This is a genomic window from Novosphingobium sp. HNCC26DJ243 (genome assembly GCF_057180545.1).
This window is the reverse complement of record NZ_JBXUGN010000002.1, coordinates 280,035-394,163: the sequence shown is the minus strand read 5'-3', so window position 1 is coordinate 394,163 and position 114,129 is coordinate 280,035. Positions and strand designations below refer to the sequence as shown.

The following is a 114,129-nucleotide window of genomic DNA, read 5'->3' as shown; positions in this document are numbered from 1 at the left end:
GCTCGGCTCTCCCCTCGATCCCAATCTCGCTGCTCCGACGCAGCCCGCCCAGGAGTCACGCCCATGAAGTTCGTTCTTGCAGTATCCGCCCTCGCGATCATGGCTACGTCTACGCAGGCCCAGACCATGACGCCTCAACCGGCGCCCGAGCCCGTCGCGGTTGCCAAGCCGTCACCCGTGCCGAGGCAGCCAAGTCGCCGAACGATCGCACGAAAGCGGGTCAACCCTGTCGTGGTGCGGGTCGCGGCTGCCAATCGTGCAGCGACGCTCGAGCCACAGACACAGGGTTTTGTGAATGCCGTTCAGATATTCCCGTTCAGCGACGGCGCAATCTACCAAGTCTATACAGCACCCGGCGTCGTAACCGACATCACCCTGCAGGCCGGTGAAAATCTCGTGGCGGTGGCGGCCGGCGATACGGTTCGCTGGGTCATCGGCGACACGACCAGTGGAACCGGCACCGACAAGCGCACACATATCCTGGTGAAGCCGTTCACCTCGGGCCTCGCGACGAACCTTGTCGTGACGACCGATCGGCGAAGCTACCACCTTCAACTGACCGCCACCTCGCGAACCGCGATGGCCGCGTTGTCGTGGACGTATCCGGCCGATCAGCTCATTGCCTTGAGGCGGGCTGCCGAACAGGTCGCCGCTGCCGCGCCAGTTTCTGAAGGGCTGGCAGTCGACAGTCTTCATTTCAACTATGCGATCAGCGGCGATGCGCCTGTATGGCGACCGCTGCGCGCGTTCGATGACGGCCGGCAGACATTTGTCGAATTTCCCGTCACCATCGTCGTCGGCGAGGCGCCGCCGCTGTTCGTCGTCGGGCCGACCGGCGAGGTCGAACTGGTCAACTATCGGGTCCGCGGCCGATACTATGTCGTCGATCAAATCTTTGACGCGGCCGAACTCAGGCTCGGCACGAAGAAGCAGCAGGTTGTCCGGATCGCGCGCGTTGCTGACGGCAATGCCTCGCGAAAGGGGAAGCGCTCGTGAGCGATGCAGCCCTCCCTCCCGCAGCGAAGGTCGATCCCGAAACGTTGGCAATCCGAACGAAGCCGGCGCGCGCGATACGCTTCCGCCGCGGAGTTATCATCGCCGTTGCGGCTCTCGGTTCCGTAAGCCTGGTCGTCGTCGCTTGGATCGCATTGAAACCTCGCGTTTTTAACGCTGTCGCAGATCGTCAGGAATTATCGGAGCCGAGCAATCGTCCATCGGCCGATGCTCTGAACGGCTTGCCCGCAACCTATGGCGATACCCCGAAGCTTGGCCCACCGCTGCCCGGTGACCTTGGCAGGCCGATCCTTGAAAGCCAGCGCCGCATGGCAATGGAAACCGGCGTCGGCAATGATCCGTCGGGTCAGTCGGAGGCGCAAGAAAGGGAACGGCGGCTGTCGGAATTGAGGGCCGCCCGCCAATCCGGGGTGTTGGTGCAAGGCCGCACCGCCACGTCGCCGCCAACCACAGTCGATGCAGCAGCAACGCCGGCGGTCCCAGCGCCGGAGGCATCGGGACCGACGCTTGGTCCGGATCGGGACCCCAACGCTCAGGGGCGGAAGTCCCAATTTGTCGGCGCGCTCGATCGCTCCGGCGACATCAATCCGCACACACTAACGGCAGCACCGTCGCCCTACCTGCTTTCAGCGGGGAGCGTCATCTCGGCAAGCCTGATCACCGGCCTACGCTCCGACCTGCCGGGGCTGGTGACGGCCCAAGTCACCAGCCAGGTGTTCGACAGCCCAACCGGGCGCATCTTGCTCATTCCGCAGGGATCACGGCTGATCGGCAGTTACGATAGCGTCGTGGCATTTGGCCAGAAGCGCGCTTTGATCGTGTGGCAGCGGATCATGCTTCCCGACGGCAGCTCGCTCAGGATTGATAACGTGCCGGCGACCGACGCGTCCGGTTATGCCGGCCTGCAGGACAAGGTCGATTTCCACACATGGGCGCTCCTCAAGGGCGTCGCACTTTCGACGTTGCTCGGCGTCGGCTCACAGCTGACCGTCACGGGCGAGAGCGATCTCGTTCAGGCAATCCGGGAATCGACGCAGCAAAACGTGTCTCGCGCGGGCGATCAGCTCACATCCCGCAACCTCAATATCCAGCCGACGATCACGATCCGGCCCGGCGCAACCGTGCGCCTGGTCGTCCACAAGGACCTCATTCTCGCGCCTTGGCGCGGATAGGAGCAGGGCATGCCAGAATTGAAGCTTGCGAAGCTGCCGGACAGAACCCCGATTAAGCTGGCGATTACCGTCACGCCCGATTTGCACCAGATGCTTCAACAGTATGCTGCGCTTTACGCCGAAGCCTATGGTCGTGAGGAACCGGTGGCGGAGCTTATCCCCGCGATGCTCGCTACATTTCTTGACGGTGATCGCGGATTTGCAAAAGCGCGCGAAGAAGCTCGGCGAGGTTCACGATGAGCAGGGACGATCAGGCTCGACCGTCTGCGCCGAACGGTTTCCTGTCCAACGATCAGGCTGCCGGCTTTCTCAATCTGTCCCCCCGCACCTTGGAGAAGCTCCGAGTGGTAGGCGGCGGACCGACCTTTTCAAAACTGGGCCGCCGGGTCGTTTACGCGCTGGAGGATTTGCAATCCTGGGTCGCGGCAAAACGTCGCGCCTCCACCTCCGATACGAGGTATGTGGACGCGCGAGATAGCGTGACTAGGGCGCGCAAATAACAGTTGCGGGAGATTGAAGGCGGCTCAGAGGGTGCCGAGGAATTGAAGCCAGCTGCTCAAGGTGTCCGCGATCGTCACGACGAGAGCGTGGAGCGAAGCGTTCTGGCTGATGACTTCCTTTGCGACCAAGCCAGCGGCGCCCGTGGCCGTACCCTTCACCACCAAGACCGCGACCGTCTTCATCCAGCCGCCGATTGTCGTCGCAAGTTCGCGAAGGCGACCTTCGGCGCGATGAACCGTCTCAGGGCTCGCGGTCTCCGCAGCATTTGGCTTGGCAAGTTCGCCGCGGATGTGGCCTATGCTCGCGCGTGCGCCATCGATCTGATCGTGCGGAATATCGAGACGAAACTGTGCCGGCGCTCGATTGTGACCAATCATTGGGGATCGGTCGCGCAGCGTGGCAAGAAGCTGGTCTAGCTCATCGAGCTGGGCAGGGAGCGCGGCTAGCCGCAAGGCGAGCGGTGGTTCTCCCCCCGGTTGGTCGGGGAAATCCTGTAAGCCGAAGTCGATATTCTCGAGCAGCTCATGGCCGTTCGCATGGGTCTCACGCATATTCTCAGCTCCGACCGGATACTCCCACAGCTCCCAGGATATGGTGCCAAGCGCGGGATGGTCGATTTCGGCGGAATAGCCGATCTCGGTTCCCATCTGCCGCTCATCCGCTGCGAACTCTGCCCATTCCAGTTCGTCAGCGGAGATCGTGACAATCTCGCCGGTCGTTGCATGCCGGAACCGGGCTATGCCGCGAGAGTAAATGGCCGTCATGTGCCGTGCTTATGCCGCCGCCACGTCGACCCAGACCTTCGTCACGTTGAACAGTGACACCGCGCCGCCCGTCGCCTGCTCGGGATCGAAAAGCGCAAGATTGATGCCGTCGCTAACCGAGCTGCGATAGACGACGCCGTCGAAGCCGCTCTTCTTGATGAACTCGCAAAGATACTGGCTCGGAATATAGTCGATCGCCGCGCCGGCCGGCTGCACCGGCCGCGTCAGTTCTTCGCCCAGGCGTTCCAGAAACGGCAGGTCGGCGCGAAGCTGCCCGATCTCGCTCGCGTCGGTGAGAATGAACGGCGAGACCAGCTTGCGCGGGTTGCGCAGATCGACGGCGTTGATCTCGGGGATGGTGAAGTCGGCGACGCAGGCGACCTCGCCGGTATGCGGTCTGATTTCGGCCGCCGCCGTGTTGGGAAGCGACCCCAGATAGAGATAGGGGATGCCAGCGGGATTGGCCCGGCCATGGGACGAGCGCCGCTTGGGTGGTGCGCCCATCTTGTCGATCGGAAAAATCTCGTCCTCGGTGCGAATGCGCGCGCGATACCATTGCCGGGGTAATGGCGGCGCCAGCAGCATGTCGAGCAACTGGCGGAGCCGATCAAGGTCGATGCCGACATCCAGAAACCAGCGATTGGCATACATCATCTCGTCGCGCAGCTTGTCCCACTGCGCGAGGCCTTCGCTGATATAGCTCGCCGATGGCGCGAAGGTGCGTCGGACGATCTCGCCGTCGTCGAGAATCTCGCCGAGAAGTTCCTTGGCGTGGGCGATGTCCATCCGCGGGTGGCTGAAGAGTTGCCAGTCGTCCTTCATCCATTCGACGAGTGATTTTCCGTCCTCGCTCGGCTCGTAGACATTGACCAGCAACTCGAAATAGTTGGCAAGCTTGCCCGGCTCGACAAGCTGGCTGTCAGCGGTCCCGCAGAAATCGCACGTCCCATGGCCGGGGTCGAGTGACGGGAAGAGCTGATCGCGCAGGCCGCGATCGTCGAAGCATTCCGGGCAGCAGAAACGCTGTGCCATGGGGCTCAGCCAAGATAGTTGGAGAGCGTCTCGATGTGATGCTTCATCGAGAGCTTTTTGATATAGCCGAGACCCGGGAAATGGCCCTTGGCGTGGAGGTCGCGAAACTCCTTGATCGCCTCGGTCTCGAGAATGTGGGAGGTGCCGCTGTTGAGCTTGGCAATAAGCTTCGCCAGCGCCTGGGCGAACTTGCCGGCGGGATCCGTCGGCGTGTCCTTCGTGTCCGAGACGAAGTGATAGATGTACATCACGTCGTCATTGTCAGGGTCGATGAAGGTCAGGTGGATCGCGACCGCATAGGCCGGGCCGCCGCCCTCGCTGTAGACATCGCCGACGATGAGGAAGTCACCGAAGCCGGCCATTCCGAGGTCGTTATAGGTAACATGGAGGTCGGAGAACTCCTCCATCGCCGGATAGTCAGCATTGCGCTGGCGCTTAAAGCCGTCGCGTACTAGAATGCGCGTGCTCTGGTCGAAATGCTTCCGGTAGAGCAGCTTTGCGTGGTCTTCGACGAAGACATTGGTGAGACCCGCCATGCTGTCTTCCAGCTCGGCCGCCAGCGCCTTAGGCACGGTGAAGCCGGCGTGGACCAGCACCGGATGATGATCGGCATGGTGATTGTAGCAGGCCATCACTTCGTCGACCGTCATGTCGCTGCGCAGCAGGATGCCAGCAGCGATATTGTCGGTGCCGATGAAGCCTTCCTGCAGCAGGCTGGTGATGCTGGTGCCGTCTTCCTGATGGTCGCCATGATAGGGGTTCACGATCACGATCGCCCGCCCGCCGGCGGCACAGACCGCGCTCAAGGTCTTTTTGAGGCCACCGAGCGCCTCGCGCACCGGCTCGATAACCGGCACGAAGTTTTTCTCGGCGAGCAGCGGCGCCATCTCGCGGATCGTGATCAGCTCGAACTGCTTCCCGCGGAAATAGGGATGATACATGCGCCAGTCAGCTCCAGGCCATGGCCGATTTCAGCGGCGTTGCGACAGCTTCGACCAGTCGCGGATGATCGGCGCGGCGCACGGATACCGACAGCGCTGCGGCCTGGAGGGATTCTGGTAGGCGATCGACGAGGTCGCCGAGCGGCGCGAGATCGCGCGTTCGCTTAAGCGTCCGCACCATCTCGACATGGAGCTCCGCCGGCTTCAGCATCGCAAAGAGGTTGCGCATTGCGGCGTGCCGCTGCGTGTTCGGCACGAGCGGAACGGTCACGCCCATCGCCTTGAGGATTGCTGCGGCCTCGGCCGTGCGCAGCGATTCAAAGACGGTCACAGGGCAGATGCGCCCCGGGCAGTCGATGGCTTCGCGGACCGTCGAGATGCGATAGCGCTTGGAGAGGCACATTACCCCGACATCGTCCGGGACTGTCGCCAGCACGCCCTCGACGTGGCTCTCACTCGCGATCACGTTCACCTTTGCGAACACGCGCTTGTAGTTCTCGACCTGGTTGGCGAGCCGCGCGAGCGAATCCCGCTCCGACTTGATTTCATAGACAGTCGCCGTGCCGTTCAGGATGACGAGGTCCGCCTTGCAGCTGCCGGCTCGAAACTCGTTGAGCATCGAGGCCGTGCGAAGGGAGTGCGTTCCCATCAGCACTTTGTGGCTGATCGCCGCGCGGTAGATATATTCGTCGCGGTGCCCGGCGACTTTCAGAATGTCGAACGCCGAGTCGAACGTATCTCCGACAGTCGCGCGCGGGTCGGCGCGCTCCATCAGATCGGTCTGCTCGACGAGCCGGCGGAACAGACTGGACCGGCCCTTCTTCGCCATTTCACGGAAAACGGTGGCGGAGAACAGGCGCATTAAAGCAGACAGTTGCGCTGCGCTGTAGATGTTCATTCCCCCGCCCGGGCCGCACATCGCACCGTGCGGCGGCGCTTCTCTTAGCGGAGAATGCTCCGAGACGGAATCGCGGAAATTGCCGGATCGGAATGAAGAGGCTGATGAGAGCGTCATGCGGTCACACTCTTGGTTGGACTGCGCCGCGGCTGCACGGCCGGCCGTCCTAGCGCAACGGCGATCTTGGATGACGCGCGTTCCGCTGCCCGCTTGGCGGGGGCAAGCTGAACATGGGCATATATTGCGGTAGAGCGTGGGTTGCGATGCCCGAGGATCGCGCCAGTCATCGCGAGCGCCTGCCCCGCCGATGTCGAGGTCGAGCCCATGGTGTGACGCAGGGTATGCGGGGTCACATCGTGCAGCCCCGAAAGCTTCTTCACCTTTGGCCAGATGCCCTTGGTGCCGTGAAAGAAGGACTCACCTGAGGTCGACGGAAAGACGAACTCAGAATCGTCGGTTTGCGTGACGCCGCGCAGTATCTCGACTGCCGCCCGGCCGAGTGGTCGCACAGAGCGCCCCGTCTTGCTGTCCTCGAACATCAGGAAGCCCCGGTCGAGATCAACCTCGCGCCATTTGAGCCCTGCAATCTCATTGCGCCGGCAGCCGGTCAGCGCCCACAAGCGGGCGATGGCTATCGCTTTGGGATTCGTGCCCTCGGCCTCAAGCTGGTCGAATGCCTCACCCAGCCTCTTTACCTCTTCCAACGTCAAGAAGCGCTCGCGCTGGTTATCGGTCTTGCGGACGGCGGCTTTGTCCACCGGATTACGATCGGTCAGCTCAAGTCGCATTGCGAAGCTGTACATGGCCGATAGGTCACGGATCGCCTTGCGCGCGGCGCCTTCGCCACCGCGTACAATGATGCGCTGACGGTGCCCGATCTTCTCGTCGCGCGCCGTTTTGCCGCTGGCAACATCGCTCGCGAACTGCTCGACGTCCGCGATGCTCACGTCGCCGATCCGCTTGCGACCAAGCAGCGGCACGATGTGATGGTCGACGCGTGCGAGCGTGTACTTTTTCGTGAGCGGTTTCATCGGTTGCCCGATCTTCTTGCCGCGCTGGATCACGCAGCCGCGCTTTTCGTACAGATCGCGCAGTTGAGAGATCAGCATCTCGCCGCGCTTGGCGATCCGTTTCTCACCGGGGTCCTGGCCGTTAGCAACTGCGCCGAGAACGGTTTTGGCGCTCTTGCGGGCCTGGTCGATCGTCAGCGCACCAAAGCGACCAAGTGTATAGGTGCGCCGCTTCGCGGTACGCCCACCACCATCAGCGCGATAGCGCACTATGAATGATTTCACGCCGCTCGGCATGATGCGCAGCCCGAAGCCGGCGATTTCGGCGTCCCAGAGCTCATACTGCTCTTCGCGCCTCTCCGCCCGCTCGCAAAGATCGCGTGTCAATTTCACCGTTGAACGCTGACCCACTTGCTTCACTCCGAGTGGACCCGTATCGATGCCGGGACCACCACGGGTCCACCAACAGGTCGATTGGGTCATTTTCGAGCGAAGTGTATCACACGTAGAATCGTAATAAAACAGCTACTTGTCATACTCTGGCGTAGCTGGGTGAACCCCGTAAAAGCATCAGCCTAGATTTGCCAAGGTTGGGGTCGAGGGTTCGAATCCCTTCGCCCGCTCCAGTTTCCACAATGGTCACCATGACATATCCGGGCGCAGCGCTTCCCCTCGGGGGAGCCCCACGCATGACGCCTGGTGGTTAGGTGTTGACCTCGTCCGCGGCGGCGGCAAGCTTCGGGGCGATCAGGGCACAGGCGATCAGCTGCAACTGGTGGAACACCATCACCGGCAGCAACACGATGCCCACCTGTGCTGGCGGAAACAGCACGCCGGCCATCGGCACGCCCGAGGCGAGGCTCTTCTTCGATCCGCAGAACAGCAGCACCACCGCATCCTCGCGCGAGAGTCCCATCGCGCGGCCGAGCGCCCAGGTCAGGCCCATGACGATCCCCAGCAGGACCAGGCACAGCGCTGCCAACACCAGCAGGCTGGCGGGCGCGATGCGCTGCCACAGCCCTTCGACAACGGCCGCTCCGAAGGCTGCGTAGACCACCAGCAGGATCGTGCCCCGGTCCACGCGTCCCAGCCACGCCTTGTTGCGCGACACGAAATCGCCGATCCACGGCCGCAATAGATGTCCCGTCACGAACGGCAGCAGCAATTGCAGCACGATCGTCTCGGCCGAGGCCCACGAGAACCCGCCGGTCGATCCGCCCATCAGCAGCGCGACCAGTGCCGGCGTAATGAAAATGCCGATCAGGTTCGAGAACGACGCCGCACAGACCGCCGCCGCAACGTTGCCGCGCGCGATCGCGGTGAAGGCGATCGAGGACTGCACCGTGGAAGGCAGAAGGGTCAGGAACAGCAGCCCTGCGGCAAACTCCGGCGGGAGGAACGCAATGCGGCCGAAGCCTGCGCCAAGCAGCGGAAACAGCGCAAAGGTCACCGCCAGCGTTGCCAGATGCAGCCGCCAGTTGCGCGCGCCTGCCATGATCGCCTCGCGCGAGAGCTTGGCCCCATGCAGGAAGAACAGCAGCACGATGCCCGCATCGGCCATCCGGTCTACCGCCGGCGCCCAGCCCCCGCGCGCAGGCAGCACGCTGGCCAGCACGACCGTTCCGATCAGGGCCAGCACGAACGGATCGAGCAGCGCGACGATGCGCCGGATCATGCGACGCCTCTCGGCACGGGTGAACGGCGCAGTCGACTTGGCAGAAGCAGGATCATTCCGCCTCATCGCCGGAATTCTCCCTGATGCCAAGACCGGAGGGACAACAGCACCGATGGCGCAAGTTTCAGGTGGACGGGCGCGCGTCCGCGCGCTTGCATTGCCCATAGCGCGATGGACGCCTTTTCCGGGCAACTTCGGAAGAGGAGGTTACATCTCATGACATCGCAGATCCGCACGATTGCGGCGCAGATTGCTCTGTCGCTGGGCACAGGCGGCAAGGCTCAGGAACGACCGGTCGTCAATTCCGCCATTGCGATCGCCTAAATGCGGTTCCAGCGGACACTTCCGGATGGGCAGAAAGCATGATCCGACGGAGAGACGCGGCGCACCCTGCAAGGACACAGTAACCGGCGCGCCGCGGGACAGTGCCGCCAGACCCGCTTCAGATTTGCCTGCAGAGACTGTCGCCCGGTGTTTTTGACAAGGTCACGCGGTAGCACGCCGATCCGCTGCCCGCTTGCCCCACGCTCACCGTCACAAATGTTTTCTTCCTGCCTTCCTGACCTGCTTCATCGCCAGTTGCCTGGACGTCGTCGATGGCCAGCTCGATGCCGGTGCCACACTTGAGCGCAAGATCGATGACGGATTTTGCAAGGCGAGCAAGGAACGGGTCGATGCCGTCCTCGTCGGAAACCGGCCCCTCGCCTGATCCCGTCCCCAGACGCAGGCCCTTTGCAACGGCGTTGATCGAGAAGCCATGCGTTCGGGCTATTTCGGCGATGCGATGCCGGGTTTCCGGACGTACGCCAAGCTTGCCAGCCAACGAACGCGATACAGTAGAAGGTGCGACGCCAGCAAGCCGCGCCACGTCGACGATGGTTCTGACGGGTTGAAGCAGCGCGTCATCATCCATGGGCGTTACTCTTGCAATTGGCGATCAGAGTGCGCGGAAGCGGATGGCCTGACCCCCGCCTGAAGCGAGTAACAGAGTCAGGACACTCCGCGCCGTCACCACCTTGCGGCTTATGGACACGCGTTCCGGCGCGCCCTTCCAGTCGGCGCCCGGTCCATCGGCATAGATCGTCGCCTCGTAGCGCTTTCCCGGTTCGAGAAAGTCGAGCGGCACGGTCAGCTTGCGTGCGCTCAGGCGGACCGAGACAGGCGTTGCGTCCTCGGTGATCATGTTGGACATGCCGGCAAGGCTGAGCGCCTTTGGCACCATCGCGCCAAGGAACGCACCCAGGCCGATGAATACGGTCTGGAGAGCAAAGCCTTTGCCGTGCTGGTGCTCGGGCAAGCTATCGCCAATTAGTGCGCGATAGGGCGCGTTAAGGGCATTCATCGCGATCTCGAGCAGCCAGACCATCGCGATCGCCCAAGCCAGGCTCGGCGCATAGGCAATGGCCGCCAGCGCAGCGGTTGCGATCGCTCCCGCCCCGAGCATCCACGGCCGACGACGACCGAACCGGGTCCAGGTCAGGTCGCTCAGCCGCCCCACCACGGGCTGGACCAGCAGCCCGGATACAGGCCCGGCAAGCCACAGCAGCGCGAGGTCGTCAACGCCAGCGCCCGAACCCCTGATAAACACGGCTGAGACTGGCACTCTCGATCCCGAACGTGATCTGGAGACCAAGATACCCCACGCTCAGGCTCATCAGCCGGTTCTGCCCAAGCGTCGGCAATTCCCGCTTCAATGCCTCTTCCCCCGTGGCTGTATTGATCTCAGCGTGGTGCGATAGCTTGCTTGCCTGCAACAACCCAGTTTCGGAGCAACCGCGTGTCACTTGAGCCGTATGGCCTCGATGATTGATGATGCAACTTTGCAAAGACCGGTCCGGCCAATCGGCCCACCGACCCGCAGGACAATAACTGCACAACCTTCGAACGAAGGTTCACCGCCCGCCCGCGCCAATCCCATCAAGACACCCGAGAGGTCGGGCCTGGCGTCTCGGTACCTGAACGTGTCATTCTTGTTCGGAAGTGGCGCACCCGACAGGATTCGAACCTGTGACCCCTGCCTTCGGAGGGCAGTACTCTATCCAGCTGAGCTACGGGTGCCTGAGCCGGAGAGGCACCTAGCAGTGGCTGTCGCGCCATGCCAGCAATTTTGTGCTGCCGAAGACGTGAGCGCATGCACTTAGCAATTTGGTAGGCTGCGGGGCGTTATGGCTCCGACTCATGCAACCACCTCTCTCATCCGGTCGTGATTCGCCGCTGATGCCGCCGCCGCCGTCCATGCCCGGTGCGGGGCGTGCCGAGTTTGGTCATGCCGCAGGCAATGCGCTTTCGATGACATGGTCGGCGCTGCACGATGCGGCCAATGTCGTGTGCACGCTGGCCGGGCTTCAGCCCGAGATGCGCAAGCCCGAAGTGCGCAACTTTCCCGCGATCATGCGCGATACCGGCGGCTGGCGTTACGAAGTCGCCAAGCAGGGCGTGGACGACCTGACATCGTTCATGGAGCCGGGAATCGCGGCACTGCTCGCGGTATCGGCAAGGGGCCTTTCGCCCAAGCCGGCCGCACTTGCATTGTGGCAGGAATTCGTGACGGCAAGGGGCGCGCTGCTCGCGCTCATTCCTCCGCTCGGCATCAAGCGTCGCGCCTGAAGGCGGCTTCGAGGCCTCAGCCTGCGCCGCCCCAGGTGGCGCAATGCGGATCGATGCCCACCAGTTGCCGCCGCAGCGATGCGCGCGCCAGCCGCTCGACCTCGGCCTTCCGCCGCGCCGCGGCGAGCGGGATCGTCGGCGCAGGACGCAGTATCTCGGCGTCATAGCCGTCGGCCACGATCACGCCGCAGGCATGGGGCAGGAAATCCTCGGTCTCCAGCACGGCGCGGTCAAGATGTGGAGCAAGGCCCCAGTAGAACCGGTCGCAATGATCGAGGTAGTCGGTCCACTTGGCATCGCCGAGCAGATCGGCGCGGCTGACCTTGATCTCGACGATCACCACCTGCCCCTTGGCATCTATGCCCATCAGATCGGCGCGGCGGTTGGAGCGCAGGGGCATTTCGGCCATGCACCAGATGTCGTTGCGCGCAAAGAGGCGGCAGATCCCCCGTGCGACGGCGCGGGATTCACGTTCGACTGCGGCATCGATCACGGCATGCGCTGATTCGGTCATGCCCCGCAGATTAGGAACAAATGCCGAACAGGTAAAGGGTCACCAGATGCCCAGCGTCTGGATGAACAACCACACGCCCGTTGCCACCAGCAGCGCAGCCGCGATCATGCGCACCACGTCAAGCGGCACGCGCTTGATCAGTTCCTGCCCGAGGAACACCGCCGGTACGTTGGCGATCATCATGCCGAGCGTCGTGCCTGCGGTAACCGCGATCGCATCGTTGAACCGCGCGCCCAGCGCGATCGTGGCGATCTGCGTCTTGTCTCCCATCTCTACGATGAAAAAGGCCACCAGCGTGGTCAGGAACGGGCCATAGCGCGAAGGCCTTGGTGCATCGTCGTCATCGAGCTTGTCGGGCACCAGCGTCCACAGGCCCATGGCGACGAAGCCGATCGCCACGGCGAAACGGAACCACATGCCATCAAGGAACGACGCGGCGGTTGCGCCCAGAAGCGCAGCGAGGAAATGATTGGCGAGCGTAGCGAACAGGATGCCAAGCACGATCGGCATCGGCTTCCTGAACCGCGTCGCCAGCACGATCGCAAGCAATTGCGTCTTGTCGCCGATCTCTGCGAGCGCGACGATCGCTGTGGAAGTTGTCAGGGCTTCGAGCATGATCATGTCTCCGGGGCCGGACGGGATGCAGGCCAACGACGGCAAGCTCTCCCGCCCGGCCCGGACGAAAAGCTGCCGTCATTGGTCTCGCCCGGTGGGACCGCATGTCCCGCCGCCTGCGCCATGGCCTCTCGGCCAAGCATGTTGACGCACCATCCTGCGATGGGTGGGACCGCCCTGCAGCGGTGGCTACTCCCCAAGTGACGTGGAGGTTGCGTTAGACGGGTCTGGCCAATGCTGCAAGTGCGAGCTAGGCAGAGCGGGCATCACCCGACAACGGACATGCAACGGAGTCCATCGTGAAGAGCAAAGTATTGGCTGCCGCGCTGTGCGGCATCGTCTCATCACCTGCCTGTGCGGCAGACAAGGCCGCGGCCCCGTTCACCATTGCCGCGTCGGCCCGTCTCCGGGTGGAATCGATAGACGGGCAGTTCCGCCCCAACGCCGCCGCCAACGACACGATGGTCTCCCTGCGCACCGCCGTCGAGGCCGAGTATGACGCGGGCAAGGTCCGGTTCGGGGCAGAGGTCATCGATGCGCGCGCCTGGGGGCAGGACCGCAAGTCCTCGGCGGGCACGAGCGAGATCAACGCGGTCGAATTGGTGCAGGCCAACGTCAAGGTCGAGTTGGGCAGCGCCGCGTCGGGCGGCAAGGGCATGCTCACGCTGGGGCGTTTCACGCTCGACCTTGCCGGACGCCGCCTGGTTTCGCGCCAGCGCTTCCGCAGCACGACCAATGCCTTCACCGGCGCACACCTGGGCTGGACCGCGAGCGGCGGCCAGAAGTTCGACGTGCTCTGGGCCATGCCCCACATCCGCCTGCCCGAGGACGCTGCCGGCATACGTTCCGACAGGATCGAATGGGATCAGGAGAGCACCGACCTGATGTTTTTCGGCGCGCAAGGCACGCTGCCGCGCGTTCTGGGCGGCGTGGCCCAGCCTTATGCCTATGGGCTGGTAGAGCGCGACAGCCCCGATCGCCTGACCCGCAATCGCCGACTGGGGACGGTCGGCCTCCGGCTGTTCCGCGCGCCAGCTGCGGGCAAATGGGATCACGACGTCGAAGGCGCCTACCAGTTCGGCAAGGTCCGTCGGACGGCCGCTGTCGCCGACATTGCCGACCTCGGTGTTTCGGCCTGGTTCACCCACGCCGAACTCGGCCGGACAATCGCCGCGCCATGGAAGCCGCGCTTTGTTGCAATGTTCGATGCGGCCAGCGGCGATGGCGGCAAGGCGGGCAAGTTCAGCCGCTTCGATACGCTTTATGGTGCGCGGCGGTTCGAATTCGGTCCCAACGGACTCTACGGCCCGTTCAGCCGCGCGAACATCATCTCGCCATCGCTGCGGCTCGAGGTCGCCCCGTCAAAGCGCACAGACGCCTTTGTGGCGTTGCGCAGCGCCTGGGCGCAGACCGTGCGCGACAGCTTTGCCTCCACCGGCGTGCGCGATGCGACCGGTGCCTCCTCACGCCTCGCCGGGCATCAGATCGAGGCACGCCTGCGCCACTGGATCCTGCCCGGACGGCTGCAGATCGACACTGGCGGCGCGGTTCTGTTGAAGCGCGGATTGCTGCGTGATGCTCCGGGCGCGCCTGCGACCGGCAACACGCGATACGGCTATGTCGATCTGCTGCTGACGCTCTGACGTTGCGCGATTGCCCGCAGAATCGCGTGCTTCTCGGCAATGCTGGCCCGCGGCCAGGCTGCTATCTCGTCAAGGGAACGGGCGCAGCCGCGGCAGAGATCGGTTGCCGGATCGATGATACAGATGCGGTTGCACGGACTGGGCGGCTCGGGCTCGCGCGATGAAGGACCTGGCGGCGACATAGCCTCTGCATAGGCATGCCATTTGCGCGCGCAACTGCCGCTTCCGCGAATTTCCTTGCCTTTCGCTCACTTCGCACCTATGTGCGCTGCAGCAAGACCGGCGGCGGGTACCGCTGCAATCCGGGTGCTGGCGTGAGATTCCGCTTCAATCGCAGGAATCCGCCCCGGACGAACGGTCATTGCCCCGCCCGCTTCCCCTTTCACGCATGGGTCGCACGATCGACCCCGCTCGCCGGTTTTCCGGCGCTGCGCCCAGCGAACCTATATCGCGCGTCGGCTGCATGGCCGATGGGCTTCCATGAAAGCATTCTGCATGTCATTTTTCTCTGATCTCGGCCTTGCCGAACCCATCCTGCGCGCGCTCGAAGCCAAGGGCTATTCCGATCCCACGCCGATCCAGCAGCAGGCGATCCCCGCCCTGCTCGAAGGCCGCGACCTGCTCGGCATCGCGCAGACCGGCACCGGCAAGACCGCCGCTTTTGCGCTGCCTTCGCTGCACCGCCTTGCCGCCAATCCGGTCGATCGCAAGCCGGCTTCGTGCCGCATGCTGATCCTTTCGCCGACGCGTGAACTCGCCGCCCAGATCGCCGACAACATCGAGGGCTATGCCAAGTACCTCAAGATTTCGGTCGCCTGCGTGTTTGGCGGCGTGCCGATCGGCAAGCAGGCCCGTCGCCTCGTTCCCGGCATCGATATTCTCGTTGCCACTCCCGGCCGCCTGCTCGACCTGATCGACCAGCGCGCACTGACGCTCGGCCGCACCGAGATCTTCGTACTCGACGAAGCCGACCAGATGATGGACCTCGGCTTCATCCATGCGCTCAAGCGCGTGGCCAACCTCCTGCCCAAGACCCGCCAGAGCCTGTTCTTCTCGGCGACGATGCCCAAGGCGATCGAGGACCTCGGCAAGCAGTTCATCGTCAATCCGGTGCGCGTCGAAGTCGCCCCGAACTCGACCACGGCCGAGCGCGTCGAACAATACGTGACCTTCATCAACCAGGCCGAGAAGCAGGCGCTGCTCACGCTGCGCATCCGCACGCTGCTGGCTTCGAAGGAGCTTGACCGCGCGCTGGTGTTCACCCGGACCAAGCACGGTGCCGACCGCGTCGTGCGCCATCTCACTTCGGCCGGGATCGATGCGCGCGCCATCCACGGCAACAAGAGCCAGGCCCAGCGCACCGCCGCTCTTGAAGCATTCCGTCAGGGTTCGTGCCCGGTACTCGTCGCGACTGACATCGCCGCGCGCGGCATCGACGTTTCGGGCGTGTCCCACGTCTTCAACTTCGAACTGCCCAACGTGCCCGAGCAGTACGTCCACCGCATCGGCCGCACCGCGCGCGCCGGCGCCGATGGCATCGCGATCAGCTTCTGTGCGCCTGATGAGAAGCCCTACCTCAAGGACATCGAAAAGCTGACCCGCATCAAGGTCGATACGATGGCCCTACCCGAGAACTTCATGGCCGAAGCCGCCAAGCTTCCCGCCCCCAGCCGCAAGCCGGCCGAGGAAGAACGCGATGCCCGCCACGACGCCCGCGCCCAGCGTGGCAACGGCGGTCGCGGTGGCAATGGCGAGAAGCGCGGTGGCCAGGGTCGCAATGGCGGCCACAGCCACGGTGGCCGTGCACAAGGCCGTGACGGTCGTCCGCGCGACGCCAGTCCGCACCAGACGAGCCCGCGCCCCGATCGCCGTGACGGCGAACGCGGCCCGGTCCGCAATCCCGTGAACGGCGAGCGCCGCGAAGGCGACGCAGCCGGTGCGGAGCGCGACGGCAACAAGCCCCGCACCTTCCGCCCCCGCGGCGCTCCCGGCGTCGGCGCCCACAAGAACAAGGTTCGCCGCGCAAGCTGAGCCAGTGAGGCAGCCTGCCCCACGGCAGGCCAGCCTCTGATGGCAGCGGCCCTGCCCCAAGGCAGGCCACCCTCTGACTGTTCAGCCCTGCCCCAAGGCAGGCCACCCTCTGACTGTTCAGCCCTGCCCCAAGGCAGGGCTGTCCCTTCCCCGCAAAGCTTGGCATAGCGCGTGGCATGAACACTGCCGCAGCTTCCGCCATTGCCATGACAGTGATCGTCGCGCTGCGCTACCTTGCCACCAGCGGGTTCTTCGCCTGGGCCACGCACAAGGTGCGGCCCGGCCATTATCACGGACTTGAGCGGCAGATTCGCTCCGAGATCGCGTGGAGCCTGGCCACTGCCGCAATCTATGGCGTGCCCGCAGGCATTGTGGCGTGGGGCTGGCAGCAACGCGGCTGGACCCGGATATACACCGACCCGCAAGCCTACCCGCTGTGGTGGATGCCGCTTTCGCTGCTCGCCTATCTCGTGATTCATGATGGCTGGTTCTATTGGACGCACCGCTGGATGCACCGGCCCGCCGTGTTCCGCGCCATCCACGCGATCCACCATGCCAGCCGCCCGCCCACAGCCTGGGCGGCGATGAACTTCCACCCCATCGAGGCCGCGATCGTCTCGCTGCTTATTCCCGCGCTTGTCTTCATCATCCCGATTCATGTCGGCATGCTGGGCCTTGTCCTACTGGTCATGACCGTGATGGGCGTGACCAACCACATGGGCTGGGAGATGTTTCCTCGCGCGCTTGTTCACTCGCGGTTGGGCGGTTGGCTGATAACCGCCAGCCACCACAACCGTCACCACGAACTCTACCGCTGCAACTACGGTCTCTATTTCCGCTTCTGGGACCGGCTGTGCAGCACCGACAAGGGACTGTCCGCCCCATGACGCCACGTGCCCTGCCACTCCTGCTGTTGCCCGCCCTCCTGCTCGGTGCGGTCCCTGCGCAGACGACCGTGACGGTTGACATCACCGGCCTGCGCAATGCCAACGGTACGGTTTACCTGTGCATGACCGGAACACCCAAGCTCTTCCCCGAAGGCTGCGACAAGGACCCGGCGCGGCGCATCGCCGCGATCAAGGCAAGCGACCAGGGAACCCTTGTCCTGCGCGACGTGTTGCCCGGACGCTATGCCGTTGTCCTGCTGCATGACGAAAACGGGAACAAGAAGATGGACAAGAAGCTGTTCCTGCCAAAGGAGGGCTTCGGCTTTTCGCGCGATGCGCCGATCCGCATGGGTCCGCCCAGCTTCAACGCCGCCGCGTTCGAAGTCACCGCGGGCAAGCCGGTGCGCATGACGATGAAGGTCCGCTACATCTAGTGCCAGACAGTCCTGCCCAGATGCCGTCGCCACAACCTTCCGGAAGCGCGCTCGCTCCATTCCGCTACCCGGCTTTCCGTGCAATCTGGACGGCCAACCTGTTTTCCAACATCGGCTCGATGATCCAGTCGGTCGGCGCGGCCTGGCTGATGACCGACCTGACGAAGTCGCATCTGCTCGTCGCGCTGGTCCAGGCGTCGGCCACTATCCCGATCCTCCTGCTCGGCATGTTTGCGGGCGCCATCGCCGACAACTACGACCGTCGCCGCGTCATGCTGGCCGCCCAGTCGGGCATGCTCGTCGTGTCAGCGCTTCTCGCGGTGCTGGCCTATACCGGCAACATCGGTCCCTGGTCGCTGCTCGCGCTGACCTTGATGGTCGGCATGGGCACCGCGCTCAACGGGCCGGCGTGGCAGGCCTCGGTGCGGCTGCAGGTGGCCCGCCCCGACCTGCCGCAGGCGATCTCGCTCAACGCCATCTCGTTCAACCTCGCGCGCAGCGTCGGCCCTGCGCTGGGCGGCATTCTCATCTCGCTGTGGAGCACCAGCCTGGCCTTCGGGCTCAACGCGGTGAGCTACCTCGGCATGATCGTGGTGCTCTCGCGCTGGCGCCCCGAATCGCTGCCGCCCATGCGCGAGCCGATGCTGGCCGCGATCGGGCGCGGTCTGCGCTTCTGTGCAAGCTCCTCGCCGATCCGCAAGGTTCTGTTGCGCGGAGCCGCCATCGGCTTTGGTGCCGCCGGGCTGCAGGCGCTAATGCCGAGCATTGCGCGCGACATGCTGAACGGCAGCGAGCTGGACTATGGCATGATGCTCGGCGGCTTCGGCATCGGCTCGATCGTCACCGCGCTGTGGATTTCGAAAATACGTCGCCATTTCGGCAGCGAAGCAGTGGTTACCGTAGCCACGCTTATCTTTGCCTCCGCTCTTTTCCTCATGGCCTCAGCCCAGAGCGTCCCGATGGCCGTCGCTGCGGCCTTCATCGGCGGGATGGGCTGGGCCAGCGCCATGACCAGCCTCAACGTCGCCATGCAATTGCGCAGCCCCGAGGACATTCTCGGGCGGTGCCTGTCGATCTATCAGGCGGTGACCTTCGGCGGCATGGCACTCGGCGCATGGGCCTGGGGCACTGTGGCCGACGTGACCAGCCTGCCCACGGCGCTCCATGCTGCCACGATCTGGCTCCTCGCCTCTCTTGCCATGCACTTTTTTGCCCCTATGCCGACGCGCGAGGAAGGCCGCCTCGATGTCGTACCGGAGAGCAGACCGTGATTGATGACCGCCCCTTGCGCTCGCTGCTCTACATGCCCGCGAGCAATGCCCGCGCGATGGCCAAGGCACGCAGCCTCGATTGCGATGCGGTGGCGCTTGACCTCGAAGACGCGGTCGCACCTGAATCCAAGGCTGACGCCCGCGCGGCGCTGGTCGCCGAGGCGCAGACCGGCGGTTTTGGCCATCGCCGCCTGATCGCCCGGATCAACGCGCTTTCCACACCCTGGGGCCATGACGATATCACCGCCCTGGCCGCAGCCCCGCTCGACGCGGTGCTCGCCCCAAAGGTCGATGATGCGGCCGATATCGAAGCGCTGAGCATGGCGATGGACGCTGCAGCCTTCGCTCCGGAGGTTGCCTTGTGGGTAATGATCGAAACACCGCGCGCCGTGCTCGCGCTAGAACGCATCGCCGCCTGCGCTGCCACCACGCGCCTGCAGGGCTTCGTGCTCGGCCTCAACGATCTTGCCAAGGACAGCGGCATTGCCCAGCTTCCGGGCCGCGCCGCGTTCCTGCCGGTCCTCACCATGGCCGTGCTGGCGGCCCGCGCCCACGGTCTGATCATCCTCGACGGCGTCTGCAATGCGATCGATGACCCCGCACGGCTTGAGGCCGAATGTGTCCAGGCCCGCGATTCGGGGTTCGACGGCAAGACGCTGATCCACCCGGCGCAACTTGGGGCCTGCAACACCATCTTCGCCCCATCCGAATCGGATATCGCCGAAGCGCAGGGGATTGTCGATGCTTTCGACGATCCGGTTCACGCCGGAAAAGGTGCGATCCGCCTCAACGGTAAAATGGTGGAATTACTGCACCTTGAACAGAGCCGAAAGTTGCTTGCCAAGGCGCGTGCCATTGCCCTGCGCCAATAGGCACCGCACCGTCACTGGCGCAACTTAAGCACATTTTTACAAAGTTGCGCCAGACCGGGCCCTGAAGAAGGGGACTTGGTGAGCCTGATGGATACCTTGCGCGGATTTGACCGGGACGATGTCGATGCCGAACTCGACCTCTCGGGTTTCGAGGACGAAGTGGCGAGCGAACCGCCGCCGCCGGTCGGTCAGGACGAGCGCCGCATGCAGGTGCGCGCCTACAACTATTGGGCGGGTCTGCTCGGCCAGAACACCTTTCCGCCCGTCACCACGCTGCTTGAGGGCGTCTATCCGGACTTCGCCGACAACGCGGTGCTGCTGCACTTCGACGAAGGCATCGAGGACCCTGCGATCTCCTTCGTCGGCGGCAAGCTGGCCGAAGAATGCGGCACCGAGACCTCGATCGAACGGCTGAGCCAGGTTCCCGGCCGGTCGCTGCTCTCGCGCATCACCGACCACTACATGCAGATCATCGCCAATCAGGCGCCGATCGGCTTCGAGGCCGAATTCGTCAACCAGCACGGCCGCACGATCCTCTATCGCGGCATCCTCCTGCCGTTCTCGTCCGATGGGTCGGAGATCGACTACATCATGGGCGTGATCAACTGGAAGGAACTGGCCGACCAGTCGACGACCGACGAACTTCTCCTCGAGATCGGCCAGGCGCTCGACAAGGCCCCGATCAAGACCCAGCCGCGCCGACCTTTGATCGAGGCGACCGAAGCCTGGGCAGATGGTCCGGCCGCGCTCGACATCGACAGTTTCCCCGAGCCTGCCTTCGGGCTCGATGACGACATTTTCCCGCTCGCTCCGGCAGCCGAAGCCCAGCACGAACCCGAGGAACTGGCCGACTGGCTCGCCTCGGCGCGCGAACTCGCACTGGTCGCCAATTCGAGCGAGGACCGCACCCGCAGCGCGCTCTACGCCGCGATCGGTCGCGCATGGGACTTCGCGCTTGCCGCCCAGGGCAGCCCCGAAGACTTTGCCGAACTGCTCGAGGACGCGGGCCTCACCATGCAGGACCGCGCCCCGATGACCCCGGTAGTCAAGCTCGTGTTCGGTGCAGACTACGACAAGACGCGCCTTACCGAGTATGCCACTGCGCTTACCCATGCGCAGCGCATCGGCCTCGGCCGCGGCGAACTTGGAGCCTACCTCTCCGATGCCTCAGGTGGCCTCAAGGGTGTGGTCAACACCGAGCGTCGCCTGCGCCGCGAGGAAGCTGGCAAGGCCTTGGCCAAGCGCGGGCCCGAGGCGCTGGTTGAATCGCTTCGCGCCTTGGCTCCGCGCAAGATTACCGACATCGCCCCCGCTGAAGGCGCCGAATTCGCGCTGGTCATGGTTCGCCGCCTCGAGAATGGAGACATCGTCGCTCTGGGTGAAGTGGCGGAAGACGCGACCCTCTTCGAACGCGCGGCCCGCAACCTGATCGGTCACTGACCGGGCCTTGAGGCCCCTTTCCGCGTTGGCCATCGCCTGCTAGCCGTGCCGCATGGCATGGTTCTCGAAAGGCAGGCTGCGGATGGGCTGGATCGGCTGGACGCTCGTCACGCTGATCCTGCTCGGCGGGCTTGGACTGGTCGCTCTGCGTCACGCGATCAGAACCAACGGCGTTGCCGTACTCGATGGAACCGACAAGCTGCTGAACGGTGGCGATGGCGCGATCCGCCAGGTTGCCGCCACGCGCTTCGGCTCCGACCCTGCCCAGAAGCTCGAGATGTTCGTGCCGCAGGGCGCAAAGGGAAACCTGCCCGTCGTCGTGTTCATCCACGGCGGCAGCTGGGCAACTGGTGACCCGCACGATTACCGCTTCATCGCGCGCACGCTCTGCGCGCAGGGCTATGCCGTCGTGCTTGCGGGCTACCGGCTCTACCCGCAAGCCCGCTTCCCGGCGATGCTTGCCGATAGCGCTGCGGCGCTACGCTGGGTCCACGACAACGCAGCAAGGCTTGGCGCGGATCCGGCGCGGATCGCGCTGATGGGCCACTCCGCCGGGGCCTACAACGCCGTCATGCTTACGCTCGACCGGCAATGGCTGGCAGGCGTCGGCCTTGATGACAGCATCATTCGCGGCACCGTCGGGCTCGCCGGGCCGTACGATTTCCTGCCGCTGGACAAGTCGTCCACGATCAACAGCTTCGGAAAGGCGCCCGATCTGGCCAGCACCCAGCCGGTCAACTTTGCGCGCGGCGATGCGCCGCCGCTGCTGCTCGTCACCGGCGATGCCGACACGGTCGTCAAGCCACGCAACTCGCAGGCTCTGGCCCGGCGGATGACGCAAGCTGGCGCGCCGATCGCGCCGATCCTTCTTGCGGGCGTCAGCCACGAAGCCATCATCATGCAGTTCGCGCGTCCGTTCTCGCGCGATACGCCCACGCTCGATGCCGTCCTCCCGTTCCTTGCCAAAGTGACCGCGCCGCAAGGTGCCCGTACGGCTTCAGTTGCCGTTCAGGCAGCGGGGCGATAGTCCCGGCACCGTGAACCCGGCCTCGCTCTTCTCTCGTTTCCTTGCGCGGCTCGCTGCAGGCCTCGCCGCGCTGGCGCTGTGCATACAGCCTGCCGCCGCGCAATCGGTTCTCCGCGACGCCGAAACCGAGGCGCTGTTCCGCGATGCAGCCGCCCCGATCTTCAAGGCGGCAGGCTTCGATCCGCGCGCGGTCGATCTCGTCCTGCTCAACGATGGTTCGATCAACGCCTTCGTCGCGGGCGGGCAGGCGATCTACATCCATTCGGGGCTGATCGGCGCAGCGGATGACGTCAACGAGCTGCAGGGCGTGATCGCGCATGAATTGGGCCACATAACCGGCGGCCACGTCATCCGCTTCGACGAGGCAATGAAGCCCGCCACCGGTATCACCGTGCTCAGCCTGCTGCTTGGCGGGCTCGCCGCGGCGGCAGGATCGCCCGATGCCGCGATGGGCGTATTCATGGCGGGCCAGCAGGCCGCGCTGGGCAAGGTTCTGGCCTTCAGCCGCGCGCAGGAATCCTCGGCCGATGCCGCTGGCGCGCAGTTCCTGTCCAAGGCCGGTATTTCGGGGCGCGGCTCGATCGATTTCTTCAAGAAGCTGCAGAACCAGGAATTCCGCTACGGCTACAACGCCTCGAAGAATCCCGACGCCGAGTTCTACAGCACCCACCCGATGACCTCGGATCGTCTGGCCACGCTGCAGGACACCTATGAGCAAGACCCGGCGTGGAATACATCGCCACCTGCCGATCTGCAGGCCCGGTTCCTGCGCGTGAAGGCCAAGCTCTACGGCTATCTCGCCGAGCCGCAGGACACGCTGCGTGCCTACCCAGAATACCTGACCGACACCGCCGCACGCTATGCCCGCGCCTATGCCTTCCACAAGGAGGCCTATGCAGACAAGGCGCTCGAGGAGACCAAGGCGCTGATCGCGCAGGACCCGGCCAATCCCTATTTCCTCGAACTTGAAGGCCAGATCCTGCTGGAATCAGGTCGCCCCGCCGAAGCGCTCGACCCACTGCGCAAGGCAACGGCCGTTACCAACAACGAACCGCTGATCGCAACGACCTTCGGCCATGCGCTGATCGCCACGGAGAACGCCGCCAACTTCGCCGAGGCGGAAAAGGTCCTCAAGGCTGCCGTGATCCGCGACAAGGACAACCCTTTCACCTGGTACCAGCTCGGCGTGGTCTACGAAGCAAAGGGCGACATTCCCCGCGCGCGCCTTGCCAGTGCCGAACAGCAACTCATGAACATGCAGCTTCCCGAAGCGCTGCGCAGCGCCGAAGCGGCAGAAGCCGCGCTGCCAAAGGGCACTCCCGACTGGCTGCGTGCGCAGGATATCGCAATGTCTGCGCGGGCGACGCTGGAACGCCAGCGCAAGTCACGCTAGGCACGAGGCCAATGGCAGATACCCAACCCCGGCGCGTCGGCGCCTTCGTTCTCGTTGCAGCCCTTTTCGCCGCTGCGGGTGCAGGCCTTGGCTGGTGGTATGAAAGCCACCGCTCGGATGCGGCATCGGGCAACGATGCCCAGCTCGAAGCCTCGCTTGCGAACGCGGGAATCGATGGCAAGGAACGCGCCGCGATCGAAGGCCTGGTCCGGTCCTACATCCTCGAGCACCCCGAAGTTTTGCCGCAAGCGATGGAGCGCCTGCAACAGCGCGAGGCCGCCGCGCAGATTGCGCCGATGCGCGGCGCGCTCGAAACGCCGTTCCCCGGCGCGGTACTGGGCAATCCCGATGGCAAGGTCACGCTGGTCGAGTTCACCGATTTTGCCTGCACCTACTGCCGCCAGAGCGTGAAGGCGCTGGAAGGCCTGATTGCGAAGAACCCCGACCTTCGCGTCGTCGTGCGCGAACTGCCGATCATCGCGCCTGAAAGCGCGCCAGCGGCGCGCATGGCGCTCGCTGCCGCTGCGCAGGGCAAGTATCCGGCCTACCACAAGCTGATGTTCGAGGGTCCCCGCCCCAGCGAGGAAAGCATTGCCGCGGCCGCAGGCGCGGCCGGCGTCGACCTTGCCGCTGCCCGCACCTTCGCTGCCCGCAGCGATGTCGAAGATGAACTCAAGCGCAATCTCGAGATGGCGCGCCAGCTCGGCGTCAACGGCACGCCCGCCTGGGTGATCGGCGAACGCATGATCCACGGCGCGGTCCCGTCCGAGGAGCTGCAGGACGCCATCGACACGGCGCGCAAGGGCTGACCTTGCGCAGGGTCCTTCCCTTCGTATCGGGCAAAGGCTAGCTTCGCTCATCGCTAACCGTTACAAACCTTTCATGGCCGCGCTGCCGTTCCGCCCGACGCCGTTCTTCGGCAACAAGAACCGCGCCTTCTGGCGCCTGCAGTTCCTTGGCTGGGGCGGCGCGATGCTGCTGCGCGCGATGTCGTCGATCGCCAATGCCCAGCCATGGTCGTTCCTCGTCATCGTCGTGATCGCCACGATCACCGGCTTCTCGATCTCCTCGATCATGTCGGTGATCTACCGGGCGGTGATAAACCGCCGACCGATCGTCACCTGGGGCGTGACCGCACTGGTCCTCTCGCTCGCGGTGGGGCTTTACGCCTTCATCGATTCGTGGGTGATCAGCCTCTATCGCGCAGGGGGGGATGCCAGCTTCGCGCAGCTGTTCGTCGGCGTGTTCTACCTCGACCTGACGCTGCTGATCTCGTGGACCGGGCTCTATTACGCGATCAACTTCTTCCTTCAGGTGGAAGAGCAGAACGACCAGCTGATGCGGCTCGAAGCACAGGCGACCAGCGCCCAGCTTGCGATGCTACGCTACCAGCTCAATCCGCACTTCCTGTTCAACACGCTGAACTCGATCTCCACGCTGGTCCTGCTCAAGCAGACCGAACCTGCCAATGCGATGCTCTCGCGCCTGTCGTCGTTCCTGCGCTACACGCTGGTCAACGAACCCACTGCGCGCGTCACCGTCGCTCAGGAGATCGAGACGCTCAAGCTCTACCTCGACATCGAACTGATGCGCTTCGAGGAACGCCTGCGCACCGATTTCCGCGTCGAAGATGCCGTGCGCAACGCGCTCATGCCCTCGCTCCTGCTTCAACCGCTGGTCGAGAACGCGATCAAATACGCGGTCAGCCCGCTCGAATACGGCGCCGAAATCACTATCGAGGCGCAACTCGTCGGCCCCATGCTGCGGGTTACCGTGTCCGATACCGGTCCGGGCTTGCAACCGGGCACCGACCCTTCGACAGTGTTCGGAGCAAGCACTGATTCAACCGGCATTGGCCTTGCCAATATCCGTGACCGTCTGGCCCAGGCCTATGGCGAGAATCAGCGCTTCGATATCTCGAACCGCCCGGAAGGGGGATTTCAGGTCGTACTCGAATTGCCGTTTGAGCCGCGTGAACCAGCACCCGCCAGTATTCCGGCCCGCCGTCCGGCCGGAATTCCCAGCGGGGTGACGGCATGATTTCGGGAACCTGTCGCCCGTTTTGCCGTCCTGCCATTGGGCACGCTCCAACGGGGGAACCGTCACGGGGGCAAAACGTGATCCATAAGGGAACCGCATGACCATCCGCACGATCCTCGTCGACGACGAGAAACTGGCCATCCAGGGGCTGCAGCTGCGCCTCCAGGCCTTCCCCGATGTCGAAGTGATCGACACCTGCTCGAACGGCCGCGAAGCCATTCGCAAGATCAAGACCGAAAAGCCCGACCTCGTCTTCTGCGACATCCAGATGCCGGGCTTCGACGGCTTCTCGGTCGTCAAGGGCGTGATGGAGATCGATCCGCCGCTCTTCGTGTTCGTCACCGCCTATTCGGAACACGCGATCAAGGCCTTCGAGGCCAACGCAGTCGACTACCTGCTCAAGCCGGTCGAGGAAGACCGCCTCGCCGATGCGCTCGACCGCGCCCGCACGCGGCTTGCCGAAAAGCGCAGCCGGGAGGAGGCCGACAAGCTCAAGCTCGTGCTCGCGGAAGTCGCGCCCGATTCGATGCCCGAGATCGAGGATGAGGGCGAACCGGTGGCAGGTCGCTTTGAAAAGCTCATCAACATCAAGGATCGCGGCCAGATATTCCGCGTCGATGTCGACACGATCGAACGCATCGAGGCCGCGGGTGACTACATGTGCATCTATACCGGCGACAATTCGCTGATCCTGCGCGAAACGATGAAGGACCTCGAACGCCGCCTCGACCCGCGTGTGTTCCAGCGCGTCCACCGGTCGAAAATCGTCAATCTAGACCAGGTCCGCCAGGTGCGTCCCCACACCAATGGCGAATGCTTCCTCGTCCTGGATTCCGGTGCCGAGGTTAAGGTCTCGCGCTCATACCGCGACGTTGTGGCGCGCTTCGTTCACTGATCAACGCTGCGAAGGGGCTTTCGGGTTCACGCAGAGACGCGAAGAACTTGAAACGCGGGGGTGACGACGTGCGGCTCTCTCTGCGCCTCAATTTCCTTCTCGGCGTTTCTTGCGTGAATCCCTTTTTTCTTCCGTTCGTGTCGCGCGAAGTCGAGACACCGCGGACCGTGTCTCGACTTCGCTCGACACGAACGGAGGGCATGATATTGGGCTGCATATGAGCAGCTTTTCCATTCCCGGCTTCGATCTGGGAGCCTTCGTCGCAACAACGCTTGCCGAGGATCTGGGCGAAGGCCTGCCTGGCGGCGGGCACGACGTCACCAGCGAGAGCGTGATCCCGGCAGATGCGCGCTTTACCGGCGTGATGGACAGCCGTGATGCGATCACCGTGTGCGGACTGCCTATCGCCGCCGCGTTCTTTCGCGCGCTCGATCCGGCCATGACCATCGAGATCCTCGTCGAGGAGGGCGCCCACGTCGGTGCGGGATCGGATCTCATGCGGCTTCAGGGCAACGCCCGCGCCATGCTCACCGCCGAACGCAGCGCGCTCAACACGGTTCAGCACCTTTCCGGCATTGCCACGATGACGCGCGAATATGTCGATGCGATGGGCGAGACCAAAGCCCGGCTTCTGGACACGCGCAAGACCATTCCCGGCCTGCGCCATCTGGAAAAATACGCTGTCCGCACCGGCGGCGGCACCAATCACCGGATGGGCCTGTGGGATGCCGCGATGATCAAGGACAATCATGTCCTCGTCGCAGGAGGTGTCGGCGAGGCCGTTCGCCGCGCGCTCTCGGCAGGTGTCCGTGACGTCATCTGCGAGGTCGACCACATCGACCAGATCGAACCCGCGCTTGCCGCAGGGGCAACGCGCCTCCTGCTCGACAACATGGGCCCCCACCTCCTGCGCGAAGCCGTTGCCCTCGTCGCAGGCCGCGTGCCTTGCGAAGCCTCGGGCGGGGTCCGGCTCGACACGATCGGTGCAATTGCCGCTTCAGGCGTGGACTATGTCTCGGTCGGCCGCCTCACCCAGAGCGCGCCCGCTGCCGACATCGGCCTCGACTTCACGCCGCTTGGCTGACAGTCTGCACGGGCAAGGCATCAGACAGGCCAGCCAACAGGGGGAATTTTCATGCGTCCAGCGTCGATCCAATGGTTCGAACGGCTTTATCTTGGCAGTCTCGGGCTCGGACTCGTCAATCTGCTGGTCCATTACAATTCGCTCAAAGTCGCGCTTGGCAGCACCGGCGGTCAGATGGGGTTTGTCTTCCTCAGCTTCCTGGTCGGCATCGCGATCTCGCTGATGTTCTGGTATCTGGTTGCCCGCCGCGCGAGCAATCTGGCCAAGTGGTTTCTTGTCGCGCTCGTCGTGATCGGCCTGATCGGGCTGCCCGGATCGCTGCAGATGACCGAGATGCTCGGCACCGCCTATATCGCGATCGGTGCCCTTGCCACACTGGTGCAGGCAGCGGCCGCCGGCCTGCTTTTCACCGCAGAATCGCGCCGCTGGTTCGCGGCCAAGGGCGCTCCGCCCAGCCCGGACGTCTTCGAGTAACCCCATGCGCCGCGCGTTCGCGCTTCTCGGCATGGCCTTTGCCGCCCCCGCACTCGCGCAAGGGTGGCAATGCCGCGTGCCGCCGCAAGTCTCGGTCCCGCCCCTGCCCGAGCCCGACGCGCCGCCGCGCGTAGTGCCGGTGACCGGCTATACCCTCGCGGTCAGCTGGTCTCCCGAGTTCTGTCGCACGCGCAAGCGCGATCCCGCCAGCGCAACGCAATGCTCGGGCGCGATGGGGCGCTTCGGCTTCGTCCTGCACGGACTCTGGCCCGAAGGCGTGCGCGGAGCCTATCCGCAGTGGTGCCCGGTGCGCCGCATGCCCGATGCGCAGACCCTGCGCCGAAACATGTGCACCACGCCCTCGGCTTCGCTGATGGTTCACGAATGGGCCAAGCACGGCAGCTGCATGACCCGCGATCCCGCCGCCTATTTCGACAAGGGCCGCACGCTGTTCCAGGCCATGCAGTTCCCCGACATGGCGCGGCTTTCCCGCAAGGAAGGGCTGGACGCGGGCACGGTGCGCGAAGCCCTGGTCATTGCCAACCCGCACCTGCGGCCCGAGATGATCAAACTCCTGCTCGGCCGCGATGGCTGGCTGCGCGAAGTCCACGTCTGTCACGCACGCACGTTCAAGCCCACGCGCTGCCCCGGCGGAAATGGCCCCGGCGATGGCGTTCCCGTAAAGATCTGGCGCAGCTTTTAGCGTCGCGCCCGGAAGAAGGCGCGCAGCATCTGCGCTGCCTCGTCCTCGCCCATGCCCGAATAGACCTCGGGACGGTGCAGGCAGGTCGGTTGGTCGAACACGCGCGCGCCATGCTCCACCGCGCCGCCCTTGGGGTCTGACGCCGCGTAATATACCCGCGCAATCCGCGCATGGACGATCGCGCCTGCACACATCGCGCATGGCTCGAGGCTCACCCATATATCGCAACCGTCAAGCCGCTCTTGCCCCAGCGCCTGAGCCGCAGCGCGAATCGCCAGCACTTCGGCATGGGCGGTGGGATCGCACAGGGTGCGGGGCTGGTTGTGTGCCGCGGCTATCACCTTGCCGTCCTTGACCACGACCGCGCCGATCGGCACTTCCCCTGCGCATTGCGCAAGCAACGCCTCATCAAGCGCGGCGCGCATCGGGTCGGGCAGGGGCCAGCGGGTCATCGCGCGGGGTATAAGTGCCGGAACGTCGCTTTCAAACTCCGAATCCTTGACTTCGTGCCGTGAATCGATAAGAGCCGCGCCTTCCCGATAGGTATTATCGAACAAGCGAAGCGAGTTTTAGACATGTCGCGTATCTGCGAACTGACCGGTAAGGGCCGCCAAGTCGGTCACAACGTAAGCCACGCCAACAACAAGACCAAGCGCCTGTTCCTGCCCAACCTGCAGAACGTGACGCTGATGAGCGAGAAGCTGGACCGCAGCTTCAAGTTCCGCGTATCGACGCATGGTCTGCGTTCGGTCGAGCACAACGGCGGCCTCGACAACTGGCTGCTCAAGCAGTCGGACACGAAGCTCTCGGCCCGCGCGCTCAAGGTGAAGCGCGATCTGGTCAAGGCCTCGGCTGCCTGATCCAGCCTCCCGCAAGGGACTGCTGATACCAAGGCCCTCTTTCCCTCGCGGAAAGGGGGCCTTTGGTCTGTCCGGCGTCAGCGCACCTTGCCCAATGCCACGCTGTCGACTCGCAGCTTGATCAGCTTGGTCTGCTGGCTGGCAGCACCGTTGTCGTCCGACAGCAGCCAGACCGAAGTCCCCGCCCCGTCCTGCTGGACCACCATGGCTTCATAGTTTTCGCGCAGGTCCCGATGCGTGATCCGCGCCAGTTCCCGCGTTCGGAAAGGCCGGTCGGGATCGAGGCGCGCAAAGTCGGCAATGACCAGACCGGATTCGAAGTGTGGCGGCAGATACGACAGTCGCCGCGTCAGGATGAGCATCCGACCATCGGGCAACGGAGCCATGTCCACCGGATCGAAGCCCGCAGGAAGCACGATACCGAACTCACGCGGGGGAGCGATGCCCGGATCGGAGGGAAAGAGCAGGCCGAGATGCAGGCCACCCCGGCGCGGGCCGCATGTCTCGCACAAGATCGCCCAGCGCCCGTCGGCCATGATCGCCATCGCCTCGGCCCCGCCATTCACGGGCCAGTCCTTCATCTGCGGGACCATCACGAAGCTTCCGTGATGCCGATCGGGTGCAATGCGGATCAGCCGGGCGTCATCCTCGGTCCCGAACCAGAACGTCCCGTCCGGCCGCAGCACCACGGATTCGATGTCAAGTTGCGCAAGACTCCTGTCCGCTCGACGGGCATAGACCGCGCGCATGATCACGGTGCTGTGAAGCCCCCGAGGCCGCGGCCCCGTAAATCCGGGCGGGGTGAAGCGCAGCCGCGTGTTTCTGTCACTGAACGCCATGAAAGCGCCGCTCGGCATGACGGCCAGCGCGGACCATCCGGAGAAGAACGAATTTGGACTGGCCAGTTGCCACAGACCTTCGACACGGAAGGGGCCAAGCGGCGCGAGCGCGCGAATGCGATCGGGCGACAGCATCGGCGTGACCTTCAGGATCTGCCGGTGGTCGCGGTGGACAGATCCGTCCCACCCCCAAGTGACCCACAGGAGGGGCAACAACAGCAGGAAAAAGGCGATCCCCCGACGCACTTGCCTGCGTTGACACGCGTCAGGGCTACCACCTACGGACTAATGGTCCGATACGGTTGTTTCTGACTCTGCTCTCAGGCCGGGCGGAACTTCAACGCATCGCCGTTGATGCAATAGCGCAGCCCGGTGGGCGCAGGACCATCATCGAAAACGTGGCCAAGATGCCCTCCGCATTGCGCACAATGGACTTCCGTCCGCGACATGCCGAGCGAACGGTCGGTGGTCGTGCCCACGGCCCTGGCGATCGGCCTGAAGAAGCTCGGCCACCCGGTGCCGCTCTCGAACTTGGTGGAAGATGCAAACAGCGCGCTGCCATCGGCTGCGCAGACGAAAGTGCCCTTGCGCTTTTCGTGCAGCAGGGGCGAGGTCCCGGGCCGTTCGGTCCCTTCCTGGCGCAGGATGTAATACTGATCAGCGGTCAGCACGCGCTTCCACTCGGCTTCGCTCTTCGCGATCGGGAAAGTGCCCTTTGCAGCGGATTTGGCACTGCAGGCACTGGCTAGCGGCAACGCGGCGCTGGCGCCGAGAAGCACGATGAAGCGCCGACGGGGAAGGTCCTGCGTGCCGGTAACGTCGATTGTATCGGGGATCATGGCTAACCTCGGTGTCCTGTCGGCGGGCCGGGAGGGCAGGTGCCCAATTGGGGGCGGGGACCCACCGACAGGAACTGGCTTTGCTTAGCCCGACCTGCCCGACGCATTCGTGACGCAGGTCATAGGTGAGGCTTAATCAGCGCTTTTCAAGCTCCACCTCAAGCTTGCGGAAGCCGTGGACGAAGTTTGCACGCACGCGTTCGACTGCGCCGGTCACGCGCACGCGCATCCGCCGCTCGTGCATTTCTTCCAGCAGGATGCGCAATTGCAGTTCGGCGAGGCGCGCGCCGACGCAGCGGTGGATGCCGTGCCCGAAAGCAAGATGCCGCCGGGCGTTGGGGCGGTCGACGATCAGCTTGTCGGGATTTTCGAACACGGTCTCGTCGCGATTGGCCGAAAGGTACCACAGCACCATCTTGTCGCCCGCCTTGATCTGCTGCCCGAACAGGTCGGCATCAGCGGTTGCGGTGCGACGCATGTGCGCCAGCGGGGTCACGAAGCGGATGCATTCCTGCACCGCATTTGGAATCAATGAGGGATCGCTGGCCAGCAGGTCGCCCTGGTCGGGGAAGGTATCGAGCGCATGGACGATGCCCGACATGGTGTTGCGCGTGGTGTCGTTGCCGCCCACGATCAGCAGCACGAGATTGCCCATGAACTCCTGCGGGCTCATGTGGTTCATCGCCTCGGAATGAATCATCATCGAGATGAGGTCGCCCGAAGGCTCGGCGCGCATCCGCTCGCCCCACAGCCGCTGAAAATAGTGCGCCATCTCTCCAAGGAAGCCGAAGCGCATGTCGGCCAGATCCTTGGCAAGCGTCAGCTCGACATCGCCCGCCCAGTCCGACCAGAACGTGAGCAGCCGGCGGTCTGCCCAAGGGAAGCCGAACAGGATCGCCAGCATTCCGGTGGTCAGTTCGATCGAAACCTTGTCGACCCAGTCGAACTTCTCGCCCCATGGCAGTGAATCGAGCACATCGGAGGTGCGGCGGCGAATCTCGCGCTCCATGTCGACCATCTTGGCCGGAGTAAATGCAGGCGCGACGGTGCGGCGCTGCCCGGTATGGTCGGGCCGGTCCATCGCGATGAACATCGGCAACTGGCGCTCTGCCAGTTTCTGCGGATCGATGTCGGCCGGGGGATCACCGATCGTGATGCCGCCATATTGCCACGACGACGAAAACAGCTCGGGCAGCGATTCGACATGCGTGATCGCCTTGTGGCTGACGACGTTCCAGTAGGCGCCATAAGGCGATTCGGGCACGTGGTTGACCGGAGCCTGCGCACGCATCTGCGCAAAGATCGGCTGCCAGCGATCCTCGACATAGATGTCCGAGCGGCTGACGTCCCAGACATGTGAATTGGCTGGAATTGCTTGGGGATTTTCCTTCAACCAGGCGTCAAAGGCCTGCGTGGCGGTCGGTGCGGTATGGTAAGTGAACGCAGGCACTTCGGGCGCAAGCTGGCTGGCCATGGCAATCCTCCGGCGCGGCCGCGCTTTGAATGGCGGTCCGCTTCGAAGCTCAGCCTGCCACAACCTACATCAATGTCAATAAGGCTTGCGCCTGAAGCGGCTGAACAGTCCCTTGCGCCCGGCCTTGGGCTGCGAGGGGCCCGATTTCATCACCGTGCGGCGGAACAGCTGCGCGCCTGCCCGGACGATGATCGCCACCCACAGCACCTGCCAGCACAGCGCCAGAACATGCGGCCAGACTTGCGGCTGCTGCGCCGCGCGGGCGAGCATTGCGTAAGGCGAACTGACAGGGAAGATGATCGACAACCATTCGACCCACGTACCTGGCGTCGTCAGCGCATAACTGGAGAAAAAGAACATCATCAGCTGGAACATCGACACCGGCATCGACAGGGTCTGCACCTCGCGAACGGTCGAGGCCATGCCGCCGATCGAGAGAAACAGCGACCCCATCAGCAAATAGGCCATCGAGAAATAGAGGAAGCCGAGTACGAGGAACAGCGGCCAGCCCACTGCGGGCACTGCCAGGGCGGGCATGTCCCGCGCCCCGAGCAGCACGATCCCGCCGCCGACGCCGCCCCAGACAGCGATCCCGACAAGGCTGACGCCGAGCATGGCAAAGAGCTTGCCAAGGAACATCGCGTCCATCGGGATGGCGGCGGCCAGCACCTCGATGATCTTGTTGCCCTTTTCCTCGACGAGATTTGACAAGACCATGCCCGCCAGCAGCATCGTAAGCAGGAACAGCAGCACTTGTGCCCCTTGCGCGGTGTAAGCCTGCCCGCTGCGCACCTTGGCGACGCTGGTGGTCACTTCCTCGACCGCGACGTCGGGATAGCGCATCACTTCGCCCGAACGGGCGTGCGCCGCCAGATTGGAGACGAGGCCGGTCCATTGCCGCACACGATCTGACGGGCCGGTCAGGGTCGGAGCGTCAAGTGTGCCACCCATGACCACGGTCACCTGCCGGTCACCATCGGCTAGCGCTGCGCGCGCATCGAACGATTCGCCCGGCGTCACGCGCTTCAGCACCTCGATCGCCGGCATTGGCCCTGCCAGCCTCCCGTCGAGTTCCTCCCGTGCCGCGAGCACGCGGTCGGTGTCCGGCACGCTCAGGGCAAGCCCGAGCGTCGGGCGTTCGACGTTCTGCTGGACCTTGGCGCCGATGTTCCCGGCGAGCCCTCCCACCAACACCGGGAACGCCGGGCCGATCAGGAAGAAGATGAAGGTCTTGGAGAAGATCACGGCCACGAAATCGCGGCGGGCGATGACCAGCGCGGCGCGCAGCTTTTCGGCAATGGAGATCACTTGGCTTCTCCCGCGCTTTCCTCGAGCGCCCGTGCCGCGGCCTCGCCGGCGATCGCGACAAACGCATCGTGGAGCCCTGCCCGCTCGATCGACAGGCTGAGAATGCCAGCGTCGCCTTCGATCAGCGCGCGCAGCAGAGGCTCGATTCCGCTTTCAGGCAGGGTGAAATACCAGAACGCGCCTTCGTGCCGCACCTGTTCTGGAAGTGCGGCGCGCCACGGCCCATCCTGCGCGCGCGTTTCGAGCCGCACTTGCGGTCGCAGGCGGTCACGCGCGACATCGACCGGTCCGGCAAAGGGAACCTTGCCGCCTGCGATGATAGCCACCTGATCGCACAGACGTTCGGCGTGGGCGATGACGTGGGTCGAGAAGATCACCGTGGTGCCCCGCGCCGCGAGCGCCCGGATCATCTGCTCGAGCTTGCCCTGGTTGAGCGCATCGAGACCAGAGAATGGTTCGTCGAACACGACAAGGTCTGGCTGATGGACGAGCGTACCGAGCAACTGCACCTGCTGCGCCATGCCCTTCGACATCTGGCGGATCTGCCGATCGGCGGCATAGCCCAGGCCGTTTTCCTCCAGCAGTTCGCGCCCGCGACGTCGCCCTTCCTTGAGCGGCACGCCGCGCAAAGCGGCCAGAAACGCGATCGCCTCGTAGGCCTTCATCGCGGGATAGAGACCGCGCTCCTCGGGCAGGTAGCCGATGCGGCGCGCGACGTCGGTGGGATGCTCCGCGCCCAGCACGCGCCGGTACCCGGAGTCGGGATCGATGATGCCGAGCAGCATGCGCAAGGTTGTGGTCTTGCCCGCGCCGTTCGGCCCGAGGATGCCGTAGATCGAACCCCTGGGCACCGAAATGTCGACGCCGTCGACGGCGGTAAAACCATCGAACCGCTTGACCAGCCCGCGCGCCATGATCGCGAGATCATCGCCCGCTTCAATCCCGTTGCCGGACAACGGCCATTCCCCTAGCTCGATCTTCATGGTTCATGCCCCTAAGCCTAGGCGATGAACGAGCGAGGCAGCAAGCTTGGTTAATGGCGCAGAAGGACTTGTCGCGGAACGGTTGAAGGCAGAGGCATCGCGCCTTGGTTTTGCGGCCTGCGGTATTGCGCCTGCGACCGACGATTCCGTGGCGAGCGAGCGGCTGGAGCAATGGCTGGGCGAAGGCGCGCACGGGACGATGGAATGGATGGAGACGCGCCTCCACCACCGGCGCGGCCCGCAATCGTTATGGCCACAGGCACGCAGCGTGATCGCACTGGGCATGAGCTACGCTCCGGCCGACAACCCGCGCAAACTGGAACAATACCCGGATCGCGGGCGCATCTCGGTTTACGCGCAGGGCGGCGACTACCACGATGTGGTGAAGCGCAATCTCAAGGCGCTGGCGCGCTGGCTGGTGGCCGAGGTGCCGGGCGCAGAGGTGAAGGTCTTCGTCGATACCGCGCCGGTCATGGAAAAGCCGCTGGGACAGGCGGCGGGAATCGGGTGGCAGGGCAAGCACACCAATCTGGTCAGCCGCACGCACGGTTCGTGGCTGTTCCTCGGTGCGATCTACACCACGCTCGATCTGGCGCCCGACGCGCCACATGCCGACCGCTGCGGTTCCTGTTCCGCCTGCCAGACCGCCTGCCCGACGCAGGCCTTCCCTGCGCCTTACCGGCTCGATGCACGGCGTTGCATTTCCTACCTCACGATCGAGCACAAGGGACCGGTGCCGGAGGAATTCCGCGAGGCGCTGGGCAATCGCATCTATGGCTGCGACGATTGCCTGGCCGCCTGCCCATGGAACAGCTTTGCCAAGGCCGCGCAGGCCAACCGCGCATTCCTGCCGCGTGCGGAGCTTGCTGCGCCCAAGCTGGCAGAACTGCTGGCGCTGGACGACGCGACCTTCCGCAAGGTGTTTTCAGGATCACCGATAAAGCGCATCGGGCGTGATCGCTGGGTGCGCAATTGTCTGTACGCGGCCGGAAACAGTGGTGACCCAGCGCTCCTGCCCATTGTGCAGGACCTGACAGTCGATCCCGATCCGGCAGTGGCCGATGCCGCGCAGTGGGCGCTCGCGCGGCTTTCCGATCAGGCGTGATCCTGCCAGTCGGAAAGTTTCCCGAAGGAAACAATCCAACAGCATTTCAATAGGAAAGCCTTGCCCGAGAGAGGCTTAGGCCACCATTTCCTTCAATGGCACGCTCGCGTCGGCCAAGGCTTCAGGTGCGATCTGCGCGCGTGCCTCGACCAGCTTCTTGCCCTGGACGTAATCCTTGACCATGTTAACGCAATCGAGCGCGACGACCTTTCCGCCCTTGAGATACACCACCGAAAACGAGCGGGTCGCCGGGTCGCCCCGCAGCACCGCGTTGTCGTGTCCAGTGGAAAGACCGACCGTCTGCAGCTTGAGATCATACTGGTTCGACCAGAACCACGGCGTCGCCTTGTAGGGCACGGGCGCGCCACAGATGTCCTTTGCGGCAGTCGTCGCCATGTCGTTGGCGTTCTGCACCGATTCGAGGCGGATCACTGCGCCATCGGCAAAGTCGTTGGCGTGGGCGGCGCAATCGCCGATCGCGTAGACGTCGGGCAATGTGGTGCGGCAGAATTCGTCGACATCGACGCCGTTGCCGCCAGCCGCGCCTGCGGTGATGAGCGGGCCGATGCAGGGAATGATGCCGATGCCGACGATCACGATATCGGCTGGCAGGACCGAGCCATCGGCCATCTTCACGCCGGTCACCTTGGCCCCGTCGCCCTCGATGCAGTCCATCGCCGCGCCGGTGCGCAGATCGACGCCGTGGGTGCGGTGTTCGGCCTGGTAGAATTCGGAGAGCTGTTCGCCCGCGACGCGCGCAAGCACGCGCGGAAGCGCTTCGAGGAGCGTGACAGATACATCGAACTTGGTCAGCACTGCGGCAGCTTCAAGCCCGATGTAACCGCCGCCGATCACCACCGCGCGCTTCGCGCCCGCGTCGAGCTCGTGCATCAGGCGGTCGGCATCTTCCTTGGTGCGCACGGCGTGGACGCCGGCAAGATCGGACCCCATGCACGAAAGACGTCGCGGATCGCCCCCGGTGGCCCAGATCAGCTTGCCATATTCGATTTCGGACCCGTCATTCAGCTTGACGGTGTGAGCCCCAGCATCGAGCGAGACGACTTCGACGCCGAGCTTCATCTCGACGTTCTTGTCGGTCCAGAACTGCGCGGGACGGATGCAGATGCGCTCGAACGTCTTTTCGCGGGCGAGATATTCCTTGGACAGCGGCGGGCGCTCGTAAGGGATTTCCGGTTCGCGGCCGATAACCAGCACACGACCTTCGAAACCGTTCTGGCGCAGCGCGATCGCGGCCTGCGCGCCGCCATGACCCGCGCCCACGATGACAACGTCCGCACGATCAAGTCCACTGGCCATTTTGAATCCTCCGCTTGGCACGCCCGATTTGGCCAAAACTTGCGGCGCGTCAACCGATCGTGATCAAAAAGACCGTTTCACCCAAGCGAGAACCGGATGCCGGTTTCCCGGATCAAAGCTCGACGATCGATCCCGCCAGCCGTTCGACTTCCGCGCGATCATGGCTGACATAGAGGATCGGCAGGCGCACCTCGTCGCGCAGACGCTCAATCACCTGCAGTACTTCCTCACGACGCGCGCGGTCGAGGGCGGCGAGGGGTTCGTCCATCAGCAGGAAGCGCGGGCCCGAGAGGAGCGCACGCCCGATCGCGACGCGTTGCGCCTCTCCGCCCGAGAGCGTGCGCGGCCAGCGATCGAGCAGATGCGCGATGCCGAGAAATTGCGCCGCGTCGTCGAGCGTCATCAGCCCGGTGCTTGCCGCCCGCGCCGCGCCATAGGTGAGATTGTCGCGCACGCGCATGTGCGGGAACAGGCGGCCATCCTGGAATACGTAGCCTGCCCGCCGGTCCTGCGGCGGAATGTCCATGGCGGCGGCACTGTCGAACAGAATCTCGCCATCGACCGCGATGTACCCGCTGTCCGGGCGGAGCATTCCTGCGACCATATTGAGGACTGACGTCTTGCCCGCGCCCGACGGGCCAAACAAGGCGGTGAGGCCTGCCGGCGTAGTGAATTCTGCCGCGATGCGGCTGTCACCGAGCTGGCGCGCGACACGCACTTCAAAGGACATGGCCGCCCCTTCCGCTCCGCCGCGCCAGCGCTTCGGATGCGACCAGCGCGCCGAGCGAAAGCAGGACCGAAATGACCGCCAGGCGGGTGACTTCGCCTTCCGCCCCCGGCATCTGAAGCGCACTGTAGATTGCGAGGGGAAGGGTCTGCGTCTCGCCGGGAATGTTCGACACGAACGTGATCGTCGCGCCGAATTCGCCGAGCGAGCGCGCGAAGCCGAGGACAGCGCCTGCCACCACGCCCGGAAGCGCCAGTGGCAGGGCAATGGTGCGGAACGTGCGCCAGCGCGATGCGCCGAGCGTCATCGCGGCCTGTTCAAGCCGGGGATCGACCGCTTCGATCGAGAGGCGCATGGCGCGGACCATCAAAGGCAGGGCCATGACGGCGGCGGCGAGCGCGGCGCCGGTCCAGCGAAACATGAAGGTCAGGCCGAGCGTGGCCTCAAACCAGCGACCGGCGGGGCCTGCGGGACCGAAGGCGAGAAGCAGCAGCCATCCGGTGACGACCGGGGGCAGGACCAGCGGCAAATGGACAAGCGCATCAAGCACGACCTTGCCGGGAAAGCGGCCACGCGCCAGAGCCCAGGCGAGTGCGAAAGCAACCGGCAGACAAAGGACCACGGCGACGCAGCTGACCTTGAGCGAAAGGCGCACGATTTCCCATTCCGCCGAACCCATTCAGCGCGCTCCGAAACCGCGACGGGCAAGAATGGCGCGACCCTCGCGAGAGATCAGGAAGCGGCGGAAGGCTTCGGCCTCGGGATGGACCGAGGCCTTGAGCCGCGCGACGGGGTAAGTGATCGAGGGATGGCTGCTGGCGGGAAACGTGCCGACGACGCGGACTTTCGCGGAGGCCCGGGCGTCGGTCAGATAGACGACGCCGAGCGGCGCCGCGCCGCGTTCCACCAGAGCCATGGCGGCGCGGACGTTTTCGGCAGGCGCGATCCGGCGTGCGACCGTGGGCCAGACGCCGAGGCGTTCGAGCGCGGCCTTGCCATAACGTCCGGCAGGGACGCTGGCGGGATCCGCCATGGCGAGGCGTCCTGATCCCAGCGCGCGGGCAAGGGCGAAGCGCGGCGCGATGCGCAAGCCGATCCTGCTGGCGGCGGGCGCGATCAGGACGAGGCGGTTTTCGGTCAGGCGGGCGCGGGTGCCTGCAACGAGCAGCCTCTTTGCCTGAAGGTAATCCATCCACTCTTCGTCGGCCGAGACAAACAGGTCAGCCCCGGCCCCGGCTTCGACCTGCCGTGCAAGCGCGGACGAGGCGGCGAAGGACACGACCGGTCGCGCATGGCCGTTGGCGGTCCAGCGGCTGGCGGCATCCGTCAGCGCTTCGCGCATGCTCGCGGCGGCAAGCACCAGCGGCCCACGGCCCTGCGCCATGGCAGGGGCCGCGCCGAGCAGGATGCATATGGCAAGGACTGGCCCGCGAAGAAATTGCAGCATCGGGACTCCGGGAACAAGGCTGTATACACGCGTATATAGGAGCTACACGCGCCGTCCAGCCCGGTTCCTGCCTGTTACCGGCGCAGCAGGATCACCGCCCAAGCAAGGTCCGGGCCTGGCTCGCAACCTGAGCGAGCATCGCGGGGGCAACTGCCGGCGCCGCTTGCGCGCGCGCGACGAGGCTGCGGAACTGGCGCACCGCCGCCGCATTCGTCCCGAGCCAGTCGGACGCGAAGGCATCGGGGCCCTTGCCCTGCGACCGCGCGAGGAAATCGAGCCGCATCTGCTGGAAATCGCGCGCAAGGCCCGCGACGAGCAGCCGTTCCCACGGATCGGATGGATTCATGCGGCGCGCGGCCTGCTGCGCCCAATCAAGACCGAGCGCGGCCCCGAGATCGGCAAAGGCGCCGGTAAGCGCACCGGCATCGACGTTCAGCTCGCCGGCAAGGTGCGCCAGGCCAATCGCGCCGTCCATGTCGAACAGGTGGACAATGCGTGTGCAGATGTCTGCAGGGACGCCTGCGCTGCTAAGTTCCTGCGCCATCTGCCTGGCCTGAGTGCGCGCCTCGCCACGCAGCAGTTCCGCCGCGGTGTGCGAGAGCAAGGCGACGCCGCCGAAAAGATCCTCGATCAGGGCGGCGGGCTGCATCGTGCCACGCCCGGCGCGCAGGACATCGGCGATGTGGCCGCGAAGCCCCTGCGCGATGCGTTCGAACAATGCGAGGCGCAGCGTCTCGGGCAACGCCGCCTCATCGAGCATCGCCCATGTCGCGCGCAGATCGAGCAGGCGCTCGGCCGCGACGAATGCAGCGGCGACCTGTGCGAGGTTGCAGCCTTCCTCCTCGCACAGTTCGAACGGATGGACCGGGCCCATGCGGTTGATCACGCGGTTGGCGAGCTTGGTTGCTATGATCTCGCGACGCAGACGATGGTGCGTGATCTCGGTCTCGTAGGCTTCCTGCATCGGCGGCGGGAATGCCGCGATCAGCTCTTCCTCGAGCACCGGATCGTCGACCACCGGGCTCTCTTCCAGTTCGCGCTGGAGCACGAGCTTGCTGCTGGAAAGCAGGACCGCAAGTTCAGGCCGCGTAAGGCCTTGCCCCGCAGCGGCGCGGCGGGCGAAGTCCTCTGCGCTGGCGAGCCCCTCGGTCTTGCGATCAAGATCGCCGCCTTCCTCGAGCACGTCGATCAGCCGGGACCATGCCGGCATGGCCGTAGCACCGCCGCGCTCCGCGATCGAGAGGGCAAGCGCCTGCAGGCGATTATCCTCGAGCACGAGATGGGCGACGTCGTCGGTCATCGACACGAGCAGATCGACGCGGCCTTCCTCGGTCAGCTTGCCCGAGCGCTTGGCTGCGGCCAGCGCGATCTTGATGTTGACCTCGTTGTCCGAGCAATCGACGCCCGCAGAATTGTCGATGAAATCGGTATTGATGCGGCCACCGTGTAGCGAAAACTCGATGCGGGCGGCCTGCGTGGTGCCAAGGTTCGCACCCTCTCCGATCACCTTTGCCCGCGCTTCATTGGCCGAAACACGCAGCGAATCGTTGGCAGGATCGCCGACATCGACGTTGTTCTGGGTGCTGGCCTTTACGTATGTGCCGATGCCGCCGAACCACAGCAGATCGACCTGCGCGCGCAGGATCGCCGAGATCAGCGATTCCGGATCGATCTCGGCCACATCCAGCCCGAGCATCGCCTGCGCCTCGGCGCTCAAGGGGATCGCCTTCATCGAGCGGGGGAACACGCCGCCGCCCTTGGAAATCAGGCTCTTGTCGTAATCGTCCCAGCTAGAACGGGGCAGCGCAAACATGCGCGCGCGTTCTTCCCAGCTTGCGGCAGGATCGGGGTCGGGATCGAGAAAGATGTGGCGGTGATCGAACGCGGCCACGACCTTGAGTGCCTTGGACAGCAGCATGCCGTTGCCGAAAACGTCGCCCGACATGTCGCCGCAGCCAGCCACGCGGACCGGCTGGGTCTGCACATCGACGCCGAGTTCAAGGAAATGGCGGCGCACCGAGAGCCACGCGCCCTTGGCGGTGATGCCCATCGCCTTGTGGTCATAGCCCTTCGAGCCGCCGCTGGCGAAAGCATCATCGAGCCAGAAGTCCTTCGACTCCGCGATGGCGTTGGCGACGTCGGAAAAGGTGGCAGTGCCCTTGTCGGCGGCGACGACGAAGTAGGGGTCCTCACCGTCGCGGATCACGACATGCGCCGGATGAACGACTTTGCCCTCGACGATGTTGTCGGTGACAGAGAGCAGCGTGCGGATGAAGACCTGATAGCTGGCCTTGCCCTCGGCCAGCCAGCCCTCGCGGTCCTTGACCGGATCGGGCAGATGCTTGGGATAAAAGCCGCCCTTGGCGCCTGTCGGCACGATCACCGCGTTCTTCACGCGCTGCGCCTTCATCAGACCGAGGATTTCGGTGCGGAAGTCATCGCGGCGATCGGACCATCGCAGGCCGCCGCGCGCAACTGGTCCGGCGCGCAGATGAATGCCTTCGACGCGCGGTGAATAGACCGAAATCTCGCGCCAAGGCACCGGCTTGGGCAGACCGGGGACGAGCGCAGAATCGATCTTGAACGCCAGTGCCTCGGCAGCGGCAGGCGCAAAGGCATTGGTGCGCAGGATCGCGATGACGAGCGCGTGGAACTGGCGGAGCAGGCGGTCGTCGTTGATGGCGGCAACGCCAGCAAGGCCTGCCCTGATCCGGTCCTCGGCCCGGGTGAAAGCAGCCTCGCGATCTCCTGCAAAACCCGGATCGTGGCGCGCGACGAAGGCCGCGATAAGGTTGCGCGTGACTTCGGGCGCATTCTTGAGCGCTTCGACCACGGTGTGGATACCGAAGGTCATGCTCGCCTGGCGCAAGTAGCGATAGAAGGCGCGCAGCCAGTTGGCCTCCTGCGCGCTGAGACCCGTGGCGACGATCAGGCGATTGAACGCATCGTCCTCTGCCACGCCATTGAGCACCGCAGCAAGCGAGGTTTCTATGGCATCGGCGCGGCCGAGAAGCTCATCGACGCTGCTGTCAGCCGTGTGCGCGACGAGGAAATCGTGGACGAAGCCGAGGCGGCCGCCGTCGAGCGGGGTCGGCACTTCCTCCAGCACGCGGAAGCCGAAGTTTTCGAGCACCGGCACGGCATCGGACAGGATGATCGCGCCTTCGCGCTGATAGAGCTTCAGGCGCAGCGCAACTTCGCCCATGTTGCGATGGAGGCGCACGGCGCGGCGCGGCGCGTTGCTGCCCGAGAGCGTGCGCAGGACGCGAATATCGCGCGCGGCCTCGGCGGGGCCGGCATTACGATAGGCCAGCGGGAAGGCATCGGCATAGCGCGCGGCGATGGCGGCAGCGCGCGAGGGTTCCTCAGTGGCGGCAAGCTCGGCTTCCACAGCGCCTGCCCAGCCCCGCACCATGGCCTGAAGGCGCATGTCCAGAGCGGCTTCGTCGGCGCGCGATTCGCGTTCGCGGACGTCGAGAACGAAGCGCAGCATGGCAAGCGTGCTGCCTTCGACCTGTAGCGACCAATCGAGCACGTGCGCTCCGGCACCGGCTTCGAGCATGGCCTGAATCGAGAGGCGCACTTCGGTGGACAGCACGTCGCGCGGCAGCCAGACGAAGGCGAAAAGGTGGCGCGCCAGCGGAGCCTGAACCAGCGCGAGACGGGGGCGGGGCCGGTCGACCAGGCTCATCATCGCGGTGGCGACGCGTTCCAGATCGGCATCGGCGAAACTGACGAGCAGGTCGTGCGGCAGCGCGGTCATCGCGTGGACCAGTGCCTTGCCGGCATGGCCATTGGGCGCAAAGCCGAACTTGTCCATCAGTTCGGAAAGCTGGGTGCGCAGGCGGGGAATGCGGTCAGGCGCGGCGGCGAGCGCGGCGCTGGTCCAGACGCCGGCATGGACCGACAGAGCGGTGACCTTGCCTGCCTCGACGCGCGGCACGATGAACAAGTCGAGCGGCACGCGGCGGTGGACGTTGGCGATGCGGTTGGCCTTGACGATCAGCGGCACGCGGCCCTGCCCGTCGGTGCCGGCTTCATCGAACCAGCGGAAAGCCCGGTCGAACGAGGCGGCGGCAAGGATCGATTCGGCGCTGGCGCGGCAGATGCCGAGCGGGTTTTCGTATCGACCGTCACGATGGCGCGTGACGCAGCCCAGTTGAGTCAGCATGCCGTCCGCCAGCCAGCGCAGCAGGGCGGCACCTTCGGGATCGGCAAGATTGGCCGCGTCCTCGCGCATGGCCGCCTGCATCAGCGGCCAATCGGCGACGGCGGCGCGGACATCGGCAAGCGTTTCATCCAGCGCAGCGGCAAGCGCGCGGCGCTGACGCGCGTCGGCACGTTCGGTTTCGAGATAGACCACGGATTCGCGGCGTTCGCCTGCGGCATCTCCCTCCGGGAAGGCCGTGAGCGTCCCGGATGCATCGCGGCGCACTGCCACGACCGGGTGGACGAGCCGGTCGATCGCAAGGCCCTGGCCTGTAATCGTCGAGGCGATCGAATCGACAAGGAAGGGCATGTCGTCGTTGACGACCGCGATGCGCAGATGGCGCGCCCCGCTTTCCGAACCGCTGACGCTTTCGATCGCAATGGCGGGCTCGCTGCCGTTGCGGTGAGCGGCGGCGGCAGTCACGAAGCGCGCCGCTTCGGCAAGACGCGGGGCATCGAAGTCGCGCGCCTCGTCGGGTAGCAGGGCCGCTCCGAACCGGGCGGCAAGCGCTTGGGCGAGAGGATCGGACATTTGACGGGTGGTGTCCGGCACGCCTGCTGATCCGGCGGTGGGGACATGCGATTCGACTACGGACTTCGACGCCATGCGCTTGGTTCCCGGCTCTCCTGCAAGAGATTGTTTCACCCTCTTGTAATTATATACTACAGTCTTGTAGCATTTTTACGGATGGTAATCCAGCCATTGCCCGCCGACAAGTCCGGTTGAATGGCGCGAGCCGGTTAACCCGCCGTTGTGAACGCCCAGTTCGGCAGGTTGTGCCGTAGTTTCGCATCAGGCGCAGACTTCACCGCAAACTCACGCGGCCACGAGCCCCCGCGCGGCCTGCATGGCCAGACGAAGCGAGCGCAACCGCGCCGATTGATCGAAGATCGAGGCTGCGACGATAATCTCGTCAGCGCCCGTCCGCTCGGCAAATGCGGCCAGACCCTGACGCACGGTCTCGACACTGCCAGCCGCGCTGACCTGGCGGACGTGCTCAAGCATCCCGAGCGCGGACGGCGGCAGGCTTTCGCGGTAACCGGGAATCGGCGGCTTCAGTTTGCCAGGATTGCCGGTACGCAGCGCGACGAAAGCCTGATCCATCGACGAGGCGAGCAGGAGCGCTTCCTCGTCGGTATCGGCGGCGACGACATTGATGGCAGCGGCGCAATAGGGCTCGGCCAGAGTATCGGAGGGCTGGAAGCGTTCGCGATAAAGCGCAAGCGCAGCATCGAGATGATCGGGCGCAAAGTGCGAAGCAAAGGCATAGGGCAGGCCGAGCATTGCGGCGAGCTGCGCCCCGAACAGGCTCGATCCCAGAATCCACATCTGCGGATTGGCGCCCTTGCCCGGAGTGGCATGCAGCGGCACGCGCGGATCGCCCGCGAACAGCGCGCGCAGTTCGACGACATCCTGCGGAAAGTCCTCGGCGGCGCGGTTGGTGTCCTTGTGCAGCGCGCGCATGATGCGCTGGTCGGCACCGGGCGCGCGGCCCAGCCCCAGATCGATGCGGCCGGGAAACAGCGCATCGAGCGTGCCGAACTGCTCGGCAATTACCAGCGGATTGTGATTGGGCAGCATGATCCCGCCCGATCCGATGCGGATCGACGATGTCGCATGGCCGATGTGCGCGAGCGCGACCGATACGGCTGCGCTGGCGATGCCTTCCATGCCGTGGTGCTCGGCGACCCAATAGCGTTCGTAGCCGCACTCCTCCGCAACCCTGGCGGCAGCGGCGGCATTGTCGAGCGCATCGCGGACCGTTCCGCCCTCGACCACGCTGACCAGATCGAGGACGGAAAGTTTCATGGGTTCGGCTTCTCTGTTGCAGGGGGTGCAGCAGATGTAGGCGCGGGGCCAATCTGTTCAAGGTAGCTTTTTGCAACCTTTCCCGAATCACCTTGCGGATCGGCCGAAACGACCGACTCCCACGACTTGCGCGCTGCGTCCTCGCGTCCGTCGAGCACGGCGATGACGCCAGCTTCAAGTCCGACGCGGGGATCGCGCGGGGCGTACTTTGCGGCAATCTCGATGTCGCGCTGGGCGCGGGGCAGATCGTTGTTGCGGCGGGCGAGCGTGGCCGAGAGAAGCCAGCCTTCGCCGTCTTCGGGCGCAAGACGGTGCGCTTCGTCGAGTGCACCTCCAGCTTCGGCCATGCGCCCCAGCGCGACGAGTGCGCGCGACCTGTCTGCCTGAACCGCGCCCAAGGCGGCGTTGTCGGCATAGCCCTTCACGGCAAGGGCGCGGTCGAACCAGTCGAGCGCGGGTTGTGGCTGGCCTCCTGCAAGCGCAGCGTTGCCGGCCATCGCCATGAGCGGGACGGCGGCAATTTCCTGCTCTTTCGGAATACCCGAGACGGCTTGCCCGAACGCTTCGAGCGCGCCTTCGAAATCCCCGCCGTTCGACAGGACCAGCCCGAGGCACTGGTTGGCCCGGACGTTCTGGCCCGCGTCTGCCCCTTCGGCTACCCAGGCCCTTGCCTCGACCAAGGCGGCCTGCGGATCGCTCGCCGCCTTGGCGATGCAGGCGGTGAGGCGGTCCTGTTGCGGAAGATCGGGACGGATCATGCCGGCTTGCGCCTCGGTTTCGGCCTGCTTGCGCCGGCGGGGGATCGGCAGGGGCGAGGTTTGCCCCGGCGAAGGATTGGGACCGACCTGCATCAGGCCGGGCTGCGGCTGGCCAACCGCTTGCGCCATCTCGACGGCAAAGAGCGGCGCGGGCAGATCGATCATCGGCTTATCCTTCAATTCCGGCCAGCTCGCGCAGCAAGAGGGCGATATCGGATTCGCGCGAAAGCCGGTGATCGCCGTCCTTGATCAGATGGACCTGCACATCGGCTGAACGCAGCGCCTGCGCCAGCCGCAGCGAGACTTCCCACGGCACGTCATCGTCGTTCTGGCCATGGAGCAGACGCACCGGACCATCGAAGGCGATGCCAGATTTCAGGCGCTTGTTGCGCTCGCCATCGGACCAGAACAACGCATGGGTGGGCGTCGGTTCGGGCCCGTAGGGGTTATCCTTGTAGATCGTGCGGCCCGCCGCCAGTTCGATACGCTGCGATTGCGACATGCCCCATTCGGTGAAATCGGGTGCGGGTGCGATGCCGACGAGCGCCTCTGCCCTGTCGCCCAGCGCTTCGGCCACAAGCAGCATGAGCCAGCCCCCCATGCTCGAGCCGACGAGGTGCACACTTGCAAGGCCGAGGTGCTCGACCAGCGCCACGATCTCGTCGCGCCATTGCGACAGGCTGCCATCGGCGAAATCGCCGTCGCTCTCACCGCAGCCGGAATAGTCGAGCAGGAGGCAGGCCCGGCCGCGATCCTGCGCCCAGTCCATCACCGCCAGCGCCTTGCTTCCGCTCATGTCCGACATGTAGCCGGGGAGGAAGACTATGGCCGGCATTCGGCCGGGTGACCAACGATAGGCCATCTGCTGGCCCGAGGGCAGGGTGAAGCGCGATACATTCGTCATGGGCAAGTCATGGCCCGCCGCCCCCGCCGGGGCAAGGTCAGTTGAGCGGGAACGTGAGCGAAACGCGTGGCGGGATCGCTTCTGCGCGGACAGTCGAGATATGCGCCTTGCGCGGCTTGCTCGATGACATCGAGGCGGCGGTGATGGCAACTGCGATAGCCGTCCACATCGCAAAATTGCGGGTTCTCCGAAGGCAGCTCATGGTCATTCTCCTTTCTCGAAGATTGCTTCGATCGGCAGTCCGAACAGGTCGGCGATGCGGAAGGCGAGCGGGAGCGAGGGGTCGTACTTGCCCGTTTCGATCGCGTTGACCGACTGGCGGCTGACCTCGAGCTTTTCGGCCAGATCCGCCTGGCTCCAGTTCCGTTCCGCGCGCAGGACCTTGAGGCGGTTCTTCACTTGCAGCCTCCGTCCCAGCCGGCGTCGCCCAGCGTCAGCTTGTTGAACAGTGCGCCAAGTCCGAGGCCTGCGAACCAAAAGAACGCCGCGCCGAAGCCGCCGTCGCCTGCCGGGATCAGGTCGAAGTTCTGAAGCCATTCGCGGATCGTGGTAACGAACAGCGCAAAGCCTGTTGCAAAGAGGCATTGCCGCACCAGCAACATGCGCAGGTATTCATCGGTCTGTTCGACAAGCAGGCGCATGACCGCCCAGAATACGCCGATTATCGGCAGCGCGGGCAGAAGGGCGAGCGCATAGGCCCAGCCGTCCTGCGCAAGGCCCTGCTTGAACATCCATTTGGCGAGGACAAGGAAGAGAACATAGGCCGTCATCAGCACGAAAAGACGGACGGTATAGCGGCGGGCGGCGGGGTTCTTGATTTTGGCGGACATTGGTCAAGCCTCCTTGATCTGATGACAAGCTTACTTGACTACAAGCACATCAATGTCAAGTGTCATTGTCATCGTGTCGATGGTGCTTGTCACATTCGATCCTGCACAACGCTATGTTTACCCGCAGGCGCTAGGCCGATCGCATGATCGACCGCCTTTCCCGCTCGCTCGCTTGGGTCGCCACCAGCCGCAACACGCTTCTGGCGCTGTTTGGCGTGTTCATCGCGCTGCGCCTGTTGTCGATCGCCTGCATGGTCGAGCCGAGTTCGGACGCGGCGTGGTACTTCAGCCGCGCGGACATGCTGGCGCGCGGGCTGGGCTATCAGGGTGACCATGGCGAGCCGACCGCCTACTGGCCGCCGGGCTGGCCGCTGACGCTTTCGGTGCTGTTCCGCGTGACAGGAGCCTCGGTCCTCGCCGTGGGGCTGCTCAACCTTGCGACAAGCGTGGTGGGCGGTTGGCTGACGCTGGATCTGGGACGCAAGCTGTTCGGCAGCGAAGGCGCGGGTCGGCTGGGGCTGGCGCTGCTTGCGGTCTATCCCAATGCGATCCTTTACGTGCCGCTCGCACTGACCGAGGTGTACTATACCGCGCTGCTGCTGGCGGGGTGCTGGCTGCTGATCGTGAAGAAGGGTGCAGGCCGGATCGTGATCGCGGGACTGGTGTTCGGGCTTGCCACGCTGGTCAAGGCGCAGACCATGGTCGTCGTGCCGCTGATCTTCGCGATCGGGCTGTGGCGCGAGGGCGACGTCTGGCGGCGTTTTCCGGGAATCGTCGGGCGCTTTGCCATCCTGATGGCAGCGGCGGCGCTGGCGGTCGCGCCGTGGACCTTGCGCAACCATCGCGAGATGGGCGCATGGATCGCGGTTTCGACCAATGGCGGAATTACCCTGCTGACCGGCAACAACGATAGCGCGCGCGGCACCTTCACGCCCGAGGACCCGGTTGTCGTGGCGCTCGATGCCCGAACCGACCTTGACGAGATGGCATACGACGCCGAGGCCAAGCGGCTGGGCACCGAATGGATAAAGGCAAACCCGGGCCGCTTTGTGCAGCTCATGCCGCTGAAGCTGCTGCGACTGTGGGGGCCGGATGGCGAGGCGCTGTGGTTCTATGATGGCTATTCGCCCGCGCATGACGCCGCGCCGATGTTGTTCCTCGGACTGCGCGCGGCGAACCAGCTCTGGTATTTCGGCTTGCTCGGGCTGTTTCTGGTGGCGGGCGTGGTGCAGGTCCGGCGACGGCTTGCCACCGGTGCACCGCTGATCGACTGGTGGCTCCTGCCTTATGGGATTGCCGCCTACCCCAGCGCGATCGCGATGGTCTTTTCCGGGCAGAGCCGCTTTCACTATCCGGCCATGCCGTTCGTCTGCATGGCGGCGGGGTGGCTGGTGTGGGACTGGCTGCAAAAGCGCGAGCGCGACGGGGTGGCGGCGCGCGATTCGATAGGCTAAGCGCTCGGCACGCGTGGCGGATTCCCGCCGCGGTCGATCCCGATGGCCAAGAGAGTCCCGATGTCCGAGCTGCTCAAGATCACCCTGCCCGATGGCTCGTCACGTGAGGTTGCGCCCGGCACTACTCCGGCCGACATTGCCGCTGCGATCGGACCCGGCCTTGCCAAGGCGGCGCTGGCGGCAAAGGTCGACGGCGAACTGGTCGACCTTTCGCGCCCGTTCACGACTGACGCACATCTGGCGCTGGTGACCGCCAAGGACGAGGCCGAAGCGCTCGACCTTGCCCGGCACGATTTTGCGCACATCATGGCCGAAGCGGTGCAAACGCTGTTTCCGGGCACGCAGATCACCTTTGGCCCGAGCACCGACGACGGTTTCTACTACGACTTCGCGCCAAAAGACCGGCCCTTCACCGATGAAGACCTGCCCGCGATCGAGGCGCAGATGCGCAAGATCATCGCCGCCAACAAGCCGCTGCGCCGCGAGGAGTGGAGCCGCGAACAGCTGATTTCGCGCTGGAAGCAGCAGGGCGAGAGCTTCAAGGCCGAATGGGCGGCGGAACTGCCGGGCGACGAGCCGCTGACCGTCTACTGGTCGGGCGACGACTGGCTGGACATGTGCCGGGGGCCGCACCTGCCCTCCACCGGCAAGCTCGATCCCAATGCCTTCAAGCTGACGCGCGTTTCGGGCGCCTATTGGCGTGGTGACCAGAACAACGCGATGCTGAGCCGCGTCTACGGCACCGGCTGGCTCAACAAGAAGCAACTTGATGCACACCTGACGCGTCTTGAAGAAGCCGCCAAGCGCGACCATCGCAAGCTCGGCAACGAGATGGACCTGTTCCATCTCCAGGCCGAAGCCCATGGCTCGGTGTTCTGGCACCCCAAGGGCTACCTGATCTGGCGCGAGCTTGAGGCCTACATGCGCCGCGCGATCGATGGCGCGGGCTATCGCGAGGTCAAGACCCCGCAGGTAATGGACGCGCGCCAGTGGGAGCAGTCCGGCCATTGGGGCAAGTACCGCGAAAACATGTTCGTCATTCCCGACGAGGTCCCCAACGTCGACGATGAAGGCCCGGTGATCTCGGGCGAGGCCGACTGGATGGCCCTCAAGCCGATGAACTGCCCGGCCCACGTGCTGATCTTCCGCCAGGGCCTCAAGTCCTATCGCGATCTGCCGCTGCGCCTGTACGAGAACGGCTGCTGCCACCGCAACGAGCCGCACGGCGCGCTGCACGGGCTGATGCGCGTACGCCAGTTCACACAGGACGATGCGCACATCTTCTGCCGCGAAGACCAGATCGTCGCCGAAGTGCAGGCGTTCTGCGAACTGGCCGACCGCATCTACAAGGACTTCGGCTTCACTTATTCGATCAAGCTGGCGCTGCGCCCGGAAAAGCGCTTCGGCACCGAGGAGATGTGGGACAAGGCCGAGGCCGAACTGCGCGCCGCCGTGGTACGCGCAGGCTTGGCGACCGAGGAATACGGCTGGGAGGAGCTTCCCGGCGAAGGCGCGTTCTATGCGCCCAAGCTGGAATGGCACCTGACCGACGCGATCGGCCGCACCTGGCAGGTCGGCACGATCCAGTCGGACCGCGTTCTGCCCGAACGCCTCGATGCAAACTACGTTGGCGAGGATGGCGAGAAGCACCGCCCGGTCATGCTGCACCGCGCGATCTTCGGCAGCTACGAACGCTTCATCGGCATCCTGATCGAGCACTTCGCCGGTCGCTTGCCGGTGTGGCTGGCCCCGGTGCAGGCCGTGGTCGCGACCATCGTCTCTGATGCAGACGACTACGCAAAGGACGCGCTGTCGAGACTCAAGGCGGCGGGCATCCGCACCGAGACTGACCTGCGCAACGAGAAGATCAATTACAAGGTGCGCGAACACTCGCTCCAGAAGGTCCCGTACCTGCTGGTGGTGGGCAAGCGCGAGGCCGAGGAAGGCACCGTGGCGATCCGCATCCTCGGGCAACAGCACCAGAAGGTCATGCCCTTGGACGAGGCGATCTCGCTGCTGCGCGGCGAGGCGCTGGCGCCGGACTTGCGGTGATTTCGGCGCAGGTGCTTCGGCAGGCACACCACGAACGGGTCCCGGTGATCGCCATTACCAAGCTCCGTTCGTCCTGAGCCTGTCGAAGGACGCGCGATGCTTCTTGGCATCCCCATTCTTTCCCTCGCCCTCTGCGCGCTGGCGGCTTTAGTGGCCGCTTTCGTCCGGGGCCTTGCCGGGTTCGGGATGGCAATCCTCCTGGTGCCGCTCATCGGACTGGTGATTGCGCCGGGCGAGGCCGTGGTCGTGTCCAACATGCTGGGCCTGCTGATCGGCATGGTCGGCGCTCGCAAGGTGTGGCGGGAAGGCGAGACGAGCGCGGGCGTGATCGGCGTCCTGGCGATGCTTGTCACGCCGCTCGGCTTGCTGGCGCTGTTCGCGACGCCTCCGGGGATCGCGCGCGTGGTGATCGCGCTCGTGGCGATCGCGGCCTTCCTGCTCATGCTGCTGCCACCAAGGGCGGGACATGCGCCGGGAACTGCCGAAACCTGGCTCACCGGTGCGGCGACGGGCGTTCTCACGGGATTTGCGGGAATGCCGGGGCCGCCGGTCGTGCCCTATTACCTGCGCCGCCCGATCCCGCGCGCGGTCGCGCGGGCCTCGATGCAGACGGTGTTCCTGCTGACCTCTGTTACAGGCACGGTAGCCGCTTTGGCACTGGGGCTGGCCAGTTGGCGCGACGCGCTGTTCGCGTTGCTCCTGTTCGGGCCGGTGCTGGCGGGCAACCATCTGGGCGCAAAGGCCTTCGGAAAGGTGAGCGATGCCGCATGGCGGGGCTTCGTCGGTTTCCTGCTGGCGATGTCTGCGCTGATGGCGGTCGTACGGCTGATAACGTCAAATTAAGCGGTTTCCCTTAGGTCCGTTCGGAATTGGACGCATGAGGGACTTACGCCATGACCCTGCAATTCCGCGCCTTGGCCGCGCAAGCAGCCGCCGACGGTGCAATTACCGCAGAGGAAATCCTCGCCTTGCGCCAGACCGCATGGCCCGATGGCAGGATCGATCCGGAAGAGGCCGAGGCGATCTTCATCCTCAACGACCAGATTGGAGAACCGACGCGCGAGTGGTCTGACTTCTTCGTGGAAGCGCTGGTCGCATTCGTGGTCGATGGCACCGAACCGCGCGGGCACGTCTCGGACGACAACGCGCGGTGGCTAATCGAGCGGGTCTCGCACGATGGCAAGGTCGGCAGCCTGACTGAGCTGGAACTCATGGTGCGCGTTCTGGAAAAGGCACTTTCCGCCCCTGATGCGCTGCGCCATTTCGTGCTGGAGCAGGTCGAGCGCGCCGCGCTGACCGGCGAGGGCCCCACCCGCGATGGCGGCGCGCTTCGCCCCGGTTGCATCACTGTTGCCGAATGCGCGCTCATCCGCCGCACGATCTTTGCTTCGGGCGGCGATCGTCCGGCGGGAGTGAGCCGGCTCGAAGCCGAGATGCTGTTCCGCCTCAAGGACGCGGCGCTGGGGGCAGACAATGCGCCCGAATGGCAGCGTCTGTTCGTGCAGGGCGTGGGCAATTATCTGCAAGGCTGGAGCGGCGCGACCGGCCTGACGCGTGAGCGGGCGGGTGAACTGGAAACGTTCATGAACAACCGCGACAGTCACGTCGGGCGATTCTTCGGGCGAATGGCGCGCACGAACACCACGGGATTTGCGCAAGCGCTGCGGGAGGTCGGATTTGGCCGCAAGCAGCCGGAACGCAATACCGCGACCGAAGCCGCGCAGGATCACGCCGTGACCGATGCCGAGAAGCTGTGGCTCGAAGCGCGGCTTGACGCGGACGGGCAAACCGATCCGCTTGAGCAGGCGCTTCTCGACTTTCTGGCGGAAGGTTAAACCGTAAAGCTCTCGCCGCAGCCGCAACTGCCTTTGGCGTTGGGGTTCTGGAAGACGAATCCGGCGGTGAAATCGTCCTCCTGCCAATCCATCGTGCTGCCGATGAGGTACAGCACCGAGGCGCTGTCGATGAAGAACAGGCCGCCGGGTGTTTCGATGCGTTCGTCAAGCGGGTTCGCCTCCGTCACGTAGTCGACCGAGTAGGCAAGACCCGAGCAGCCGCGACGCGGCGTAGACAGCTTCACCCCGATCGCATCGGCAGGCGCGTCGGCCATCAGCTTGGCCACGCGCGCCTCGGCCGAGGCCGTGAGGATGACGGCGGCGGGGCGCGGACGGCGGACTTTTGTTTCGGTGGTCATGGTCACACCTATATGGGGCCTGATTCGGAAATTGTCAGAGCATGCCCAGTTCGAGCTTGGCTTCATCGCTCATTTTCTGCGGGTCCCACGGTGGATCCCAGACGAGATTGACCTCGGCATCGCGCACACCAGGCACCGCGCTGACGCGCAGTTCGACTTCCGCAGGCATGGATTCGGCCACGGGGCAGTGCGGCGTGGTCAGCGTCATGGTCACGGCGACATGGGCGTCGTCGGCCACCTCGACGCCATAGATAAGGCCAAGATCGTAGATGTTGACGGGGATTTCCGGGTCGAAAATCTCCTTGAGCGCCGTGATCACGCCTTCGTAAATGTCGCTACCGGGCTCGCCTGCGCCGACGCCTTCCGGCTTGGCCGCGAGAAAGCCCTCGAGATAGTCGCGCTTGCGCTCGAGCTTCTCGGCGGGCGTCTCGGCCGGCTCGGGAATGTCGTCAACCCGTGCGCGGCGCGGTGCGTTCACCTCGGCCACTTCCTCCACGGCGAATTTGGGATCGTTTTCACTCATCCAAAGATCCTCTTGGTCCTTTCGATCCCGCGCACGAGCGCGGCGATATCGCTTTCATCGCTGTAGATGCCGAAGCTGGCGCGCGCCGTGGCGGGAATGCCAAGGTGCTCCATCAGCGGCTGGGCGCAGTGGTGACCTGCGCGGATTGCCACGCCTTCCTCGTCGAGGATCGTGCCCAGATCGTGCGGGTGCACGCCTTCCATCGAAAAGCTGACGATCCCGGCACTGTCCTCCGGCCCGTAGAGACGCACCGAGTTCATCCCCCGCAGCGCCTCGCGCGCCTTGGCGACGAGCGTGGTCTCATGGGCGTGGATGGCACCAAGGCCGATGCCGGTCACGAAATCTGCCGAAGCACCAAAGCCGATGGCCTCGACGATCGCAGGCGTGCCTGCCTCGAATCGCTGCGGCGCGGGGGCATAGGTCGTCTTTTCAAAACTGACCCGATCGATCATCGCCCCGCCGCCCTGCCACGGCGGCATGGCATCGAGGATCTCCGGCTTCGCCCAGAGCGCGCCGATCCCCGTAGGGCCATAGAGCTTGTGCGCGGAGAAGACGTAGAAATCGGCGTCGAGCGCCTGCACATCGACCGCAATGCGCGCGACCGACTGGCAGCCGTCAAGCAGGATCCTGGCGCCGACGCCGTGGGCGAGACTGACCGCACGCGGCGCATCGAGGACCGAGCCGAGCACGTTCGAGACATGCGCGAAGGCCACCAGCTTGTGCGCGGGGGTCAGCATGCGTTCGGCGGCGTCGAGATCGATCCGGCCATCCTCGGTCAGAGGGCAGACGTCGATATCCACGCCGGTCCGGTCGCGCAGCAACTGCCATGGCACGATGTTGGAATGATGTTCGAGCTGCGAGAGCAGGATGCGGTCACCCGCCTTGAGATTGACCTGACCCCAGGTCTGGGCGACGAGATTGATCGCCTCGGTCGCGCCGCGCGTGAACACAAGTTCGCTCTCGCTGCCGCCGATCAGCGCGGCGACCTTGCGGCGCGCAGCCTCGAAGGCGAGCGTCATGTCGGCCGAGCGAGCATAGACGCCGCGATGGACGGTGGCATAGTTCGCGCCGAGCGCAGCGGTCATCGCATCGATCACCACTTGCGGCTTCTGCGCGGTGGCGGCGGTATCGAGGTAATGCCAGCGGCTCCCGTCCGGGTTGACGAGGCCGGGCCAGACCGCCTCGCGCGTAAGCGTGGCGGTCGTCACAGGATCGCCTCCAACGCTGCCAGCGCCGCCTCGGTCAGGGCTTCCTCATCCGCCGCGCCGACGAAAGCTTCGGCGATGAAAGCCTGCAACATGAGCTTCTTGGCCTGCGCCGGGGTAAGGCCGCGCTGGGCGAGATAGAACAGGCCCTGCGGATCGAGTTCGCCAACCGCGCAGCCGTGCGCGCACTTGACGTCATCGGCGTAGATTTCGAGCTCGGGGCGGGCATTGGCCGTGGCGGTGCGATCGAGCAGCATCGCGCGGATCGATTGCGAGCCGTCGGTGCCGATGGCCCCGCGCGCCACGGCAACCTTGCCAAGATAGGTGCCGGTGGCATGGCCGCCAAGGACCGAACGCACGATCTGGTCAGATACGGCGTCGGGTTCGGCATGGGTGACTTCGGTGACGATCTCGACGGTCTGGTTGGCGCCTGCGATCTGCGCCGCGCCGAGGTGGAACCTCGCAGCCTTGCCCAGCGTGACGCTGACCGAGATCCGGCCATAGGCCGAGCCTGCGTTGAGCAGGTGCAGGTCAAAGGACGCGCCATCATCGAGCGTGACCACGATGTCGCGCGCATCGGCTGTCGCGCCGTCGAGCACCAGTGCCAGCGCGCCGGTCTCCCCCGCAGGCACATGGATCGCCTGCGTCGCCAGAGGCCAGAGCGCTTCGAGCGAGGCGAGGTCCGCATAGCGGAACGCCTCTTGCCTGCGGGTGGGAAGGGCCAGCGTATCGGTCACGCCGCGACCGCCTCGTAGCCCTGCTCTTCGAGTTCGAGCGCGAGTTCTGCGCCGCCGGTGCGAACGATGCGGCCACCGGCCAGCACGTGGACGTAATCGGGCTTCACGTAATCGAGCAGGCGCTGATAGTGGGTGATCAGCAGAACTGCCTTGTCAGGCTTGCGCATGATTGCATTGATGCCCTCGCCGCAGATGCGCAGCGCGTCGATGTCGAGGCCGGAATCGGTCTCGTCGAGGATCGCCAGCTTGGGATCGAGGATACCCATCTGGACCATCTCGGCGCGCTTCTTTTCGCCGCCCGAAAAGCCGACGTTCACCGGGCGCTTGAGCATGTCCATGTCCATGCGCAGGAGTCCTGCCTTCTCCTTGGCCAGCTTGAGGAATTCACCGCCCGAGAGCGGGGCTTCCCCGCGCACCTTGCGTTGCGCGTTGGCAGCTTCGCGCAGGAACTGGACGAAGGAAACGCCGGGGATCTCGACCGGGTACTGGAAGCCGAGGAAAAGGCCTGCCGCGGCGCGCTCGTGCGGCTCCATCTCGAGCAGGTCTGCGCCGTCGAAGCTGACGCTGCCGCCGGTCACGTCATAGCCCGGACGTCCGCCCAGCGTGTAGCCGAGCGTCGATTTGCCGGCGCCGTTCGGCCCCATGATCGCGTGGATTTCGCCCGCGTTGATGGTGAGCGACAGGCCCTTGAGGATCGGCTTGTCGGCGACGGTGGCGGAGAGGTTTTCGATTGTCAGCATGGGTTTCTCGCTTAGCGCCGGGGCGCACCGTAGGAGCGGCTCGCAGGCCGGGCCGGGCGCGACTGGGCGCGCAGGGAATCGTAGCGGGCCTTCATCCGGTCGACCGTGGTGCGGGCGGCACCGGCGGGGTCGGCCAGGACTTCGTCCGCAGTGAAGCGGATCACCTCGATGCCGACTTCGATCAGGCTCTTGTCGCGGCGATGCTCGATCTCGGGGGCGACATCGCCCTCGGCAATCAGCACGACCAGCTTGAGCGGCTGGCAGGCAAACGCCGCGATGGCCGAGCCGATCACGGCGTAGGGCTTGGGCTTGTACTTGCCGAGGTCCTCGTGCGCGAGTTCGGCCGAAAGCGCGTCATGCGCTGGGCTGGGGTTGCGGCGCAGTTCGCGCGCCAGCTCGTGGATCGCATCGAGACGCGATTCCGCGATGGCCCAGCCACGCCCCTTCTTCTGAAGCTTTGGCGCTTCCTCGCGCTCTTCCAGCGGGCGCAGGGACAGGGTCTTCTTCATTTGTCGTCCCTCTTGGGGTTGGCGCAATTGGCGAGGAAATCGGCGCGTGCCTCGTCGAACAGGTCGCGCCAGGCACGTTCGATCGCTCGGGCATCGTCAAGCTGCTTCTGTCGCGCATCGACCTGCAGCAGCGCGGTGTCAGAACTCGCCTGTCCGGCCGGGGTGATGGCAGCCGGCATCACCAGCAGCGCCGCTCGTTCAGCCGCGATCGCACGCTGCTCGGCGTAAGCGGCTGCGGCAAACTGGGTGCGGCGGTGCGGCTCGCCCTTGATCATGCTGCGAATCTCGGCGCGGTCACACGTTTTCACCGCCTCGATCACCGGCGAAGCATCGGGCACGTCGACCGCCAACGCCAGAAGCGGCAGGGCGATCATCCCACGCTCCCTTCGAGGCTGATGCCGAGCAGCTTCTGCGCCTCGACCGCGAATTCCATCGGCAATTGCTGCAGTACTTCGCGGGCGAAGCCGTTGACGATCAGGGCGACGGCGCTTTCCTGATCGAGGCCTCGCTGCATTGCGTAGTAAAGCTGGTCGTCGCTGATCTTCGAGGTGGTTGCCTCATGTTCGATCGTCGCGGTGGGGTTGCGCACTTCGATATAGGGCACCGTATGCGCGCCGCACTCGGCACCCAGCAGCAGGCTGTCGCACTGGGTGAAGTTGCGCACGCCATCTGCGCCCGGCGCCACGCGGACGAGGCCGCGATAGGTGTTGTTGCTCTTCCCCGCCGAAATTCCCTTGGACACGATGGTCGAGCGGGTGCGCTTGCCGTTGTGGATCATCTTGGTGCCAGTATCGGCCTGCTGATGATTGTTGGTGACGGCGACCGAATAGAATTCGCCGACCGAATCTTCGCCGTTGAGCACGCACGAGGGATATTTCCACGTGATCGCCGAGCCGGTCTCGACCTGCGTCCACGAAACCTTGGACCGCGCGCCCTGGCACAGCGCACGTTTGGTCACGAAGTTGTAGATGCCGCCAAGGCCCTCGGCGTTGCCGGGATACCAGTTCTGCACCGTGGAATACTTGATCTCGGCATCGTCCATCGCGACGAGTTCGACCACGGCGGCGTGAAGCTGGTTCTCGTCGCGTTGCGGCGCGGTGCAGCCTTCGAGGTAGGAGACGTAGGCACCCTTGTCGGCTACGATCAACGTGCGTTCGAACTGGCCGGTGTTCTCCGCATTGATGCGGAAATAGGTGGAAAGCTCCATCGGGCAGCGCACGCCTTCGGGAATGTAGACGAAGGTGCCGTCCGAAAAGACCGCGCAGTTCAGAGCCGCGAAATAGTTGTCGTGCATCGGCACGACCTTGCCCAGCCACTTCTTCACCAGATCCGGGTATTCGCGGATCGCTTCGGAGATGGAGCGGAAAATGACGCCGGCGGATTCGAGTTCCTTGCGGAAGGTGGTTGCCACCGACACGCTGTCGAACACGGCGTCCACGGCAACCTTTCGCGCACCCTCGACGCCAGCGAGCACCTTCTGCTCCTCGAGCGGGATGCCGAGCTTTTCGTAGATGCGCAGGATTTCCGGATCGACCTCGTCGAGACTGCCCAGCTTGGGCTTCGTCTTGGGTGCGGCCCAGTAATAGGCGTCCTGATAGTCGATCGGCGGAACGTTGAGCTTGGCCCAGTCGGGCGTCGGCATGGTCAGCCAATGGCGATAGGCCTTGAGCCGCCATTCGAGCATCCACTCAGGCTCGTCCTTCTTGGCCGAGATATAGCGAACGGTGTCCTCGTTCAGGCCCTTGGGTCCGTATTCCTGCTCGATATCCGAGGACCAGCCATGCTCGTAGTCGGCAACCCTGGCGGCGGCGTCGTGCGCAGCCTGGTCCTTGATCTGTACGTTCTCGTTCATGCAAGCACCTCCGCCGCTGGGGCAACCGGGCGGGACAACTGGGTAAGCGGAATACCGGCCAGCGCGCCGCGCAACGCGGCATCGACCGCGGGCCAGTGCGGACGGATCGAGCACGCCGCTTCCAGCGTGCAATCGTGGCGCCCATGCTCGCTGCACGGGGTGAGTGCAATAGGGCCTTCAACCGCCTCGACGATATCGGCCAGCGTGATCGCGGCGGCAGGGCGGGCAAGCTTGAGCCCGCCATGCGCACCGCGCACCGATTTGAGCAATCCGGCGGCGGACAGCTTGCTCACGAGCTTCTGGACCGTCGGGGCAGGAAGCCCGGTTTCGTCAGCCAATTGCTGGGCGCAAACGCGGGCCTGCCCGCAATGGCGCGCGGCGGCACTCATCGTCACGACGGCATAGTCGGCCATGCTCGAAAGGCGCATCGTCTGAGCTTCCCGGGAGGGTCTGAAAAAGAAATCAGACCGAATCACTCCGGTTATCTAGGCGCAGGTGGTGTGCGATACAAGGAGCAAGGGCATGACCCTGAGGGCAGGCCAAAAAAAGGGCGGCTGAGCCCCCGCAGGGTCAACAGCCGCCTTTAAGTCGAGAACCCGATACATCGCTGCACCGAGCCCTTCGGGTCGCAGGAGTCAGCTACGCAGTTGTGCGTGCGGTGAATTGTATGGATTCGACAAAATCGGTGGCAATCGGGCAACATCAGGGTTCAAATCGATTACAATTGCTGTCAGATTCGAGAAGATCGGACTTGGCCTTCGCTTCCGCTGGGGGCAAGAGGAGTTCAAACGCGGTACTGGCAGCTTCTGTGGAGCAACTGCCGCGAATCAATCAGCTTTCTGATCCGGAACCGATTGCCTGTGACCGCCTTTTCCCTGTTGCGCCCTTTGCTCTTCCGCATTCCTGCAGAACCCGCCCACCGCCTGACGATCAAGGCGCTGGGACTGATGCATTCAGGCAACCGTGCGGCACCCACGCCAAGTCTGGCGCAGCGCATCGGCGGCATCGCCTTTCCCAATCCGGTCGGTATGGCGCCCGGCTTTGACAAAAACGCTGAAGTGCCCGACGCCATGCTAGGTCTGGGATTCGGCGCTGTCGAGGTGGGTACGGTCACGCCCCTGCCACAGGAGGGCAATCCGCGCCCAAGGCTGTTCCGCCTGACCGAAGACCGCGCCGTGATCAACCGCATGGGCTTCAACAATGAAGGCGCGCAGGCCGTCACCAACCGCCTCGTGCGCCGGCGTGAAACGGGTGCGCACGGGCTACCCGGCATTGTCGGCGTAAACATCGGCGCGAACAAGGATTCGCCCGACCGGATTGCCGACTATGCTCAGATGACGCGGATCATGGCACCGCTGGCATCGTACCTGACGGTAAACATCTCTTCGCCCAACACGCCGGGCCTGCGCGCACTGCAGGACGAAGGCGCGCTTTCGGCGCTGCTCGACGCCGTGTGCGAGGCGCGCGGCAACATCAACACACCGGTGTTCCTCAAGCTCGCGCCTGATCTGGAGCCAGCTGACATCGACGGGATCTGCCGCATTGCGCTGGAAAAGAAGCTTGCCGCGCTGATCGTGTCGAACACCACGGTTACCCGCCCGAACCTTCGCTCGGCCCACGCTACCGAAGCGGGCGGTCTTTCGGGCGAGCCCTTGCGCGAGCTGGCGCTGCAGCGGCTGCGCGATTTCCGCAAGGCGAGCGGCGGGGCGATCCCGCTGATCGGTGTCGGCGGCATCGCCACGGTAGACGATGCCTGGGCCCGCATCCGGGCAGGTGCCAGCCTGATCCAGATCTACAGTGCGATGGTCTATGAAGGACCGGGCCTTGCCAGACGGCTGGTTTCCGGACTTGAAAGAAAGGTGCGCGAGGCGGGTCTCACTTCCATTGCGGAGGCCGTCGGCAGCGAATAACCTGGGGCCCATGGACTTCCTGCGCCCGCTTCGCTTCTTCCCAATCGCCGCAGCCCTGCTGGCCAGTGCCTGCGTCCCGCCGCCGGGCGCGCCGCTGCCCGCGCCGCCACCGCCTCATGCCACGACAGAGGGCGTGCCGGAGGACAGCCCGGGTCTGGTCTCTGCCGCCGATCCGCGCGCGGCCGATGCAGGCGCGCAAATGCTGCGGCTGGGCGGCAGCGCGACCGATGCCGCGATCGCGACGATGCTTGCGCTGACCGTGGTCGAGCCGCAGAGTTCGGGGATAGGCGGCGGCGGGTTCCTCGTGACGGGCGACGCCGCAGGCCGCGTCGAAACGATCGACGGCCGCGAGACCGCGCCAAAAGCCGCAGGACCCCAGTGGTTCTATGCGGCGGGCAAGCCGCTTTCCTATGGCGACGCCATCCCCGGCGGGCGCAGCGTGGGCGTCCCGGGCAATGTCCGGCTGGCGGCGCTGGCACATAACAAGCACGGCAAGCTTTCGTGGCGTACGCTGTTCCAGCCCGCGATCCGCCTGGCGCGCGAGGGCTATGCGATCACGCCCCGAATGCGCGCATCGCTCGCTGGCGCTTCGCGCACCGGCGCTTACGATCCGGCAGCACGGGCCCTCTTCTATGGAGTGGATGGGCAGCCCCTGCCAGTGGGGACCGTGGTCAGGAACCCGACGCTGGCAGCGACGCTGGAAAGCATTGCCGCGCGCGGGGCAGACAGCTTCTACAGCGGCGACAATGCAACGACGATCGCTGCCAAGGTCGGCACAGCGCCCACAAATCCCGCGCCGATGACTACGGCTGACATCGCGGCCTACAAGGCCGTGGAAAGGCCAGCGGTCTGCGGCGACTATCGCGGCTATCGCGTCTGCGGCATGGGGCCGCCGTCCTCGGGCGCGACCACCGTCTTTGCCATCCTCAAGCAGCTTGAGCGCTTCGACATGAAGACGCTCGGGCCCGCGAACGCAACTTCCTGGCACCTGATCGCCGAAGCACAGCGCCTCGCCTATGCCGACCGCGACCAGTATCTGGCCGATTCCGATTTCGTGAGCGTGCCGGTGACCGGCCTTGTCGACCCTGCTTACCTGGCAAGGCGATCGGCGCTGATTTCTGCCGACGCGACTATGCCCACCGCAATGCCGGGGACGCCGCCGGGAGCGAAAATCGCCCTCGCGCCAGCCTTGGCGCAGGAGGAACACGGCACCACGCACTTCGTCGCGGTCGATCGCTGGGGCAATGCCGCCAGCTACACGTCGACCGTCGAGGGGCCGTTCGGATCGGGACTGATGGTGGGCGGCTATTACCTCAACAACCAGCTGACCGACTTCAATATCATGCCCGACAAGGACGGAAAGCCGACCGCCAACCGGGTGGAAGGCGGCAAGCGTCCGCGCAGTTCAATGTCTCCGACGCTGGTCTACGGTCCGGACGGCAAGCTGCGGCTGGCGATTGGCGCAGCCGGTGGCTCGACGATCCCGGCGCAGGTCGCCAAGGCGATCATCGGCGTGCTCGACTGGGGGCTTTCAGCGCGCGACGCGATCGCGAGCCCCACGATCTTCGCGCCGGGCGGCGATGTAGTATTCGTGGAACAAGGCACCATGCTCGAGGCGATGATCCCGCAGTTGCAGAAGCTGGGGCACGCAAAGGTCATCGCGCGCAGCCCCTCGTTCAAGGCCAACGCCATTGAACACATCGGGGGCATGTGGCGCGGCGCTGCCGATCCCCGCAGCGAAGGTGCCTCTGTCGCGCCCTGACCTGTTGCCGTAACGGAACTGCGCCACTAGGTTCGGGTGAAACGAACGGGAGCCGGACATTGCGCCGGCATCCCGGAATCCCGGGCCGAGGAACGATACGTGCAGCTTTCCGACTTTGCAGAGTTTCCCAATCTCGTCGCGATGTTCCTCGATCGCGCAGCCACGCGCGGCGACAGCCCGTTCCTCTGGGCCAAGCGCGAAGGACAATGGCATTCGCAAAGCTGGGCGCAAGCGGCGCAGAAGGTCTGCCTGCTTGCCGAGAACCTGCGGGCATTGGGGCTGAACCCCGGCGACCGCGTTGCACTCGTATCGGAAAACCGGCCGGAGTGGGCCATCGCTGACCTTGCGATCATGGCAGCGGGGCTGGTGACCGTGCCGACCTACATCACCAATACCGAACGCGATCACCTGCATATCCTCGAAAACTCGGGCGCACGGGCAGTGATCGTCTCGACCTCGAAGCTGTCGGCCCCGCTGTTGCCCGCCGCGCTCTCGGCGCCTTGTGTCGAGCACGTGATCGGTATCGAGCCGCTGCGGCAGATGCAGGCTGGCAAGCTTGCGTTCCACGACTGGGGCACGATGACCAGCGGCGATGCTGTGGCAGCGCGGCGCGCGGTCGATCAGCGGCTGGTGGCGATGGGCCGCAACGACCTTGCCTGCCTGATCTACACCAGCGGCACCGGCGGTTCCCCGCGCGGGGTTCGGCTGCACCACGGATCGATCCTGTGCAATGTCGATGGCGCGGCGCGAATCCTTGCCGAAGATTTCGGCTGGGGCGAGGAAGTGTTTCTCTCGTTCCTGCCGCTCAGCCACGCCTACGAGCATACCGGCGGGCAATACCTGCCGATCGGCATGGGCGCGCAGATCTACTATTCCGAGGGCCTCGAAAAGCTCGCTTCCAACATCGAGGAAGTGCGCCCGACGATCATGGTGGTGGTACCGCGCCTGTTCGAAGTCCTGCGCACGCGGATCATGAAGCAGGTCGAAAAGCAGGGCAAGCTGGCCAACTACCTGATGGATCGCGCGCTGGGCATCGGCACGCGCAAGGCAGCGGGAAGGAAACGTCTGATCGATGCGCCGATGAGCCTGATCCTCGAACGCACGTTGCGCCCGAAGATCCGAGCGCGCTTTGGCGGGCGAATGAAGGCGATGGTCTCGGGAGGGGCGCCGCTCAACCCCGAGGTCGGCGTGTTCTTCGACGCGATGGGCCTGACCATGCTGCAGGGCTATGGCCAGACCGAAGCGGGGCCGGTGATCTCGTGCAACCGCCCGAAGGTCGGCCTCAGGATGGACACGGTCGGCCCGCCGATGCGCGGGGTCGAAGTGAAGATTGCCGAGGACGGCGAGATTCTCGTGCGCGGCGAACTGGTGATGCATGGCTACTGGCACAATGATGCCGAGACCGCGCGCGCCATTCCCAAGGACGGGCCGAACGCGGGCTGGCTTCATACGGGCGACATCGGGCATCTGGATGACAGGGGCCGGATCGTCATCACCGACCGCAAGAAGGACATGATCGTCAACGACAAGGGCGACAACGTCTCACCCCAGAAGATCGAAGGCATGCTCACGCTGCAGCCCGAAATTGCGCAGGCGATGGTGAGCGGCGACAAGCGGCCTTACATCGTCGGCCTGATCGTGCCCGATCCCGAGTGGGCGCTGGAATGGTCCCGCAAGCAAGGCGAACACTTCGATTTCAAGGAATTGCAGGACCTGCCCGCGTTCAAGAGCGCCATTCGCGCGGCGGTGGACCGAGTGAACAAGGACCTGTCAGTGATTGAAAAGGTCCGCCAGTTCGCCTTTGCCGACGAGGCGTTCGGGATCGACAACGAGGAAATGACGCCGAGCCTCAAGATCCGCCGGCACAAGATCCGCGAGCGCTACGGCGCGCGGGTGGATGCGCTGTACAAGGCGTAAGCATGTTCCCCTGCGGGGAGGTTGACGATCACCGCCCCGCCATCGCCTTGACCCGTGCCAGATAAGTGCGGCCGATGCGCTGGACCGAACCGTCGACAAGTTCTGCCGACCAGACGCCGAGGCCGTCGTGCTTCAAGCCCGCAATACGGTCGCGGCGCACGATGGACGAACGGTGCAGGCGGATGAAGCATTCGGGATCGAGCCGCGCCTCGAGCCCCGCGATCGTGTGGAGCATCATGTAGCTGCGGCTTCCGACGTGCAGGCGGACGTAATCGCGCTCGGCGTCGATCCGTTCGAGATCGGCGGCGGCGACGCGGATCAGTTCCGAGCGATGCGGGACCCAGAATTCCTCGATCCATTCGCTGGCAGGCTTTTCGGGCGTGAGCGAGGGTTCGGCGGGTGCGGCACGACGGACCTGCGCGCGTTCGACCGCGCGTTCCAGCCGCTCCTGCGCAACCGGCTTGAGGACATAGTCGACCGCATCGCAATCGAATGCTTCGACCGCGAAATCATCGTGCGCGGTGACGAAAACGACGGCAGGGCGATTGGGCTGGCCCGACAGCGCGCGAGCAACGCCGAGGCCATCGACTTCCGGCATCGTCATGTCGAGCAGGACGAGATCGGGCGTCAGCGCCTCGATCAGGCGCAGCGCCGCCGCGCCGTCGCTGGCCGTGCCGACCACCTGGAGCGCGGGGATGCGCGAGCACAGGATCTGCATGCGCTCGACGGCCAGCGGTTCATCGTCAACGATCAGCGTGCGCAAGACATTCCCCCTCAACATTCATTTCGCACGACCGGCAGTGTCAGCACCGTCGCATATCCACCCGCCGGCAGCGGGCCGCTTTCGACCCTTGCCACGTCTTCGCCGAAGCGCGCGGCAAGACGGCTGCGCACGTTGGCAAGGCCGATGCCCGTGCCGCCATCGACGAAGCCCTCGCCCGGGCCGTCGTCGGAGACCGACAGGATCAGGAAGCCACCTGCCTCGCGCGCGGAAATGCGGATCGTGACAGGGCGGATCGTGGTCGAGACGGCATACTTGATCGAGTTCTCTACCAGCGGCTGCAGGATCATGCCGGGCACGCACGCGCTCATCAGATCCTCGGGAATATCGAATTCGCACTTGAGCCGCTCGGGGAAGCGCACCGCCTCGATATCAAGATAGTGGCGCTGCAGCGCGATTTCGTCCTCGAGCGGCATGTCGGAGGTCGGGTCGCCCGCGAGGCTGTGGCGGTAGAAGCGCGAAATCGACTGGATCATGCGCTCTGCCTGCTCACTGCGCCCGACCATGACGAGCGCGGACAGCGAATTCAATGTGTTGAACAGGAAATGCGGGTTTACCTGATAGCGAAGCGAGCGCAGTTCGGCCGCCTTGGCTGCGCGGGCATAAAGGCCTTCGCGATATTCGGCGGCACGCAGCTGCTCGCCATTGCCCAGCGCAAGATAGAGCGCGGCCCAGGCGATCAGCAGGAAGTAGCGCCCCAGCGCGACATCGGTCAGCTGCCGCCACAGGCCTTCGCTTTCCATCGACTTGCGGATGATCGTCACGTGATCGGGTCCGCGCAGGTCTTCGGTGACGACATCGGACGGCGATGGCTCGGGCGCGTCGGGCGTGGTCGCCCTGGCGGGCTTGGCACGCTCGACCCTTGTGGCAATCTCGGCGCGCAACCGCGCCAGCGCCTGTGAATCGCGCAGTGCTTCGGCGGCAGCACGCTGTGCGGCAGCGCGCGCCTTGCGCACCTCGGCAGACGAGACTGCCGGTGGGGCGGGCGGCGCAGGCGGTGTGCCAGCCTCGGGCGGCTCGGGCGGTTCTGCAGCCTCGGGTGGTTCGATCGGCTCAACCGACTGGACCTCGTCATCGGCATCGCTGCGGATCAGGTAACCGCCGGTGCGTACTTCGGACGTGCCATCGGCGAAGCGACGCACATGGAGACCCGGCTGGGTGATGACCATGCTGCCGTCCTCGTTCTCGACGATCTTCGTGTTCTTCAGCGCCTCGACCGCCGCGCGATCGCCGAGCGCCTCGAGCTCGGCGATGGTTTCCTCGTCGAGCACCGGCTCGGGCGATGCCGTCGGCTTCGCGCGGGGGGCCGGGGCCGCCTTGGGGGCAGGGGGCGGCACTGGCGGAAGCGGCGGGACGATGCCTTCGTCGAGCACGTCGACCAGCACGTTGCCCGCCATGTCGTGGCGGATCTGGACGTTTGGCGCATCGTCCTCGCCACGCACGGTCACCTGCCCGGTGGTCTGCGAATCCGCATCTTCCTGCGAAATCCGCTCGATCATCCGCTGCTCGACCGGGGCAAAGGCCCACTGGTTGATGGCAGCAAGCGCCAGCGCGGCAGGAAGCATGATGACGAGCGCGGCGGCAATGCGCACGGCAAGCGAACGACCGTCAAACCGGCGCAGCAATGGCCAGCAGGCGACCGTGACGACGATCCCCGCCACAGTGACCGCGCCGCGCCGCCAGAGCAGATCGCCGAAATCGCCCAGTTCGACGACGAGGCCGCGCACGGTAATCAGCAGGAAATAGCACAGCCACAGCGCGCAGGCGGACAGCACGACCTGCCGCGCCGGCACGCGCGGGATGCCCGGATCGATGGTGTCCAACGTCATGTCAGGCAGCTTAGACGCGAACGGCCCGACGCACCATAACGGTGGTCGGGCCGGATATGCGGTTTATCGACGATCAGGCTGGAAGCAGGCCCTCGTCCGCTATCTTCTTCTTCCACACCAGTGGAGCGAGCTGGTGGACATTGTTGCCCTCGCTGTCGACGGCGACGGTGACCGGCATGTCCTCGACCGTGAATTCGTAGATCGCTTCCATGCCGAGGTCTTCGAAGCCGACGACCTTGGCCTGCTTGATCGCGCGGGCGACGAGATAGGCTGCGCCTCCGACGGCCATGAGATAGGCCGACTTGTGCGCGGCAATGGATTTGGTTGCAGCCGGACCGCGCTCGGCCTTGCCGACGCTGGCGAGCAGGCCGAGGTCGAGCATCAGGTCGGAGAAGCTGTCCATGCGGGTGGCGGTAGTGGGGCCAGCCGGGCCAACCACTTCCTCGCGAACCGGATCGACCGGGCCGACGTAGTAGATCACGCGGCCTTTGAAATCGACGGGCAGTTCCTCGCCTTTCGCCAGCATGTCCTTGATGCGCTTGTGCGCGGCGTCGCGACCGGTGAGCATCTTGCCGTTGAGCAGCAGGCGGTCGCCCTGCTTCCAGCCCTGTACTTCTTCAGCCGTCAGCGTGTCGAGGTTGACGCGCTTGGCGGCGCTGTCGGGCGCCCAGTGGACCTGCGGCCATTCATCGAGCTTGGGACGTTCGAGATAGCTCGGGCCCGAACCGTCGAGCGTGAAGTGCGCATGGCGGGTGGCGGCGCAATTGGGGATCATCGCCACTGGCTTGCCCGCGGCATGGCATGGTGCGTCCATGATCTTGACGTCGAGGATGGTGGAGAGCCCGCCCAGCCCCTGCGCGCCGATGCCCAGCGCGTTGACCTTGTCGAAGATCTCGATGCGCATGCGCTCGATATCGGTCTGCGGCCCGCGCAACTTGAGCTGCGCCATGTCGATCGGTTCCATCAGCGCCTTCTTGGCGAGCAGGACGCAGTGTTCCGCCGTGCCGCCGATGCCGATGCCGAGCATACCGGGAGGGCACCAGCCAGCGCCCATCTGCGGCAGCATCTCGATCACCCAATCGACGATCGAATCGCTGGGGTTCATCATCTTGAACTTGGACTTGTTTTCCGAGCCGCCGCCCTTGGCCGCGACATCGACGGTCACCTTGCTGCCCTTGACCATCTCGACATGCAGCACGCAGGGCGTGTTGTCGCGGGTGTTGCGGCGGGTAAACGCGGGGTCGGCAAGGACCGAGGCGCGCAGCTTGTTGTCGGCGTTGTTGTAGGCGCGGCGCACGCCTTCATCGACGACGTCCTGCAGCGACATCTCCGATTCGAGCCGACAATCCTGGCCCCATTCGATGAAGACGTTGACGATGCCGGTGTCCTGGCAGATCGGGCGATGCCCTTCGGCGCACATGCGGCTGTTGGTAAGGATCTGCGCGATGGCGTCCTTTGCGGCCGGGCCCTGTTCAGCCTCGTAGGCGTCACCCAGTGCGCGGATGTAGTCCATCGGATGGAAATAGCTGATGTACTGCAGCGCATCCGCCACGCTCTCGATCAGGTCCGCTTCCTTGATCGTGACCATTTCCGCCATGTTGCCGACTCCCTCCGATGCCAGTGACCTTGCGGAACGCCCTTACGCGGCAATTTGCGACAAGCAAACATCTTGGAAACGGCAGGTCGATAATCTACAGGCACTTGGCACACAGAAATGGCCGTCCCCTGCAAAGGGAACACCGGCCCCGTGATCATGAGGGTTTCGATGACCGTGGTTGAAGACCGTCCGGCTGCTGACGAGATGCTCGTTGCGCGCCGCGCGATGATCGATAGCCAGCTTCGCGTGACCGGCGTCAATTCGCCGGCAATCCTTGCCGCGTTCAACGCCGTGGCGCGCGAGGAGTTTGTCCCCGCCGAACGCCGCGCAGTCGCCTATGCAGACCGTGCGGTCCCGCTTGGCGATGGCAAGGTGCTCTCGCCTGCGCTGACCTACGGGCAGATGCTCGAGGCTGCGGCCCTTACCGCCGATGACAACGTCCTCGTAATCTCGGGCAACGGCTATCTTGCCGCACTGGCGGGCCATGTTTGCGGCAATGTCGCGCGGACCGAAAGCCTCGCCGCTGCAGCGAGCGGGCCGTTCACGGCAGTGCTGATCGATGGCGCGGCCGAAGTGCTGCCCGAAGCGATCGCCGCCCTGCTGGCGGATGATGGCCGGGTGGTGACTGGTCTGCTCGAGCGTGGCGTGACGCGCCTTGCCGTGGCGCGCAAGGCCGCGGGCAAGGTCATCCCGACCGCGCTTGCCGAAGCAGACTTTGCAATCCTGCCGGAATTCACTGCACCGAAGACATGGAGCTTCTGAGGCCCATGCCACTGGTGCCCATGCGTTTGGTGAAAACGTCGCGCCTCCTGCTGACGGCAAGCGCCGCCATTGCCCTTGCCGTACCTGCTCAGGCAGACGACCTGCGCGAGGCGCTGACCAGCGCGTACAACACCAATCCCACGTTGCAGGCGGCGCGGGCCAACCAGCGCGCGACCGACGAAGGCGTGCCGCTGGCGCGGTCAAACGCCCTTCCCAGCCTTTCTGGCAGCGCCAGCTACACCGAATTTCTCAAGAAGACGCCGAACGCCTTCACCGCGCCCGACCGCGCGCTTTCTGCCGATCTCAGCCTTGGCGTGCCGGTCTATGCCGGCGGCGCGGTCAAGAATTCGATCCGCGCCGCGCGCACCCGCGTCGAGGCGGGGCAGGAAGACCTGCGCGCCACCGAATCGGGCGTCTTTTCGCAGGTCGTGGCCGCCTATATGGACGTGATCCGCGACAGTGCGATCGTCGGCCTCAACCGCAACAACGTCGAAGTGCTCGAGGTCAACCTCAAGGCGACGAGCGACCGCTTCGAGATCGGCGACCTGACCCGCACCGACGTCGCCCAGTCGAACTCGCGCCTTGCACTGGCCCGTGGCGACTTGCGCAACGCCGAGGTCAACCTCGTCGCAAGCCGCGAGCGCTACATCCAGGTGGTAGGCAAGGCGCCTGTCGATCTCCAGCCGCCGCCGCCGCTGCCGGGCCTGCCCGCCACGCCCGACGAGGCGGTGAACTTTGCGCTCGAAAACAACCCCGACCTTCTGGCTTCGCGCGAGCGGAGCAAGGCAGCCGGTTTCGACGTACGCGTGGCCGATGCCGCCAAGCTGCCCACCGTCTCGCTGTTCGGCGGGGGCAACTACACCGATTACTTCAATACGCTCGGCGGTTCATCGTCGGCGGCATTCGCGCAGCACCAGAGCACGGCCCAGGCCGGTGTGCGCGTTTCGATCCCGCTGTACCAAGGCGGCGCGCCAGCCGCTCAAACCCGCCAGGCCCAGGCGCGCGAAAGCGCCACGCTCGAGCAGGAAATTGCGGTCGAACGCGACGTGATCGCCTCGGTGCGCTCGTCCTTTGCGTCCTACCGGGCCGCGAACGACATCATTGCTATGAATCAGACCGCGGTGGACGCCGCGGCCTTGAGCCTTGAGGGCGTGCGCGCGGAGAACACCGTGGGCAATCGCACCATCCTCAACATCCTCGATGCCGAGCAGGAACTGCTGCGTGCGCAAGTCCAGCTCGTGGCGGCGCGGCGCAATGCCTATGTCGCCGGGTTCAACCTGCTGGCGGCGATGGGCAATGCCGATGCGCGCGATATCGGGCTCGACGGCGGCGCGCTCTACGATCCGCAGGTCAACTTCGACCGCGTGAAGAACCGCATCTTCGACTGGGACCGCGATCCCGATCCGAAGCCGGTCTCCACACGCACCGTTGACACGCCCGCGCAGGATGCGACAATCGCACCCACGCCGCGTCCTTAAGAGAATCGGCGCCAGGGCTTTACGCCAAGGGGTTTATGGGGGTCAGGAATTTCGATGCGTCAGGCCGGTGAACCGTCTGTCGAGGAAATCCTCGAATCGATCAAGAAGGTCATCGCGCGCGACAATCGCGCCGAAGCCCAGACCCGTGCGCGCGCTGAAACCGCACCCCGCCCCGCCCCGCGCCCTGCTGAAGTCCTCGAACTGACCGAAGCCGCCGAGGAAGACGAGCCCGCCGAGGAGCATGGCCTGATCGCCGATGCGGCCACCGCCTCGATGCGTGAATCGCTGGCAGCGCTCTCGATGCTCTCGCAGCCGGGCATGGCGCCGCAGATCGTGCGTTCGGGTGAGACCTCGCTCGAAGGGCTCGTCCGCGACATGCTCAAGCCGATGCTGGCCGACTGGCTGGAAAAGAACCTGCCGGCAATGGTCGAGAAGATGGTCTCGGCCGAGATTGCAAGGATCGCCGGGAAGCGCGGCTGATTTTGCGGTTTGCGCCGGGGGTTTGAGGCGCTAATCCGGTTTCCATGAAAACTTGTCCGTTGCTCGCGGCGACCGCGTTCGCCGTCGCTTTCACTGCTCCCGCGCTCGCTCAGCAGGCCGCTCCGCTCTCCCCGCAGGACCTCGTCACGCTGCCCCGGCTTGGCGGGACGGCGATATCGGCCGATGGGGCCCAAGCGGCCTACATCCTGACCACGACCGATCCGGTCAGCTTCAAGCGTACGCCATCCTTGTGGGTGAAGCCGACCGCCAAGGGCGAGGCGCGCCGGATCGACATCGGCGGCAGCGTGAGCGATCCCGCATTCGGTCCGGACGGTTCGGTCTACTTGCTGTCCGACCGCAAGGTGGGCGAGAGCGAAAAGACGCAAGTATGGAAGGTCGATCCGGCCAGCGGCGTGCTGACGCAAGTGACGGCCTTTGCCACCGACGTTTCGGGCTTCGAGATTTCGCCCGATGGCAAGCGCATCGCGGTGTGGGGCGATATCGCCCGCACCTGCCCGACTTTCGGCTGCGAGAGCGATGGCAATACCGCCCTGCCCGGCCCCGGCACCGGCCGACACTATACCGACGGCGCGGGCTTCGTGCGGCACTGGGATCAATGGGAAACACCGGGCAACTACAGCCGCGTGTTCGTCTTCGACCTGGGCGCAGACGGCAAGGCTTCGGGCAATGGCGTGGCGCTTGACGGACCAGTCGGCACCTTGACCGGCGACAGCCCCGGCAAGCCCTTCGGCGGAGGGGAGGACGTGGCCTGGGCCGCTGATTCCAGATCGGTATTCTTCGTGGCGCGTCAGGCTGACCGCAACGAGCCGAACTCGACCAATCTCGACGTGTGGCAATCGCAGCTCGACGGCGCGCCGCCGGTGAAGCTGACGGCGGGCAACAAGGCCACCGACAACACGCCCGCCCCCTCGCCCGATGGGAAGTGGCTGGCCTATGCGGCCATGGCGCGGCCCACGTATGAAGCCGACCGGCTGGTGGTAAACCTGATCAACCTGAAGAGCGGCGAGCGGCGCGAGCTGACCGGCGCCTGGGATCGCTCGGTAGCGTCGCTGACCTGGACGCCCGATAGCAAGGCCCTGATCGCCACCGCCGAGGACGTGCTCGATACGCCCGCGTTCCGCATCGATCCGATGAGCGGCAAGGTCACGCGGTTGGTACTGAACCCCAGGCGCGAAGGGCATATCGGTGCCGTTGTCCCGCTCAAGGACGGGCGCATGGCCTTCACGCGCGATTCGCTCGATGCTCCGGCAGAACTCTACATCGGCAAGCCCGGCAAGGCCGGGACGCCGCTGACCGACGTGGCCAGCACCGCGCTTTCCGCGCGCGCACCTGTCGTCACCCAGCGATTCAGTTTCAAGGGCGCCGACGGCGATACCGTGTGGGGGCAGATCACCAAGCCTTCATGGGTCAAGGGCAAGATGCCATCGGTCCTGTTCGTCCACGGCGGGCCGCAAGGGTCGTACAACGACAGCTGGTCCAACCGCTGGAACCCGCGCGTCTGGGCCAGCCAGGGCTACGCGATCGTCTCGGTCGATTTCCACGGCTCCACCGGGTACGGCCAGAAGTTCACCGACGGCATCAACCGCGAATGGGGCGGCAAGCCACTGGAAGACCTCCAGAAGGGCTTTGCCGCCGCGATCGCGCTCGACCCGCAGATCGATGGCGACAATGCCTGCGCGGCAGGCGCGTCCTACGGCGGCTACATGATGAACTGGATCGCAGGCAACTGGCCGGACCGCTTCAAGTGTCTGGTCCAGCATGACGGTGTGTTCGATGCGCGCGCCATGGCCTACGAAACCGAGGAACTGTGGTTCGACGAGTGGGAACACGGCGGGCATCCCTATTACGAGGCGCCCGAAGAGTTCGAGAAGTGGAACCCCGTCAATCACGTGGCCAAGTGGAAGACGCCGATGCTGGTGATCACCAGCGAGAAGGACTTCCGCATCCCGTACACGCAGGGACTGGCTGCCTTCACTGCGCTGCAGCGCCGGGGCATTCCGTCCGAACTGCTGGTCTTTCCCGATGAGAACCACTGGGTGCTGAAAGCGAAGAACTCGCTGCAGTGGCACCAGACCTCGTTCAAGTGGCTGGAGCGCTGGCTCAAGCCATGATCGCGACGCAGGAAGGCATTGAACAGGCAGAGCGCGCGCTGGAACTGCTGGGCGGCTTCAATCCGCAACGCCACATCCTTTTGTGCGCGGGGCCGGAGAAGGACAAGTGTGCCCCGCGCGAGGTCGGCGATGCGGCGTGGAACTATCTCAAGAAGCGGCTCGGCGAACTGAAGCTTGGCGGCGCGCAAGGCGTGTTGCGCAACAAGGTCGGTTGCCTGCGCGTGTGTCTCGTCGGCCCGGTGGCGGTCGTCTACCCGGACAACGTCTGGTACCATTCGTGCACGCCGCCGGTGCTCGAACGGATCATCCAGGAGCACGTGATCGGCGGGGTTCCGGTCGAGGAATTCCGGCTGAGGCCACCTGCGGGCGCCGAGCCTACCCCGCTCGTTGCATCACCTGCGGGATGAAGGCGAGCAGTTCGCTGGCAAGGAAGCCGAGCGGGCCGATCGATTCGGCGCAGCGCCGTCCGGCCTCGCCATGGAGCCAGACCGACCAGAGCGCGGCGGTCAATGGCGGCGTGCCGCGCGCGATCAAGGCTCCGGCTATGCCCGCCATGACATCGCCCGAGCCGCCTGTGGCCAGCCCGACATTGCCGCCGCTGTAACCAAAGACCTGTCCATCGGGCGAGGCAACCAGGCTGACCGCGCCTTTCAGCACGACGATCGCACCATAGCGTGCGGCACATTCGCGCACGGCGGCTTCGCGGTCCTGCTCGATCAGGGGGGCATCGCGCTCAAGCATCGCCGCGATCTCTCCGATATGCGGCGTAAGCACGGCAGGGGTTGTCCGGCGACGCAGCGCCTGCAGGTTCTGCCCAAGTGCCATCAGCGCCGCAGCATCGACGACCACGCCGATACCGCCGGCCTGCGCGAGAACCGACCGGGTGAGCCTTGCGCCCTGATCGGCGCAGCCCATCGCCGGACCGACGACGACCGCGTCCGCCTTGGCAATGAATGGGTCGAGCCGCGCCTGACCGGCGTCGATCTCGCCCTCGCCATTGGCCTTGAGCGGAAGGACGGCGATCTCGGGCAGGAACGCGCCAAGCGTTACGGCAGCGGCTTCGATCGTGGCGACCTGCACCTTGCCCGCGCCTGCCCGGAGGGCCGCCTCGGCCGTAAGGCGAACCCCGCCCGGGACGGTCAGGCAACCACCGACCACCACTACGCGGCCACGCGCATTCTTGTCGGCCTGCTCATCGGGCTGGGGCAGCGGATTGGCGCGGAGCCAGGCACCGTCGAGCGTAGCGGTATTACCCACGGGCGGCCACCATCTGATCTGGCGCACGCGTCGCCTCGGTGCCCTCGCGCGTCATCGGCGCAACGACGTTGTAGCGTTCGAGCACGAGCGCGCCATCGCCATTGGCCGACGGGTCCCAGCGGTATTGCGTGACCGCGCAGTTGGCGACATCGGCCTGCTTGTCGATCGCCAGGATTTCCGCCTCTGTCATGTGTTCGATGATGTAGCGCAGGCACAGGACGACCACCTGATGCGCCACGATCATGACGCGCTTTCCGGCATAGTGCAGCGAAACGGTATCAAGCAGGGCGCGCAGGCGGAAAATCACGTCGACCCAGCTCTCGCCGCCGGGCGGGCGATGGTAGAACTTGCCCAGCACCTTGCGGAACTGCGCCTGTTCGGGCTGGAAATGGTGGATGCCGCTGGTGGTCAATCCATCGAGCACGCCGAACTCCTTCTCGCGCAGGCGCTCGTCGATGCAGATGCGCAAGGCCGGATCACAACCGCCGGCCTCGCGGAACAGTTCGGCGGTTTCGATGGCGCGGACATAGGTGCTGGCAAGGATCACCTCGGGCCTTGCGCCTTCTTCACCGCTGGCAAACCAGTGGCCGAGCGCGCGGGCCTGTTCGCGGCCCAGTGCCGACAGTGGAACATCGACATCGCGGTGATCGAGCGCAATCCGATGCAGCCCCCGCGCCTGCGCCTCGTCACGCGCGACGTTGCCGGCGCTCTGGCCGTGGCGGATCAGCCAGAGCGTGCTGGGCCAGCGAAGATGCGAGGAAGAACGGTATTCGCGATCGGTCATATGCTCCCAACCCGCGAGAGGCGTTCACCGTTCCGCAAGGAGCTCCGGAACCCCTTATCAATCAGGGGATTATGGGGGCAAGCACCATCCACAAAGGACGCTCACCATGGCCCAACCCAGCTATACCGACGCGATTGCCCTGCTCAAGGCCGACCACCGCACGGTCGAAGGCCTGTTCGAGAAGTTCGAGAACGCCAAGGACGACAAGAAGCAGGGCATCGCCCTGCAGATCTGCAACGAGCTCAAGATCCATACCGTGATCGAGGAGGAGATTTTCTACCCCGCGCTCAAGGGCAAGATCGAGGAAGAGACCTACACCGAAGCCTATGTCGAGCATGACGCGGCCAAGATGCTGATCAACGATATCATGGCGTCATCGCCCGACGACGAATTCTACGGTGCCAAGGTCAAGGTGCTGAGCGAAGAGATCAAGCACCACGTCCATGAGGAGGAGGCCCGCTCGGAAGGCATGTTTGCCCAGGCGCGCGAGGCCGGTCTCGACATGGTCGCGCTGCGCGACGAAATGCTCGCCCGCAAGATGGAACTGATGAAGATGGCCAAGACCGAGCCCCTGCCTGAAGCGCAGATGCGCGTGGTTCAGGCCTGAGGCAGATGACAGTCCCCGTGCCTGCGCATTGACGGAGGCACGGGGTCAAGTCCACGCGACTGGCGCATTCTCCGATTGGCCGCATGCGGATTTCGTGTACGAATCCGCCGCGCGATGATGGTGCAGCAGCTTTTTCTACACGGCGGGGCGCGCAGATGAACCGCGCGATTTCCTTCGTCGAGGTCGGCCCGCGTGATGGCCTGCAGAACGAAAAGACGCTCGTCTCGACGGCCGACAAGCTCGAACTTGTCCGCCGGAGCATAGCTGCGGGCGGGAGGCGGATCGAAGTGACCAGCTTCGTCAATCCGCGGCGCGTGCCCCAGATGGCCGATGCAGAGGACGTCTGCGCCGGACTTCCGCGGATCGACGGCGTGAGCTTTATCGGGCTCGTCCTCAACCAGCGAGGGGCTGAACGGGCTATCGCTACGTGCGCACTGCATGAGCTCGGTGCGGTTTGCGTTGCGAGCGATAGGTTTGCCGTCGCGAACCAGGGGCAGACCAGCGCCGAAACCGCCGCGACGGCCACGGATATCGTCGCAATGGCGCGGCAAGCCAGGTTGAACGGGCAGGTCACCATCGCTGCCGCTTTCGGTTGTCCATTCGAGGGCGACGTTGACGAGGACCACGTCGTGGCGCTCGCCTGCCAGCTGGCGCAAGCTGACCCGATCGAGGTCGGGCTGGCAGACACGATCGGCGTGGCCAACCCTGCGCAGGTCCACCGGATGGTGTCGCGCGTGACCAGCGAAATCGCGCCCGTGCCGGTCCGGGTGCATTTCCACAACACGCGCGGAACCGGGCTCGCGAATGTCTGGGCTGCAGTCGAGGCCGGGGCGAGCGTGGTCGATGCAGCGCTAGGTGGTCTGGGCGGCTGTCCGTTCGCGCCGGGCGCGGCGGGCAATGTCGCGAGCGAGGACGTGGTCTACATGCTCGAGCGCGCCGGTGTCGCGACCGGGATGGATCTCGCCGCGCTGATCGAGGCCAATCGCTGGCTGGCAGACGTGATGAACCGCAAGCTGCCTGCCATGGTGGCGCAGGCACCGGCCTATCCGCCGGTGAAATGAAGCTCAAGGGAGTAGACATGGCGCCGACGATTAACGGGCCGAAAGCCAATCGCGGCCCATTGCGCGACTTGCGCGTGGTGGAGATGGGGCAATTGCTCGCAGGGCCCTTCTGCGGTCAGTTGCTGGGCGACATGGGCGCCGACGTTATCAAGATCGAGCCGCCGGTTACCGGCGATCCGCTGCGCGAATGGGGCCAGGGCGAGGACAAGGTCCAGTGGGAAGTGATCGCGCGCAACAAGCGCTCGGTCAGCGCCAACCTGCGCGTGCCCGAAGGTCAGGCGCTGGTGCGCAGGCTGATCGCCCATGCCGATGTGGTGGTCGAAAACTTCAAGCCGGGAACGCTGGAGAAGTGGGGGCTTGGCCCGGACGTGTTGCTGGCCGAACAGCCCGGCCTGATCATCGCACGCATGTCCGGCTATGGCCAGACTGGCCCCTATGCGGACCGCGCCGGGTTCGGCGGAATCGGCGAGGCCATGGGCGGGTGGCGCTACATCGTGGGCGAGCCTGACCGGCCGCCGAGCCGCATGGGCATCTCGATCGGCGACACCCTGACTGCCACTTACGGTTGCATGGGGGTCCTCGCCGCATTGCACGAACGCGACCGCACCGGACGCGGGCAGGTGATCGACGCAGCGCTTTATGAATCGGTACTGCAGGTAATGGAAGGTCTCGTGCCCGAATACGACCGCTCCGGGATCATTCGTGAACGCTCGGGCTCGGTACTCAAGGGCATCGCGCCCTCCAACGTCTATTCGTGCAAGGACGGCGAATTCATGATCGGGGCGAACAAGGATTCCCTGTGGAAGCGGCTCGCCAGCGCCATGGGACGTCCGGAACTGGGCGACGATCCCCGCTTTGCCTCGCACCTTGCACGCGGCGAGCGGCAGGACGAACTCGACGCTTTGATCAACGCGTGGACGAAGACGCTGACGATCGACGAGGTCGATGCGCTGATGGTCGCCCACTCCATCCCTGCAGGCCGCGTCTATCGCGCGCCCGACATGCTGGCGGACCCGCACTTCGAGGCGCGCGAGGCGCTGATCGAGGTCGAGACCGAACGCTACGGTCCGCTCAAAATGCAGTCGAGCTTTCCGAAGTTCTCGGCAACGCCCGGCTCGGTCCGCCGCCCCGCCCCGGCGCGCGTTGGACAGCACAATGCCGAGATCTACGGCGAACTGCTCGGCCTTAGTGAAGCGGAGCTGGCAGACCTCGCCGGGAAGCGCGTTATCTGAAGGCGGACCTTCAGGCCCCCGTTTCCTCGCGCTCGATCTCGCGCCAGCCGATGTCGCGGCGGCAGAAGCCTTGGGGGAAGCTGATGGCATCGACCGCCGCGTAGGCAAGGTCACGCGCAGCTTTCACGCTGGGGCCCTTCGCGGTCACGTTGAGCACGCGCCCGCCGCTTGCCGAAAGCACGCCATCGCCCGAAAGCGTGGTGCCCGCGTGGAAAACCTTGGCACCGTTCGCCTCGGCAGCCGGGATATGGTCGATGCGCCCCCCCTTTTTGGGCGTGCCAGGATAGCCTTCGGCGGCCATGACCACGGTCATCGCCACGTCGCCCGAAAAGCGCGGAGGCGCGATGCTCGACAGCTTGTTGTCGGCGCAGGCAAGCAGGAGTTCGACCAGATCGCTCTCCAGGCGCATCATCAGCACCTGGCATTCGGGATCGCCGAAGCGGGCGTTGTATTCGATCAGCCTGGGCCCCTGATCGGTCAGCATGAGGCCGGCATAGAGCACGCCCGAGTAGGGCATGCCTGCATCGGCCATGGCCTTGACCGTGGGCCCGATTATCCGCGACAGGGTCTCGGCCTCGAGCTCTGGTGTGAGCACGCGCGCAGGGCTGTAGGCGCCCATGCCGCCGGTGTTGGGGCCGGTATCGCCATCCCCCACGCGCTTGTGGTCCTGCGCTGAACCGAAGGGCACGATCGTCGCGCCATCGGTCAGGGCAAAGAAGCTGGCCTCCTCGCCGGTCATGAATTCCTCGATCACGACTTCGGCACCGGCCGCGCCGAAAGCGCCGTCGAACATGTCGTCGACCGCAGCCTCGGCCTCGGCCATCGTCATCGCGACAACGACGCCCTTGCCCGCCGCAAGCCCATCGGCCTTGATCACCACCGGCGCACCGAACTGCGCCAGCGTGGCGCGTGCCTCCTCGAGCGACTTCGCACGGACATAACCGGCGGTCGGAATATCGGCGCGAGCGCAAAGGTCCTTGGTAAAGCCCTTCGATCCTTCAAGCTGCGCGGCTGCGCGGCTGGGGCCGAAGACCGAAAAACCGGCAGCGCGCAGCGAGTCCGTGAGGCCGTCGACCAGCGGCGCCTCGGGACCGACCACGACCAGCCCCACGCGGTGGCCTTCGCAGAAGGTCACGACAGCGGCATGATCGGTCAGGTCAAGACCGACGATCTGTGCATGATCGGCGATGCCGGGGTTGCCGGGAGCGGCATAGAGCTTGCCCGTCAGCGGCGATTGGGCCAGTTTCCAGCTCAGGGCATGTTCACGCCCACCCGATCCCAGCAGCAGGATATTCATGGCTTTCCCTTCCGCGCCGTATGATGACGATAACAACGGTCCGGGCGGGCTCCTAGCGAGGGAATCGGCCGGCGACAACGCTCCGGCCCTCTCGATCTCCGAGATTTCCGCGCTGCTGAAGCGCACGGTGGAAGATCGCTTCGGTTTCGTGCGCGTGCGCGGCGAGCTTTCGGGCGTGAAGCGCGCCGCCTCGGGGCATCTCTATCTGTGCCTCAAGGACGAGAATGCGAGGCTCGACGGCGTGATGTGGCGCGGCGGCGTGCAGCGCCTGAGCTTCCGCCCCGAAGATGGCGTAGAGGTGATTGCCACCGGCAAGCTCACCACCTACCCCGGCCGCTCGAACTACCAGATCGTGATCGACCGCATGGAGATCGCGGGCGAGGGCGCCTTGCTGGCGCTGCTCGCCAAGCTCAAGGCGCGGCTTGAGGGCGAAGGCCTGTTCGATGCGGCGCGCAAGAAGCCGCTGCCGTTCCTGCCACGCACGATCGGCGTGGTGACGTCGCCCACCGGCGCTGTGATCCGCGACATTCTCCACCGGTTGAGCGACCGCTTCCCGACGCGGGTGATCGTCTGGCCGGTGCTGGTGCAGGGCCAGGGCTCGGGCGCGCAGGTGGCAAACGCTGTGCGCGGTTTTTCGAACCTGCCCGAAGACGGGCCGATTCCGCGCCCCGACCTTGTCATTGTCGCGCGCGGCGGCGGCTCGATCGAAGACCTCTGGGGTTTCAACGAGGAAGATGTCGTCCGCGCGGTTGCCGAATGCACGATCCCGATCATCAGCGCGGTCGGCCACGAGACCGACACCACCCTGTGTGATTTCGCGGCCGATCTGCGCGCACCGACGCCGACCGCCGCTGCCGAACTTGCAGTGCCGGTGCAGGCGGAACTTGCCGCTTTCGTTGCCGACCTCAACGCCCGCCAGCGCCGCGCGCTCGGGCGGCAGTTGTCGCAGGCCAGGGAACGCCTCGAGGCGCGCAGCCAGCGCCTGCCGCAGCCCCAGGCGCTGCTTCAAGGTCAGGCGCAGCGCGTGGACGATCTGGGCGAGCGCCTGCGCCGCGCCCTGCTCCATCGCACCGAGATCGCCGGATCGGTGCTCGCGCGCCATGCCGGTGCCTTGCGGCCCGCGCTGCTTTCGTCCCGCGTGGCGCGCGAACGCGAACGGCTCGCCAGCCAGCGCCTGCGGCCCGAGACCCTTCTCCAGCGCATCGATCACGCGCGCGGCAAGGTCGATGCGCTCGACCGTCTGCGCCGCTCGCTCGATCCCGAGGCCCCCTTGGCGCGCGGCTATGTGCTGGTGACCGATCGCGAGGGCCTTCTCGTGAAAGACCGCCAGTCGGCCGAGGAGCGGGGCAACCTGACGCTCAAGTTTGCCGATGGCACGGTCGACGTAACCACCGGAACCGCGGCCGCGCCCGGCAGACCGGCGCCCCGTTCGCGTTCGGCTGCATCGCCTCCCGGTCAGCAGGAATTGTTCTGACGCGCTGCAGTCGCTACATTGGCCAGATGTTGATGTCCCAGTCCGGTCGCCTCGCGCGGCTTCATTACCTTCCCGGCGGCTTCCGCCAGCTTTCGGCGGGCGACCATGTCGTCTGTGCCGTCTCGGGCGCAGAGATCCCGCTCGACATGCTGCGCTACTGGTGCGCCGAACGGCAGGAGGCCTATGCCACCTGCGAGATTTCGGTGCGTCGGCACCTTGAGGGCCAGTGAGGCCCGACGGCCGACTGACCGACCGTCGCAGCTTCCTGCAGGCAGGCGGCGCAGCCCTCACGGCTCTCTCGCTCGGCAACACGCCCCTCGCCCCGATCACGCTTGAACCCGGTGGCCAGCAGACCCAGGGCGGCTGGCTGCGCAGCCGGGTCCAGCCCGGCACGCGGGCATTGGCCCTCGACGGAAAGCCGGTTCCTTTCGCGCCCGACGGCCAGTTCCTGGTGGCTTTCGATCGTGATGCCGGCCCCGAAGCCCGGCTGCTTGCCATCCTTGCCGATGGTGCCACCTTCGCCCTCCCGATCGCGATCGCGCCTCGCGCATGGGCGATCGAGCACATCAATGTGGCAAGGAAGCCCGCAGGCGTACCCGACGAGGACTATCAGCGCATCCGGCGGGGTGAACTGGCGCGCATTGCCGCCGCGCGTGCGCGGGAAAGCGATGAACAAGGTTGGCGGCAGGACTTCGTCCGGCCTGCGCCCGGGAGGTTTTCGGGCCGCTTCGGCGCGCAGCGTATCTACCGGGGTGAGCCGGCTGCCTACCATTCGGGCCTGGACATCGCTGGCGGGGAGGGAACAGCGTACGTCGCTCCGGCTGATGGCATGGTGATTCTTGCGGCCGAAACGCCGTTCAGCCTTGAAGGAAAGCTCCTCATGCTCGACCACGGCATGGGTCTGAACAGCGCTTTTCTCCATGGTTCCCAGCTACTTGTAAGCGAAGGGCAGATCGTCCGACAGGGGCAAGCGGTTGGTCTCATCGGCCACACGGGGCGTGCAACGGGGCCGCACTTGCACTGGTCGGTGAAATGGCGGGAAAACCGGCTCGATCCCCTTCTGCTGCTGCGCGACATGGTATCATCGGCAACCCGTTGAAGACGGCGTTTGCAACCAAGTGTTTCACGCCAACCCGTCACCATTGAAATTATTGGCAAGCCATGAGCGGCTTGGTGTTATTTCCGTGCACCACCTGTAAACTGCCGTAAAATCTGGACCTTCGCCCTGCCCCAAAGGCGGTGTGGCACTTTTGATACACACGTTTCGGATTCAATTCGCAACTGTCATTCGTGTTTGTAACAAGCCCGATGTTTCCGCCAAAAAGAGCCATCTTTTCCCGCGCGTCAGTGGGCGATGCCGCAAAGCAGTGGGCAATGCGGCAAAATACGGGACGCTCGGGAAAGTGCCTGCATCAGCTTTCAAGCGAAGGGTGCAGGCGGACAGGACATAGGGGACTGGACAAGTGAATAAGAAAACTTTCTCTGCGCTCCGTGCGAGCGCCGCGCCTCTGGCGCTGGTCGTTGCCGGTTTTGCCGGTTCGGCTGCTTTCGTCGCACCGGCCATGGCGCAGGACTATACGCGTGGTAACCTCGTCGGCGAAGTGCTCGACGCAAGCGGCGCTCCCGTTGCTGGCGCCGAAGTGAAGATCCGCTCGAACGAGCAGGGCTTCACCAACACCGTCACCACCGATTCCAGCGGCCAGTTCCGCGCCACCGCGCTTCCCACCGGTTCCTACTCGGTCACCGTCACTGTCGGCGGCGCCGTTGTCGTTCAGGACAATGCCGCGTCGGTCGTCGCCGGTGCCAACAACTCCTACCGTTATTCGACGGGCGAAGCCGCTGCCGGCGACGCGATTGTCGTGACCGGAACGCGCGTGAAGACCAACGACTTCGCGCAGACCACCTCGGGCATTTCGCTCGACGTCAGCAAGCTTGCCGACAGCATCCCGGTCGCCCGCTCGCAGTCGGCCCTGATCCTGCTCGCTCCGGGCACGAACGCCGGTGACGGCCAGTTTACCGATTGCCCGGACTGCGTCAGCTTCGGCGGTGCCTCGATCGCCGAAAACAGCTACTACGTGAACGGTCTGAACACGACCAACTTCCGTACGTTCGTCGGCAACAACATCGTTCCCTTCGAGTTCTACCGCACGTTTGACGTCAAGACCGGTGGCTGGTCGGCCGAATACGGTCGTGCGCTCGGCGGCGTGACCTCGGCGGTGACCAAGTCGGGTTCGAACAACTTCCAGTATGGCGCGGTGATTTCGTATCAGCCGGATGCGCTGACCTCGGATTCGCCGAACACGTTCCAGGACACCACGGGAACGCTTAAGGCGCGCAACGACAAGGACTATCGTGAGTCGGTTGAAGCCAACTTCTACCTCTCGGGTCCGCTGATCAAGGATCGCCTGTTCTTCTACGGCCTGTTCACGCCGCGCTACCGCGTTCAGGAAGACACCACGCCGGGTGCCGGCTACCGCACCCGTTCGCACTCGAACACCCCGTTTTACGGCGGCAAGGTCGACTTCATTCCGTTCGACGGTCACCGCATCGAAGGCACCTTCTGGTCCGACGAACGCACGGTCAACTACGATTACTACAACATCGATGGCCTGGGTAACGATCGCCAGGGCACGCTGACGGGTAACGTCAAGGAAGGTCGTGAAACGAACAAGATCGGTGGCAAGAACTGGATCGTCCAGTACACCGGCCAGTTCACCGACTTCTTCACGCTCTCGGGCGCTTACGGTGAAAACCGCTACACCCGCAGCGACGTCGTTGCCGGTGGCGCTCTCGCCGGTCCGATCGTGCAGACGCAGCTGGCGTTCGACGCGAACGGCAACAAGACCACGGTGCTCAACACGATCGCCGGCGTCCCGCTTGCTCCGACCGATGGCCGTGACCTGCGCAAGGTGATGCGTCTCGATGCGGACCTCTATGTGAACCTGCTCGGCTCGCATCACTTCCGCTTCGGCTTCGACCGCGAAGACCTGTCGGTGACCGAAAACACCTTCTACACCGGTGACCGGATCTATCGCTTCACCGCGAACTATATCCGCACGCGCACCTACCTCAACGAAGGCTTCTTCAAGACCCGCCAGACCGCGTTCTACGCACAGGACAGCTGGGACCTTCTCAATGATCGTCTCAACCTGCAGCTTGGCATTCGCAACGACCGCTTCGAGAACTTCTCGATCACCGGCGCCAAGTATGTCGACATCAAGAACCAGTGGGCTCCGCGTATCGGCGCTTCGTTCGACGTGTTCGGCGACAAGCTGACCAAGATCAACGCGTTCTGGGGCCGCTATTTCCTGCCGGTCGCCACCAACACCAACATCCGCCTCGGCGGTGCAGAAACGTTCTACGAGCAGCGCTTCGGCTACGCTCCGGGCGTCGTTGGCGGCAACTACGACTCGCGCGGTATTCCGATCGGCCAGCAGTTCGACGCTTCGGGCGCACCTGTTCTGGGCGCGCTGACGGGTGCCAACACCCTGAACTGCCCGAACTTCGGTCCGGGTGCCGGTTCCAAGTGCCGCACGGTCTTCTCGGACGGCGTTGCCGGCGCGACCGACACGCTGGTCTCGCAGAACCTGAAGCCGATGTATCAGGACGAAATGATCTTCGGCATCACGCACCGCATGGACGACTGGACCTTCGGTCTGCGCTACATCAACCGTCGTCTCAAGCAGACGCTGGAAGACGTCGCGATCGACGCTGCAGTCAACAAGTACTGCGCCAGCAAGGGCCTGTCCTGCGCAACGTCGTCGGGCAGCCCGATCTGGTCCGGCTTCCACCAGTACGTTCTGGCCAACCCGGGCGAGCCGATCACCGTCCGTCTCGACGGCGATCCCTCGATCCCCGGCACGACCGACGTGGTCACGCTTTCGGCTGCCGACCTCGGCTACCCCAAGCCGATCCGCAAGTATGACTCGGTGGAGTTCACCGTCGCAAAGGCCTTCAACGGCACGTACGGCTTCGACTTCAGCTACACCTACCAGAAGCTGCGCGGTAACTACGAAGGTTCGGTCAAGTCGGACAACAACCAGGACGACGCCGGCCTGACGCAGGACTTCGACCAGCCCGGTCTGAGCGATGGCTCGTACGGTACGCTCGCCAACAACCGCGAACATACCTTCAAGTTCTTCGGCTCGCTCCAGCCGGTTGACTGGCTGCGCATCGGCGCCAACCTGACGGTCCAGTCGCCGCGCAGCTTCAGCTGCATCGGCGTCCACCCGACCGACGCGTTCGCGCAAGGTTACGGTGCGGCTTCGTTCTTCTGCGCCAATCCGCTCGGCAACGGCGGTTCGGCCAACAGCACGATCGTGCCGCGCGGCACGGCGTTCAAGAGCGACTGGTCGACCAACCTCGACCTGGGCTTCCAGTTCAATCTGGGTGACTCGCTGCCAGGTTCGAGCTTCCGCGTCGACGTGTTCAACGTGTTCAATTCGAAGTCGAAGACCGACTTCGTGGAATTCGGTGAAACCGACTCGGGTGCCCTGCGCTCGGACTACCGTCTGCCCACCGGTTACCAGGCTCCGCGCGCCGTGCGCTTCACTTGGACCATGCGTTTCGGCGAGAACGTCGGCCAGTAATGGCGGATTGTCCGGCTGGACAGGAACGGGGGCGTCCTTCGGGGCGCCCCTTTTTCTTTGGGGGGCTCACGCCTTGCGGCGGGTCCGAGGCCCCGGCATAGACACTGACGAATGACCTCGATCCACGATCTCCTGCAGGCGCGCACGACAATGACCGAAGACCAGGCAATCACCCAGTTGCGCGCGTTCGTTGCCGCCCTCGAAAGCGGAAACCGGCGCGGCGCCAATGCCGCGGCATTCGCCCTTCTGCAGGGCAATCCGCCCTTGGGGGATCGCTGGCAGTCCATCGCCAAGGTCATGCAGACCAACGGCGAATACAGCGCCGCGCACCTGGCGATGGAGCGCTATGCCGCGCATCGCGCGAACGATCCCCATGCGCGCTTCCTCCAGGCCGCGATGCTGGCGCAAACCGGCAATCTCGAACAGGCGTGGACGCTGATGGGGCAGGTGCCCTTCGGCGTGCCTACCGTATCGGGCCACCAGTACATCCGCGGCACGATTGCGGTGAATCTCGGGCTTGTCGAGGAGGCAGAGCGCAACCTGCTGGCCGCGCTCGACACCGATCCGCAGCTTGGCCAGGCGATGCTGTCGCTCGCTGCCGCACGCAAGCGCGTGGCCGGCGATCCCATCGGTGACCGCATCGTCGCGGCTGAGGCGTCGATGATCGGTGCCCCACCGCTCGAGCTTGCGCACTACCATTATGCCGCAGGACGCGTGCACTTCGACCGGAAGGAGCCCGAAGCGGCGTTCCGGCACTTCGCTACGGGCGCGCAGCTGGTGAAGGGATGGCGTCCCTTCGATCTTGCCGCAGACAAGCGCGATGCAGCCGAGGCGCGCGAGGGATATGACCGCGCCTTCGTCGAAAGCGTGAACAGGCAAGTGACCGTGCCGACCGACGCGCCGATCTTCGTGACCGGCCTGCCCCGCTCGGGCACCACGCTGGTCGAGCAGATTCTCGTCAGCCATTCGGCCGTCTCGGGCGGTGAAGAACTCGGGCGCATGGCAGTCGTCGCACGCGACCTGCCTTCGATCAGCGGGACGGGGTTGTCCCGCTACTTCAAGGCCGGTGGCAAGGCTGACGATCTTGCCGCGCTCTATGTCCATCTCGGGCAGGAGCGGTTCGGCAAGCACGGGCGCTTCGTCGACAAGGCGCTCAACACCAGCCGGTTCATGGGACTGATCGCCGCGCTGCTGCCACAGGCACCGGTGATCTGGATGCGGCGCGACCCGTTGGATTGCGCGTGGTCCGCCTATCGCACCTACTTCATCCACGGGCTCGACTGGAGCTGGGACCTTGCGGACGTAGCCGCGCATTTCGCGCTGGAAGACCAGTTGTTCCAGCACTGGAGCGCAATGTTCCCCGACCGCATTCTCGTTATGGATTACCAGCAGCTGGTGCAGGATCCGGAACTGCAGATCCGTCGCATTCTGGCGCATTGCGGGCTACCCGAGGAACCACAGGTATTCCGCCCGCATGAGACCAAACGTGTGGTCTCGACCGCGAGCGTTATGCAGGTGCGCGAACCGATCAATACCGGAGCCGTTGGCGCCGCCGACGCCTATCGGACAATGCTGGAGCCCTTCGTCGCCCGCTACGAGGCACTTGTCCCCTCCTGATTGTGGCTTCGCAGTGAAAGCCGCAGCTCGGCAGTTTGCAGGGCACCTTTCGATTCCGATTCAGCTTCATGGCTGAGGCAAGGTGCGGGCTGGCCTGGCACCGGGTTGGTTTCGCGCAGGCACGATGCGGAAACATTAAATTTTGCTGTCACGCAGGAACAGCCTGCATGTGGGCGCGTCTGACTCCCGTGGAGTGGGGCGCTGCACGTATCAAAAGTTTGTGAGCACCTGCGGATAACGTCACAATTGAAATTAGTTTCACAATAAACGAAGGTTAGCTGATATTTTGTTTCAAAATGGTTGGTTTTGCATATTTTGACAGTTTATCATTTTGTAACAATGCGATGTGGCGGTTTTGATACACTATCTTTGGATTAGTTCAGCTTCCGACTTTCGCGTTCGACAGCAGCCGATTCCCTCCGCCAAACAGGCGCATCTGTTCCTGACCGCACATGGACCGCGCCGCACTGCGGCCGTCGTTGCTGCGGTCGGGAATGAGCCTGCTCCCTAATTTCGCGGGTCAGGCGGACAGGACAAAAGGGACTGGACAACGTGAACAGGAAAAACTTCTCTGCGCTGCGTGCGGGCGCCGCACCGCTGGTGATCGGCATGGCGCTGATCTCCACGGCTGCTTCGGCACAGGACACCACGACGACCGCCAGCCAAAGCGTCGACTGCAACGTGCAGCCCGATGATCCGAGCTGCGGCGGCGGTGCCGATACGATCGTCGTCACCGGTTCGATCCTGCGTCGTACCGACGCCGAGACCGTCTCGCCCGTCACCACCGTGACCGCCGAGAACCTCGACCAGCGCGGTATTTCGACGATCCAGGAAGGCCTCCAGTCGATTGCAGCCAACAATGGCCCGGCGCTCACCAACTCGTTTTCGGCAAACGGTGCCTTCGCTGCGGGCGCCTCGGCAATTTCGCTTCGCGGCTTGTCCACGAACTCGACCCTGGTCCTGTTCGACGGCCTGCGCGCTGCCTATTACCCGCTGGCCGACGACGGTTCGCGCAACTTCGTCGATCTCAACACGATCCCCGACGACATCGTCGAAAAGGTCGAAGTCCTGCGTGACGGTGCTTCGGCATCGTATGGTGCCGACGCCATCGCCGGCGTGGTCAACATCATCACCAAGCGCGAATTCAAGGGCGTTCGCGCCCGTGGCGAAGCGGGCATTTCAAGCCGTGGCGATGCCGCGCAGTACCGCCTTTCGCTGACCGCAGGCGTCGGCGACATCGAGGAAAATGGCTACAACGCCTACGTCTCGGGCTTCTATTACAAGAGCAAATCTTTGATGAACCGCGACCGCGGTTATCCGTTCAACACCGATGACCAGACCGGCGTTTGCGGTCCGGACGGCACTTGCGGAAGCGACGATCGCTTGAACTCGCCGACGGCCGCAAGCTTCACCGGCGCTGGCGGTCCGCTGCTGGTTCGTCCCTACGATCCGACCAACACGACACCGCTCGGCCGTTTCCAGCTGCTGAACAACACGGGCTGCGACAGCGCATACAACCTGACGCCGGGCCAGCTTGCTGCAAGCGCTGCCGCGCCGCTTTCGACCTGCACGATCGACATCACCCGCAAGTACGGCGTGATCCAGCCCGAGATCGAACGCTACGGCATCTCGGCTCGCGTTACCGCGGCTGTCACCGACAGCATCGAGGCCTACGCCGAGTTCAACTACCTGCAGAGCCGCGTATCCTACACCGGCCTGCCGGAGCAGATCGCTCGCAACGCCAACGCCGGCATCCTCTTCCCCGGCTTCTCCACCTCGAACAACTCGGCCGTTCGCGCCCCCGGTTCGTATGCCCTGACCCTTCCCGTCTATGTCTGCGCCAACGGCGTGGGTGATGCGAGCGGGTTGAACACGGGCTGCAATGCTGCCAACGGCACGCTCAACCCGAACAATCCGTTTGCCGCGCAAGGCCAGATCGCCCGTATCCAGGGACGTCTGTTCGACCAGGCGACCTACAACGAGACGCGCAACCGCGCCTATCGCGGCGCCATCGGCGTCAAGGGCGACCTGACCGATACCATCAACTTCGACTTCGGCGCGACGGCGATGCATTCGGACCTGCAGCGCACGCAGGAAGGCTATGTCTACATCGCCAACCTGCTCTCGGCGATTGCCAAGGGCACCTACAACTTCGTCGATCCGACGAAGAACACCCAGGCCCAGAACGATTTCATCCGGCCGACGCAGGTGCTCAACGCCACGTCCGACCAGGTGCAGTTCCAGGGTTCGCTCGGTGCAAGCCTGATGGATCTGCCCGGTGGTCCGCTCCAGCTCGCAGTCGGTGCAGGCGCTCGCTACGAAGCCGTCAACGCGCCTTCGGGCAACGCCGACACATTCGGTCCGACGCAGCGCTACTTCACCCTCAATGCTTTCGGCACCAAGGGCAGCCGCTGGGTCTATTCGGGCTTTGCCGAACTCAACGCGCCGATCATCGATCAGCTGGAAGTCAATGTCTCGGGCCGCTACGACAAGTACTCGAGCGGGCAGAATGCCTTCTCGCCCAAGGCAGGCGTGAAGTTCAAGCCGATCGACCAGTTGCTGATCCGCGGGACCTACTCGCGCGGATTCCGCATCCCGTCGTTCGGCGAGGCCAATGCCCTTCCGACCACCGGGTTCGTCACCAATTCGGCCGCTGCGTTCAACGACAACTTCCTCAGCCAGTATGGCTGCACGGTCGCCACGTTCAGCGCTTGCCCGACCTACATCCGTTCGGGTTCCTACGGTCAGACGACGCTGGCATCGCCCAACCTCGAGCCCGAAAAGTCGCGAAGCTTCACCGCTGGCATCTTCTTTGAGCCGATCCGCAACTTCAGCTTCTCGGTGGACTACTACAACATCAAGAAGACCGGGGTGATTACCCAGCCTTCGAACACGCCGGCACTGCTGGCCTATTACCAGGGCCAGGCAATTCCGGCTGGCTATACCGTGATCCCTGATGCGGTCAGCCCCGACTTCCCGAATGCGACGCCACGCATCGCCTTCATCCAGTCGCAGCTGATCAATGCGAACACCCAGCGCGTTTCGGGTCTGGATTTCGCGATCGACGGCAAGGTCAATCTGACCGACAACATCCGCTTCACCAGCCATCTCGAAGCCAGCTACATCATCAAGCTGGAATCGGACCTCACCGCGAGCGGTGGTGGCGTGGAGCGCTATGACGGCACGCTCGGCAACTTCAACCTGACGGCAGGTTCGGGTACGCCGAAGTGGCACGGCTACTGGCTGAACGGTCTCGAGTTCGACGACAACCTCGAGATCAACACCACCGTGAACTACTTCGGTGGCTACAACCTCTCGGCGATGGACCAGGGCACTGGCTACAAGGATTGCGGCCTTGACCCGGGCTACAGCCCTACTGGCTGCGATGTGCCGCGCTTCATCACCTTCGACCTGCAGACGCGCTTCAAGGTCAACGATCGCTTCACGCTCTCGCTGACCGCGCTGAACCTGTTCGACAACATGCCGCCGGTCGATGTGGTGACTTATGGTGCCTACCTGTACAACCCGATCCAGGGTGGTCAGGGCATTCTCGGCCGCTACTTCAAGGTCGGCTTCCAGGCAGACTTCTAAGTCTGCAGGGATAGGCTCAAATCGGGGCGGCTTCGTCGGAAGCCGCCCCTTTTTTGTGTCGAATGGCTCAAGCCACGGGACGGACGCGCCAGGCGCTGATCCCGCTTTGAGGTGCCAGAGGCACCGGTTCGAGCCAGGACGGGATCTGCCCCTTGACCAGATGCGCCATGAAGCCATCGGGAGCGAGACGGCGGTAGACGCTGCCCTCGCCTCCACGAGCGCAGACGATGACCATCGTGGCACCGCGGCGGGCCATTATGGCGCGCGCTCCAGCGTCGGGGCCGAGGAAGGCGACGATCGTGTCGCGCATGGCCGCGCTCGCACGGTGATGGCCGGTTGCCACGACCGTATGCGGCGTGGTGACGAGAATGGATGGCCCCAGATCGAGGCCGGCAAGGATCGTCGTGTGCGGTTGCTTCGCAAGCGCGGGCAGGAATTCGGGCAGTTTGCAGGAATCGACGGCTGCGGGCTGAACTGGCTCCTTCCTGACGGCATCCCCCGCCATGCCGACGAGGGCTCCGGGCACCACAAGAAAGATGAGCAGCAGCATCCGCGCGAGCCGGCGCACCACAAGCGGGTCTGCCCGCCAGGCCCGCGCTTCGCGCTGGAACTGCCAGGCGGCCGGAATCGTCGCAAACAGGCACGGCACGGCAGCTGCGCGGGCGACCAGCAGGCCAATGACAGTCGCCCCTGCCAGCAGCAGGGTCATGTCCGTCCACCAGTCCCTGCTCGCCTGATCCTGCGAAGCATTGCTCAGGCGCAGGCAGGCAATCAGGCCGAGAAGCGGCACCAGCACCATCGTGGCACCGAGGACGAGGCCCTGACGCCACACAGGACGCCCTTCGGCAACGGCATCGAGCCAGACCTTCCTGACCAGCGGGTCGAGCGCCGCGAACGCGTCCGGTCCGGCGCATTGTGGTGCGCGTGCCATGATGATGGCAATGGCCCCAAGCCCGATCGCGGCAAGGGCAACAAGGCTGAGGCCGGGAGGGCGGTGCCGCAGGCGCGGCAGGCCGAAGGCGCAGGCAACGGCCACCCAGACGAGCGCCATGACATGAACGGGCGAAAGCGCATCGCAATGATCGAGAAGGTCGGACGGGCCCCGCGTCGCGAGCAACAAGGCGAAACTGCCGAGGGCGAGTGTAGCCATGAAGGCGGCAAGCCATTCTCGCTGCCCGCGCATCATCCTCAGCGTGCACACGCCTGCGAAGACAGCGACCAGCGGCAACGATTCAAGCGAGATCGCGAGCGCAACAGCGAGCGCCAGTCCCGCAACCGCACCGCCGACTTTCGGTGTGCGTGACGCCATGCCGTTCAGCGCAACGAGCGCAAGGACGAACTGCCAGGCGTGGTGGTCGATGCGCATCGGCATCATGCGGAACGATGCCGGGATGGCCACGACTACCAGAGCGGCCGCGATGATCGCGGCTCCCTTGCCGAACTGGCGCGCAGCCAGACGCGCGGCAAGCAGCATTGCGGCAAGGAGCGAAAGCAGCGGCACTACCGCGATCGCGACGATTTCTGCCTGGCCTTGCCCCAGGAGCGGGCGAAGCAGCGCGATGACCGCGGCAATCGGCAAGTCGACCAGCCGCGTCCAATGCATCGCCACACCATCGGGCGGTGCGATCCGGTATTGGTGGAGATCGAACCAGCCCTGACCGGCGAGCAGATCGCGCACCTGCTGGAGCCGCAGGGCATCATCGCCGTCTGCGAAATAGGCAGGACCGATGCGCCCGCCGCTTGCGAAAAGCATCAGCGCAGCCGTCAGCAGCCATGCGAGCAACACACCGGCAAGCGGGGTCTGTGCCCGGCGATCGCCGGGAGGGGCGCCAGCCTGCAGGGCTCTCATTGAAAGACGACTCGCCTGCGCAGAAGCCATGTGACAGTGAAGCTCGCTCCGATCGCGATCACCTTGGACAGTCGCGAATCAAGCCCCATCGCGGTCCCGGCTCCGACGATCAACGTGGTCAGGGCAAGGCCGATCAGCGCCGATCCGACGAACAGTGCCTTTTGGCGTGTCCGTGCCAGGCGCTCTTCGGCCACGCTGTCGGTGAAGACAGCGCGGCTCGACAGGAGCCAGTGCGCGACGATGCCGAGCGTGTACCCTGCGGCCGAGGCAAGCACCGGCATGACGCCAAGCGCGAGCAATGCCAGGAACGAGCCCATGTCGACTGCAAGCGCTCCGACGCTGGCCAGCAGGTAGCGCAGGAGCACGATGCGGCGGAGACGGTCGATCATCGGAAGGAAAATCCCGGTCATTGCGCGGTCAGGCGGCCTTCACGGCAGGCGCGATGCGCTCGGGCACGTCGCGCACCGAAGCAAGAGCCGCTGCCTGGTCCTCGGTGATCGCCTGACGCGCCGGGATCGCGGCTTCGGCACCCTCGTCGCCCGCCTCGTGATATTCGGCATCCTCGTTGACGCACCAGGTGTCGTAGACACGCGCGCCGGCAGCGATGTTCTCGACCGTGAGCATCGCGGTCATCATCGCGTGGTCCTGGTTGTTGTAGCGGTGCATGCCATTGCGGCCGACGAGATGCAGCGTGGGATGCGCCGCCTCGAGTTCGGTACGCATGGAAGCAACATTGGCGGCATATTCGTCGTCATAGACGGGATAGGCCTTCTCCTGGCGCACTACGACACCGCCGATGACCTTCTCGGGGCTGACGAGGCCGAGGATAGCCATCTCCCGGGTGGCCAGCGCGACGAGGTCATCGTCGCTGGAATCCCACAGGTCATCACCTTCGAAGCAGAAGTATTCTAGGCCGACGCAGGCTACACTTTCATCAGGCACCATTTCGGGCGACCACGAGCGGAAATTCTGAATGCGGCCGACCTTCACCTTGCTGTCGTGAATGTAGATCCAGTTGTCGGGGAACAACTCCTCCGAGCGAATCTTCAGCGCAACGGTGAGGAAGTCGCGATACTTGAGACGGCTGCCTTCAAGCGACGTTGCGGGCAAGGGATGCAGGCGCGCACCGAGTTCGCGCATCGGTGCCGAACTGATGGCGTGGCTCGCCTCGATCACCACGTCGCCCTGCGGGCCCGTGGCGGAAAGGCGCCAGCCACCCTGCCCGTCTGCGGCAAGCTGCTTGAAGGCATGGCCCATGAGGACCTCGCCCTTGCCGGTGGCAATAATCTTGTCGCGCGCGGCATCCCACATCATGCCCGGCCCAAGGCGCGGATAGCGGAACGTTTCGAGCAGGGTCTTGGTCTGCATGCCGTCGTTGGGACGCTTGTTCAGCCCCAGGCTGCGCTTGAGGCCGTCGGTGACCGCGCCCCACAGCGAAAGTCCCTTGATGCGCTGCGCCGCCCAGTCTGCGCTCATCTCGTCGCAGGGCATGCCCCAGACCTTCTCGGTGTAGGTCTTGAAGAAGATCGAATAAAGCTTCTGCCCGAACTGGTTGACGGTCCAGTCCTCGAAGCTCTTCACCTTTTTGTTGGGAAACGCCTTGGCCTTGGCAAAGCTTGCCATGCACAGCGTCGAACGCACCAGCCCAAGGTTCCACAGCGCCTCGAAGGCGCGCAGGGGATAGGAGTAGAACTTGCCCTCGTAATAGATGCGGCTCATGCGCGGGCGCTGGATGAAGTCGTCCGGCAGAATCTCGTTCCACAGGTCGACGACCTGCTTCGACTTCGAGAAGAAGCGGTGACCACCGATATCGAAGCGGTAGCCTTCATGTTCGACCGTGCGGCTGATCCCGCCGACATAGGTGTGATCCTTCTCGATGATCGCGACCGAAAAACCGCGCTTGGTGAGAAGATATCCCGCGGTGAGGCCGGCGGGGCCCGCTCCGATGATTGCCACATCGACCTTGCGACCCGTGCCGCCCTGTCCTGCGCCAACCTGCCCGCCCTGCGTCCCGTTAACCATTGAAGCCCCCGTTCAACCACAATCCGTTGAGGCAAGGAGTGAACAAAAATGGCTAAGGCTTGGTTAACGACGATCGCGGGATTCGCGAAATCTGCTTGCGGTCAGACGAAGCGACCGCTGCGGTGCTCGCCCGGATGATGATCGCTGTGCGACGATCCGTGCTCACCGGGCTGCAATGGCGCAGCGATATGGGCCAGTTCATCAAGCTTGAAGGTCTGTTCGAACAACAGACCGTAGCGCGGGTGGCTGCGCCAGCGCACCTTGGCATAGATCGCGGGCAGGACACCCGTTTCGACCCGGACAAGCTCGTTCATCAGGAGCCACTTGTCGCAATCGATGCAGGCCCCCTGCTGGGAGATGTCCTGGAACGCGACCCGCACCGCCTCGCCGCCCGAATGGAGAATGGCATCGAGCTGGATGCGCAGACGCACCTGTCGCTTGGGAAATGCACCGTGGGCCTCATCGAGCAGGCGCGCGATATCGACTTCGTCGACGAAGCGGAAACCGGCGTATTCGCCTTCCTGCCAGACCATCTCGATCCGGTAGCGCTCGCCATTGCTCATTTCGAGGCACAACGAGGCATGGTCCGGCAGCGGATTGAACAGGCGGATCTTGATGCCGCTGCTCGATACGTCCCGTACGACGCAGAGAAATTCGCCAGTATCGTCGACGATCAGCTTGGCAGCACGGATGAGCAACGTGAAGCGCGGCGCGGAGCGCTGCTCCCCGTCCTTGCCTCCGTCTGCCGGCGTCACAAGCCGTTCATCGTCTTGGGCCAAGCCCGGTCCCCTTGCGCGAATTCCCCGAACCGACCGGAATCACGCAAGTTCCGATCATGTCGACCATTATCGCGCAAGTCCTACCGTGGAGTTACCAAGGTGTTTTTAAGACGATTTTAGGGACCCGTCGGTGTGCAGGGTCACGAACTCCAACAATTCGACTGCTTTTACACCTGTGGTACAAGCCGAATTGGGGATTTGGTGCGGACGGCGGGACTCGAACCCGCACGATCAAGGATCAAGGGATTTTAAGTCCCCGGCGTCTACCATTCCGCCACGTCCGCACTGAAAGTGCGCCTGCCACAGCACAAAGGGCGCCGCAACGGTGGTTGCAGCGCCCCTTGCCTTGAATCTGGAATATCCGCTCAATCGGTATTGAGGCGCTGGCGCATTTCCTTGCCGGCCTTGAAATAGGGCACGCGCTTGCCGGGCACGTCGACGGTTTCGCCCGTGCGCGGGTTGCGGCCCTTGCGCGCATCGCGCTCACGCGTCGAGAAAGCGCCAAAGCCCCGCAGTTCCACGCGCCCGCCTTCGGCAAGCCGCTTGGCGATCTCGTCAAAGAAGACGTCGACGACGCGTTCGATTTCCTCGCTGCGCAGTCCAGGACTTTCCTTTGCGAGCGATTGCAACAGCTCCGACCTAATCATGTGCTACCCTCCGTCAGACGTCCTGAGCGACGTCCCCCTTATGACGATCCCATGCACCCGAACCCCCGTTTAGGTGCAAGGTCCCATCCTGCCACGCGGGAACCGTTATTACAATCGGTTGATGTGGCGGCCTGGCAGCCAAATTTAACCGTTTCAGGTCAATTCGCTAAGGTCGGCGACGCTGATCCCGATGCGGCGCATCCGTGCGGCAATTTCCGGCCAGTCGTTCTCAAGGAAGGATTCGCGTTCCTTTCGGCGCAAGGCCCCGACCGCACCAGGCGCGACGAACATCCCGATACCGCGCTGGACGATGACCAGACCCTCGTCCTGAAACTGCTGATAGGCCTTTGCAACCGTGAGCGGGTTGGCGCCCTGCTCTGCCGCGAAGGCCCGCACCGAAGGCAGCATGGACTCTTCCGGATAGCGTCCATCGAGAATGCCCGCACAGATTTCGTCGCGCAGGCGCAGATAGACGGGGCGGCCGAGATTGGTCATGGGTGATGCACTGCCATAATACAGCGAGGCGCACAACGCCCGCATTCAAACGCTATGCCGCCTGCCCATGGACATATTGCAGGTCGGGATTGTGGACTGGTTACGGTTGAAAATAGTTTCTTGCCACGCCCGTCCATGCCACTAAGGCGCATCCATGCTGCACGGGAGAGGTGCAGCGCCCCGGAAACAACGACGAGATCGCCGCCCGCATGGCCCACGAAACCTTGAATGCCGCCACTCCTCCGCAGCAGGCCTACGGAGAATGGTTCGGTCACCCCGCGCAACTGAAGCGCCTGTTCACCACCGAGATGTGGGAGCGGTTCGGTTACTACGGCATGCGGGCGATCCTGACGCTCTATCTCGCCAAGCACTTCCTGTTCAATGACACGACCAGCACAGGTATCTACGGCGGGTTCACCGCACTGGTCTATCTCACCCCCCTGATCGGCGGGCTGATCGCCGATCGCTATCTTGGCTCCAAGCGCTCGGTGAAATTCGGCGCGATCCTGATGGCGCTGGGATATTTCATGCTGTGCTTCGGCGGCGAAGCCGCCAAGCCCTATGCCACGATCGAGGGCCAGCGCTACGAAGTGACGGTGGCCGAGACCAACGGCACCGAAGTCCGCTCGCTCGAAATGGGCGGGCAGCGGCTGGAAATCGTCGGCAACGAGGACAAGTCAGTCTCGCTTAAGGCAGCCGATGGCAGCGAGGCCAGGCGCATCCCACCGGGCGGTTTCGAATCCGATGGCGAGCGTTCGCCCTTCTATGTCGGCCTGCTGCTGGTCGGCCTCTCGATCGTCACGGTGGGCAACGGCTTCTTCAAGCCAAACATCTCAACCATGGTCGGCACGCTCTATGCCGAGGGTGACCGGCGACGCGATGCGGGGTTCACCATCTTCTACATGGGCATCAATCTCGGCTCGCTGATCTCGCAGTTCTTCTGCCCGATCCTTGCGGAGTCCGTGGGCTGGTGGGCAGGCTTCGGCCTTGCCGCGCTGGGGATGACCTTTTCGTGGGTTCTGGTCCAGTTCAACGGTGGCCGGCTCGACGGCTATGGCGAGCGCCCGGAAGGCGCCGATCCGCGCAAGGACTGGTTGATCTATGGCGCGGCGCTGGTCTGCGTGCCGCTATTCTTCTTCCTGTTCATGAACCTCATGGCCTATGTCCCGCCCGAGGCGGGCGAAGGCCTGCTGGGCTATTTCCTGGGCCTGCCGATCATGGGCAAGCTGATGTTCGGCACCTTCCTCATCGCGGTGCCCGGCATCCTGCTCTGGGCACTGGCGGCAGGTAACCGCGTCGAATTCCAGATGATGGTCGCGGCAATGGTGCTGATCGTGTTCAACACCGTGTTCTGGACCCTGTTCGAACAGGCGGGCTCGTCGCTCACCCTGTTTGCCGAGCGCAATACCCAGCTCGAGATCGGCTGGACCCGACCGCTCTTCGCGATGTTCCGCGCCAGCGAGGCGAGCTACTACCTGTTCTTTGCCCTTCTGCTTGGCGGGCTTGGCTGGCTGCTCGCGTGGTTCTTCGGCCAGGGCGAGTCTCCGTCCACCCGCCGCAAGATGAACATCGGCTTTGGCATTGCCATGCTCGCCGGCTTCCTCGGCATGCTCTACGCGCGCTCGCAGGGCTTCGGCAACGAACCGGTCTACGTCATGCCGGCAGGCCAGACGCAGATCTTCAACGCTTTGTTCATCGTTGCGCTGGCGCCTGTGTTCAGCGTGATGTGGAACGCGATGGCGCGGCGGGGCATCGAACCTTCGATCCCGGTCAAGTTCGCGCTCGCGCTGATGGGCGTGGGCGGCGGCTTCCTCCTGCTCGTCTGGGGATCGCAGTTCGCCGATGCGCAGTTCAAGGTCGGCCTGTTCTGGCTGGCGGGGCTCTACCTGATCCACTCGATGGCAGAACTGTGCATCTCGCCGGTCGGCCTTTCGATGATCACCAAGCTGTCGATGGCGCGCATCGTGGGAATGATGATGGGCGTGTGGTTCCTGTCCATTGCCGTGGCGCAATACGTGGCCGGCATGGTCGCTCAGGTCGCGAGTGTCGAAACCGTCGGCGGGCAGGTCACCAACCTCAAGGTCAGCCTCGATACCTACGTCGGCGTCTTCGCCACGATCGGGTGGATATCTGTCGGTATCGGCATTGTCCTGCTGGTGGTCGCAGTGCCGTTGAGGAGGCTGATGCACGGCGTCACCTGATGGTCATGGCGACGCGCGACATCGGAAAAATACACGCTTGGAATTTGATTAACTAAGCGCTTAAACCGGGTGCGACAAACGCAGGGATTCGCAAGGCCAAACCGCAAGGTGCCCTGCGAACGCTCTGCCGCCCGGTTTGAGGATGTTTTGATGAGCGCGCCAAATCCCGGCATGGACCAGGATGTTTTCGAACAGTTTCTCGATCAGTTGAAGCGCTACGTCCGCGAACGGCTCATTCCGGCAGAGCCAGAGGTGATCGCTCAGGACCGCATCCCCGACGACCTGCTGGCCGAGATGCGCGAGATGGGCCTGTTCGGCCTGACCATGCCCGAGGAATACGGCGGCGCGGGGATGAACATCACCCAGTATATCGAGACGATCCACACGCTCAGCTATGCGATGCCCGCCTATCGCTCGATCACCTCGATCAATCTCGGCATGGTCTGCTCGGCGATCAAGAATTCGGGCACTGCGGAGCAGAAGGCCGAGTGGCTGCCCCGGCTGGCTGCGGGCGAAATCGCCTGCTTCGGCCTGACCGAGCCGGGTTCGGGTTCGGATTCGGCGGGCCTGCAGACCACGGCCGTGCGCTCGGGCAATGGTTACATCCTCAACGGCACCAAGCGCTACATCACCAATGCGCCTTTCGCCAAGGTCGGGCTGATCATGGCGCGGACCGCGAAGGAAACCCTGCCCAAGAACGGGCATGTCTCCGCCTTCATCGTCCCGCTCGACACGGCGGGTGTGACACGGGGCAAATCTGACAAGAAGATGGGCCAGCCCGGCAGCCACATCGGCGACATCATCTTCGAGGACGTGTTCGTTCCAGGCGACGCGCTTCTCGGCGGAGAGGAAGGCAAGGGCTTTGCGACGGCAATGCAGAGCCTCGACAACGGACGGCTTTCGGTTGGCGCGGCCAGCACCGCCTATGCCCGGCGCGCGCTCGATACCGCCCTGCGCTATGCCAACGAGCGCAAGGCATTCGGCGAGCCCATTGCCAACTTCCAGCTGATCCAGGCCATGCTTGCCGACAGCCAGGCCGAGATCTACGCCGCCGAATGCATGATGCGCGATGCCATCCGCAAGGCCGACGAGGGGCGCAAGATCCAGATGGAAGCGGCGGCCTTCAAAATGTTCGCGTCCGAGATGTGCGGACGCGTGGCCGATCGCTGCGTCCAGATCCACGGCGGCGCAGGCTATCTCGCCGAGTACGAGGCCGAGAGGTTCTTCCGCGACAGCCGTATCTATCGCATCTACGAAGGTACCACGCAGATCATGCAACTGGTCATCGCCAAGCAGATGCTGCGGGACTTTGCCGCAGGCGTTCAAGGATAGCCGAGGCCATGTACGAACTGCTCGGCAATCTGTCGCTGGTCGAGGTTTCCTCATTCGTCGCCTCGCCCTCGATCGGCCTCTACTGCGCGCAACTTGGTGCCGAAGTCATCCGGGTGGACCAGATCGGCGGCGGGCAGGATTTCCATCGCTTGCCGGTCAATGACCGCGGCGACAGCTTCAGCTGGGAGAACCTCAACCGGGGCAAGCGCAGCGTGGCGCTCGACCTCAGGCATCCCCAAGGTCGTGAACTGCTCGTGGAACTGTGCCGCAATGTCGGAACTCTGGCGACCAACCTGCCGGTCGGCGGTTTTCTTGCGCACGACAAGCTGGCGCAAGGCAGACCCGACATGATCTCGGTACGGGTGATGGGTTGGCCGGACGGGGCGATCGCGCTCGACTACACCGCCAATGCCGCGGTCGGTTATCCCGCCATCACTGGCCACGGCGAGCAACCGGTGAACCACTCCCTGCCCGCCTGGGACCTGGTCACCGGATCCTATGGCGCATTCGCGCTGCTGGCAGCGGTGCAGCGCCGCTCCGCAACCGGACTTGGCGCCGAGATACGCCTGCCACTGACCGACATCGCCATGGGAACGGTCGCCAATCTCGGCCGCGTGGCCGAAGTGCTCTACACCGGGCAGGACCGGCCCCGGCTCGGCAACGCGGTCTATGGCACGATCGGGCGCGATTTCGTTACGGCCGATGGCGAGCGGGTGATGATCGTGGCGATCAACGAACGACAGTGGCAGGGGCTGGTCAGAGCCCTGGGCATTGGCGACGCAATCGGCCGGATCGAAGCGGCGCATCACGTTTCCTTCGCTGATGACGACGGCTTGCGCTTCGAGCATCGTGACGCGATCTTCGCCGCAATCGAGCGTGCCGTGGCTCCCCTCACCCATGCCGAGCTTGCATCCCGTCTCGATGCCCAGAGCGTCACCTACGGGCCTTACAAGACACTGCCCCAAGCCATGGAGGACGAGCGGTTGTTCAGCGCCAATCCGATGTTCGCGATGAGCACCGGCAACCCCAGCGGTTTTTCCTATCCCGCTGCCGGAGCCTTCGCCACGATCCCGCAGATGGAGCGTGGTCCAGCGGTCAGTGCGCCACGCAATGGTGAGCATACCGAGCAGGTACTTGCCGACCGCCTTGGGCTTTCGTCCGGTGAGATCGCCCGTCTGGTCGAAAGCCGCATTGCCGGACTTGCCCGATGAGCAGGATTCGTCGCGCCGCGATTGTCGCACCGCTGCGGACGGCTGTCGGCAAGTTCGGCGGAGCGCTGTCCTCGCTCACTGCCGGCCAGCTGGGCGCGGTCATTCTCAGGTCGCTGATCGAGCGCACCGCAATCGACCCCGAACGCGTTGACGACGTCGTCTTCGCACAAGGCTATGGCAACGGCGAAGCGCCCTGCATCGCGCACTGGTCCTGGCTGCTTGCAGGATTACCCGAGGCCGTTCCGGGCTATCAGCTTGACCGCCGCTGCGGATCGGGGCTTCAGGCGATCATCAACGCCGCAATGATGGTACAGACCGGCGCATCTGACGTCGTCGTCGCCGGCGGCGTCGAAAGCATGTCGAACGTCGAGCATTACTCGACCGACATTCGCAAGGGCGTCCGCGCCGGGGGGCTGACGCTGCATGACCGGCTGACGCGCGGACGCGTGATGAGCCAGCCGATAGAGCGCTATGGCGTGATCAGCGGAATGATCGAGACGGCCGAGAATCTTGCCCGTGGCTACGGCATCTCGCGCGAGGCCTGCGATGCCTATGCCGCACAGAGCCATCAGAAGGCCGCCCGGGCCTGGTCCATGGGGCTGTTCGATGATTCGGTCGTGCCGGTAGCCGTCCCGCAAAGGAAAGGCGAACCGGTCCTGTTTGCGCACGATGAAGGCTATCGCGCCGATGCAACGGTCGAATCGCTGTCACTGCTGCGACCGATCGAGGGCGGTGTGGTGACGGCTGGCAATGCCAGCCAGCAGAACGATGCCGCGGCGGCCTGTCTCGTCGTGGCAGAAGACAAACTCGACGAACTCGGTCTCGAACCCGTCGCATGGCTCCATTCGTGGGCCGCGGCAGGGTGCGATCCCAGCCGCATGGGCATCGGCCCGGTCCCGGCGACCGCGCGCCTGTTCGCGCGCAACGGCCTGACCTGGTCCGATATCGATCTGGTCGAACTCAATGAAGCGTTCGCGCCGCAGGTTCTGGCGGTCTTGAAAGGCTGGGGCTGGTCGCAAGACGACAGCCGGCGCGATATGCTGAACGTAAATGGTTCCGGCATCTCGCTCGGCCATCCGATCGGGGCCACGGGCGGGCGCATTCTTGCGGACCTGTCGCTGGAACTGGCCCGACGCAAGGGGCGCTTCGCTCTGGAGACGATGTGCATCGGCGGTGGGCAGGGGATTGCGGCCATTTTCGAACGCGCAGCCGGATAGCCGAAAAACTTCTTCGAAAAAGCGTCGAACCTAGGCACGCTGACGACCCGCATCGGGATCATGTCCGAAGCGGATGCAGAAATCGTTTGATGCAGTCTCGTATAAGTATCAGAATGTGTCTAAAGAATACGAAGAGGTCGTAATCAAGACAGGCGATACTCAAGCTCGTCACCGTCAGGTCATATTTGGCCTGACCTTGAAGGTCTGGGGTCTCGTTCGTCCAATTGCATAAGAAGAACAAGCAATGGACTGGGGCAAGGATACAATCAATCTCGCATTGGCAATGACAGCCTTTGCGGTAACGCATTTCGTGATGTCGGGATTTTTGCGCAGAAGCCTGCTCGTTGCGCTGGGCCGGCAGTTCTTTTTGCTGCTCTACTCGCTGGTTTCCCTATGCTTGTTTTCTTGGGGCGTGGTGGCTTTCGACCGTGCACCGGCGACAGTTGCACTGTGGGACGGCACCCATCCTGTGGCCTGGATTGCAGGAAGCATTCTCTCGATTGCCGCCCTTGCGCTTTTCCTGCCTTCCTTCATGGGAAATCCGGCTCTCGCCGGAAAGAAGTCGGCCGGGGTCAGCAACATCATTCCTTCAGGCGTGTTCACGATCACCCGTCATCCCATGATGTGGGGCATCTCGCTCTGGGCTCTTTCGCACATCGTTGTCGCACCAGAACTGCGCGTGTTCCTCTTCATGGGCACACTTGTCGTGGTGGCGCTTCTGGGGTCCTATTTGCAGGACAAGCGGAAAGTCTCGTTGAACAGCCGCGAGTTCACTCCCTGGATGCGCCGCACCTCTTTCCTGCCTGACCCGACGAAGTTTGGCAGGATACCCTTCGTCTGGACCATCGCGCTGATCGTCTGGTTTCTGGCAACAACCATCCACTGGCACTTCTTCGGCATACCTGCCGGCCTATGGAAGTGGATCGGCTGAGCAAATGGAGAACAGCCGCTTTCAGGCGTGATCGGTTCAGGCCCGCGCTTCGCTTACCCCGGCGCTGTTGTGGCGCAAAGCCTTGAGCACGGTATCGACGATCTGCGGGGCATTCAGCCCGGCCTCGTCATACTGCTTTTCCGGCGCATCGTGATCCTGGAACACGTCAGGCAGGCGCATTGTCCGGATCTTGAGGCCAGCATCGGTCAGGCCCTCGTCGCTCGCCATGGTCAGCACATGTGCGCCGAGGCCTCCGATCGAACCTTCCTCGACCGTGACGATGACCTCGTGCGTCGCCATCAGGCTGCGGATCAGCGCTTCGTCGAGTGGCTTGGCAAAGCGCAAATCGGCCACTGTCGTGGACAACCCGCGCGCCTCGAGCTGGTCGGCGGCCTTGAGCGCCTCGGCAAGACGGGTGCCCAGCGATAGCAGCGCAACCTTGGAGCCCTGTCGGACGATCCGACCCTTGCCGATCTCGAGCCGCTCGGGAACGTCGGGCAGCGCCACGCCCGTGCCATTGCCGCGCGGATAGCGGAATGCAATCGGCCCGCTGTCATGGCACGCAGCGGTATAGGTCATGTGGACCAGTTCGGCTTCGTCGGCCGCCGCCATGACGACCAGATTGGGCAACGTGGCGAGATAGGTCACGTCGAACGAACCGGCATGGGTCGCGCCATCCGCGCCTACCAGCCCGGCGCGATCGATGGCGAAGCGCACCGGCAGGTTCTGGATGGCAACATCGTGCACGACCTGGTCGAAGGCACGCTGGAGGAATGTGGAATAGATCGCGCAGAACGGGCGCATGCCCTCGGCGGCAAGGCCTGCTGCAAAGGTGACTGCATGCTGTTCGGCAATTCCGACGTCGAAGCTGCGCGTCGGATGGGCCTTGGCGAACTTGTCGACGCCGGTGCCGCTGGGCATGGCAGCGGTGATTGCGCAGATGCGCGGATCGCTGTCGGCAAGCTTTGCCAGCGTTTCGCCGAACACGTTCTGGTAAGCGGGCGCGCTCGCCTTGGCCTTGACCTGTTCGCCGGTGATCACGTCGAACTTCTGCACGCCATGGTACTTGTCTGCGGCTGCTTCGGCGGGACCGTAGCCCTTGCCCTTCTGCGTCACGACATGGATCAGGCATGGCCCTTCGGCCGCATCGCGCACGTTCTCGAGCACGGGAATCAATTGCTCGATGTTATGCCCGTCGATCGGTCCGACGTAATAGAACCCGAGTTCCTCGAACAGGGTGCCGCCCATGGCCATTCCCCGCGCGAACTCGTCGGTCTTGCGTGCGGCTTCATGCAAGGGCCGAGGCAGCTTGCGCGACAGGCGTCGCGCAATGTCGCGCAGGCCGAGGAACGGGCGGGACGATACCAGCCGGGCGAGATAGGCCGACAGGCCACCAACCGGCGGCGCAATCGACATATCGTTGTCATTGAGGATCACGATCAGACGATTGCCCGCGCCCTGGGCGTTGTTCATCGCCTCGTAGGCCATGCCAGCGCTCATCGCGCCGTCGCCGATGACCGCGATCCCCTTCCCCGGGCGATCTGTCAGCTTGTTGGCAATGGCAAAGCCCAGCGCTGCCGAGATCGAGGTTGAGGAGTGCGCCGTGCCGAACGGATCGTATTCGCTCTCACTGCGCTTGGTGAAGCCCGAAAGGCCACCGCCCTGGCGCAGGGTGCGGATACGGTCGCGTCGCCCGGTCAGGATCTTGTGCGGATAGGCCTGGTGGCCGACGTCCCACACCAGCTTGTCGTCAGGGGTGTTGAATACATAGTGGATCGCCACGGTCAGTTCGACCACGCCAAGCCCCGAGCCGAGATGTCCGCCAGTCGTACCGACGGCAGAGATCATCTCGGAGCGCAGCTCATCCGCCAGTTGGCGAAGCTGCGACGGCGCGAGCTTGCGAAGATCTGCGGGCGTATCTACCGTGTCGAGCAACGGTGTTGCCAGGTCCTGACTCATCCCACCGCCCTTACACGCATGCGTGCGCGCTGTCGAACGCGATCAAGCGCCCCCCGCCTTCCCCATTGTCCGTGGCATTGCCAAGGCGGACAGGACCAGAATCAGCGCGGCAAGAGCGAAAAGGTAGCCCGGCGCCGCAATATCTCCGGTCTTCGCTACATAGCGCGTCAGCAGGACAGGCGTTGCCCCGAAAGTGACCGCCACGATCGCGCCGTAACCAATGCCGACCAGCCCTGCCCGATGCCGTTTGGGCGTGGTCTCGACGAACGCCGCATAGGCCACCGCTGCAGAGATCGTGGCGAGCAGCAGCAGGATGGCAACCGCCGTGACGAACTGGGCCGGCGGCCCAGGAGCGATCCCCCATCGGAACACCGGCACGGAAACGATGGTCGCGACCAGCGCAAAGACGAGATTCACCCGGCGCCGGCCCAGCCGGTCTCCAAGATAGCCGCCGATCAGCAGCCCCACGATCTGCGTCGCCGCGCCTGCCATCTGCATGAGATAGCCATTGGTCACCTGGATCTTGAGGAATGTCACGGCGTAGACGAACATGAAGTCGCCTGTCGCGCCCGCCAGCAGGAAACCGAACACGCCGACAAGCGCCGCGACGTAGGCCCGCAGGTCGAGCCTGACCACGACATTCGGTCCTGCTTCCGGCAGGTGCAGCGTCTCATCGAGTCGACGCCGCAGGACAAAGGCCAGCGGCACGATTCCCGCGCCGATGGCAAAGGCGATGCGCCATCCGAAGGCATCGAGCTGCGCGGGCGTGAGCAGGCTCGCCAGCACAAGTCCGACCAGCCCGCTGGCCAGCACGCCAATACGCATCGCAACGAGCTGCAGCGCGATCAGCAGTCCGCGCCGTGCAGGCGGTGCACTTTCGGCCAGAAATGCCGTGGTTGGGCCAACATCGCCGCCTGCGGCCAGGCCCTGCAGCAAGCGCCACATCACGACGAGAACAGGGGCCAACACCCCGATCGCTGCGTAATCGGGGGTAATGGCCATGCCGAGCGCACTAACGCCCATCAGTGCGAATGTGGCGAGCATCGTCGGGCGCCGCCCGATCCTGTCAGCCATCAGCCCGAACAAAATTGCCCCAAGCGGGCGGGCGCCGAACCCTGCGCCGGCGGTCATCAGAGTGAGCAGCAGCGCGCTGCCGGGAGCGCCCGCTGGAAACATCACGCGCGAAACGTTGACGGCAAAGAAGCTGAAGCTCAGGAAATCGTAGAATTCCAGCGCGTTGCCGGAAATGACTGCCACGAATTGCCGCCACGTAGGCAAGTGTCGCTGTTCGTGCATTGCGCCCTCCCCCCACAAGAGAAGGCCAGCTTAGCCCAGTATCGCAAAGGCGCTAGGCCAATTCGCCCTGCGCGCACTCGGCGCAATGACCGCGAATCTCCACGACCGGACGCACTTCGGCAAAGCCCGCGCCCTGGGCGGCACTGCGCAGCGCGCCGGTCAGGCGGTCATCGTCGATGTGCACCGCCGAACCGCAGACATCGCAGATCAGGAAGATGCAGTCATGGCGGCAGCCGGGGTGACTGTTGGCGACATAGGCATTGGCGCTTTCGACCCTGCGCGCCAGATTGGTGCGCACGAACAGATCGAGAATGCGATAGACCGAATTGGCCGCAACCCGTTTGCCCCGATTGCTGCCAACGCTTTCGGCAATGTCGTAGGCCGAGGCCGGCTTGGTCCGGGCGGCAAGCGCCTCGAATACGTCGGCGCGCATGTCGGTCCATTGCTCACCAGCATCGAGCAGCGCCTTGCGCGCCGCCTCTACCAGCTTCTCGCCTGCGAAATCGTGGTGATTGTGCCCCGCCATGATCGATAGATAGGATCGCGCAGGGCGATGCGCAAATCAGTTCCGCGTAAAGGCGGGCTTGTAGAGATCGGGGAACATTCGCTTGAGCGCCGCAACCTTGGGCGCATCCCAGCGGCGGATGTATCCGTGCTCTGGATTGTTCGCCATGAAATCCTGATGGTATTCCTCTGCGGGGTAAAAGCCCTTGTAGGATTCCGTCGCGGTCACCAACGGGCGCTTCCACAGGTCCAGCCTGCGCAGTTGCGCGAGGTATCCTGCTGCCACGCGAACTTGCTCCTTGTCCATCGGCACGATGGCATTGCGATACTGCGAGCCGTGGTCGGGACCCTGATAGTTGAGCTGCGTGGGATTGGTGCCCACTGCAAAGAAGATGCGCAAGAGCTGGTCGTAGCGGACCTTGGCCGGATCATAGGTAACGCGGACCGCCTCGGCATGTCCGGTATCGCCATTGCCGACCTTTTCGTAGGTCGCGTCCTTCCTGGCACCGCCATGATAGCCCGAAACGACGCTGGTCACGCCCTTGACGTGGCTGAACACGCCTTCGATGCCCCAGAAGCAACCGCCCGCAAAGACCGCTACCTTCTTGCCCGGCGTCTCGTTCGCTTTGACCGCCGCGTCGGGCGTTGCCATCACGTCTTCGGCGAGCGCCGGACTCTGGCAGGAAGCGGTGGCAAACCCCACCGCAGTCAGAACGGTGAGGAATGCGCGGTTCATGTTATCGGGAGACCTCGTGCGTTTCGTCGGTGGACGCGAGCGCGGTTGCACCCACAGTCATGCCCATCACGGCTGTACCCATGATGAACCCGAATGCCAGAGCGCGGAAGAAGTCAGGCTTGAACAGGCCCATCGAATCACTTTCGGAGAAGCTGAAGAGGAACTTGGCTTAAGAGCTTCGGCCCTCTTGCAAGGCGGCCCCTTAACGCGGTGTGACGCCATGCACAGGTCGGCGTTCATGCCGACGACATTTCCGCAGACCGTTTCGCACTTGCGGCAAACCGTTAGGGCGATTGGCTAGGGGTTGCGCAAGGTGACCCAGATAGGCGCGTGATCGCTTGCTTTCTCGCGCCCGCGATAGGCCTTGTCGACACCTGCCGCGATCAGGCGATCCGCAAGATCGGGCGAAAGCAGAGCGTGATCGATGCGGAAGCCGTGATCGCGCTGCCATGCCCCTGCCTGATAGTCCCAGAACGTCCAGACCCCGCCCAGCGGATTGAACAGGTCGATCGCGTCGGTCCAGCCATCGTTGAGCAGGCGGCGGTAGGCGTCGCGCGATTCGGGCTGCATCAGCGCATCGCTGGACATGGCGCGGACCGAATAGGTGTCCTTGTCCTCTGGGATGACGTTGTAATCGCCGATGACCAGCGCGGGCAGTTCCTGTGCGGCAAGTTCGGCCATGCGCAGGCGCAGGCGCTCCATCCACCGCAGCTTGTAATCGAACTTCGGGCCTGGCTGGGGATTGCCGTTGGGCAGATAGATGCACACGACGCGCAGGCCGTAGACATCGGCCTCGAGGTAGCGTGCGTGCTCGTCTTCGGGATCGCCGGCAAGCCCGCGATGCGCTTCGACCGGCTTTACCCCGTCAGCCAGGATGGCAACGCCGTTGAAGCCCTTCTGTCCGTGCCAGATCGCGTGATAGCCGATCTTCTCGAATTCAGCGAAAGGAAAGCCTTCGTCCTGCGTCTTGATTTCCTGCAGGCAGGCAACGCTCGGGCGTGTCTCTTCAAGCCACTCGAGCAGGCGCGGAAGGCGGGCCTTGATCCCGTTGATATTGAACGAGGCGACCTTGATCATATCGCGAAGCTGGCTCCGCAGCCGCAACCGGACGCCGCTTGCGGGTTGCTCACCCGGAACGCCGCACCGCCCAGCGATTCGACGTATTCCACCACGCTGCCTTCGAGCAGGCCGAGGCTAACCTCGTCGACCAGCAGCCGGACGCCATCGGTCTCGGCGATGGTGTCGCCATCCTCGGGCGCCTCGGCCAGGCCGAACTTGTACTGGAAGCCCGAACAGCCACCCCCTTCAACCGAAAGGCGCAGGATTGCAGGTGCGCCCTGCCTTGCGGCAATCGTGGCGACGCGCGCGGCGGCGCTGGGGGCGAGCGTGACTACGGTTTCGGACATCGCTTCTAGATAGGCACTGCGCACGCAAGACTCAACGCCCCTTACCGGTTGCGCTCGTCTTCCAGCGGGTCCTCGATCGATTCATCGTGGCCCGTGCCGCTCGAAAGGAACACCAGCCCCATCAAGGCGGCCATCAATAGCATCGCCAGACCAAGGCCCAGCGCGGTGGCAATATAGAAGTGGATCGAGACGAAGCCGACCTGCCGGTACATCACCGCCAGCACCAAGCCGACGACGGCTCCGGTAAACGCTGCCATCCACTTCATGATCCTGCGATAGCGCGCCCATGCAAAGCTCGCATTGCGGGGATCGTCGAGGGGAGATCGGCCAGTCATGAGAAAGGTCCCTTGCGCCTCGAAAATGGTGCAGGCAAATGCTTTCGCAATGGCCAATTCGATGGCATGATCCGCACGGGAGACCGGCGGAACGCAAGACGTCACAAAGGCCAAGATCACGAAGATGCGCGGCCATGACGCAGCTATCCGCGAACCGAATGGAGGATGCCATGACGATTGCCCAGGTCATTGCCGGACGCGGTGAAGTGTGGAGCTGCAGCGCCGACGATAACGTGTCAGATGCGGTCGACATGCTCGCCAGCCACAGGATCGGCGCGCTCCCCGTGCGCGACGGGCAAAGCGCGGTGGCCGGCATCTTTTCGGAACGTGACATGATGCGTTGCCTGCACAAGCATGGCGAGGCGGCGCTGCACATGAAAGTGCGCGACATGATGACCGCGCCGGTCATCACCATCACCCCGCAGACGACCGTGCTCGAAGCGCTGGCCCTGATGACCCAACGGCGTTTTCGCCATTTGCCCGTGGTCGAAGGCGGCAAGATGGTCGCGTTCGTGTCGATCGGCGATCTGGTGAAGCATCGGATCGACAAGATCGAGGCCGAGGCCGACGCGATGAGGGTCTATATCCAGCAGGCCTGACCTTCTTGACGCCTGGCCACGGGCCCGGTCGGCTGTCGTCAGTGTACCGGCAATCGTCATTCGTCGATTAGCGCTCCCCTTTCATCTGAAACCATCTAGGTTCGGTGAAAAAGGGGGACTGCCATGTATCTGAACCGTCGCATGCTGCTTGCTGGTGCTGCTGCCAGCGCCGCTATCTCGATAACGGTGCGCGCGCAGGTCCTGCCTCCCGCAGGCTTCGGCACGCCAGCAGGCACCTTCCCCTTTTCGGCAGACGTCTATCGTGAGCGCCGCGCCCGCCTCATGGCCACGCTCAAGGACGGCGTCGCGGTGATCCACGGTGCCCGGCGCGATTCCACCAGCGGACCGGTGAGCCCGCCGTTCTACCAGAGCGGCGACTTTGCCTGGCTGACCGGAATTGTCGACGAGCCAGGCGCCGTCCTTGTGCTGGCACCAGCCGAGCGCACCTACCGCGAGTTCCTGCTGCTGCCATCGCGCGATATCGAGACCGAGCGTTGGGATGTCGAGCGTTTGCCGCTCGGCTCGCAGATCGAGGCGCGCACCGGCATCCAGCGCGTGCGTCGGGTCTCCGGGCTCGATGCGCTGGTCACGGGAATCGCCGCGCGTTCGCGTACGCTGCATTTCATGGGGCCGATCGCCAGCGCAGGCAGTCCGGTTCCCCCCGCGCTCGATCTTTACGGCCGGATCATGGCGCGCGTTCCCGGCTGCGAGATCAAGGACCAGAGCGCTCTGCTCCCATCCTTGCGCACCGTAAAGGAGCCGCGCGAGCTTGACCTCATGCGCCGCGCGACCGCTGCCACCAAGGCGGGCCATCTTGCTGCGATGAAGGCCGTCCGCCCCGGCATGACCGAGCGCCAGCTTACCGCCGTCCTGGAAGACGGCTTCCGCGCAGGCGGTGGCGAGGGGCTGTCCTACGATTCGATCGTGGCCACCGGCCGCAACGCTGCCTCGCTGCATTATGCCCACGGCAATGCGCTGATCGGTGCGCAGGATCTGGTGCTGATCGACGCGGCGGCATCGGTCGGCACTTATGCCTGCGATGTCACCCGCACTTTTCCGGCCTCGGGCAAGTTCACCCCGGCCCAGCGTGCTGACTACGATCTGGTGCTTGCCGCGCAGGAGGCGGCCGCGCGCATGCTCAAGGCCGGCGTCATGCACGAGGACATGACCGAGGCAGCCAATGCCGTGTTCCGCAAGGCCGGACGCATCGACGACTTCACGCACGGGCTTGGCCACTTCGTCGGCCTCGATGTCCATGATGCGGGCGATTACAGCAAGCCCCTCCCCGCAGGCGCTGTGCTGACGATCGAGCCGGGACTCTACAACCAGCAGTCCAATCAGGGCATCCGCATCGAGGATCTCTATCTCGTGACGGCCACGGGCGCCGAAAGGCTGAGCACCGGCATTCCGCGCACCGTCGCCGAAATCGAGGCGTTCATGGCGCGCTAGAAGTCGCGCCGTTTCGAGGGCTTTTTGGCAGTGCGGCTTGCCGATTCCGCTTGCCTCGGCTGCGGCCCTTGCCATGATCGCAGGCCAATCGGGGGAGTGCATTCGCGATGTCTGGGCTTCTTGCGCCCGAAAACCAGCCGTTCGCGGTGGCGCTGGCGCTGCTCGCGCTGCTGGTGCTCGTGCAGGTTACCGGCTTGTCCGATCTGCTGGGCGATGCCGATGGTCCCGATGCCGATCTCGATGCAGGGTCGGCGCTTGCCAGCATTGCCGGGATTGGTTCGCTCCCCTTCATTGTCTGGCTTTCCTTCCTGCTGGCGATCTTCGGACTTGTCGGCCTTTCGTTGCAGGAGCTGGTGGCATCGATCTTCGGCGCGCCATTCAGCCCCCTGCCCGCCATGGCGATGGGCCTTGCCGCCGCGCTTCCGGTCAATGCCGTGGTGACCCGCGCGATCGGCCGCATATGGCCACATGACGAGACGACCGCCGTCCCGGTCGATGCGCTGATCGGACGGCGCGGGACGATCGCCGTCGGGCGTGCCTCGCGCAACAGCCCTGCCCGCGCCAACGTGCGCGACCTTCACGGACAGGTTCACCTCGTCATGGTCGAGCCGCACGAAGACGGCGCGACACTGCCGGAGGGCGCCGAGGTGCTGCTGGTGCGGCGCGACGGCGAACTGTTCTACGCGATCGATGGCGAAGGCCCGATCCGCCTGTCCAACTGATCCACTTATTCAAGGCCCAAGCGGGAGAATCCAATGAACCAGCTCGTTCCTATCGCGATCTACGCAGGCACCGGATTTGCGCTGCTGCTGGTGATCGCGTTGACGCTGACCCGACTGTACCGGCGCGCGACCAAGGAAGTGGGCTTCGTGCGTACCGGCTTTGGCGGCGAAAAGGTCGTCATCAACGGCGGCGCGCTGGTCCTGCCGGTTCTGCACGAAACGATGCCGGTGAACATGAACACCGTGCGCCTTGCGGTAGAACGCAAGAACACCGACGCGCTGATCACGCTCGACCGCCTGCGCATCGACGTGAAGGCCGAATTCTACGTGCGCGTGCGCCCCGATGCCGGGGCCATTGCCATGGCCGCGCAGACCTTGGGCATGCGCACGATGCAGCCCGAAGCCTTGAAGGACCTTGTCGAAGGCAAGTTCGTCGACGCGCTGCGTTCGGTCGCGGCGGGGATGACGATGAACCAGCTCCACGAACAGCGCGCCGACTTCGTGCAGAAGGTGCAGCAGGTTTCCTCCAACGACCTCGCCATGAACGGGCTGGAACTGGAGTCGGTCTCACTGACCGGACTGGATCAGACCAGCATAGAACACTTCAACGCGAACAACGCCTTCGACGCCGAGGGTCTGACCAAGCTGACCGAGCAGATCGAATTACGC

At 64.6% G+C, this 114,129-nt stretch carries 109 protein-coding genes and 2 tRNA genes (2 of these 111 running past the window's edge); 53 read left to right on the top strand and 58 right to left on the bottom strand.

Going from position 1 to position 114,129, the window contains the following annotated elements:
- The 5 genes in view from trbF to AC2A04_RS09405 are tightly spaced (at most 9 nt apart) and all read left to right on the top strand, a layout consistent with a single transcriptional unit that may run on beyond the window.
- Positions 1-67, top strand: partial view of a conjugal transfer protein TrbF gene (gene trbF, locus AC2A04_RS09425; RefSeq protein WP_484212067.1) — the end only. Its footprint begins 746 nt before the window's first position; the window shows 67 of its 813 coding nt (coding positions 747-813); the start codon falls outside the window, past its left edge; it ends in the stop codon at positions 65-67.
- On the top strand, positions 64-996 hold the full coding sequence (gene trbG / locus AC2A04_RS09420) for a P-type conjugative transfer protein TrbG (RefSeq protein WP_484212066.1): 933 nt from the start codon (positions 64-66) through the stop codon (positions 994-996). The genes trbF and trbG overlap by 4 nt, the downstream gene beginning before the upstream one ends.
- A complete protein-coding gene (locus tag AC2A04_RS09415) occupies positions 993-2,186 on the top strand; it encodes a TraB/TrbI/VirB10 family type IV secretion system protein (protein ID WP_484212065.1) in 1,194 nt (397 codons plus the stop codon). The genes trbG and AC2A04_RS09415 overlap by 4 nt, the downstream gene beginning before the upstream one ends.
- 9 nt (positions 2,187-2,195) lie before the next feature.
- On the top strand, positions 2,196-2,426 hold the full coding sequence (locus AC2A04_RS09410; protein WP_484212064.1) for a DUF2274 domain-containing protein: 231 nt from the start codon (positions 2,196-2,198) through the stop codon (positions 2,424-2,426).
- Positions 2,423-2,686, top strand: a complete 264-nt coding sequence (locus AC2A04_RS09405; RefSeq protein WP_484212063.1) for a helix-turn-helix transcriptional regulator — start codon at positions 2,423-2,425, stop codon at positions 2,684-2,686. The genes AC2A04_RS09410 and AC2A04_RS09405 overlap by 4 nt, the downstream gene beginning before the upstream one ends.
- 24 nt (positions 2,687-2,710) lie before the next feature.
- Here AC2A04_RS09405 and AC2A04_RS09400 read toward each other — a convergent pair whose 3' ends face one another.
- From AC2A04_RS09400 to AC2A04_RS09360, 9 genes are all read right to left on the bottom strand, one after another.
- Entirely contained in the window at positions 2,711-3,451 is a 741-nt protein-coding gene (locus tag AC2A04_RS09400) for a hypothetical protein (protein WP_484212062.1), read from the bottom strand.
- 9 nt (positions 3,452-3,460) lie between these two features.
- Positions 3,461-4,483 (bottom strand): RES family NAD+ phosphorylase, encoded by a 1,023-nt coding sequence (locus tag AC2A04_RS09395; protein ID WP_484212061.1) that lies wholly within the window; start codon positions 4,481-4,483, stop codon positions 3,461-3,463.
- Between the two features lie 5 nt (positions 4,484-4,488).
- Entirely contained in the window at positions 4,489-5,424 is a 936-nt protein-coding gene (locus AC2A04_RS09390) for a sce7725 family protein (RefSeq protein ID WP_484212060.1), read from the bottom strand.
- Positions 5,425-5,431: 7 nt separating this feature from the next.
- Positions 5,432-6,322, bottom strand: coding sequence for a sce7726 family protein (locus AC2A04_RS09385; protein WP_484212059.1), 891 nt, complete (start codon positions 6,320-6,322; stop codon positions 5,432-5,434).
- A 113-nt stretch (positions 6,323-6,435) separates the two neighbouring features.
- The gene (locus AC2A04_RS09380) at positions 6,436-7,815 is read right to left on the bottom strand and encodes a tyrosine-type recombinase/integrase (RefSeq protein WP_484212058.1); all 1,380 of its coding nucleotides are present in this window, start codon (positions 7,813-7,815) and stop codon (positions 6,436-6,438) included.
- A 220-nt stretch (positions 7,816-8,035) separates the two neighbouring features.
- Positions 8,036-9,007 carry a bile acid:sodium symporter family protein gene (locus AC2A04_RS09375; protein WP_484212251.1) on the bottom strand — a complete coding sequence of 324 codons (972 nt, stop codon included), beginning with the start codon at positions 9,005-9,007 and terminating at the stop codon, positions 8,036-8,038.
- Between the two features lie 442 nt (positions 9,008-9,449).
- Positions 9,450-9,920 (bottom strand): LacI family DNA-binding transcriptional regulator, encoded by a 471-nt coding sequence (locus AC2A04_RS09370; protein ID WP_484212057.1) that lies wholly within the window; start codon positions 9,918-9,920, stop codon positions 9,450-9,452.
- 24 nt (positions 9,921-9,944) lie between these two features.
- Positions 9,945-10,610, bottom strand: a complete 666-nt coding sequence (locus tag AC2A04_RS09365; protein ID WP_484212056.1) for a glycoside hydrolase family 97 C-terminal domain-containing protein — start codon at positions 10,608-10,610, stop codon at positions 9,945-9,947.
- Positions 10,611-10,988: 378 nt separating this feature from the next.
- Positions 10,989-11,065 (bottom strand) — tRNA-Arg (locus AC2A04_RS09360).
- 120 nt (positions 11,066-11,185) lie between these two features.
- Between AC2A04_RS09360 and AC2A04_RS09355 the strand changes: the two genes are divergently transcribed.
- Positions 11,186-11,614, top strand: coding sequence for a hypothetical protein (locus tag AC2A04_RS09355; RefSeq protein ID WP_484212055.1), 429 nt, complete (start codon positions 11,186-11,188; stop codon positions 11,612-11,614).
- Positions 11,615-11,630: 16 nt separating this feature from the next.
- On the opposite strand, the gene AC2A04_RS09350 is transcribed toward AC2A04_RS09355, so the two are convergent.
- Both AC2A04_RS09350 and AC2A04_RS09345 read right to left on the bottom strand, forming a co-directional pair.
- Positions 11,631-12,128, bottom strand: coding sequence for an MmcB family DNA repair protein (locus AC2A04_RS09350; protein WP_484212054.1), 498 nt, complete (start codon positions 12,126-12,128; stop codon positions 11,631-11,633).
- Positions 12,129-12,167: 39 nt separating this feature from the next.
- On the bottom strand, positions 12,168-12,743 hold the full coding sequence (locus AC2A04_RS09345) for a TMEM165/GDT1 family protein (protein WP_484212250.1): 576 nt from the start codon (positions 12,741-12,743) through the stop codon (positions 12,168-12,170).
- Positions 12,744-13,042: 299 nt separating this feature from the next.
- Here AC2A04_RS09345 and AC2A04_RS09340 point away from each other — a divergent pair, with 299 nt between their 5' ends.
- A complete protein-coding gene (locus AC2A04_RS09340) occupies positions 13,043-14,386 on the top strand; it encodes an alginate export family protein (RefSeq protein ID WP_484212053.1) in 1,344 nt (447 codons plus the stop codon).
- Here the strand turns inward: AC2A04_RS09340 and AC2A04_RS09335 are convergent.
- On the bottom strand, positions 14,359-14,568 hold the full coding sequence (locus AC2A04_RS09335) for a DUF1289 domain-containing protein (RefSeq protein ID WP_484212052.1): 210 nt from the start codon (positions 14,566-14,568) through the stop codon (positions 14,359-14,361). The two genes, AC2A04_RS09340 and AC2A04_RS09335, sit on opposite strands and share 28 nt — an antisense overlap.
- Positions 14,569-14,881: 313 nt before the next feature.
- On the opposite strand from AC2A04_RS09335, the gene AC2A04_RS09330 reads away from it, so the two are divergent.
- From AC2A04_RS09330 to AC2A04_RS09265, 14 genes are all read left to right on the top strand, one after another.
- Positions 14,882-16,417, top strand: a complete 1,536-nt coding sequence (locus AC2A04_RS09330; protein WP_484212051.1) for a DEAD/DEAH box helicase — start codon at positions 14,882-14,884, stop codon at positions 16,415-16,417.
- A 176-nt stretch (positions 16,418-16,593) separates the two neighbouring features.
- Positions 16,594-17,304: a sterol desaturase family protein gene (locus AC2A04_RS09325; RefSeq protein WP_484212050.1), complete on the top strand. Its 711-nt coding sequence runs from the start codon at positions 16,594-16,596 to the stop codon at positions 17,302-17,304.
- Positions 17,301-17,738 carry a DUF2141 domain-containing protein gene (locus tag AC2A04_RS09320; RefSeq protein ID WP_484212049.1) on the top strand — a complete coding sequence of 146 codons (438 nt, stop codon included), beginning with the start codon at positions 17,301-17,303 and terminating at the stop codon, positions 17,736-17,738. Before AC2A04_RS09325 ends, AC2A04_RS09320 begins: the two co-directional genes overlap by 4 nt.
- Positions 17,739-17,758: 20 nt before the next feature.
- A complete protein-coding gene (locus AC2A04_RS09315) occupies positions 17,759-19,009 on the top strand; it encodes an MFS transporter (RefSeq protein ID WP_484212048.1) in 1,251 nt (416 codons plus the stop codon).
- Positions 19,006-19,881 carry an HpcH/HpaI aldolase/citrate lyase family protein gene (locus AC2A04_RS09310; protein WP_484212047.1) on the top strand — a complete coding sequence of 292 codons (876 nt, stop codon included), beginning with the start codon at positions 19,006-19,008 and terminating at the stop codon, positions 19,879-19,881. Before AC2A04_RS09315 ends, AC2A04_RS09310 begins: the two co-directional genes overlap by 4 nt.
- Positions 19,882-19,968: 87 nt before the next feature.
- Positions 19,969-21,321, top strand: coding sequence for a PAS domain-containing protein (locus AC2A04_RS09305; protein ID WP_484212249.1), 1,353 nt, complete (start codon positions 19,969-19,971; stop codon positions 21,319-21,321).
- Positions 21,322-21,373: 52 nt separating this feature from the next.
- Complete coding sequence (locus AC2A04_RS09300; RefSeq protein ID WP_484212046.1) at positions 21,374-22,348, top strand: alpha/beta hydrolase; 975 nt, start codon at positions 21,374-21,376, stop codon at positions 22,346-22,348.
- A 10-nt stretch (positions 22,349-22,358) separates the two neighbouring features.
- Entirely contained in the window at positions 22,359-23,741 is a 1,383-nt protein-coding gene (locus AC2A04_RS09295) for a M48 family metalloprotease (protein WP_484212045.1), read from the top strand.
- A gap of 11 nt (positions 23,742-23,752) precedes the next feature.
- On the top strand, positions 23,753-24,550 hold the full coding sequence (locus tag AC2A04_RS09290) for a DsbA family protein (protein ID WP_484212044.1): 798 nt from the start codon (positions 23,753-23,755) through the stop codon (positions 24,548-24,550).
- Between the two features lie 73 nt (positions 24,551-24,623).
- On the top strand, positions 24,624-25,781 hold the full coding sequence (locus AC2A04_RS09285; RefSeq protein WP_484212043.1) for a sensor histidine kinase: 1,158 nt from the start codon (positions 24,624-24,626) through the stop codon (positions 25,779-25,781).
- A gap of 97 nt (positions 25,782-25,878) precedes the next feature.
- Positions 25,879-26,676 carry a LytR/AlgR family response regulator transcription factor gene (locus AC2A04_RS09280; protein WP_484212042.1) on the top strand — a complete coding sequence of 266 codons (798 nt, stop codon included), beginning with the start codon at positions 25,879-25,881 and terminating at the stop codon, positions 26,674-26,676.
- A gap of 217 nt (positions 26,677-26,893) precedes the next feature.
- A complete protein-coding gene (gene nadC / locus AC2A04_RS09275; RefSeq protein ID WP_484212041.1) occupies positions 26,894-27,760 on the top strand; it encodes a carboxylating nicotinate-nucleotide diphosphorylase in 867 nt (288 codons plus the stop codon).
- Positions 27,761-27,811: 51 nt separating this feature from the next.
- On the top strand, positions 27,812-28,234 hold the full coding sequence (locus AC2A04_RS09270) for a hypothetical protein (RefSeq protein ID WP_484212040.1): 423 nt from the start codon (positions 27,812-27,814) through the stop codon (positions 28,232-28,234).
- A 4-nt stretch (positions 28,235-28,238) separates the two neighbouring features.
- The gene (locus AC2A04_RS09265) at positions 28,239-28,937 is read left to right on the top strand and encodes a ribonuclease T2 (RefSeq protein WP_484212039.1); all 699 of its coding nucleotides are present in this window, start codon (positions 28,239-28,241) and stop codon (positions 28,935-28,937) included.
- On the opposite strand, the gene AC2A04_RS09260 is transcribed toward AC2A04_RS09265, so the two are convergent.
- A complete protein-coding gene (locus tag AC2A04_RS09260) occupies positions 28,934-29,389 on the bottom strand; it encodes a nucleoside deaminase (RefSeq protein WP_484212038.1) in 456 nt (151 codons plus the stop codon). The two genes, AC2A04_RS09265 and AC2A04_RS09260, sit on opposite strands and share 4 nt — an antisense overlap.
- A 123-nt stretch (positions 29,390-29,512) precedes the next feature.
- On the opposite strand from AC2A04_RS09260, the gene rpmB reads away from it, so the two are divergent.
- Positions 29,513-29,797, top strand: coding sequence for a 50S ribosomal protein L28 (gene rpmB, locus AC2A04_RS09255; protein ID WP_484212037.1), 285 nt, complete (start codon positions 29,513-29,515; stop codon positions 29,795-29,797).
- 77 nt (positions 29,798-29,874) lie between these two features.
- Here the strand turns inward: rpmB and AC2A04_RS09250 are convergent, their stop codons facing one another.
- The 5 genes from AC2A04_RS09250 to AC2A04_RS09230 all read right to left on the bottom strand — a co-directional run bounded on the left by AC2A04_RS09250 (position 29,875) and on the right by AC2A04_RS09230 (position 35,240).
- A complete protein-coding gene (locus tag AC2A04_RS09250; protein ID WP_484212036.1) occupies positions 29,875-30,771 on the bottom strand; it encodes an esterase-like activity of phytase family protein in 897 nt (298 codons plus the stop codon).
- Between the two features lie 185 nt (positions 30,772-30,956).
- Positions 30,957-31,475 (bottom strand): peptide-methionine (R)-S-oxide reductase MsrB, encoded by a 519-nt coding sequence (gene msrB / locus AC2A04_RS09245; RefSeq protein ID WP_484212035.1) that lies wholly within the window; start codon positions 31,473-31,475, stop codon positions 30,957-30,959.
- A gap of 136 nt (positions 31,476-31,611) precedes the next feature.
- Positions 31,612-32,949, bottom strand: coding sequence for a cytochrome P450 (locus AC2A04_RS09240; RefSeq protein WP_484212034.1), 1,338 nt, complete (start codon positions 32,947-32,949; stop codon positions 31,612-31,614).
- A 75-nt stretch (positions 32,950-33,024) separates the two neighbouring features.
- Entirely contained in the window at positions 33,025-34,257 is a 1,233-nt protein-coding gene (locus AC2A04_RS09235) for an ABC transporter permease (protein ID WP_484212033.1), read from the bottom strand.
- Entirely contained in the window at positions 34,254-35,240 is a 987-nt protein-coding gene (locus AC2A04_RS09230) for an ABC transporter ATP-binding protein (RefSeq protein WP_484212032.1), read from the bottom strand. Before AC2A04_RS09230 ends, AC2A04_RS09235 begins: the two co-directional genes overlap by 4 nt.
- Before the next feature lie 46 nt (positions 35,241-35,286).
- Between AC2A04_RS09230 and queG the strand changes: the two genes are divergently transcribed.
- Entirely contained in the window at positions 35,287-36,345 is a 1,059-nt protein-coding gene (gene queG, locus AC2A04_RS09225) for a tRNA epoxyqueuosine(34) reductase QueG (RefSeq protein WP_484212031.1), read from the top strand.
- A 75-nt stretch (positions 36,346-36,420) separates the two neighbouring features.
- On the opposite strand, the gene AC2A04_RS09220 is transcribed toward queG, so the two are convergent.
- The 11 genes from AC2A04_RS09220 to AC2A04_RS09170 form a co-directional block, all read right to left on the bottom strand.
- Entirely contained in the window at positions 36,421-37,662 is a 1,242-nt protein-coding gene (locus tag AC2A04_RS09220) for an NAD(P)/FAD-dependent oxidoreductase (protein ID WP_484212030.1), read from the bottom strand.
- A gap of 112 nt (positions 37,663-37,774) precedes the next feature.
- Positions 37,775-38,392 (bottom strand): molybdenum ABC transporter ATP-binding protein, encoded by a 618-nt coding sequence (locus AC2A04_RS09215; RefSeq protein WP_484212028.1) that lies wholly within the window; start codon positions 38,390-38,392, stop codon positions 37,775-37,777.
- Positions 38,382-39,068: a molybdate ABC transporter permease subunit gene (modB, locus tag AC2A04_RS09210; RefSeq protein WP_484212027.1), complete on the bottom strand. Its 687-nt coding sequence runs from the start codon at positions 39,066-39,068 to the stop codon at positions 38,382-38,384. The genes AC2A04_RS09215 and modB overlap by 11 nt, the downstream gene beginning before the upstream one ends.
- Positions 39,069-39,836 carry a molybdate ABC transporter substrate-binding protein gene (gene modA / locus AC2A04_RS09205; RefSeq protein WP_484212026.1) on the bottom strand — a complete coding sequence of 256 codons (768 nt, stop codon included), beginning with the start codon at positions 39,834-39,836 and terminating at the stop codon, positions 39,069-39,071.
- Between the two features lie 91 nt (positions 39,837-39,927).
- A complete protein-coding gene (locus tag AC2A04_RS09200; RefSeq protein ID WP_484212025.1) occupies positions 39,928-44,652 on the bottom strand; it encodes an NAD-glutamate dehydrogenase domain-containing protein in 4,725 nt (1,574 codons plus the stop codon).
- A gap of 210 nt (positions 44,653-44,862) precedes the next feature.
- On the bottom strand, positions 44,863-45,855 hold the full coding sequence (locus tag AC2A04_RS09195; protein ID WP_484212024.1) for an LLM class flavin-dependent oxidoreductase: 993 nt from the start codon (positions 45,853-45,855) through the stop codon (positions 44,863-44,865).
- Positions 45,852-46,778 carry a hypothetical protein gene (locus AC2A04_RS09190; protein WP_484212023.1) on the bottom strand — a complete coding sequence of 309 codons (927 nt, stop codon included), beginning with the start codon at positions 46,776-46,778 and terminating at the stop codon, positions 45,852-45,854. Before AC2A04_RS09190 ends, AC2A04_RS09195 begins: the two co-directional genes overlap by 4 nt.
- Positions 46,779-46,782: 4 nt before the next feature.
- Complete coding sequence (locus tag AC2A04_RS09185) at positions 46,783-47,517, bottom strand: alpha/beta fold hydrolase (RefSeq protein WP_484212022.1); 735 nt, start codon at positions 47,515-47,517, stop codon at positions 46,783-46,785.
- A gap of 37 nt (positions 47,518-47,554) precedes the next feature.
- Positions 47,555-47,719, bottom strand: coding sequence for a hypothetical protein (locus AC2A04_RS09180; RefSeq protein WP_484212021.1), 165 nt, complete (start codon positions 47,717-47,719; stop codon positions 47,555-47,557).
- A gap of 2 nt (positions 47,720-47,721) precedes the next feature.
- Entirely contained in the window at positions 47,722-47,916 is a 195-nt protein-coding gene (locus AC2A04_RS09175; RefSeq protein WP_484212020.1) for a helix-turn-helix transcriptional regulator, read from the bottom strand.
- Positions 47,913-48,347 (bottom strand): hypothetical protein, encoded by a 435-nt coding sequence (locus AC2A04_RS09170; RefSeq protein WP_484212019.1) that lies wholly within the window; start codon positions 48,345-48,347, stop codon positions 47,913-47,915. The genes AC2A04_RS09175 and AC2A04_RS09170 overlap by 4 nt, the downstream gene beginning before the upstream one ends.
- A gap of 143 nt (positions 48,348-48,490) precedes the next feature.
- Here AC2A04_RS09170 and AC2A04_RS09165 point away from each other — a divergent pair, with 143 nt between their 5' ends.
- From AC2A04_RS09165 to AC2A04_RS09150, 4 genes are all read left to right on the top strand, one after another.
- Complete coding sequence (locus AC2A04_RS09165) at positions 48,491-49,801, top strand: ArnT family glycosyltransferase (RefSeq protein ID WP_484212018.1); 1,311 nt, start codon at positions 48,491-48,493, stop codon at positions 49,799-49,801.
- Positions 49,802-49,861: 60 nt separating this feature from the next.
- Positions 49,862-51,853 (top strand): threonine--tRNA ligase, encoded by a 1,992-nt coding sequence (gene thrS / locus AC2A04_RS09160; protein WP_484212017.1) that lies wholly within the window; start codon positions 49,862-49,864, stop codon positions 51,851-51,853.
- 96 nt (positions 51,854-51,949) lie between these two features.
- Positions 51,950-52,696 (top strand): TSUP family transporter, encoded by a 747-nt coding sequence (locus AC2A04_RS09155; RefSeq protein ID WP_484212016.1) that lies wholly within the window; start codon positions 51,950-51,952, stop codon positions 52,694-52,696.
- A gap of 50 nt (positions 52,697-52,746) precedes the next feature.
- Positions 52,747-53,688 (top strand): hypothetical protein, encoded by a 942-nt coding sequence (locus AC2A04_RS09150; protein WP_484212015.1) that lies wholly within the window; start codon positions 52,747-52,749, stop codon positions 53,686-53,688.
- Here AC2A04_RS09150 and AC2A04_RS09145 read toward each other — a convergent pair.
- From AC2A04_RS09145 to AC2A04_RS09105, 9 genes are read right to left on the bottom strand one after another with little or no spacing between them, the layout of a single operon-like run.
- Positions 53,685-54,047, bottom strand: a complete 363-nt coding sequence (locus AC2A04_RS09145; RefSeq protein ID WP_484212014.1) for a HesB/IscA family protein — start codon at positions 54,045-54,047, stop codon at positions 53,685-53,687. The genes AC2A04_RS09150 and AC2A04_RS09145 overlap by 4 nt on opposite strands.
- Before the next feature lie 34 nt (positions 54,048-54,081).
- Positions 54,082-54,570, bottom strand: coding sequence for an SUF system Fe-S cluster assembly protein (locus AC2A04_RS09140; RefSeq protein ID WP_484212013.1), 489 nt, complete (start codon positions 54,568-54,570; stop codon positions 54,082-54,084).
- Positions 54,567-55,778, bottom strand: a complete 1,212-nt coding sequence (locus AC2A04_RS09135; RefSeq protein WP_484212012.1) for a cysteine desulfurase — start codon at positions 55,776-55,778, stop codon at positions 54,567-54,569. Before AC2A04_RS09135 ends, AC2A04_RS09140 begins: the two co-directional genes overlap by 4 nt.
- Positions 55,775-56,512: a SufD family Fe-S cluster assembly protein gene (locus AC2A04_RS09130; protein ID WP_484212011.1), complete on the bottom strand. Its 738-nt coding sequence runs from the start codon at positions 56,510-56,512 to the stop codon at positions 55,775-55,777. The genes AC2A04_RS09135 and AC2A04_RS09130 overlap by 4 nt, the downstream gene beginning before the upstream one ends.
- Positions 56,509-57,252: a Fe-S cluster assembly ATPase SufC gene (gene sufC / locus AC2A04_RS09125; RefSeq protein WP_484212010.1), complete on the bottom strand. Its 744-nt coding sequence runs from the start codon at positions 57,250-57,252 to the stop codon at positions 56,509-56,511. The genes AC2A04_RS09130 and sufC overlap by 4 nt, the downstream gene beginning before the upstream one ends.
- 11 nt (positions 57,253-57,263) lie before the next feature.
- The gene (locus tag AC2A04_RS09120) at positions 57,264-57,761 is read right to left on the bottom strand and encodes a DUF559 domain-containing protein (protein ID WP_484212009.1); all 498 of its coding nucleotides are present in this window, start codon (positions 57,759-57,761) and stop codon (positions 57,264-57,266) included.
- Positions 57,758-58,135 carry a hypothetical protein gene (locus AC2A04_RS09115; RefSeq protein ID WP_484212008.1) on the bottom strand — a complete coding sequence of 126 codons (378 nt, stop codon included), beginning with the start codon at positions 58,133-58,135 and terminating at the stop codon, positions 57,758-57,760. Before AC2A04_RS09115 ends, AC2A04_RS09120 begins: the two co-directional genes overlap by 4 nt.
- Positions 58,132-59,613 carry a Fe-S cluster assembly protein SufB gene (gene sufB / locus AC2A04_RS09110; RefSeq protein WP_484212007.1) on the bottom strand — a complete coding sequence of 494 codons (1,482 nt, stop codon included), beginning with the start codon at positions 59,611-59,613 and terminating at the stop codon, positions 58,132-58,134. Before sufB ends, AC2A04_RS09115 begins: the two co-directional genes overlap by 4 nt.
- Complete coding sequence (locus tag AC2A04_RS09105; RefSeq protein WP_484212006.1) at positions 59,610-60,041, bottom strand: SUF system Fe-S cluster assembly regulator; 432 nt, start codon at positions 60,039-60,041, stop codon at positions 59,610-59,612. Before AC2A04_RS09105 ends, sufB begins: the two co-directional genes overlap by 4 nt.
- 432 nt (positions 60,042-60,473) lie before the next feature.
- Here AC2A04_RS09105 and AC2A04_RS09100 point away from each other — a divergent pair, with 432 nt between their 5' ends.
- From AC2A04_RS09100 to AC2A04_RS09090, 3 genes are all read left to right on the top strand, one after another.
- On the top strand, positions 60,474-61,523 hold the full coding sequence (locus AC2A04_RS09100; protein ID WP_484212005.1) for a quinone-dependent dihydroorotate dehydrogenase: 1,050 nt from the start codon (positions 60,474-60,476) through the stop codon (positions 61,521-61,523).
- 10 nt (positions 61,524-61,533) lie between these two features.
- Positions 61,534-63,285 carry a gamma-glutamyltransferase gene (gene ggt, locus AC2A04_RS09095; RefSeq protein WP_484212004.1) on the top strand — a complete coding sequence of 584 codons (1,752 nt, stop codon included), beginning with the start codon at positions 61,534-61,536 and terminating at the stop codon, positions 63,283-63,285.
- A gap of 99 nt (positions 63,286-63,384) precedes the next feature.
- Complete coding sequence (locus AC2A04_RS09090) at positions 63,385-65,202, top strand: AMP-dependent synthetase/ligase (RefSeq protein WP_484212003.1); 1,818 nt, start codon at positions 63,385-63,387, stop codon at positions 65,200-65,202.
- Positions 65,203-65,230: 28 nt separating this feature from the next.
- On the opposite strand, the gene AC2A04_RS09085 is transcribed toward AC2A04_RS09090, so the two are convergent.
- The 3 genes from AC2A04_RS09085 to AC2A04_RS09075 form a co-directional block, all read right to left on the bottom strand.
- A complete protein-coding gene (locus tag AC2A04_RS09085) occupies positions 65,231-65,983 on the bottom strand; it encodes a LytR/AlgR family response regulator transcription factor (protein WP_484212002.1) in 753 nt (250 codons plus the stop codon).
- On the bottom strand, positions 65,977-67,812 hold the full coding sequence (locus AC2A04_RS09080; RefSeq protein ID WP_484212001.1) for a sensor histidine kinase: 1,836 nt from the start codon (positions 67,810-67,812) through the stop codon (positions 65,977-65,979). The genes AC2A04_RS09085 and AC2A04_RS09080 overlap by 7 nt, the downstream gene beginning before the upstream one ends.
- A gap of 73 nt (positions 67,813-67,885) precedes the next feature.
- Entirely contained in the window at positions 67,886-69,409 is a 1,524-nt protein-coding gene (locus AC2A04_RS09075) for a fumarate hydratase (protein ID WP_484212000.1), read from the bottom strand.
- Between the two features lie 168 nt (positions 69,410-69,577).
- Here AC2A04_RS09075 and AC2A04_RS09070 point away from each other — a divergent pair, with 168 nt between their 5' ends.
- Genes AC2A04_RS09070 through AC2A04_RS09050 form a run of 5 tightly spaced genes read left to right on the top strand, consistent with a single transcriptional unit; the run spans position 69,578 to position 74,668 of the window.
- A complete protein-coding gene (locus tag AC2A04_RS09070; protein ID WP_484212248.1) occupies positions 69,578-70,171 on the top strand; it encodes a protein-L-isoaspartate O-methyltransferase family protein in 594 nt (197 codons plus the stop codon).
- Positions 70,159-71,649 (top strand): TolC family outer membrane protein, encoded by a 1,491-nt coding sequence (locus AC2A04_RS09065; RefSeq protein ID WP_484211999.1) that lies wholly within the window; start codon positions 70,159-70,161, stop codon positions 71,647-71,649. Before AC2A04_RS09070 ends, AC2A04_RS09065 begins: the two co-directional genes overlap by 13 nt.
- A gap of 54 nt (positions 71,650-71,703) precedes the next feature.
- Positions 71,704-72,129 (top strand): DUF2497 domain-containing protein, encoded by a 426-nt coding sequence (locus tag AC2A04_RS09060; protein ID WP_484211998.1) that lies wholly within the window; start codon positions 71,704-71,706, stop codon positions 72,127-72,129.
- A 44-nt stretch (positions 72,130-72,173) separates the two neighbouring features.
- Complete coding sequence (locus AC2A04_RS09055; RefSeq protein ID WP_484211997.1) at positions 72,174-74,261, top strand: S9 family peptidase; 2,088 nt, start codon at positions 72,174-72,176, stop codon at positions 74,259-74,261.
- Positions 74,258-74,668: a (2Fe-2S) ferredoxin domain-containing protein gene (locus AC2A04_RS09050; RefSeq protein WP_484211996.1), complete on the top strand. Its 411-nt coding sequence runs from the start codon at positions 74,258-74,260 to the stop codon at positions 74,666-74,668. The genes AC2A04_RS09055 and AC2A04_RS09050 overlap by 4 nt, the downstream gene beginning before the upstream one ends.
- Here AC2A04_RS09050 and AC2A04_RS09045 read toward each other — a convergent pair.
- Positions 74,637-75,518 (bottom strand): NAD(P)H-hydrate dehydratase, encoded by an 882-nt coding sequence (locus AC2A04_RS09045; protein ID WP_484211995.1) that lies wholly within the window; start codon positions 75,516-75,518, stop codon positions 74,637-74,639. The genes AC2A04_RS09050 and AC2A04_RS09045 overlap by 32 nt on opposite strands.
- Entirely contained in the window at positions 75,511-76,302 is a 792-nt protein-coding gene (locus tag AC2A04_RS09040; RefSeq protein ID WP_484211994.1) for a histidine phosphatase family protein, read from the bottom strand. Before AC2A04_RS09040 ends, AC2A04_RS09045 begins: the two co-directional genes overlap by 8 nt.
- Positions 76,303-76,408: 106 nt before the next feature.
- Between AC2A04_RS09040 and AC2A04_RS09035 the strand changes: the two genes are divergently transcribed.
- From AC2A04_RS09035 to AC2A04_RS09025, 3 genes are all read left to right on the top strand, one after another.
- The gene (locus AC2A04_RS09035; protein ID WP_484211993.1) at positions 76,409-76,909 is read left to right on the top strand and encodes a hemerythrin domain-containing protein; all 501 of its coding nucleotides are present in this window, start codon (positions 76,409-76,411) and stop codon (positions 76,907-76,909) included.
- Between the two features lie 155 nt (positions 76,910-77,064).
- Complete coding sequence (locus AC2A04_RS09030) at positions 77,065-77,970, top strand: hydroxymethylglutaryl-CoA lyase (RefSeq protein WP_484211992.1); 906 nt, start codon at positions 77,065-77,067, stop codon at positions 77,968-77,970.
- Positions 77,971-77,987: 17 nt separating this feature from the next.
- Positions 77,988-79,202 (top strand): CaiB/BaiF CoA transferase family protein, encoded by a 1,215-nt coding sequence (locus tag AC2A04_RS09025; protein ID WP_484211991.1) that lies wholly within the window; start codon positions 77,988-77,990, stop codon positions 79,200-79,202.
- A 10-nt stretch (positions 79,203-79,212) separates the two neighbouring features.
- Here AC2A04_RS09025 and purD read toward each other — a convergent pair whose 3' ends face one another.
- Positions 79,213-80,499: a phosphoribosylamine--glycine ligase gene (gene purD, locus AC2A04_RS09020; protein WP_484211990.1), complete on the bottom strand. Its 1,287-nt coding sequence runs from the start codon at positions 80,497-80,499 to the stop codon at positions 79,213-79,215.
- On the opposite strand from purD, the gene xseA reads away from it, so the two are divergent.
- The 6 genes from xseA (at position 80,498) to AC2A04_RS08990 (ending at position 91,770) form a co-directional block, all read left to right on the top strand.
- Entirely contained in the window at positions 80,498-81,973 is a 1,476-nt protein-coding gene (xseA, locus tag AC2A04_RS09015; RefSeq protein ID WP_484211989.1) for an exodeoxyribonuclease VII large subunit, read from the top strand. The genes purD and xseA overlap by 2 nt on opposite strands.
- 26 nt (positions 81,974-81,999) lie before the next feature.
- Positions 82,000-82,203, top strand: coding sequence for a DUF2093 domain-containing protein (locus AC2A04_RS09010; RefSeq protein WP_484211988.1), 204 nt, complete (start codon positions 82,000-82,002; stop codon positions 82,201-82,203).
- On the top strand, positions 82,200-83,072 hold the full coding sequence (locus AC2A04_RS09005; protein ID WP_484211987.1) for a M23 family metallopeptidase: 873 nt from the start codon (positions 82,200-82,202) through the stop codon (positions 83,070-83,072). The genes AC2A04_RS09010 and AC2A04_RS09005 overlap by 4 nt, the downstream gene beginning before the upstream one ends.
- Positions 83,073-83,436: 364 nt before the next feature.
- The gene (locus AC2A04_RS09000) at positions 83,437-86,562 is read left to right on the top strand and encodes a TonB-dependent receptor (protein ID WP_484211986.1); all 3,126 of its coding nucleotides are present in this window, start codon (positions 83,437-83,439) and stop codon (positions 86,560-86,562) included.
- A 111-nt stretch (positions 86,563-86,673) separates the two neighbouring features.
- A complete protein-coding gene (locus tag AC2A04_RS08995) occupies positions 86,674-88,179 on the top strand; it encodes a sulfotransferase family protein (RefSeq protein ID WP_484211985.1) in 1,506 nt (501 codons plus the stop codon).
- Positions 88,180-88,788: 609 nt separating this feature from the next.
- Positions 88,789-91,770 carry a TonB-dependent receptor domain-containing protein gene (locus AC2A04_RS08990; protein WP_484212247.1) on the top strand — a complete coding sequence of 994 codons (2,982 nt, stop codon included), beginning with the start codon at positions 88,789-88,791 and terminating at the stop codon, positions 91,768-91,770.
- Positions 91,771-91,837: 67 nt separating this feature from the next.
- Here AC2A04_RS08990 and AC2A04_RS08985 read toward each other — a convergent pair whose 3' ends face one another.
- From AC2A04_RS08985 to AC2A04_RS08955, 7 genes are all read right to left on the bottom strand, one after another.
- Positions 91,838-93,619, bottom strand: coding sequence for a hypothetical protein (locus tag AC2A04_RS08985; protein WP_484211984.1), 1,782 nt, complete (start codon positions 93,617-93,619; stop codon positions 91,838-91,840).
- The gene (locus tag AC2A04_RS08980) at positions 93,616-94,008 is read right to left on the bottom strand and encodes a GtrA family protein (RefSeq protein WP_484211983.1); all 393 of its coding nucleotides are present in this window, start codon (positions 94,006-94,008) and stop codon (positions 93,616-93,618) included. The genes AC2A04_RS08985 and AC2A04_RS08980 overlap by 4 nt, the downstream gene beginning before the upstream one ends.
- Before the next feature lie 28 nt (positions 94,009-94,036).
- On the bottom strand, positions 94,037-95,641 hold the full coding sequence (locus tag AC2A04_RS08975) for an NAD(P)/FAD-dependent oxidoreductase (protein ID WP_484211982.1): 1,605 nt from the start codon (positions 95,639-95,641) through the stop codon (positions 94,037-94,039).
- A gap of 101 nt (positions 95,642-95,742) precedes the next feature.
- Positions 95,743-96,420 (bottom strand): PilZ domain-containing protein, encoded by a 678-nt coding sequence (locus AC2A04_RS08970; RefSeq protein WP_484211981.1) that lies wholly within the window; start codon positions 96,418-96,420, stop codon positions 95,743-95,745.
- Positions 96,421-96,619: 199 nt separating this feature from the next.
- Positions 96,620-96,704, bottom strand: a tRNA-Leu gene (locus tag AC2A04_RS08965).
- Between the two features lie 81 nt (positions 96,705-96,785).
- Positions 96,786-97,067 carry an integration host factor subunit beta gene (locus AC2A04_RS08960; protein WP_484211980.1) on the bottom strand — a complete coding sequence of 94 codons (282 nt, stop codon included), beginning with the start codon at positions 97,065-97,067 and terminating at the stop codon, positions 96,786-96,788.
- A gap of 153 nt (positions 97,068-97,220) precedes the next feature.
- Entirely contained in the window at positions 97,221-97,562 is a 342-nt protein-coding gene (locus AC2A04_RS08955) for a GntR family transcriptional regulator (RefSeq protein ID WP_484211979.1), read from the bottom strand.
- 209 nt (positions 97,563-97,771) lie between these two features.
- Between AC2A04_RS08955 and AC2A04_RS08950 the strand changes: the two genes are divergently transcribed.
- The 5 genes from AC2A04_RS08950 to AC2A04_RS08930 all read left to right on the top strand — a co-directional run bounded on the left by AC2A04_RS08950 (position 97,772) and on the right by AC2A04_RS08930 (position 104,454).
- Positions 97,772-99,763 (top strand): peptide MFS transporter, encoded by a 1,992-nt coding sequence (locus AC2A04_RS08950; RefSeq protein WP_484212246.1) that lies wholly within the window; start codon positions 97,772-97,774, stop codon positions 99,761-99,763.
- A gap of 150 nt (positions 99,764-99,913) precedes the next feature.
- Complete coding sequence (locus AC2A04_RS08945) at positions 99,914-101,095, top strand: acyl-CoA dehydrogenase family protein (RefSeq protein WP_484211978.1); 1,182 nt, start codon at positions 99,914-99,916, stop codon at positions 101,093-101,095.
- A gap of 8 nt (positions 101,096-101,103) precedes the next feature.
- Positions 101,104-102,306 (top strand): CoA transferase, encoded by a 1,203-nt coding sequence (locus AC2A04_RS08940; RefSeq protein ID WP_484211977.1) that lies wholly within the window; start codon positions 101,104-101,106, stop codon positions 102,304-102,306.
- Complete coding sequence (locus AC2A04_RS08935; RefSeq protein ID WP_484211976.1) at positions 102,303-103,523, top strand: acetyl-CoA C-acetyltransferase; 1,221 nt, start codon at positions 102,303-102,305, stop codon at positions 103,521-103,523. The genes AC2A04_RS08940 and AC2A04_RS08935 overlap by 4 nt, the downstream gene beginning before the upstream one ends.
- A 244-nt stretch (positions 103,524-103,767) precedes the next feature.
- Positions 103,768-104,454, top strand: a complete 687-nt coding sequence (locus tag AC2A04_RS08930) for an NnrU family protein (RefSeq protein ID WP_484211975.1) — start codon at positions 103,768-103,770, stop codon at positions 104,452-104,454.
- A gap of 36 nt (positions 104,455-104,490) precedes the next feature.
- On the opposite strand, the gene dxs is transcribed toward AC2A04_RS08930, so the two are convergent.
- The 7 genes from dxs to AC2A04_RS08895 form a co-directional block, all read right to left on the bottom strand.
- Entirely contained in the window at positions 104,491-106,413 is a 1,923-nt protein-coding gene (dxs, locus tag AC2A04_RS08925; RefSeq protein WP_484211974.1) for a 1-deoxy-D-xylulose-5-phosphate synthase, read from the bottom strand.
- A gap of 42 nt (positions 106,414-106,455) precedes the next feature.
- Positions 106,456-107,670 carry an MFS transporter gene (locus AC2A04_RS08920; RefSeq protein WP_484211973.1) on the bottom strand — a complete coding sequence of 405 codons (1,215 nt, stop codon included), beginning with the start codon at positions 107,668-107,670 and terminating at the stop codon, positions 106,456-106,458.
- Positions 107,671-107,761: 91 nt separating this feature from the next.
- Entirely contained in the window at positions 107,762-108,235 is a 474-nt protein-coding gene (locus AC2A04_RS08915) for a Fur family transcriptional regulator (RefSeq protein WP_484211972.1), read from the bottom strand.
- 36 nt (positions 108,236-108,271) lie between these two features.
- Entirely contained in the window at positions 108,272-108,949 is a 678-nt protein-coding gene (msrA, locus tag AC2A04_RS08910) for a peptide-methionine (S)-S-oxide reductase MsrA (RefSeq protein WP_484211971.1), read from the bottom strand.
- Between the two features lie 297 nt (positions 108,950-109,246).
- Positions 109,247-110,026: an exodeoxyribonuclease III gene (gene xth, locus AC2A04_RS08905; RefSeq protein WP_484211970.1), complete on the bottom strand. Its 780-nt coding sequence runs from the start codon at positions 110,024-110,026 to the stop codon at positions 109,247-109,249.
- A complete protein-coding gene (locus tag AC2A04_RS08900; RefSeq protein WP_484211969.1) occupies positions 110,023-110,355 on the bottom strand; it encodes a HesB/IscA family protein in 333 nt (110 codons plus the stop codon). Before AC2A04_RS08900 ends, xth begins: the two co-directional genes overlap by 4 nt.
- 41 nt (positions 110,356-110,396) lie before the next feature.
- Positions 110,397-110,690 (bottom strand): hypothetical protein, encoded by a 294-nt coding sequence (locus AC2A04_RS08895; RefSeq protein ID WP_484211968.1) that lies wholly within the window; start codon positions 110,688-110,690, stop codon positions 110,397-110,399.
- Between the two features lie 170 nt (positions 110,691-110,860).
- On the opposite strand from AC2A04_RS08895, the gene AC2A04_RS08890 reads away from it, so the two are divergent.
- The 4 genes from AC2A04_RS08890 to AC2A04_RS08875 all read left to right on the top strand — a co-directional run.
- Positions 110,861-111,289, top strand: coding sequence for a CBS domain-containing protein (locus AC2A04_RS08890; RefSeq protein WP_484211967.1), 429 nt, complete (start codon positions 110,861-110,863; stop codon positions 111,287-111,289).
- 123 nt (positions 111,290-111,412) lie between these two features.
- Positions 111,413-112,738 (top strand): aminopeptidase P family protein, encoded by a 1,326-nt coding sequence (locus AC2A04_RS08885; protein ID WP_484211966.1) that lies wholly within the window; start codon positions 111,413-111,415, stop codon positions 112,736-112,738.
- A gap of 107 nt (positions 112,739-112,845) precedes the next feature.
- On the top strand, positions 112,846-113,460 hold the full coding sequence (locus AC2A04_RS08880) for an OB-fold-containig protein (RefSeq protein ID WP_484211965.1): 615 nt from the start codon (positions 112,846-112,848) through the stop codon (positions 113,458-113,460).
- 33 nt (positions 113,461-113,493) lie between these two features.
- A protein-coding gene (locus AC2A04_RS08875) for a flotillin family protein (protein WP_484211964.1) crosses the window boundary here: on the top strand, positions 113,494-114,129 show its 5' portion. Its footprint extends 1,044 nt past the window's final position; 636 of the gene's 1,680 nt are visible here — the first part of the coding sequence; its start codon is at positions 113,494-113,496; the stop codon falls past the right edge of the window.

Coding starts and splice junctions, on each gene's coding strand:
- AC2A04_RS09185 (WP_484212022.1), bottom strand. CDS start 47,517: ATGACGAATGTATCGCGCTTCACCCTGCCCTCGGGCCAGCAGATGGCC.
- AC2A04_RS09025 (WP_484211991.1), top strand. CDS start 77,988: ATGGCGCCGACGATTAACGGGCCGAAAGCCAATCGCGGCCCATTGCGC.
- AC2A04_RS08990 (WP_484212247.1), top strand. CDS start 88,789: ATGGCGCTGATCTCCACGGCTGCTTCGGCACAGGACACCACGACGACC.
- AC2A04_RS08955 (WP_484211979.1), bottom strand. CDS start 97,562: ATGACCAATCTCGGCCGCCCCGTCTATCTGCGCCTGCGCGACGAAATC.
- AC2A04_RS09405 (WP_484212063.1), top strand. CDS start 2,423: ATGAGCAGGGACGATCAGGCTCGACCGTCTGCGCCGAACGGTTTCCTG.
- AC2A04_RS09395 (WP_484212061.1), bottom strand. CDS start 4,483: ATGGCACAGCGTTTCTGCTGCCCGGAATGCTTCGACGATCGCGGCCTG.
- AC2A04_RS09410 (WP_484212064.1), top strand. CDS start 2,196: ATGCCAGAATTGAAGCTTGCGAAGCTGCCGGACAGAACCCCGATTAAG.
- AC2A04_RS08880 (WP_484211965.1), top strand. CDS start 112,846: ATGTCTGGGCTTCTTGCGCCCGAAAACCAGCCGTTCGCGGTGGCGCTG.
- AC2A04_RS08890 (WP_484211967.1), top strand. CDS start 110,861: ATGACGATTGCCCAGGTCATTGCCGGACGCGGTGAAGTGTGGAGCTGC.
- AC2A04_RS09260 (WP_484212038.1), bottom strand. CDS start 29,389: ATGACCCGCTGGCCCCTGCCCGACCCGATGCGCGCCGCGCTTGATGAG.
- dxs (WP_484211974.1), bottom strand. CDS start 106,413: ATGAGTCAGGACCTGGCAACACCGTTGCTCGACACGGTAGATACGCCC.
- AC2A04_RS09105 (WP_484212006.1), bottom strand. CDS start 60,041: ATGCGCCTTTCGAGCATGGCCGACTATGCCGTCGTGACGATGAGTGCC.
- AC2A04_RS09220 (WP_484212030.1), bottom strand. CDS start 37,662: ATGGCCAGTGGACTTGATCGTGCGGACGTTGTCATCGTGGGCGCGGGT.
- AC2A04_RS09280 (WP_484212042.1), top strand. CDS start 25,879: ATGACCATCCGCACGATCCTCGTCGACGACGAGAAACTGGCCATCCAG.
- AC2A04_RS09335 (WP_484212052.1), bottom strand. CDS start 14,568: ATGTCGCCGCCAGGTCCTTCATCGCGCGAGCCCGAGCCGCCCAGTCCG.
- AC2A04_RS09355 (WP_484212055.1), top strand. CDS start 11,186: ATGCAACCACCTCTCTCATCCGGTCGTGATTCGCCGCTGATGCCGCCG.
- AC2A04_RS09285 (WP_484212043.1), top strand. CDS start 24,624: ATGGCCGCGCTGCCGTTCCGCCCGACGCCGTTCTTCGGCAACAAGAAC.
- AC2A04_RS09325 (WP_484212050.1), top strand. CDS start 16,594: ATGAACACTGCCGCAGCTTCCGCCATTGCCATGACAGTGATCGTCGCG.
- AC2A04_RS09400 (WP_484212062.1), bottom strand. CDS start 3,451: ATGACGGCCATTTACTCTCGCGGCATAGCCCGGTTCCGGCATGCAACG.
- AC2A04_RS09240 (WP_484212034.1), bottom strand. CDS start 32,949: ATGGCCAGCCAGCTTGCGCCCGAAGTGCCTGCGTTCACTTACCATACC.
- AC2A04_RS09215 (WP_484212028.1), bottom strand. CDS start 38,392: ATGTCCTTTGAAGTGCGTGTCGCGCGCCAGCTCGGTGACAGCCGCATC.
- AC2A04_RS09170 (WP_484212019.1), bottom strand. CDS start 48,347: ATGTCCGCCAAAATCAAGAACCCCGCCGCCCGCCGCTATACCGTCCGT.
- AC2A04_RS09065 (WP_484211999.1), top strand. CDS start 70,159: ATGGAGCTTCTGAGGCCCATGCCACTGGTGCCCATGCGTTTGGTGAAA.
- AC2A04_RS09385 (WP_484212059.1), bottom strand. CDS start 6,322: ATGAACATCTACAGCGCAGCGCAACTGTCTGCTTTAATGCGCCTGTTC.
- AC2A04_RS09390 (WP_484212060.1), bottom strand. CDS start 5,424: ATGTATCATCCCTATTTCCGCGGGAAGCAGTTCGAGCTGATCACGATC.
- AC2A04_RS09155 (WP_484212016.1), top strand. CDS start 51,950: ATGCTTCTTGGCATCCCCATTCTTTCCCTCGCCCTCTGCGCGCTGGCG.
- thrS (WP_484212017.1), top strand. CDS start 49,862: ATGTCCGAGCTGCTCAAGATCACCCTGCCCGATGGCTCGTCACGTGAG.
- AC2A04_RS09300 (WP_484212046.1), top strand. CDS start 21,374: ATGGCATGGTTCTCGAAAGGCAGGCTGCGGATGGGCTGGATCGGCTGG.
- AC2A04_RS09230 (WP_484212032.1), bottom strand. CDS start 35,240: ATGAAGATCGAGCTAGGGGAATGGCCGTTGTCCGGCAACGGGATTGAA.
- msrA (WP_484211971.1), bottom strand. CDS start 108,949: ATGAACCGCGCATTCCTCACCGTTCTGACTGCGGTGGGGTTTGCCACC.
- AC2A04_RS09250 (WP_484212036.1), bottom strand. CDS start 30,771: ATGCTGTCGCCCGATCGCATTCGCGCGCTCGCGCCGCTTGGCCCCTTC.
- AC2A04_RS08935 (WP_484211976.1), top strand. CDS start 102,303: ATGAGCAGGATTCGTCGCGCCGCGATTGTCGCACCGCTGCGGACGGCT.
- AC2A04_RS09305 (WP_484212249.1), top strand. CDS start 19,969: ATGGATACCTTGCGCGGATTTGACCGGGACGATGTCGATGCCGAACTC.
- modA (WP_484212026.1), bottom strand. CDS start 39,836: ATGCTGCAATTTCTTCGCGGGCCAGTCCTTGCCATATGCATCCTGCTC.
- AC2A04_RS09055 (WP_484211997.1), top strand. CDS start 72,174: ATGAAAACTTGTCCGTTGCTCGCGGCGACCGCGTTCGCCGTCGCTTTC.
- AC2A04_RS09350 (WP_484212054.1), bottom strand. CDS start 12,128: ATGACCGAATCAGCGCATGCCGTGATCGATGCCGCAGTCGAACGTGAA.
- rpmB (WP_484212037.1), top strand. CDS start 29,513: ATGTCGCGTATCTGCGAACTGACCGGTAAGGGCCGCCAAGTCGGTCAC.
- AC2A04_RS09080 (WP_484212001.1), bottom strand. CDS start 67,812: ATGACGTTGGACACCATCGATCCGGGCATCCCGCGCGTGCCGGCGCGG.
- AC2A04_RS09120 (WP_484212009.1), bottom strand. CDS start 57,761: ATGAAGAAGACCCTGTCCCTGCGCCCGCTGGAAGAGCGCGAGGAAGCG.
- AC2A04_RS09145 (WP_484212014.1), bottom strand. CDS start 54,047: ATGACCACCGAAACAAAAGTCCGCCGTCCGCGCCCCGCCGCCGTCATC.
- AC2A04_RS09330 (WP_484212051.1), top strand. CDS start 14,882: ATGTCATTTTTCTCTGATCTCGGCCTTGCCGAACCCATCCTGCGCGCG.
- AC2A04_RS09315 (WP_484212048.1), top strand. CDS start 17,759: ATGCCGTCGCCACAACCTTCCGGAAGCGCGCTCGCTCCATTCCGCTAC.
- trbG (WP_484212066.1), top strand. CDS start 64: ATGAAGTTCGTTCTTGCAGTATCCGCCCTCGCGATCATGGCTACGTCT.
- AC2A04_RS09050 (WP_484211996.1), top strand. CDS start 74,258: ATGATCGCGACGCAGGAAGGCATTGAACAGGCAGAGCGCGCGCTGGAA.
- AC2A04_RS08980 (WP_484211983.1), bottom strand. CDS start 94,008: ATGATCGACCGTCTCCGCCGCATCGTGCTCCTGCGCTACCTGCTGGCC.
- AC2A04_RS09035 (WP_484211993.1), top strand. CDS start 76,409: ATGGCCCAACCCAGCTATACCGACGCGATTGCCCTGCTCAAGGCCGAC.
- AC2A04_RS08995 (WP_484211985.1), top strand. CDS start 86,674: ATGACCTCGATCCACGATCTCCTGCAGGCGCGCACGACAATGACCGAA.
- AC2A04_RS09270 (WP_484212040.1), top strand. CDS start 27,812: ATGCGTCCAGCGTCGATCCAATGGTTCGAACGGCTTTATCTTGGCAGT.
- AC2A04_RS09165 (WP_484212018.1), top strand. CDS start 48,491: ATGATCGACCGCCTTTCCCGCTCGCTCGCTTGGGTCGCCACCAGCCGC.
- xth (WP_484211970.1), bottom strand. CDS start 110,026: ATGATCAAGGTCGCCTCGTTCAATATCAACGGGATCAAGGCCCGCCTT.
- AC2A04_RS09140 (WP_484212013.1), bottom strand. CDS start 54,570: ATGAGTGAAAACGATCCCAAATTCGCCGTGGAGGAAGTGGCCGAGGTG.
- AC2A04_RS09370 (WP_484212057.1), bottom strand. CDS start 9,920: ATGGATGATGACGCGCTGCTTCAACCCGTCAGAACCATCGTCGACGTG.
- AC2A04_RS09320 (WP_484212049.1), top strand. CDS start 17,301: ATGACGCCACGTGCCCTGCCACTCCTGCTGTTGCCCGCCCTCCTGCTC.
- AC2A04_RS09085 (WP_484212002.1), bottom strand. CDS start 65,983: ATGTTGAGGGGGAATGTCTTGCGCACGCTGATCGTTGACGATGAACCG.
- ggt (WP_484212004.1), top strand. CDS start 61,534: ATGGACTTCCTGCGCCCGCTTCGCTTCTTCCCAATCGCCGCAGCCCTG.
- AC2A04_RS09150 (WP_484212015.1), top strand. CDS start 52,747: ATGACCCTGCAATTCCGCGCCTTGGCCGCGCAAGCAGCCGCCGACGGT.
- AC2A04_RS09265 (WP_484212039.1), top strand. CDS start 28,239: ATGCGCCGCGCGTTCGCGCTTCTCGGCATGGCCTTTGCCGCCCCCGCA.
- AC2A04_RS09190 (WP_484212023.1), bottom strand. CDS start 46,778: ATGATCGATCTGCCCGCGCCGCTCTTTGCCGTCGAGATGGCGCAAGCG.
- AC2A04_RS09010 (WP_484211988.1), top strand. CDS start 82,000: ATGTTGATGTCCCAGTCCGGTCGCCTCGCGCGGCTTCATTACCTTCCC.
- purD (WP_484211990.1), bottom strand. CDS start 80,499: ATGAATATCCTGCTGCTGGGATCGGGTGGGCGTGAACATGCCCTGAGC.
- msrB (WP_484212035.1), bottom strand. CDS start 31,475: ATGATCCCCGATACAATCGACGTTACCGGCACGCAGGACCTTCCCCGT.
- AC2A04_RS09115 (WP_484212008.1), bottom strand. CDS start 58,135: ATGATCGCCCTGCCGCTTCTGGCGTTGGCGGTCGACGTGCCCGATGCT.
- AC2A04_RS08915 (WP_484211972.1), bottom strand. CDS start 108,235: ATGGCGGGGCACAATCACCACGATTTCGCAGGCGAGAAGCTGGTAGAG.
- AC2A04_RS08950 (WP_484212246.1), top strand. CDS start 97,772: ATGGCCCACGAAACCTTGAATGCCGCCACTCCTCCGCAGCAGGCCTAC.
- AC2A04_RS09075 (WP_484212000.1), bottom strand. CDS start 69,409: ATGGCGGAAATGGTCACGATCAAGGAAGCGGACCTGATCGAGAGCGTG.
- xseA (WP_484211989.1), top strand. CDS start 80,498: ATGGCTTTCCCTTCCGCGCCGTATGATGACGATAACAACGGTCCGGGC.
- AC2A04_RS09060 (WP_484211998.1), top strand. CDS start 71,704: ATGCGTCAGGCCGGTGAACCGTCTGTCGAGGAAATCCTCGAATCGATC.
- AC2A04_RS08945 (WP_484211978.1), top strand. CDS start 99,914: ATGAGCGCGCCAAATCCCGGCATGGACCAGGATGTTTTCGAACAGTTT.
- AC2A04_RS09345 (WP_484212250.1), bottom strand. CDS start 12,743: ATGCTCGAAGCCCTGACAACTTCCACAGCGATCGTCGCGCTCGCAGAG.
- nadC (WP_484212041.1), top strand. CDS start 26,894: ATGAGCAGCTTTTCCATTCCCGGCTTCGATCTGGGAGCCTTCGTCGCA.
- AC2A04_RS08940 (WP_484211977.1), top strand. CDS start 101,104: ATGTACGAACTGCTCGGCAATCTGTCGCTGGTCGAGGTTTCCTCATTC.
- AC2A04_RS08885 (WP_484211966.1), top strand. CDS start 111,413: ATGTATCTGAACCGTCGCATGCTGCTTGCTGGTGCTGCTGCCAGCGCC.
- AC2A04_RS08895 (WP_484211968.1), bottom strand. CDS start 110,690: ATGACTGGCCGATCTCCCCTCGACGATCCCCGCAATGCGAGCTTTGCA.
- AC2A04_RS08975 (WP_484211982.1), bottom strand. CDS start 95,641: ATGGTTAACGGGACGCAGGGCGGGCAGGTTGGCGCAGGACAGGGCGGC.
- AC2A04_RS09070 (WP_484212248.1), top strand. CDS start 69,578: ATGACCGTGGTTGAAGACCGTCCGGCTGCTGACGAGATGCTCGTTGCG.
- AC2A04_RS09375 (WP_484212251.1), bottom strand. CDS start 9,007: ATGATCCGGCGCATCGTCGCGCTGCTCGATCCGTTCGTGCTGGCCCTG.
- AC2A04_RS08960 (WP_484211980.1), bottom strand. CDS start 97,067: ATGATTAGGTCGGAGCTGTTGCAATCGCTCGCAAAGGAAAGTCCTGGA.
- sufC (WP_484212010.1), bottom strand. CDS start 57,252: ATGCTGACAATCGAAAACCTCTCCGCCACCGTCGCCGACAAGCCGATC.
- AC2A04_RS09290 (WP_484212044.1), top strand. CDS start 23,753: ATGGCAGATACCCAACCCCGGCGCGTCGGCGCCTTCGTTCTCGTTGCA.
- modB (WP_484212027.1), bottom strand. CDS start 39,068: ATGGGTTCGGCGGAATGGGAAATCGTGCGCCTTTCGCTCAAGGTCAGC.
- AC2A04_RS09200 (WP_484212025.1), bottom strand. CDS start 44,652: ATGGCGTCGAAGTCCGTAGTCGAATCGCATGTCCCCACCGCCGGATCA.
- AC2A04_RS08985 (WP_484211984.1), bottom strand. CDS start 93,619: ATGAGAGCCCTGCAGGCTGGCGCCCCTCCCGGCGATCGCCGGGCACAG.
- AC2A04_RS09180 (WP_484212021.1), bottom strand. CDS start 47,719: ATGAGCTGCCTTCGGAGAACCCGCAATTTTGCGATGTGGACGGCTATC.
- sufB (WP_484212007.1), bottom strand. CDS start 59,613: ATGAACGAGAACGTACAGATCAAGGACCAGGCTGCGCACGACGCCGCC.
- AC2A04_RS08900 (WP_484211969.1), bottom strand. CDS start 110,355: ATGTCCGAAACCGTAGTCACGCTCGCCCCCAGCGCCGCCGCGCGCGTC.
- AC2A04_RS09040 (WP_484211994.1), bottom strand. CDS start 76,302: ATGACCGATCGCGAATACCGTTCTTCCTCGCATCTTCGCTGGCCCAGC.
- AC2A04_RS09030 (WP_484211992.1), top strand. CDS start 77,065: ATGAACCGCGCGATTTCCTTCGTCGAGGTCGGCCCGCGTGATGGCCTG.
- AC2A04_RS09380 (WP_484212058.1), bottom strand. CDS start 7,815: ATGACCCAATCGACCTGTTGGTGGACCCGTGGTGGTCCCGGCATCGAT.
- AC2A04_RS08930 (WP_484211975.1), top strand. CDS start 103,768: ATGGACTGGGGCAAGGATACAATCAATCTCGCATTGGCAATGACAGCC.
- AC2A04_RS09195 (WP_484212024.1), bottom strand. CDS start 45,855: ATGAAACTTTCCGTCCTCGATCTGGTCAGCGTGGTCGAGGGCGGAACG.